Below are 113,521 nucleotides of genomic sequence, written 5' to 3' on the forward strand. Positions count from 1 at the left end.
CAAGATCGTCGAGTGGTACATGGACGGCAAGATCGAGATCGATCCGATGATCACCCACACCATGCCGCTCGAGGACATCAACAAGGGCTTCGACCTCATGCACGCCGGCGAATCCATTCGTTCCGTCGTGCTGTACTGAGGAGCGGCGCCGGCGATGGAGGTGATCTCGAAAAACCGGAGCTATGGGGGAGAGCAGGTGGTCTATCGCCACCCGTCATCCACTTGCGGCGTCGACATGACCTTCGCGGTCTACATCCCGCCCCAGGCGAAGGATGGTCCGGTGCCGTGTCTCTGGTACCTGTCGGGCCTGACATGTACGCACGAGAATGCCATGACCAAGGGTGGCCTCCAGGCGGCTGCATCACGCGAGGGAATCGCGATCGTCTTTCCCGATACGTCGCCACGCGGGGAGGGTGTCGCAGACGACGAGGCTTACGATCTCGGTCAGGGCGCCGGCTTCTACGTCAACGCCACAAAGGCGCCGTGGAGCCAGCACTTCAGGATGTATGATTACGTGGTCGACGAGCTGCGTGGCATCGTCGACCGGGAGTTGCCCGTTTCCGATGCGCACGGTGTAACCGGACATTCCATGGGTGGTCATGGGGCGTTGACGATCGCCTTGCGCAATCCGGGGAAATACCGGTCGGTCTCGGCTTTCGCGCCGATCGCCAACCCGACCCAGTCGGACTGGGGGCGCAAGCAGCTGTCCGCCTACCTGGGTGACGACGAGGCAAATTGGGCCGATTACGACGCCACGATCCTCTTGCGGGAGCGAGGTTGGGATGGCGACATCCTGATCGACCAGGGCGCCAACGATCAGTTTATCGATCTTCTGCGGCCGCAATCACTGGCCGAGGCGCTGACGGGGACACGTCAGCCTTCGGTCATGCGCATGCAGGAGGGGTACGACCACAGCTATTTCTTCGTGTCGACATTCGCCGACGACCATGTGTCGTGGCATGCGGCACGTCTCAAAAATGGCCGGGGCCGGTCAAACGGCCACGGATGAGGAAACGTTCGGGAAGGATCCCGGATCAGCCGGAGCGCAGGCCATGTCTGCGGTTTGAAACGGCAAGTGCCAGACGACGTGAGGTGAACTGGCGGCAAGACGACGAGGAGGACCAAAGCCAACTTGGGAGGAGCTGGGCGAACGCTGCCCTAAGCCGGGACCGGAAGATGGAAGAACCGGTTTGACGGCGTGGCTTTCAAGGCGTTCCCCGGAGAGGAAGTTCTTTTAACCGCGATCACCATGGGAGGTGGAGATGAGAAGGTTACTGACTGCTGCCACTGCGCTCAGCCTGAGCGCCGGCGTGGCCTACGCAGATGCCAATCTGCAGACAATGATGGACGACCCGAACCAGTGGGTCATCCAGACTGGTGACTACAAGAACCAGCGTTATTCCAAGCTTGACCAGATCAACAAGGACAACGTGAAGGATCTTCAGGTCGCATGGACGTTCTCGACCGGCGTTCTGCGCGGTCACGAAGGTTCCCCGCTGGTCATCGGCGACGTGATGTATGTTCACACGCCGTTCCCGAACATCGTCTATGCTCTTGACCTGAAGAACGACGGCAAGATCATTTGGAAGTACGAACCGAAGCAGGATCCGGACGTCATTCCGGTGATGTGCTGTGACACGGTCAACCGCGGCGTTGCCTATGCCGACGGCAAGATCTTCCTGCACCAGGCCGACACCAAGATTGTGGCACTCGATGCCGGAACCGGTGAGGAAGTCTGGAGCGTCGTAAACGGTGATCCGGCAATCGGTGAAACCAACACGGCGACCGTCATGCCGGTCAAGGACAAGATCATCGTCGGTATTTCCGGTGGTGAATTCGGTGTTCGCGGCTCGGTTACGGCCTACAACATCAAGGACGGCAGCCAGGCTTGGCGTGCCTACTCGATGGGCCCCGACAGCGACATCCTTGTCGATCCTGAAAAGACCACCCACCTGGGAACGCCTGTTGGCGCGGATTCCGGTCTGAATACCTGGGAAGGTGATCAGTGGAAGATCGGCGGCGGCACGACCTGGGGCTGGTACTCCTACGATGCCGAGGAAAACCTGGTCTATTACGGAACGGGTAACCCCTCGACCTGGAACCCGGCACAGCGCCCGGGCGACAACCGCTGGTCCATGACGATCATGGCCCGCGATGCGGACACCGGTGTGGCCAAGTGGTTCTACCAGATGACCCCGCATGATGAGTGGGACTACGACGGGATCAACGAAATGATCCTGACGGAACAGGAGATCAACGGCGCGACCCGCAAGCTCCTGACCCACTTCGACCGTAACGGTTTCGGCTATACCCTTGACCGTGTTTCCGGCGAGCTTCTCGTTGCAGAGAAGTACGACCCGGCGGTCAACTGGGCGACCCACGTGGAAATGGACAAGAACTCGGATCAGTACGGCCGGCCGCAGGTGGTTGCCCAGTATTCGACCGAACAGAACGGCGAAGACGTCAACTCCACCGGCATCTGCCCGGCGGCTCTCGGCTCCAAGGACCAGCAGCCTGCGTCCTACTCGCCGAAGTCTGAACTGTTCTACGTTCCGACCAACCACGTGTGCATGGACTATGAGCCGTTCCGCGTCAGCTACACGGCCGGTCAGCCCTACGTGGGTGCGACGCTGGCCATGTATCCGGCTCCGGACAGCCATGGCGGCATGGGCAACTTCATTGCCTGGGACAACGTGAAGGGCGAGATCAAATGGTCGATCCCCGAGCAGTTCTCGGTCTGGTCTGGTGCACTGGCAACCGCTGGCGACGTTGTGTTCTACGGCACGCTTGAAGGTTACCTGAAGGCTGTCGATGCTTCCACGGGTGAGGAACTCTACAAGTTCAAGACCCCGTCCGGCATCATCGGCAACGTGATGACCTACTCGTCCGACGGCAAGCAGTATGTCGCGATCCTCTCGGGTGTCGGCGGTTGGGCCGGTATCGGTCTGGCAGCTGGCCTGACCAACCCGAATGACGGCCTGGGTGCCGTGGGTGGTTATGCCGCGTTGAGCGATTACACCGCGCTCGGCGGTCAGCTGACCGTCTTTGCCCTGCCGAACTGATCGTTCGCAGCTGAACCGGGAGCCGGCACCTCAGGTGCCGGCTCCAATTTCCAGAGACAATGAACTGACGAAGCCATCGGCGCGCTCCGATCTTGAGCTGCGATCATGGTTTCCCTGACAGACAGGCTCCCGAAGGAATGGCAATGCGTAGTTTGAAGGTACTCTTTGCGGCTGCTTTTCTCGGTTCCGGCGTTCTTGCATCCGGCGCCCAAGCCGAACAGGCCTATGACCCGGCCCTCGTCGAAGCGGCGTATAGCGAAGATGGCCGTTACTTTACCGAGGATGACATCCCGACCTACAAGGTCCAGGAGGATGGCACCATCGACTGGCTGACCTATTCGGGGTTCCGCCGGTATCACTCCGAATGCCACGTCTGCCATGGTCCCGAAGGCGAGGGCTCAACCTATGCCCCGGCGCTGAAAAAATCGGCACTCGAGATGGACTACTATGACTTTGTCGATGTCGTGACCAATGGCCGGCAAAAGATCAGTGCTTCGGAAAACTCCGTCATGCCTGCCTTTGGCACCAACCCGAATGTCATGTGTTATCTCAATGATATATACGTGTATCTTAAAGCAAGAGGTACGGACGCGGTTGCGCGCGGGCGTCCGCGCAAGAAGGAAGCCAAGAGCGACGTAATCCGCGAGGAAGAAAATGCCTGTCTCGAAGGGTGAGGCGCTAAAGTCCCGCTTTTTCGCGAAGCGGCTGGTTTCGGGCTGGTTGGCAGGCGTCGTCCTGTCGGCCGGCCTTTGCCATGCCGCCATTGCTCAGACGTCGGATCTCGTGTCCCACAATGCACTGAGGGTCTGCGCCGATCCGGCCAACCTGCCAATGTCGGACAAGGCGGGTGCGGGATATGAAAACAAGCTGGCTGAGCTGATCGCGGCAAAGCTGGAATTGCCGGTGACCTATACCTGGTACCCGATGGCGACCGGTTTCATTCGTAACACGCTGCGGGCCAACCGGTGCGACATCGTGATGGGCTACGCCCAGGGGCACGAGATGGTGCTCAACACCAATCACTACATGACATCGGCCTACACCCTTGTGGTGCCGAAGACAGGCGATCTCAAGGATGTCACGGAGCTGTCCGATCCGCGCCTCAAGGGATTGAAGATCGGCATCATTGCCGGTTCGCCGCCCGCGACCCACATGGCGCGCAACGGGCTGATCGGCAAGGCACGGCCCTATAACCTGGTTGTCGATAGACGGCATGAATCTCCCGCAGTCGACATGCTTGCCGATCTGGCGAAGGGCGAGATCGATGCGGCGATCCTCTGGGGCCCCATTGCCGGCCCGTTGGTCAAGGAAGGGTATCCTGATCTGGAAGTGACGCCCTTGATGAAGGAAACGCTGCCACCGCGGCTTTTTTTCCGCATCACCATGGGTGTCCGGCAGGGAGAGAAGGTCTGGCAGCGCAAGCTGAACTCCCTGATCAGGAGGAACCAGCAGGAAATCAATGCCCTGCTGATCGATGCCGGGGTCCCGCTGCTGGATGACATGGGAACGTCTCGGCTCGAGAGCACACAGTGATGCCCGGCCTGCGGCGCACCGGAGGACGACCGGCCCCGCAAGCGTTCGGCCGGGTCACCGTTCCTCCAAGCATTTTCAGAACAATTGCCTTCTGCTGTCTGGTGTCCGTTGGCGCGGTCGTTCCGGCCGCAGCCGCAGACGGCGTTGCGGAGCCTGACGGGTACCGGGAGGAGGCCTATCGCGCTCCCGTTCCCGAAAGTCTTGCGGGCGGTACCGTGGTTTCCAATGAGGTTGCCTATCAGCTGTGGGAGAATGGCGGTACGGCGTTCATCGATGTTCTCCCACGCGCCCCCAAGCCGAAAAACCTGCCCACGGGTACCTTGTGGCGCGACAAGCCGCGTCATTCCATTCCGGGAAGTCTCTGGCTGCCGAATGTCGGATATGGCCGCATTGCCGATGTAACCGCTGACTATTTCCGCCGAGGGCTGGAAAAGGCAACGGAAGGGGACAAGACGCATCCGGTTCTGTTCTTCTGCCTGGATGAATGCTGGATGTCCTGGAATGCTGCGAAGCGCGCGCTGGAATACGGATACCAGTCGGTCTACTGGTATCCGGAAGGCACGGATGGCTGGGGTTTTGAGGATTATCCGCTCGTCGAGGTCCAGCCAGAGCCGGAACCTGCGGGGTAGCGACGTCCGGTTGACCGGGATTGTGCCTAAGCCTGCGGTCTGAAGGTTTCTCCCTGCACGGCTCTTTCCGTGCTCTAATAGTCCGCGAATTCCTGTTCGACTTCGGAAACCGCACCGTCGGTGTCGGTCAGCCTGGCTTTCGCCCGGCTTGTTCCATTTGGGACGGAAAAAGTCAGGGTTGGGTTCTCACTCAGCGAAATGCTGCCTGTCATGGTCGCGAAAGGGGCGCCGTTGACATCGAGCTCCAGCGTATCGATGAAGCGGGCAGGGATGTATAGCAGCGAGATCTGGTCCATCTGCATGCCGGAATGGCTCGGATGACTGACCGCGATTTCAAGATCCGGCGCATTCGGCGTGTGGCTTGTCACGCTCGCGACAAGAGCACGAGTGTCCGGCCGCGTTTTCAATGCCATTTCCATCTGGCCGAGGGTCTGGAGCGCTTCCTTGGGGTCCGTGCCGGGTGGCGCTGAACAGGCTCCCAGACCGGATGTCTTGACGAAGGTTTCCGCAACAAAGAGCTGGCCGTTGTCGAGTTCGGCGACCGCATGGACCGGCGTCGGGCCATTGATCCGCATGGTGGCAGTGAAATCGAACATCGCTTGCGGCGCCGCGAACTTCAGGTCCGCAGACACCGGCATCGGGTTGTTGTCGAGGATCAGCGCCACCCCTACGATACTGCGCTCGGCCGGAGCCGTGACATCGACGGTAACCAGCGTTCTTGCGTCGTTGTCTGTCCGATAGGGTGCATCGATGCGGATGACGGCCTCAGAGCTGGCGAGGAAGCGGCCTTCGTAGAGCGAAGCCTTGATGTCATTCCACGCAGGGTCGGGTGCGTTCTGCTGTGCGAGTGCTGGGGGCAGACTTGCGAGCAGCAGGGCGCCGACAAGGCCGAATCCAGTTTTCCTGGGAATTATTGGCATGGGCTTGTCTCCGTCTGTGTCTCCAGAACGAACCGGCCGAAGGCTCTTGGTCCGTCGCCGGTTTCGATTTCAGCCAGCATTTCGAGGGAAGTCGCATCGATCAGGCTCAGGGTGTTGGAAAACCAGTTCGCGACAGCGATGGCGGAACCGCCAAGGGCGGCTTCGATGCCTTCCGGATACTCCCCGACATCGACGACATCGATCCTGGAAAAATTGGTCAGGTCATAGGCCGTGACCGTGTCAGCGTATTGATCCGTCGAGAATGCGCGGCCGCCTGCGAAACCTATGCCGTACGGCCGCTCACCAACCGGAACAGTGGCGACCACGGTGCGGCTACGCGGATCAATGACCGTTATGTCGTTGGATCCGACATTGGCGACATGAAGGCGCCCCATGGGATCCTGGGCCATCCCGAATGGCCGGATGCCGACGGTGATCGCTCCGAGGGGAGAGAGATCGGGAAGGGCGAAGAACGAGACCTGATGCGCGTCCCGGTCTGCCGAGGCCAGCCACGCGGCGTCGCGCGAGACCACGAGGCCGGCCGGTGCACTGCCGGTCTGCAGCTCCGCTTGGAGCTCCAGCTCCTCCGTGCCGAGAACCTGGATCCGGGCGTTATACCAGTCGGAGACGAAGATGCGGCCGGAGGTTTCATCAACGGCAATCCCCGTCGGTCCTCCAGGAAGGGCAGCGGTGGCTTCAAGCACGCAATCCGAGATCGAGAAACGACGAATGGTCTTGTCGTCCGGGCTGACAGTGAAAAAGGCGCCGTGAGCCGGTGCAAGAGCAATCCCTGCAGGTTTGCCCGGAACATCTATGCGGCGAATTTCGCGCTGTTTCTCCAGATCGATGACACTGAGGTCCGAGCTGTTCTGGTTGGTGACAAAAGCAAATGAGCCCGCGTGCGCAAATTGCGACGCGGGCGTCATCGCCAGAAGGGCGAGAGCCAGGAGCCTAGTTGCTGCCGGAGAAGCGTTCGGCGAGGGCATCGAGGCCAGCCTTGTAGACCGCGCTGACGGCTGCGACCGCCGCTTCGTCGTTCAGGTTCGCCGGCGGATCATTGTTTGGGTATCCACGATAGAACGCGCCGCGCCATTCGATCAGCGAACCTCCGTCCTTGCCGGGTTTCACCGTCAGGTGCGAGGAATAGTTGGTCACCGGAAGGGTTTCCACGGCAACGTCGGTGATGCGATAGGAATAGGTCATCTTCTCGGGATTGTACTTGTAGAGAACCTCCGAGATCGTCGGGCCGCCGTCTTCGCCAAGGGTCAGGACACGTGTTGCATCTATGGCGTTGTCGCCTTCGCCCTTGCTCGAGAATACCGCCGGATGCCAGCTCATGTCCTGGAAGTTGCCGATGACGTTCCAGACATCTGCCGGGGCGGCCGGCACTTCCTGCGACAGGGTTACCTTCTGACGGGTCGGGCCATGGGCCTGAGCTGCTGCCAGCGTCCATACGGAGGCGGCAACAAGTGTCAGAATCATCATCAGTCTTCTAAGCATAGGACCTCATTCCTTGAAAAAAGCGGTCTTGAGGATGTAGCGCATGCCACGGCTCCAGGACTGGTCCGTGTTGGAGCGTACATCGACGGACCTGGCTCGGACGGTTTCGCCGGTTTCGACGTCGCGCAGCACCAGGTTCATTGAAATGATCAGGTTGGAGACTTTCTGAACCACCCCGACCAGGATGAAGTCCGCACCAAGCGCCTTGCCCATCCGAACGTCACAGCCGTAGCAATTGGCCGGATTGACGGTGTTTTCGAGCTTCTTTGCAATGGGCGCGAGATCCATGAACCGGATGCCCTCTTCGCTGAAGCGTTGCACGATCAGGTCTTCCAGAAGAGCGACACGGGCCGTCTCGTCCTCGCGTACTCCGTTGTAGGCGCCTTCGGTGGAGGTATCGAGAAACACGAGGCCCAGAAAGGCTATCCTGGCCCCCGGCAAAAGCTCCGCGGCCAGTGCCGGAGGGCTCAGCCAAAGCAATGCCAGGATGGTCAGAAGCAGTCTCATGATCAACATCTTAAGCGGGGTCGGACCGGCTTCAATGGATCCTAAAGTATCGGTTTTTTTGACGGTATCTTGTCTGGCACACTCAACAAAACAACGATGATTGGAAACGTCTGAAGTGATGTGCCTTCGCTCAAGGGTTGTCTTCGTGTGGTGTCTCGCCTTCGTCCTCGGTGCGGGGTACGGCCTTGGCCCGGAGCGTGCCCATGCGGTCGAGGTCAAGGCAGGCGTTCTGCGGGTCGATTATCCGACAATTGCGCCGGTCTCCCGCTTCGATCGAATGCATGACGACCTCGGCTTCGCCGGTGGTGCGCTTGGCAACGAGGACAATCAGACCACGGGCTCCTTCATGGGGCATTCCTATTCGATGGCCACCAGGGCGGTATCGTCGGAGGCTGTGGCCGAGGCGACCAACGCCATGATTGCGGACGGAGCCCAGTTCATCGTCGTTCTTGGCAGGTCGGCGGACATCCTGGCGGCATCTGACGCTGCCGAGGGGCGTGCTCTCGTCTTCAATGCCAGCGCTTCTGACGTATCCCTTCGTGACGACCAATGCCGGGGTAACCTTCTTCATATTGCGCCCAGCCGGGCGATGCTTGCCGATGCCGTAGCCCAGTTCCTGAGGTGGAAGAAGTGGGACGACTGGTTCCTGATCGAAGGGTCCAATCCTGATGACCTCCTGCTCGGCGCAGCCTATCGGCGTGCTGCGATGAAGTTCGGCGCGCGCATTGTCGAGGAACGAACCTTCGAGGACACCGGCGGATCCCGCCGCAGCGACAGCGGCCACGTTCTTGTTCAGCGTCAAATCCCGGTTTTCACACAGGAGGCCGAGGAGCACGACGTCATCGTCGCGGCTGACGAGAGTGATGTATTCGCGCTGTATCTGCCGTTTCACGCCTGGGAGCCGCGACCGGTGGCAGGTTCTGGCGGGTTGCGGCCAGTGAACTTTTCCGCCAGCCACGAGGCCTGGGGGGCGACCCAGTTTCAGCGCCGTTTCGAAAAACTGTCCGGCCGGTACATGCAGGCGGAAGACTACAACACATGGCTTGCCCTGCGCGTTGTCGGCGAGGCTGTCACGCGCACGGGAAGTGCGGATCCTGCGAGAACGCTCGAATACATCCTGAGCGATGGATTCGAGCTTGCCGCCTTCAAGGGTCAGAAGGTGACGTTTCGCCCCTGGAATGGTCAGCTTCGCCAGCCAATCATCCTGACCGACAGCAAGATCACCGTCAGCGTTTCTCCGCAAGAAGGGTTCCTGCACCAGCGCTCGCCGCTGGATACGCTGGGTATCGATGAACCTGAATCGTCCTGCAAGGCCTTTGCCGGATAGAACCGCATTTCATGAGGACTATCATGACCGCCACACCGCTGCTTTTGAAAGCCACACGGCACCTCGCAATAGGCTCGGGCCTTGCCGTCGCGGTCGCATTCAGCACCGTGCCAGTGCTCGCCAACAAGATCTTCGTCAGCAACGAGAAGGGCAATACGGTCACCGTTGTCGATAGCGAGACCTGGGAGGTTCTTGCCGAATTCGATGCCGGAAACCGGCCGCGGGGTATTGGCATCAGCCCGGACGGGACGCACCTTTACGTCTGCGCCTCCGATGACGACAGCATCAAGGTATTCGATGCAGCCACCAACGAGTTTCTCTGGGCACTTCCCTCGGGTCCGGATCCGGAACTCTTCGTTCTCAGTCCCGATGGCAGCAAGCTTTACGTCTCGAATGAGGACGACAACCTTGTCACCGTTGTGGATACGGCCAAAAAGACAATCATTGCCGAGGTGCCGGTCGGGGTCGAGCCCGAGGGCATGGCTATCAGCCCTGACATGAAGTTCGTGGTGAACACGTCGGAAACCACCAACATGGCGCATTTCATCGCCACCGAAGACTACAAGATCAAGCACAACATCCTGGTCGACCAACGCCCGCGCTATGCCCGTTTCACCAATGACGGCAAGACGCTCTTCGTCAGTTCCGAGATCGGAGGGACGGTGTCCGTGATCAACATGCTTGGCGAAACCGGACCCGAGCTGGAGGGAAAGATCGGGTTCGAGGTGCCCGGCGTTCAGCCGGAATGGCTGCAGCCGGTGGGCATGCGCATCACGTCGGACAACAAGTGGCTTTTCGTGGCGCTTGGCCCGGCCAACAGGGTGGCGGTCATCGATATCGAGAAGCGCGAAGTCGAGAAATACATTCTGGTCGGCCAGCGCGTCTGGCAGCTGGAGTTCACCCCGGATGAGAAATACCTGCTGACGACCAATGGCAATTCCAACGACATCACCGTCATTGATGTGGAGGATCAAGAAGCGGTTCGGTCTATCCAGGTCGGCCAGCAGCCGTGGGGCGTTGTCGTCGCCCCGAATTGATGCCCGGTTCCGGCGGCTCCGGATCGGTCAGGAAAGCAGAACAACCAGGGATGCCGTTGGAGGAGACGGCAGCTCATGGGAAGGGAGGACAGTCATGGGATATTCTGACATCGGGCGGTGGGATCCGCGCTCGCGGGCAAATGGGCGTCGTCTGTTCTCGAAGCTGATCGTTGCGGGTATCGGGGGGCTGGTCGCCCTCGTCCTGGGTGGTTCTGCGCCGGTTTCCGCCGACGACCTTCCCGTTCTGAGGGCAGCTACGCTGAAGATCGGTACCGTCAATTGGGAACTGGAGACCATCAGGCAGAACGGCTTCGATGAAGCCAACGGCTTCAGGCTTGAAATGAAGCCTTATGCAGACAACGGCGCAACGCGCGTTGCCCTTGAAGGCGGCGAGGCCGATGTCGCGGTTGCCGATTGGATCTGGGTCGCGCGCCAGAGGGCTGCGGGCAAGGATTACGTCTTCATTCCCTATTCCCGTGCCGTTGGCGGTCTCGTGGTGCCAAAGGACAGCCCGGCCCAGAGCCTTGCTGACCTGAAGGGCAAGAAGATCGGAATTGCAGGCGGTCCGGTCGACAAGAGCTGGCTGATCCTGCAGGCCTATGCCAAGGAAAAGCATGGCTTCGATCTGGCGGCGGAGACGGAACAGGTGTTTGGCGCACCTCCGCTTGTCTTCAAGTCCGCGCTTCAGGGCGAAACCGATGGGGCAATCAATTTCTGGCATTTCCTCGCCAAGATGAAGGCGGCCGGGATGCGAGAACTGATCTCCGTCGAGACGGCTTCCGCAGCGCTCGGGCTCAACCCGGATATCCCGCTGCTTGGGTACGTGCTGAAGGAATCCTATCTCTCGGAACACCCGAAGATGGCAAAGGCACTCTACGACGCTTCGCGCGCTTCAAAGAAGCTGTTGGCAGAAGATGCGGCGGCCTGGGAGGCGATCCGGCCGATGATGAACGCCAGCTCGGATGCGCAATTCGATGTCCTCAAGGCCGATTTTCTTGCAGGCACGCCCGGACCTGGCAACGTGGACGAGGATGAGGCCGCCAACTTCTTTTCCCTTATGGCACGCCTGGGAGGGGCGAAGCTGGTGGGCGACGTCAGTGAGCTACCCTCCGGGCTCTTCGTCAAGGTCGAGTAGACGCTCTTGTCTTCAAATCTTATCCGGGGCCTATCGCTTGCAGCCTTCCTGGTCTTCTGGACGGTGCTTGCCGCGGTCCACGGAGATCCCACGGTGCTGCCGTCACCGGAGAGCCTCGTGGAACCATTCCTGCGCGAGCTGCGCTCGGGCGAATTGGTCTATCACCTGACAACGACGCTAGGCCGGGTGGTTGCGGCCTTTGCCCTGGCGATGGGGCTCGGCCTGTGTCTCGGCATGGTCATGGGAACAAAGCCGGCTATCGATCGCTGGCTCGATCCCTGGCTGGTCGTGTTCCTCAATCTGCCGGCGCTCGTGCTCATCGTTCTGTGCTATCTCTGGATCGGCCTGACGGAGGCTGCAGCCATTGCTGCTGTCACATTGAACAAGATCCCGAATGTCGCGACCATCGTGCGGGAAGGGGCAAGGGCGCTTGATCCGGAACTGCGGGCGATGGCACGGGTCTATCGCATGAGCCGGTGGACCTATCTGCGTCACGTGATCCTGCCGCAGCTCGCGCCGTATCTCGCGGGTGCCTCGAGGTCGGGGATCGCGGTGATCTGGAAGATCGTGCTCGTCGTCGAGTTTCTAGGCCGATCCAACGGAATCGGATTCCAGATCCATCTCTATTTCCAGCTCTTCGATGTCGCCATGGTGCTGGTCTATTCGCTAAGCTTCATCGTCGTCATGCTCATTGTCGAATGGATCCTGGTGCAGCCGGCAGAACGGCGTGTCAGTGCGTGGAGAGCGGCATGATCAAGGTCCATGTCGCGAACAAGTCGTTCGGCAAGACTCAGGTCCTGAGCAACGTAAATTTCGCGCTGCCGGATGGGAAATGTCTCGCGATACTTGGCAAGTCCGGTGTGGGGAAGTCGACACTTCTGCGCATTATCGCCGGTATCGACGACGACTTCGAAGGGAAGATCAACCGGCCTGAAAGGATGGCCTTTGTCTTTCAGGAGCCCACTCTGCTTCCCTGGCGCAGTGCCATCGACAACATTCTGATCGTCCATCCCGGGCTTGAGCGACGGGGGGCTGAAGCCATGCTCGTTCGCGTCGGGTTGGGCGGCAAGGCAGACCAGTTTCCAGGTCAATTGTCACTCGGACAGCAGCGACGCCTGTCGCTCGCACGTGCCTTTGCCGGGCAGCCCGAGCTCTTGATCCTGGATGAACCTTTCGTCTCGCTGGACGAAAAGACGGCGGAACAGATGGTGGCCCTGACGCGAGGGCTCATGAGGGAGATTTCGCCAACCACCCTGTTCGTGACCCACGAGAGGGAGGAAGCGCGATTGCTGGCAGATCACACGATCGAGCTTGTCGGCAGCCCGGCGACGCTCGCGCCGAACCTGGTGCGAGCGGATTTTATAAGGGAGGAACTGAGATGAAATTGATTGCAGCAATTGGACTGGCGATGTCGCTTCTGGGCGCACCGGTAATGGCCCACGAATTCGGCTTTGCCGGCATTCTCGACAAGAACAACAAGGAGGAACTGCCGGAACTGACGCTGTCGTCCGGCAAACCCATTGCCGAGGGACCATTGGTCCTGAAATCCGGAACCATGTACGAGATTGAGATCGTTTCCGACGGTTCCGCCGAACTGGCGCTGGAAGGCTCCGGCTTCTTCCGTGCAATCTGGGTGAACGAGGTGGTCGTCAACGGGCTTGAAATCCGACCCTTCGGCCTTGAAAGTGTTGAATTCGACGATGCCGGAACCATGGAAATCGAGTTCCTGGCCATCAAGCCGGGCCGCTATTTCCTACGTCAGCCCGGATCGACAGGTGAAAACCAGCGGGTCGAGATCACGATCCAGTAATCCGGGGCAAACGTAACTCATGAGCGTCTTTTCGGTTCGCGATGTCAGTTTCAGCTACGGCTCCAAGAAGGCGCTCGACCGGGTTTCCATAACTCTCCAGCCAGGGCGCTTCTGTGCCCTGCTGGGTCCGAACGGTGCGGGCAAGTCCACCCTGTTCAATCTGCTCACCGGTCTGTTCGTGCCCGATGAGGGGAGCATCGAAATTGCGGGGGCGGATCTCTCGCGCGCACCCCGAAAGGCGTTGGCGCGTCTCGGTGTCGTGTTCCAGCAACCAACGCTCGATCTGGATCTATCGGTGCGCTGGAACCTTTCATATTTTGCGGCGCTGCAGGGGCTGTCCGGTTCGCTTGCCAATGAGCGGATCGAACGGGCGTTGACGCGACTTTCCATGGCGGAACGGGCCGATGAAAAGGTCCGATCGCTTAATGGCGGCCACCGGAGGCGGATGGAGATCGCCAGGGCGCTGATCCATGAGCCGGATGTCTTGCTGCTCGACGAGCCGACGGTAGGGCTCGATGCTGCCAGCCGGCAGTCGATAACGGACTACGTCCACGAATTGACCGATGAAGGTCTGACGGTTTTCTGGGCGACCCATCTCGTCGACGAGATCTTGCCCGGCGACGATGTGGTGGTTCTGCATGGCGGGCGGGTTCTGGCTCATGAGCAGGCGGACAAGCTGGCGGGCGAGGGGACGCTGCTGGACGCCTTCATGAGGCTGACCGGCCTGAGTGCCGAGAGCCGCAGTCTGGAGGCGCTGACGTGAACGCCTATTTCGTTGCGCTCAAGGCCATCGTTCTTCGTGAGGCCTGGCGGTTCGTGAACCAGCGCAGCCGCTTTCTGGCATCGCTCGTGCGCCCGATGGTCTGGCTGCTCGTCTTTGCCGCGGGCTTCCGGGCCGCGCTGGGGGTGTCGATCATTCCGCCGTACCAGACCTACATCACCTACGAGGTCTATATCGTTCCGGGCCTGTGTGGCATGATCCAGTTGTTCAATGCCATGCAGTCGTCGCTGTCTCTGGTCTATGACAGGGAAATGGGATCCATGCGACTTCTGCTGACGAGCCCGCTGCCGCGTGGCTGGCTGCTCTTCTGCAAGTTGCTGGCGGGAACCGCCGTGTCGATCCTTCAGGTCTATGTGTTCCTGGCGATCGCAGCACTCTTCGGCATCAAGTTGCCTGGCTTAGGATATGTCTACCTGTTTCCGGCGCTGATCGTCAGCGGTCTGATGCTCGGCGCGCTCGGTCTTCTGATTTCCTCGACGATCCGCCAACTGGAGAATTTCGCTGGCGTGATGAACTTCGTGATCTTTCCCATGTTCTTCCTGTCGAGCGCGCTCTACCCGCTCTGGAAGATGGCGGAAAGCTCCGCACTGCTGCAGGATATCTGCGAGCTCAATCCCTTTACCTACGCCGTCGAACTGATCCGCTTTGCCCTGTACGAGCAGTTTAACGCGGTCGCCCTGCTCTGGGTGGTGGTTTCGTTTGCCGTCTTCATGACCGCGGCCCTGATCGGTTACGATCCGGCACGCGGCATGCTGCGTCGGCGCTGAAGTCTCACGGCCTCAGGGTGATCACGGCTTCAGGGACTGGGCGTCGCTGGCGGCCTTTCGCATCGCGATGGCAAACAGGGTGACGTCTATATCGGTTGCCACGAAGGTTGCGCCAAGATCGATGCAAGTCTTCTGGAACTCGCGGTTCGTGGTCAGTATGCCCGGCGCTTTGCCGGCTGCCTTGATCCGCTTCAAGGCATCGGTGACGGCCTCAACGACCTCCGGATGCATGGTCTGGCCCAGGTGTCCCATGTCGGCGGCAAGGTCGGACGGGCCGATGAAGATGCCGTCGATGCCGTCAAGCTTCAGGATATTGTCCAGGGCCGCCATCCCGGCTCGGTTCTCGATCTGCAGGAGCAGGCAAATCTGCGCGTCGGCCGTTGCAGCATAGTCGGGTATCTCGTTGAAGCGCGAGGCTCGGGCCAGGGCGGCACCAACGCCGCGATTGCCGACTGGGGGATAGCGGACGGCGCGAACGAGGCGTTTTGCATCCTCGACGCTCTCCACCATGGGGATCAGAAGGGACTGGGCACCGATATCGAGTGCCTGCTTGATCATCCAGGTCTCGCCGACAGGAAGTCGGACGACCGGATGGCTGTCGCCAAGTTCGATGGTCTTCAACTGGCCCAGGATCGATCTCAGATCGTTGGGGGCGTGCTCGCCGTCGATCAATAGCCAGTCAAATCCCGCATGGGCACAGACTTCCGAAGCATAGGGATCGGCAAGCCCGACCCAGCAACCGACTTGAGGTTCTCCGCGCTTTAGGGCGGCCTTGAAGCGGTTCAGTGGTGCGGGCATCTGGTTCGACCTAAAATTTGCAAGTAACGGAGCCGTGGGCTCCGAAATCGGCGGTTATGTCAGCTCCCGCAGGGCACTCGACGGGGCGGATGAAAGAGCCTGACAGGATGATCTGCCCCGCTTCGATCCTCTGGCCGTAGGAGGCCATTCGGCGCGCCAGCCACAGAACGCTTTCGACCGGGTCATTCAGGACACCGCCGCCGAGACCCGTTTCCTCGACCTCGCCATTTTTCGTGACGATTGCTCCGATCCAGCGCAGGTCTGTCGAGCGGGGATCGATCCTGTCCTTGCCAAGGACAAGGCCGGCGTTGGCGGCATTGTCGGCGATGGTGTCGACAATGGTTCGGGAGGTGCCGGTCTTCGGATCCTTGCGCATGATGCGCGTGTCGAGAATTTCGAGGCTCGGCACGACATAGTCGGTCGCATCGAGCACCGTTTGGCGTGTCAGTGCCTCCACCGGCAGGTCATGCCTCATCACGAAGGCGATTTCTGCCTCGATCCGAGGCTGGATAAAGCGTCCTGCCGGGATCGTTGCGCCGTTTTCGAACAGCATGTCGTCAAACAGCATGCCGCTATCCGGGATGTCGATCGAAAGCGCCTGCTGCATGGCCTTGGAGGTAAGGCCGATCTTCCAGCCGATGATCTTGCGGCCTTCCGAGATCTTGCGCTTGGTCAGTGCTTTTTGAACGGCATAGGCATCGTCCATGGTCATGTCCGGATGACGGACGGAAAGAAGGCCAATCTGGGCGCCGGCGGCTTCCGCCTGATGCAAGGCCTCCGCAGCGGCTGAAATTTCGGCTTGAGAAAGGCTCATGCTTCGTCCTCGACAGTGTTGACCAAGCGTCCGATGCCTTCGGCCTCGATCTCGATGACATCGCCGGGCTTCAGATATTTCGGCGGATCGAAACGGGCCCCGGCTCCGGTCGGCGTACCGGTCACGATGATGTCGCCTGGCACGAGCGTCGTGAAGGTGGAGATATATTCGATCTGGCGCGTGATCGGGAACAGCATCCGGCTGGTCCGATCGTCCTGCCGCAGTTCGCCGTTGACCCTGGTGGTCAGGTGAACGTCCTCCAGTTGCTCGGGCGAGGAAAACGGTACGAGCCAGGGGCCCATGGCGCCGGAGCTGTCGAAGTTCTTGCCCTGGGTCACGTTGAACTTGGCGTGCCGGACCCAGTCGCGCAGGGTGCCCTCGTTGCAAAGGGTCAGTGCCGCGATATGGCCGTATGCCTCGTCACGCGAGATATGACGGCCGCCCTTGCCGATGACGATCGCGATCTCGCCTTCGTAGTCCAGCTTGTCTGAAGCCCTGGGCCGGATAAGTGGCCGATCATGGCCGGTGAAGGAGCGGGGGAAGCGAATGAACAGGGACATGTTGGCCGGGGCATCCTGACCGTCCTTGTATTCGGCATTCCGGTCGGGGAAATTCACGCCGACGCAGATGATCTTTTCCGGCGTCTGGAGCGGGATTTCGTAGCTGAAACTGCCGTTGGGGTGAGTGACTTCACGACCCGCTGCAGCCTCAGTAAGAGACGCAAGGCCATTGGCCTCGATGACCTCTTTCAGGCTCGGCAAATGTGGAAAGTCCGGGGAGAGGGCGATCATGCCTTTGTCTGTGGCCGCGCCGTAGAACAGCTCTCCGCCAGAACGATAAGTCGCGAATTTCATGTCTGGAACTTGCCTTGTCATGTCGGAGGTCACGGGGCGACGATCGGCTGTGCCGCCAGCGTCGGCTGCCGGATTTCGGCGCCTTCGAAGGCGGAGCCTTCCTCGAACCAGCTTCTGGGGGCAGCGGCTCCCCATAGGGTCTGGCGCTGGGGATCCTTCAGATCCCACTTGATCGGCTCAAGATCCGGATCGACGGTCTGGTAGTCTGAGCAGTAGATCTCGATCCGGTGGCCATCCGGGTCGCGGATATAGAGGAAGAAGGCGTTGGAGATGCCGTGCCGTCCCGGCCCGCGCTCGATGTTGGAAACCCAGCCGGTGGTCGCCATCAGGTCGAGCAGGTCGATGATGTTGAGCGGCGTCGGCACCCAGAAGGCGGTGTGGTGCAGCCGCGGGCCCTTGCCGTTGGTGAAAGCGATGTCATGGACTCCGCCTTTCCTGTGGGTCCAGGCAGCCCAAAGGCGGCCGGTTTCCTCGTCCTCCGTGTATTCCGTCACGCGGAAACCGAGCTCATTGTAGAAGGCGACCGAGGCGTCGACATCGGGAGAGAAACAGTTGAAATGGTCGATGCGCAGCGGCTTCACACCCCGGTAGAGCGCGTACTTCTGGTGGATCGGCTCAAGGCGGTCCATACGGGCATAGAACTCGAGCGGAATGCCGAAGGGATCGCGGGTGCGGAACGTGCGCGATTGATAGGGCCGCTCCACCCACTCCACCGGCAGGTCCTTCGACTTGAAGAAATGCGCTGCCTTGTCGAGGTTCTCCTCGTCGAAGACCTTGAAGCCGAGATCACGAGCGGTCTGAGACTGGTCTCTCTTCAGGACAATGCAGTGATGGCCACGCTCTTCCATAGCTCTCAGATAGATCGTGTCGGAGGTCTCGTCGGTGACTTGCAGGCCGAGTGTGTCGACGTAGAAGGCGCGCGACTTCGACAGGTCCGATACGCCCAGTTCGACGTGGCTCAGCCGGACGATGTTGAAGGGCGGGTATAGATTGGGGGCGGGGATCGGCATTCTTGAAATTTCCTCCCATAGGACTTCCGCTACGCGTTCCGGCTCAGGCGCCCAGACGCGGGATCTGGTGCTGGCCGGTGGCGATGCCGACGTGTTTTTGTTCCATGTAGAAGTCGAACGACCAGTCACCGCCGTCGCGGCCAATGCCGCTGGCCTTCACGCCGCCGAACGGGGTCGGCAGGTGACGCACGTTTTCCGAGTTAACCCAGATCATCCCGGCCTCGAGGCCATGGGTGAAGCGCATGGCGCGGGTGATGTCATTGGTCCAGAGGTAACCCGTCAGGCCGTAGGCAGTGTCATTGGCCATGGCGAGGGCTTCCTCCTCGGTGCCGAAGCGAATGCTGGTGAGCACCGGTCCGAAGATTTCCTCCTGGGCAATGCGCATACCGTTGGTCGCGCCTGTGAAGAGCGTCGGTTCGACGAACCAGCCCTTTTCGCCGTGGCGCTTGCCGCCGGCAGCAATCATGGCGCCATCCTCCCGCGCCTTTTCAAAGTAGCTGCTGACCTTGTCGAAATGCCCCTTGCCGATCAGCGGTCCGACTTCGGTTCTTGGATCCAGCGGATGGCCGACCTTGATTGCATTGACGCGCTCGATCAGACGGCGCTCGAACTCGTCGGCGATTGTTTCCTGGACGAGGAGACGCGACGAGGAGGTGCATCGCTCGCCGTTCAGCGAGTAGATCATGAAGATGACCGCGTCGAGAGCACGTTCGAGATCTGCGTCATCGAAGACGACGACCGGGTTTTTGCCGCCGAGTTCGAAATGCACGCGCTTCAGCGTGTCTGCGCCCTGTTTCATGATCATGGAGCCGGTGCGGCTCTCTCCGACGAAGGCGATGGCCTTGATGTCGGGATGTTCGGTTAGCGCCTTTCCTGCTTCCTCGCCATAGCCATGCACCATGTTCCAGACACCGTCTGGCAAACCGGCTGCCTGTGCGATTTCACATAGAATACTGGCTGTTACAGGAGATAATTCAGCTGGTTTGTGAGCAACGGTACAGCCTGCAGCCAGAGCCGGAGCAATCTTCCAGGTGGAGAGCATGAATGGCGTGTTCCACGGCGTGATGACGCCAACAGGTCCGATGGGGACGCGTGTGGTGATGTTCATCAGGGTCGGCGACGGAAGCGCCTGACCGTCCCTCGCCGACACCGCTTTGTCGGCGAAGAACCGGAAGTTCTCGGCGCCGCGCAGAGCTGCTTTCGACATGAAACGCAGCGGTTGGCCGGTATCCCAGCATTCGCACAGGGCAATTTCGTCGGCCCGCTCTACGATCAGGTCTGCGATCCTGTGCAGGATGGCCTTGCGCTCGGTTGCGGGCATGTCCCGCCATGCGGGGAAAGCGTCTTTCGCGGCCCGGGCCGCCTGATCGATGTCGGCTTCGGACCCTCGTGCCACGTTGCAGATGAAGCTGTCGTCGACCGGCGAGCGCGTCTCGAAGGTCGCGCCGCTGACCGCCGGCGAGTCCTTGCCCGCAATGTGATTGAGAATGCCGCGGCTCCGGAGCCGGTCCAGGTGGGAGCCCAGCGATTTCAGGTTTTCGGACAGATCCGCCATGATGCGCCTTTGTCAGTTGGTCTTGGAGACAAGGTGATTGCGGATGGAGCCGCATTTCGGCGAGAGCTCCGGGTCGATGTCTCTCATTTCCAGGGATAGCGCCACCGGCCGGCGGGCCATGACAGCTTCGAGAAACGTCTGTGCAGCCTCGAAAAGTCGCTGCGTTGCATCCTTGCGGACATCGATCGGGCGTCCACCGCGAAGCCGCACGGATATGTCGACAAATCCGTGATCCGGATTGCCGTCTGCTATTGCATAGTGGTCGACCCGAATGGCACGGACACGGATGCCGGCAAGCGGAAACTCTTCGATCTGAGACGCGCTTTGGCGTAGCGCTTCGCAAAAGGCGGACATGTCCACGTCCGGTTCGAGATTGGCCGAGTATTCGATCTGCAGATGCGGCAACGCACTTGTCCCTCTCTAATTATTTATCATGTTAAATAACATTCTGGACATGTGTCAAACCCTTTGTGGTAAGCAGCATCAGTCTAGGGAGGAAATATGGACCGGTCCAACGACAACCAATCCCGTTCCGTGGGCGCCTCGGACGCGCAAATGTCTCACGAGTTTCCGCCGACGGAACGGTCATTGCCAATTGCTCTGATCCGAGCTCGAGAGAAAGTCATGGGACCGATCCGGGAGATGCTGGCTGAGTCCGGGGTGACCGAACAGCAGTGGCGTGTGCTTCGGGTGCTGCATGAGGCCGGGAAACTCGATGCGAGCACACTTGCCGAGCGTGCCGCCCTGCATTTGCCTAGCCAGACACGAATTGTGCAAACGTTGTCGCAGAAGGGTTATGTCGAGCGCGGGGCCGACCCGGACGACCGCCGACGCCTCGTCGTCGAAATAACCGACGAGGGCAGGGCGCTTCTTGCCGGCAATCGTGAAGCATCCCTGCGACTTGCCAGTGATCTGGAGCAAAGGTTCGGAGCCGAAGACATGGCGCTTCTTCTCGACCTTCTTGAGAAGCTCGACAGAGTCTAGCCGTGAGGCAGCCTCACTTCGGATCCTTGTCGGAAGTTACCGTCTAAAAAGAAAAGGCCGGTGCCTTTTAAGGTTCACCGGCCATACCAGTTTGGTGGGCTTGGGGACTTTCCTCTCACGTTCAGGATGGGGCCACGTGTGAAAGGAGAGCCCGCTTCGGAGTTTTTGTTCTGCCATTGCCGGAACCGCGATCGGACATTCTGGGGGGGTAGGTGCTGAAGCGAATATCCGTTCGCCATGTTTGGGCTTAACAACAAGGGTTTTGGCAGCAATCTCCTTTTTAATTCGGGACTTTGGATAGGCCGAGCCATTAAGCTAATACGAACTCGACCTGACTTTGGTTCACCTGGTTGCAGGATTTTTGCAAATCGCGCGAACTTCGGTTGCCTTTTCGCGAGCGTCGAAAATCGCGAATTTCTCCCTCTTCCGTTGGGCAGTGATCACATATCAAGTGGCGTGCCAAGCTGAGTGGAGGAAATTTATCTATATATTTCAAGGTGTTGAATTTATTTCGTAGAAATCTGGCATGGCCATTTTTTTGAAAATGCAAAGTTTGCTTTGCAAATTCGCAAATTGCTTATTTCGTTTTGGGAAAATCGGTCTCAAGAAGAATGCGATAATTGCCGTCGATCGCAGTGCTGTAGGCGAGCAGACGTGATGCTCTCATGCGGTGAGACAGGGGCTTGGAGGCCCTTGGGGATTGCGGCCAGTTACAGTCAACGCGGGCGGTTTACATTTGTGCGCCCGTATCGCCGCCTACGCCTGCGTCTGGCGCTGCATTCTGCTTCGGCTCATCGCTGCCATTCAGCGTCGGAGACGCGTCTTGTGCTGCCCAAATTTCCTTTTTGCGATAGAGGGTCGACGGGCTGATCCCGAGTGACCTGGCCGTCTTCGGCAGGCTTCCGCCACAGGCCTCGATGGTCGCCTCGAGGATCTGGCGTTCTAGAACCTCGAACGGTTGCCCGAGTGTCAGTGTCAACTGCGGCCAAGCGTTCCGAATAGCCTCACTAGGTGCACCGCGCAGTTCTGGGCGAGCGGAGACACTGTTCGGCGCCGTCGACACAGGATTGCTTCGATTGCCATGTAACCCTTCGAGCATTTCGAGTTCGATCAGCGGGCCGTCATTGAGAACCACGATATTGCGAATGGTGTTCTGCATTTCCCGGACGTTGCCGGGCCAGGTATGCGCCAGCAACGCTTCTTCTGCCTCGATCGAAAAGCCGTCGAAGTGCTTGCTTTCCTCCCGGCTGAATCGTTTCACGAAGTCGCGTGCCAGTTCCAGGATGTCCGTTCCACGTTGTCGAAGCGGAGGCAGTCCGATCGGCAGGACATGCAAACGATAGTACAGGTCCTCGCGAAAGCGTCCGGCTTCGACCTCTGCCAATGGGTCGCGGTTCGTCGCGCAGACGATGCGGACGTCCACACGGGTCTCTGTATCACTGCCGACTTTTTGAACTGTGCTGGACTGGAGAAAACGCAAAAGCTTCGCCTGCAAGCCGAGTTCCAGTTCGCAGATTTCATCGAGGAACAGGGTGCCGCCGTCCGCCCGGGTGGCCGCCCCGTCGCGATCGGAGGTGGCGCCAGTGAATGCGCCTTTCACATGACCGAAGAGTTCGCTCTCGATCAGGTCCTTTGGAATGGCTGCGCAATTGATTGCAACGAAGGGGTTCTTGGCGCGCGCGCTTGAGGCGTGAATGGCTTCGGCGCAGATCTCCTTGCCGGTGCCGCTTTCGCCGGTAATGAAGACGGGTGCGTTCGACCGGGCGACACTTTCGATCATTCGGTAGACTGCATTCATCGGCAAGGAGGAGCCGATGAAACCGTGCTGCATCACTACGCCCCCGGATGTTTTCCGGATCTCCTCGACCGCCTCGGTCAGTCTCTCGCGCTCGTGGGCGTTGCGGACCGTGGTGATGAGCCTTTCGGCAGCAACGGGCTTTACCAGGAAATCGTAGGCGCCGGCCTGCATTGCATCTACAGCGGTCTTGATCGAACCCGAGCTGGTGACGACAACGACGGTGACCGGAAGCTGTTCTTCATGGATGTAGCCCAGCACATCGAGGCCGTTCATGTCCGGCAGCTGGAGGTCCAGAAGCACGACGCTGATCCCGCCGGCTGAAAGCCGCTTGATTGCGTCGGCGCCGGTGTCAACGTGTTCCGTTTCCATGCCGGCCTTGTGCAGGTGGTGCGCATAGACAATAGCGAGCGACAAGGCATCTTCAACGATCAGGATGTTCAACGGCCGGTCCTCCGGATGCCCGTGATCAGGTTGCAATTCGAGCTTCGTCCTGAAGTCTAGAAGCCAATTGCGAAGCAAGTGTTAGCGCGCACTCTGCCGTTTCGATGAGTTGAGGTACAAAAGACATTGCCTCCTCATGTCTTTCTTCACGTACCAAGCTGTTGATCAGGTCGGCCTTTTCGGCGAGGTCTTCTGCACCGAAGGTCCCTGCGATGCTCTTCATGGCATGTGTCGCCCGTTCGAGCGCCTGCATGTCCGCGCTCTCGTGGGCGCTGCGCACGGCATCGGCGCGCTGACTTATGTCGATTGCGAACTGTGCAATCAGCTTGTCTCTTATCTCCACCGGCATGGATGCCATGATTTTCTCAGCCGCCGATGGTCCTTCGACCGGTGAAGTGCTGGTGTCTTGCGCGGAATGGCCGTCAGGCGCGGAAAGCGAGGTCGATCGCATGATCGCAAATATCAGCTCGCTCTGCTCGAATGGTTTCGGCAGCACCTCGTCCATTCCCGAAGACAGAAACCTCTCGCGGTCGCCTTTCAGGGCATAAGCGGTGAGGGCGATGATCGGCGTTGCCTGGTTTAGGCTGTCGCGGCGGATGTGCTCCGTCGCTTCAATGCCATCCATGTGCGGCATCGAGACGTCCATCAGGATACAATCGTAGACGGTTGTCCGGGCGGCTATGACAGCTTCCTCGCCGTTGCTGACAAGATCGGCGTTGCACCCTGCGTTTTCCAGGAGATGACCGACGACGATCTGGTTGGTCGGATTATCTTCCGCAAGTAGAATTCTTATGTTCTCGGGCAAACGATCAGGCGCGTTTCGAGGCGAGGTCGGAGTAGCCACATGTGCAGTGTCTGCGAGTTGAAGCGAGAGTTTGACCCAGAAACAACTGCCAATACCCGGCTTGCTGTCGAAGCCGATCGTACCACCCATCAATTGGACGAGTTGATCGCATATCGCGAGGCCAAGGCCGCTGCCGCCGAATTTTCGGGAATAGCTTGTGTCTACGGTGACGAAGTTTCCGAAGAGGGCTTCGTGTTTGTCCTCGGGAATGCCGATTCCCGTATCGCGGATCATGATCTTGAAGTCGGCGGTCTTCCCCGATGATTTCTCGCCGGACACGGAGAGCGTGACCCCGCCGAACTCGGTGAACTTTACGGCGTTAGAGACGAGGTTGAGAATGATCTGACGTAACCGGCCAGGGTCGCCGATGACCTGGTGTGGTGTCGCTGGAGGGTATTCAAGATTGAGAGTTATGCCCTTGTCCCGCGCGGCTGGGACGAAAAGATTTACGACCCCGTCGGCAACAGCCCGAAGGTCGAAGGCACTGGCATCCAGTTCCATTCGCCCGGCCTCAAGCTTCGTAAAGTCGAGGATATCGTTGATGAGGCTGAGTAGGGCCTTGCCGGATTCCCGCGCCGTCTGAACATAGTCCAGCTGTTTCTTGTCGAGGCTAGTCGAACGAAGCAGGCTCAGGATGCCGAGAACACCGTTCAGTGGCGTCCGGATTTCGTGGCTCATCATCGCAAGGAATTTTGCCTTGGCCTCATTGGCGATTTCCGCTCTTTCCTTGGCCTCGCGCAGTGCGGCCTCCGCCGCGCGCTGCTCGGTGATATCGCGGATGTACCCGACAAACAGCGGACCGTCCTCGGTTACGGTGTTGCGGATGGCGAGTTCCACGAAGATCTCGTTGCCATTCTTGTGCAGAGCCTCAACCTCGATCCTCTGGCCAATTACCGGACCGATACCTGTCTGAAGGAACTTCTGCAGACCGTTGTAATGTCCGCTCCTGTGGCGCTCTGGAATTATGTAGGTGGACATGGGGCGGCCGATGATTTCCTCGTGGCTCCACCCGAAGATTTCCTCCGCCGCCGGGTTGTAGTCGATCACCACGCCTTCCGCATCCATGACAATCACGCCATCGAAGGATGCTGCCACCACGTTTCTGAGGAGATCGCCGCTTCGTTTGATTTCCTGCTCACGCCGCTTCAGTTCCGTGATGTCGACCCGGAAGCCGACCAGACCGCCCTCCGACGTTCGGCGTTCTATGACGCGGATCCAGCGCCCGTCATCGAGTTGCTGTTCCAACGCGTCGCCGGGTTCTTGATGCTGCTTGAGTCGCTCTTCTATCCAGCTTTCTATCGTTTCCGGTTCGCAGGAATACTGGCCTGCTTCCGCTCCCTTGCGAATGATGTCCTCGAAGCGGGCGCCTTCCTTGATGAACTCGGCACTCGTGGAATAGAAATCGCGGTACTTGCTGTTGCATATGACCAGGCGGTCGTCGGCGTCATAGAGAACGAATGCATCGGGCAGCGATTCAATTGCATCGACAAGACGGGTTTCCGCCTGCTTTACCTTTGCCGCCGCGATCTTCTGCGCGCTCAGATCACGAAACACGACGGTAAAGGCGTGCGTTCCTCGTACATTGATATCGGTGACTGTCACTTCGATCGGGAAGATGCTGCCGTCGCATCTCAGTCCCTGTCGCTCAACCCGGTCCCGAACACGGACACATTGCCCTTCCTGGGCGATCGCTATTCCGCCAAAGTCGCTACCAAAGGCAGCGGCTTCGGGCACGAACTCGGCGACGCTCCGACCGAGAAGTTCCTGCTCACTCCCGGCGCGCAACATCTGCACCGCGGCAGCGTTCGCCATTTCTATGCTGCCATTCAGCGCGAAGCGAATAAGTCCGCTGTCCATCGTTTCGATGATTGCGGTGCTGCGCGCTTCCATGAGCTCGGCATGGGCAATTGCCTCGCTAAGTTTTCTGTTCTTGGCTTTCTCCCGCATTGCCAGGCGGGTGGAGCGTGATACGGCCTTCTGCGTCTGCTTGATCAGCACGTAGGTAAGGATAATGGCCGTCACCAGTCCGATTGCGGCGAGGGCTATGACTTCCAGCAGGATAATGGATTGTCCGACCTCGCCGGGCAGGTGCTCTGCCATGGCTGTGCCGCCGTCCATGGTGCCGGAGTTCGCCGGACCTTCTGTGCCGTTGCTGGGGTCTCTGGCATGAAGGTGCAATCCGTCGGACCATTCGGCCAAGTGGAGTTGATGGCGCAACTCCGCTGCGATGAAATAAACGGCGCTGGCCGATACGGTCAGAAAGACAAGGAGCAACCAGAACATCGGTGTCGTTGCAATGGTCCTGAGCCAATGTTGCGGCGGCATCAGTTCCTCCCATTTCGTGACGAAGGTTGTCGTACAAGCGCGCCTTCGGCTCAGGATATCCTTCCTTGGAAATGCTGCATTGAATTTCTTAACAAAGGCGATTGAGGCCGTTGCCCCGGTGCGGTCAGGGCGCAGGCTCAGATCTCCAAGAGGAAGACGGACTGTTTGCGTCTGTCACTGAAGCCCGCTCTTCAAGGCACGGGTCGGCCCATGTTTACAGAATGCTATGTGGTGCGAATTCCTGCCTGGATCGGCATAAAAAATATAAATATCAATATTTTGGCGCTATATTTTGAGAAAGTGATTCAAAAATTTACACCGTTCGACCGGGTAGATCATTCACATCTACCAGCAGGTAGATTGCCGTTTCAGGCGCTGCTGCTTCACCCGCGGATTGCTTGACTATCTGTGAAACAGGTATCCGGATCCAAGGCGGCCAAATCGCACCTGGTGGCATGAAATTGCAGCTCCGCTTGGAGCTGATGAAGCCTGTAGCGACCCAAAGCGGCAAGGTCCGTGCGGATTTTCAAATTGGCAAGGCGGAATGCCATGAGGGAGGAGACCGCGCACCATCCGGCACGCAGGTAAGGCTCGGCGGCAAACTCGGCGAGGCGAGGCGCCGATTGACGCAGATCCAGCATTTGATCCGACAGATCTGAAAACCGGGCGACGCCCGCCCTCAGGGCCGTCAGTTCCGGGTCGTCGCCGGGCCATGCGCTCATTTCGGTTTCACACATCTGGCGGAAAGCTTCCAGACCGGCGCCGTCTTCGCGCCAAAGGCGTCGCATCAGGAAGTCCTGGGCCTGCATGCCGGTCGTGCCCTCGTAGATTGAGAGCACCCTTGCGTCCCGAAGGATCTGTTCCAGTGGCCATTCGCGGGTATAGCCTGCGCCGCCAAGGACCTGGATCGCGGCGCTGGCACCGTCAAAGGCGCGCTCGGCACCGAACGTCTTGATCATCGGCAGCATCCACGCGGCGTAGTTCTTGAGCGCGGTGCGGTCCGTTCCATCATCAAGGGCGGCCAGATCCATATTGGCAGACAGGTCGAGGACGGCCATGTGCAGGACGGCGTTCCGGGACATGACATCCAGCAGCTGCCGTCTCACGTCGCCATGAGTGTTGATTGCCGGAGCCGGCTGACCGGGGTGCCCGCCCTGGCGCCGCTCGCAAGCGTAGTCGATGGCGATGGCTTCGCTCGCCAGGGCGAGACCAAGGCCCTGGGTTCCGGTCTGCAGCCGCATCAGTTCCATCATCGTGAAAAGGCAGGCAATTCCTTTTCCTTCAGGGCCGATCAGCGTTGCCTCGCAGTCTTCAAAGGAGAGAGCGCAGGTCGGCGAGCCATGCATGCCGAGCTTTTCCTCGATGCGACCTACGGTTATGCCGTTCGCGGAGCCATCGGATTTTGTACTCGCGACGAGAAACAGGCTTAGCCCACGCGTTCCCGGCTGATCGTTGGTTCGGGCGAGAAGGCAATGACCGATCCGATCGCACATGTCGTGATCCCCGAAGGAGATCCAGATCTTCTCGCCGGTCACGCGCCATCCATCGTCCGTGTGACTTGCCCAGGTGCGAATGCGTCCGACATCGGAGCCGGCATCTGGTTCGGAAATGCAGATCGTCGCGGCCCAGTCTCCCGAGCAAAGTCTCGGCACCCATTCCCTTCGGGTCGCTGTTTCTGCGTGTTCGGACAGCAGGTGAGCAGCTGCGCGGCTGGCCCCCGCCGCCATCATCAGGGAAGTGCAGCCGCGATCGAAAAGGCTTTGCGTGGCCGTGTGCAGGGTCAAGGGCAATCCCTGACCGCCAAGTTCCGGATCTGCATCCAGACCGATCCAGCCTTGCAGGGCCAGATCGCGATAGGCCTTTCGAAAGCCGCCCGGCAGGACGACATGGCCATCAGCGAGTTCTGCGCCGACCACGTCCGCAATTCCATTCAGGGGCGCCAGTTCGCCTTCGGCAAACCGGGCCGCTTCCTGCAGGATTGCGCTGACAGTTTTCGTGTCGAGATCGGGATTGAGGCGCGCCAGCTCCTGCCAGGCAGGAACTGCGCTGAGAATGTCGATGCTGGTCTGGGCCTGAGTCTGGAAACCGGTCATCTGGCGGATCTCTGAGCCTTATTTCGGGGCGAGGCGGGTGCCGCCGTCAAGGCGAATGACTTCGGCATTGAGGTACTGGTTCTCGATGCAGAAACGCACCGCATCCGCAAATTCTGCAGGCGCCCCGAGACGTGCAGGGTAGGGAATCCCGGCGGCAAGGCTGGCCTGAGCGTCTTCCGGCAATTCCGCCAGCAGCGGTGTCAGGAATATGCCGGGCGCGATGGTATTGACCCGAACGCCGAACCGGGCAAACTCGCGGGCGGCGGGCAGGGCCAAAGAGGTGATGCCTCCCTTGGATGCCGCATAGGCCGCCTGACCGATTTGACCGTCAAAGGCTGCGACGGACGCCGTGTTGACAATGACGCCACGGGCATTGTCCTCGAGGGGCTCGCTCTCTGCCATGCGGGCCGCGGCGAGACGCATGGCGTTGAAGGTGCCGACAAGGTTTACCGTGATCACTTTCTGGAAGTCTGCAAGAGCCATGGGACCGTCGCGCCCGACGATGCGCTTGGCCGTTCCAATGCCCGCACAGCTGACCAGGATGCGCAAAGGTCCAAAAGCTGCCTCGAGCCTGTCGAGTGCTGTGGTCACATCCGCTTCGCTTGTAACGTCCGCTGGAAGGGCGATGCCGTCGATTTCGCTGGCGACCCGTGTGGCTGCACCTTCGTTCAGGTCAAGAACGCCAACTTTCGCTCCGGCGGATGCAAGCATGCGCGCGGTGGCTTCACCGAGGCCTGAACCACCGCCCGTGACAAGGGCCGTTGCACCTTCGATTTGCATCAGGTCGCCTCCGCCATGCGGGCGGGGCGGATAACGTCCGCGCCGTCGCTATAAAGCCGGTCGACCAGATGGCTCCGGTGGGCGAGAACCGCCCGCTGGTTGATGGATCCCTTGTCGGTGATCTCGCCCTTGTCGAAAGAGGGCTCTGTATCGAGGAAGACAGCTCGCGTTATCCGCGTGGCCGAGCCTGTCGAATTGGCAACGTGTTTTCCGAGCAGTTCCGAAATGCGCTTGCGCACGTCCGGGTGGGTCAAGACCTCTTCGTCGCTCAACCCTTCCTCATTCCCAATGAGAGCCCTGAGGGCCGGAAACGCCGGGAGGAGCAGTGCGCCGAGCTCGACCTGGTTTTCACCGGCGATGACCACATCCCGGATTAGGCCGTTCATCTCATTGACGAGCTTGGCGCGGAGGGCGCCGACCGCCACCCAGGTTCCGGTCTGAAGCTTGAAGTTTTCCGCGATGCGACCGTCGAAGAAGAAGCCCTTGGACGGATCTCCCGCAACGGCATACCGCAGCGCGTCTCCGAGCTTGTAGAAGCCTTCTTCATCGAAGGCGTTTCGCGTCAGTTCCTCATTGCGCCAGTAGCCCGGCGTGATGTTCGGGCCCTTGAGACGGGCCTCGAGCTTGTCGCCGACGGGGACGAGCTTCAGCGTGATGCCCTGGGCCGGGATGCCCACATTGCCTGGACGTGGTTCGGTCTTGGCGAGTGCTATCGAGAATGGCCCGGTCTCGGTGGCTCCGAGACTGGTTGCAAGACGTACAGGATGTCCGAGCGTTTCCTCAGACAAGGCAATGAGATCGTCCCAGGTGTGCTGCGCCATGCCTGCGCCCGCATACATCATGAACTTGAGGTTCTTGAAGAAATTCCGGCGCAGATCCTCGTCCGTGCGCATGGCGTCGATCAGCATCTCGAAGCCGGCAGGCACGTTGAAGTACCACGACGGTGAAACCTCCTTCAGGTTCCGGATCGTCGTCGTAATCGCCTTGGGCGTCGGCTTGCCCTCGTCAATGTAATAGGTGCCACCATTGTAGAGCGCGATGTTGAAGACCTTGTTGCCCGAAGCAACGTGGTTCCAAGGAGCCCAGTCCACTAATACCGGCGGTTCGTCAGTCAGGAACGCACACCAGTCGGCTACCATGGCCTGATTGGAGCACAGCATCCGCTGGGTCTGGATCACCGCCTTGGGGGAACCGGTTGTGCCGGAAGTGAAGAGGAATTTTGCAACCGTGTCTGGTCCGACCGCGGCATTGGCGGACGCGACCTTCTCCGTGACGTTGGTCTCCGTCAAGGTTCGGAAGTCCAGATTGGTGCGGCCCTTGACCGAACCCTCAACGGCCAGCACCGGGATATCATCGCCGAAGACCGACAGGATTGCCCGCTCGAACGGTTCAACCTTGTCGGCAAACACCAGCCCGGGAGTTATCTGGGTGTTGATGTCCTTGAGCTTGCCGAAGTCCTCCGAAACCAGAGCGTAGGCGGGCGATACAGCGGCCGATGCGATGCCGACATACTGTGCCGCCATGGCGACAAGCGCGTGTTCTATGGAATTGCCTGAAAGGATCAGAACCGGGCGTTCGACGCTCAGGCCGAGATCGAGCAGAGCCTGCGCAAGCGACCGGACTTGGGCAAGGCCTTCGGAATATGTCAGCCGGCGCCATTCGCCGTTCTCGGAGCGCGCGGCGAGCCAGTCACGATCGGGAGCAACGCTCGCCCAATGATCGAGGCGGTCGGACATGCGGGTGGGGAAGCCCTGCAGCTCATCCTTTCGCCAGACATAGGTCGTTCCGTCGTCCAGCGTCTCCCAGGCAATATCCGGATTCCAGACGCGCACATCCTCTGGACCACGCTTTGCCATGCAGTTTCCTCCCGCGAAAAAGCCTCGCATGTCGAGGCATGCGATTTGGTGTCCAAATTTGTTTGCATCAAAAATGTTTCCTTGTAAACTATTTACACGGAATAAAAATTATGATCCCAAATAGGTGAACCGTGATCGGAAGATCCCGGGACGCCCAAGACAAACAGCTTAGAGGATTGCCTGGTCACATGGACAAGCCCGTCAACGAGGAACTGGTCACGTTCGAGGTGGTCGATGACATTGCCCTGGTCGGCTTGAACCGGCCGGACAAGCGCAATGCGGTCAGCGACCGGGTGATCGACGCCCTTGCCGTGTGCATTTCCCGGGCCGAGCGCGAGGCCAAGGCGGCCGTGTTGTTCGGTGAAGGCAAGCATTTCTGCGCCGGCCTTGATCTGGCCGAGCACGCCGAACGCTCCGCCATCGAGGGTGTGCGCCACTCGCGCGGATGGCACCAGGTCTTCTCTCGCATCGAGTTCGGCATGATCCCATGGATTTCGGCGCTTCATGGCGCAGTTGTCGGCGGCGGGCTGGAACTCGCAGCTTCGACCCATATCCGGGTGGCCGATAGCAGCGCCTTCATGGCGCTTCCGGAGGGGCAGCGCGGTATTTTCGTCGGCGGCGGCGGTTCGGTCCGCATTGCCCGGCTGATCGGCGTTGCGAGGATGATGGATCTCATGCTGACCGGCCGGTCGCTGAGCGCCGAGGAGGCCGAGGGCTGCAATCTGGCGCAATATGTCGTTCCGGAGGGTGCCGCCAAGGCCAAGGCCGTCGAGCTGGCAAAGGCTGCCGCCTCGAACGCTGAACTTTCCAACTATGCGATCATTCAGGCCCTGCCGCGGATCCAGGACATGGCCCGGGAAGATGGCCTGTTCGTCGAGTCCTTCGTTGCGTCGTTCACGCAGAATGGTCCTGAAGCGAAGGCCCGCCTGCAGGCCTTTCTGGACAAGCGTGCCGGCAAGGTTCGCAACCCCAACGACCTCGGACAGGATGGAGGCAGCCAATGACCGATGCAGGAGCGAGAACCAGCGGGCAGGGGCGTATCGACATGGCCGGTCTTGATTATTCACTCGGGTTGCTGCTGCGCCTGTCGCAGTTGAAGGTGTTCCAGCATTTCTTCGATGTCATGGGCCACACCGGTTTGAAGCCAGGCGAGTTCTCCGTTCTCTGGATGATCCGCAGCAATCCGGGCATTCGTCAGGGGCATCTGGCACAGACGCTTGCCATCAAGAACGCCCACATGACGAAGCTGATCCGCAGTTTCGAGGCGGACGGGCTTCTCACCCGAACCATTCCCGACGAAGACCGGCGCGCGGTCGAGCTGGCTCTCACTGATCGAGGTATCGATTTCGTCAACCGGCATGAGCCGGACTTCTATCGCCACATGGAAACCATCGATAGTCCATTGTCAGAAACCGAGACCCGCGAATTGCTCCGTCTTCTGGCGAAATTTGCAGGCGTACCGCAGGGAGAAACGGCATGAATCTCGATGAGCTGATCGCGCTCGACATCCATACCCATGCCGAGGAACCGTGCTGTGGTCACCGCGACGACGGCTACGACGAGTTCCAGGCGGGAATGGCCAAGTATTTCAAGAATCCGGCCGGGGCCAAAGGCATGTTGCCGACGGTTCGAGACACGGCGGCTTACTACCGGGAACGCAAGATCGGCTGTGTGATCTTTCCAGTCGATGCCGAACGCGAAACGGGCTTCCGGCGCTATTCAAATGAGGAAGTGGCCGAGATCGCCGGCGAAAACAGCGACATCATGATCCCGTTCGCCTCGATCGACCCGGCAAAGGGCAAGGTCGGTGCTCGCGAAGTGCGGCGGCTGGTTCGTGACTTCGGGGTTCGAGGCTTCAAGTTCCATCCGACAATGCAGGGTTTCTTTCCCAACGACCGCAGCGCCTACGTGCTCTATGAGGCGATTGCCGAGGAAGGAGCGATTTCGCTGTTCCACACCGGGCAGACCGGGGTTGGCGCCGGCATGCCCGGTGGCATGGGCATGCGCCTGAAATACTCCAACCCGATGTACCTCGATGACGTCGCGGTCGATTTTCCCGACATGCCGATCATCCTGGCTCATCCGTCGTTCCCCTGGCAGGAAGAGGCGCTGTCGGTGGCCACTCACAAACCCAATGTCTACATCGACATGTCGGGCTGGTCGCCGAAGTATTTCCCGAAGATCCTCGTTCAATACGCCAATACGATCCTGAAGAAGAAGATGCTGTTCGGCTCGGACTGGCCTGCGATCACGCCTGATCGCTGGTTGGCCGATTTCGAGAACATCGAGATCCGGGACGAGGTACGCCCGCTTATCCTGAAGGAAAATGCTCGAAGGCTTCTGAACCTCTAGGGGTTCGAAGACGGTCTGCCCGTTACAGACCGGAAGGCTCCAGGCGTCGCCTGGGGCCTTATTTGTTTTGCATTCCGGGACCTGACGCAGATCGGCAGGTTACGCAATCGCAGGTCTCGTCAGGCGTTCGCCGAGACGTTCATCGATTTCAACTCGCAGGCTGGGTTCGAGACGTCTTCCGGTGCGGGCGACTGACCGGCTTCGATCCAGCGTTTTGCCATCATGTAGTCGCGCGGTGCATTCATGGCATCGATCGCCAGTAGTTCATCACCGCGATAGTACCAGAAGGATCGCGATTTATCGTCCGTGCGACGCTCGACAACCTTGTCGTGGCCGGTGTTCAGTCCGGCAATCTGGAGCTTGACGTCATATTGATCCGACCAGAACCAAGGCTTGGGGACGTAAGGGACCCCGGAGCCATGGATCGCCGCTGCCGCAGCTTCGGCCTGGGCAATCGCGTTGCCGACGCTCTCCAGCCGTATGCGGGAGCCGCGATAGGGGAACGACGCACAGTCGCCGATGGCGTAGATGGCTGGATCGCTTGTTCGTGAGAATTGATCGACGGCGATACCATTGTCGATTTCAAGGCCGGCAGCTTCTGCAATGGTGACTTCCGGAACGACGCCGATGCCGGCGACGACAAAGTCGACGCCGAAGGTCTCGCCGCTGGCGAGCACGGCAGCCGTGACCTTGCCATTGTCGCCCATCAGGTGTTCAAGCCCGGTGTTTTCCAGGATGCGAACTCCGTTGCCCTCGTGCAGCGCGCGAAAATAGTCGGCGGTCTGTGCTGAGGCGACACGACCGAGAATACGGGGCGCGGCTTCGATGAGGGTGACGTTGAGGCCTTTCTTGGCGGCAACAGCAGCCGCTTCAAGACCGATGTAGCCACCGCCGACCACGAGGACGTTCTTGCCGCTCGATAGGTTCGCGGCAAAACGGTCTGCGTCGGCAAGAGTCCGGATTTCGATCACGCCATCCAGATTTCCACCGATGGCGTCCGGCAGCTTGCGGGGCGGTGCACCTGTGGCAATGACAAGGACGTCATAGGGGATCTTCTGGCCGTTGTCTGTCTGGACATTGCCGAGTTCTCTGTCGATGGACGTGACAGTCGTGCCTGTCTTGAGTTCGATGGCGTTGGTCTCATAGAATGCGGGCGGACGCAGATAGAGGCGTTCTTCGTCCATCTCGCCAAGGGCGTAGGCCTTTGACAGCGGAGGGCGCTGGTAGGGAGGCGCTGTTTCGCTGCCGATCAGGGTGATGGTGCCTTCATGGCCGAGGGCGCGCAGCTTTGCGCAAAGCGCAATGCCTGCCTGGCCGGCGCCGACGACGACGACACGTTGGGTCTTGGCGGTCATTTTGTTGTCCGAATGGCAGGGGTCAGTTCAACTCGACAGGGAGCGTGATCGGTCCACGGAAGCCGAAACCGGAGAAGATGACATCCTTCGGGTCGGTCAGCTTCATGTTCGGGAAGCGGTCGAACAGCATCGGAAGCAGGATCTGACCGACCATGCGGCGCGCGACATGGGTGCCGAGGCAGAAGTGCGGTCCGTTGCCAAAGGCCTGGTGTGGCTGCTTCGGGCGGAAGATGTTGAACAGGTGGCCGTCCTCATAGATTTCTTCGTCGTGGTTGGACGAGGCCTGGATGGTCATGACCACGTCTCCCTTCGGGATGTGGTAGCCGCGGATTTCCGTGTCTTCCGTTACCCTGCGCGAGCTTGCCTGGATCGGGGCAACCCAGCGGACGGCCTCCTCGAAGACGGTGTTCCAGAGCTTGTCGTCTGCCTTTACCGCATCAAGCTGGTCCGGATTGGTGAGCAGGCCGAACACGGCTGTCAGCGCCGCGTCGCGCGGTTCGTTGATGCCGCCGCCGATGGCGATCTTGATGTTGGCAATCATCTGCTCATGCTCGATCGGATCCTGGGCATTGATCATGACAGCAACCGCATTCGGCTCATCGGTGCCGCGATAAAGGTCTGCGGCCTTGTTTATGCAGTCGTCCATGCGCACGTTTTCGCGGTCGCAGACCTCGAAGATCGCCGGATCCCAGCCAAAGTTGCCTGAACCCTTGATGATCGTGTCCGACCAGTGCTGCATGTCGTGATCGCTGGCCTCATGCAACCCGAGCAGGACGGCAAGGCAACGTGCGGCGACCGGGCCGGCAAGGGCCGGGAAGAGGTCGACGGTTTCGCCGCGGGGTAGCCTGGAGACGTAGTCCTCGACAACCTTGGTATAGGCCGGGATCCAGACGTCCTTGATGTTCTTTGCCGAGAAGGACGGCGCCATGGCGTTGCGCAGGCGCATGTGCTCCGCGCCATCCTTGCGCATCAGCGTCTGGATGCCGAGCGCGCGCTCCATCGGTGTGTTCGGATCATCGGAGCTGAAGAGTTCCGGATTGTCCTTCACCATCTTGGTGTCGGCAGCCTTGGTCAGCAACGTCCTTCCGACGGACTTGACCCGCAGAACCGGAGCTTCTGCGCGCAGGCGCTTGTAGATGGGGTAGGGGTCACGTGTCAGTTGCTCGATGGTGATGGTTTCATCAAGCGGGGCCAGGGGGGCGATCCGTTCGGCGAGCGCAGCGTCTGACATGATTTCCTCCACAAATCTCGGCCACTGAGCAGGGCCCTGCGGGCCTCCGGTCAAGGACGGTCCCTAGAATTTCATTGCTGCGGAAGATCGGATATGGATTGCCATCAATCAATTAGATTGGCTAAATATGTTTTATCGAAAAGACCAATAAGAATTCGGCTGAGTGCCGGGAGAACGAAAATGTCATCTTCACGTGTCGACCCCATGGCCATGGACTTCAATGCCCTGCGAACAATGGTGCTGGTGTTCGATACCGGCTCGTTCTCGGTCGCGGCGGAGCGCCTCGATGTCAACCAGTCGACCGTAAGCTATACGATCGAGAGGCTGCGCAAGGCGTTTCAGGATCCACTGTTCGTCCGTCAGGGGACCGGCATTGCGGCCACCGACAGATGTCATGACGTGGTTGCCTCCGTGCGCGAGATGATCGAGGCCTACCAGGACCTGTCCAGGCCGCGAGACTTCGATCCCGGTGAAGCGACGGGCGTTGTATCCATCTCCTGCAATTACTACGAGCGACTTGTCATATTGCCGAAACTCATGCGGCTCCTGCGCAAGGAGGCTCCCGGGCTGACAGTCAACGTTCACCAGGCTTTTGGTGTGGGTGGTCAGCAACTCAAGCAGGGGAACAGCGATTTCCTGATGGGTCCGATCCGCTTCAATGACAGCGGTCTCTACAAGCGGCGGATCCTCAACGACGAATACGTCTGCATAATGGATCCGGCCAATCCGCTTGCCGAAGGCGTTCTCGACCTCGACAGCTACCTCGGTGCCTCGCATGCGGTAGTGACCTATGGCGGCAACTGGAAATCCAACTATCTCCTGGAGGTGGAAGCAAAAGGCTTGTCGCTCAACCAGGTCCTTGGCGTTCCAAGTCCGGCTGACCTTGGGCAGATCCTGAGAGGGACCGACCTTATCTCGACGCTCCCGAGCCGCATGGCAGGGATGTTGAAGAAAGATGTAGTGGTGCGGCCTTGCCCATTGCCTGCGCCATTCGATATCGATCTGGTCTGGACCTCGCGCACACATCACTCGTCGATGCACAGCTGGGTGCGGCAACAGATCGCCCAAATCGCTGCAGATGTTCCGAGCATTGGTGATTAATTCAATTTATTGATCTGGAATATCTATTCGATTGGATTGATCGATATAAGCACTCCCTCTAGGAGACTGCGCAAGATCTCGCATGCACAGGAGGAGGTGCTCGTGCCCCAGTTGATTTTCAAGGAAGCGGACGGAACCGAGACGACGGTCGATGTGCCGGTCGGCAAATCCGTTATGGAAGCGGCTCGGGATGGCAATGTCAGCGGCGTTGTCGCCGATTGCGGCGGGGCACTCGCCTGCGCGACCTGCCACTGCTATTTCACCGAGGAGCAGGTCACCCATCTTCCGGCGAAAAGCGAAACGGAAGAAGACATGCTCGAATTCGCAAACGCCGAACTCCGTCCGGGCAGCCGTCTCAGCTGCCAGATCCCCGTCACCGATGAAATGGATGGCTGGGTGATCGAGGTTCCCGACACCCAGTAACCTGTTTCGGCGCGTTATAGCCGCAGGATCGGAACGCTCGCACCGGCTTCGAGAGGGGGCGCATGTGGCGGGCGAACTATCAGCGCGCCGGAATTTGCCAGAAGGGCCAGCATCGAGCTGTCCTGCTTGGTAAAGGGCGTTACCACAAGGCGCCCATCGGCCTCTTCCGTCAATTCTGCCCGAACATAATCCTGTCGGCGGTCGTTCTGGCCGATGGGGGCACCGAGTATCGCCGCGCAGGGATGAACGCCGCTCGCTTCGGCGCCGATCATGCGAGCAATCAAGGGCTTGAGGAAAAGAAGCGCGCAGACGAGGCTGGAGACCGGGTTGCCGGGTAGCCCCAGAACCTTGGTCTTGCCAAGATGACCTGCCATCAGCGGCTTTCCGGGTCGCATGGCGATCCGCCAGAAAGCCAGGTCCATACCTTCCGCTCCAAGCACTCCCTGGACAAGATCGTGATCGCCGACTGATGCGCCGCCGAGAGTGATCAAGATGTCGGCCTTGGCCTCGATTGCTTTCCTGACATGTCCCGCCATGATCACCGCATCATCAGGCGAGATGCCGAGATCTATCGGCTCACCGCCACAATCCTCGACGAGGGCTGCAACGCCCGCATGGTTTGAGGCGATGATCTGGTCCGGTCCGGGTTCCGTTCCCGGCGGAACGAGTTCGTCTCCGGTAGCCAGGATCGCGACCCTCGGTTTGCGATGAACGGGTAGGGCCGCATGGTTCATTGCAGCTGCGAGCGCGACATCGCGGAAGCCGAGTTTCCTGCCCGCACGTATCAGCACATCACCCTTGGTGAAATCCAGCCCGGCGGGTCGCACGAACGCGCCCTTGGAAGGCACCTCGCGCGGCACAATCGTGTCGCCAGTGCGGTCCGCATCTTCCTGAATGAGAATTGTATCGGCTCCCTCGGGAACCGGAGCGCCGGTAAAGATGCGAACTGCTTCGTTCCGGTCAACTGTGCCGTCGAACCCATGGCCGGCCGGCGCCTCGCCGATGACGGTCAGTGCGGTGCCGCTCGCCTGAAGATCCACATGCCGAACTGCGTATCCATCCATTGCCGAGGCGGCAAAGGGAGGCTGTGTGCGGGTGGACGCAAGATCAGCGGCAAGGATGCGGCCATTGGCGCGCGCAAGCGATACCATTTCGGCTGAAAGAGGTGTCACCCCGTCGAGCAGGCGCTCGAGCGCTTCTTCGACCGGCATCAGGGATGAATTTGGTTTGCCAGCCATGAGCTCAGGTTCCGCCTTGCGTGCCTTCCGCGATGGTCCAGTGACCGGATTTGCCACCGGCTTTTTCAAGAAGGCGGATGGCGCCGATCACCATGCCGCGATCGACGGCCTTGGCCATGTCATAGACGGTCAGGCAGGCAACCGAGCAGGCCGTCAGGGCCTCCATCTCGACACCCGTCTGGCCGCTTACCTTGGTCGTTGCTGTCACACGCAGTCCCGGCAGGTTTTTATCGACATCGATATCGATCGTGACCTTGGACAGTGCGAGCGGGTGACAGAGCGGGATCAGCTCATGGGTCTTCTTGGCGGCCATGATCCCGGCGATACGGGCCGTGGCGATGACGTCACCCTTCTTGGCGTTGCCGGAGACGATCAGATCCAGTGTTTCCGGGCGCATGGTGACCGTGCCCTCGGCGATGGCAATACGCGCGGTGACAGCCTTGTCGGAGACGTCGACCATGTGGGCGGCGCCGGAAGAATCGATGTGGGTTAGCTTCGGATCGGCCATGAAGTATCCTACTCGGCTGCATTCGCCGCGGGGCGGGCCAGCAGGTCGCGCGTGGCCGTTTCCACGTCGTCATGGCGCATCAGGCTTTCACCGATCAGGAATGTGGAAATGCCGACCCTCGTCATGCGTTCCAGATCGGCCGGCGTGAACAGGCCGGATTCGCCGACGATGATGCGGTCCTTGGGGACCATTGGAGCAAGGCGTTCGCTGGTTTCGAGAGACGTTTCGAAGGTCTTCAGGTTCCGGTTGTTGATACCGAAGAGCTTCGAGGTCAGCTTCGCAGCACGCTCAAGCTCCTCCTCGTCGTGAACCTCCAGGAGGACATCCATACCAAGTTCGAAGGCTGTGTCCTCGAGGGCGCGGGCCAGATCGTCATCGACCGCAGCCATAATGATCAGGATGCAGTCCGCTCCCCAGGCGCGTGCCTCATGAACCTGGTAGGTATCATAGAGGAAATCCTTGCGGAGTGCGGGCAGGGCGCAGGCCTCGCGGGCCAAGCCGAGATATTCCGGCTTGCCCTGAAAAGACGGCGTGTCGGTCAGCACCGACAGACAGGCAGCTCCACCGGCTTCGTAAGCGCGGGCAAGCGCCGGCGGATCGAAGTCCTCACGGATCAGGCCCTTTGAAGGGCTTGCCTTCTTGATCTCGGCAATCAGGGCATAGTCACCGGCGGCCAGACGGGCTTCGATTGCCTTCTGGAAACCGCGCGGGGGAGGAATGTCTGCAATCACCGAATTGAGCTGGCGTAAGGGGACCAGTGCCTTGGCGGCGTCGATTTCGTCGCGCTTGTATTCTTCGATCTTCTTGAGGATGTCAGCCATCAGTCTTATCCGTTCGAGGTGGCGACGAGGCGCTCAAGCCTGTCGGCAGCATCTCCGCTGTCGATCGACTGTGCAGCCATTGCGATGCCGTTTTCGAGTTTGTCGACCCTGCCTGCGACGAGCAGTGATGCAGCCGCATTGAAGAGCACCACGTCCCTATAGGCGTTCTTCGCGCCGGCAAGGACTTCTCGCAGGGCGCGTGCATTTTCGGCGGGCTCGCCGCCCTTCAGGTTCTTGATGTCGACGACAGGAAGGCCGACATCCTGCGGTGATATCTCGAAGGACCGCGTCTTGCCGTCCTTCAATTCACAGACATAGGTCGGGCCGGTCGTCGTGATTTCGTCCATGCCATCTGAGCCGTGGACGACCCACACGTGTTCCGAGCCGAGTGTTTTCAGAACTTCGGCTACCGGCTCCAGCCACTGGCGGTCATAGACGCCGAGAAGTTGCTTGCGGACACCCGCCGGACTGGACAGAGGGCCGAGCAGGTTGAAGATCGTACGGGTGCCGAGCTCCATGCGGGTCGGTCCCACGTGCTTCATGGCCGAGTGGTGGAGCGGCGCAAACATGAAGCCGATGCCAGCCTCTTTGATACAGGCGGAAATTGTCTCCGGCCCGACATCGATATTGACACCAAGCTGCGCGAGGGCCTCGGCGGCGCCGGATTTGGACGATAGCGAGCGATTGCCATGCTTGGCGACCGGGACGCCGCATCCAGCCACGACAAGCGCCGTACAGGTCGAGATGTTGTAGCTGCCCGAGTTGTCGCCGCCGGTGCCGACGATGTCGATGGCATCGGCTGGTGCGTCGACACGAAGCATCTTTGAGCGCATGGTGTCGACAGCTGCCGTGACTTCATCGATGGTTTCGCCGCGCACGCGCAGTGCCATCAGGAAGCCGCCGAGCTGTGACGGTGTCGCTTCTCCGGACAGGATGGTTTCGAAGGCAGCTCTCGCCTCGTCGCGGGAGAGAGTGGCGCCGGTCGAGACCTTCGCGATGAAGTCTTTGAAGTTACTCATGTCCTGTCCGCAAATAATGATGTGGTGGCCGTTGGGCCACCACATTGAGTGACGATGAGGATCAGTTGTTTCCTGTCAGGCCGATCACCTGGGCAATTGCGGCCTCGTTGATCTCGACGCCGGCCTTCTGTTCGATGTCGGAAACATACTGGTTCAGCAGCGAATCCTGCAACTGACGGGACAGCTGCTGGCGAAGCTGCAGAACATCCTGTGCCTCGGCGAAGAACGCTGCGGAATTCACCGCGTCGACCTTGAGAACGATCCGGGCCGGTGCATTCGCGGCAGGAACCGTCGCGACCGTGCCGGATGGTCCGGAGAAGGAGGCGGAGACCGCCTCGCGGCCGAGATCGCCGGCGCTGCCGGTTCTGGATACAGCTTCGGCGGTCTTCACGTCGGTGCCGAGCTCGCTCGCAATCGCGGCAAGCTCCGAGCCGGCCTTGACCTTGTCCACTGTCTCGGTCGCCAGAGCCTCCAGACGTTTGCCGATTTCCGCTTCTTTCCATGACGCAATGACCCGGTCACGAACTTCTGAAAGTTCGCGGTCGCGTGCCGGGGTAACGGCGGTCACTTCGTACCAGAGGAAGCCACGCTCGCCCACGTTGAGGGGATCGTTTTCGACACCGACATCGCTGTCGAAAGCGCCGGCAACAAGACCGTCCGCGTCGGGAAGCGCAACGGCCTGTTCCGCTTCGTCCTTTCCGGTTGTGTCGAAAGCTGCCGGGGTTTCCAGCGTGAGGCCGAAACGCTGCGCGATTTCGTCAAGCGAAGCGCCGCCAGCACGCGCATCCTCGATTTCGTCGAGGAGGTCGAGAACCTCCCGTTCGGCCTGTTCGGTCGCCAGTGAGGAACGAATCTCGTCGGCGACGTCGGCAAAGGGCTTGGTTGTTTCCGGCTGCACTTCGGTCACGTTTATGATCACCGAGGCAAAACGACCTTCTACGACACCGCTGGTCTGGCCGGCTTCCAGGTCGAAGGCGGCGGTGCGGATGGATTCATCAAGGAAATCGTCTGCCGACATCAGGCCGAGGTTTACGTCGTTGTCTACAAGCGAACGTTCGGCCATCAGTTCGTCGAAGGTCATCCCTTCGGCGAGCTTTGCTGCAGCTTCGTTTGCTTCCTCTGCCGAGGTGAAGGACATCTGGCGAACACGGCGGCGCTCAGGATCGGAGAAACTGGTCTTGTCGCGTTCGTATTCGGCGGAAACGGCCTCGTCGCTGACGTCGTCCGGACGGGCGAGCTTGGCCGGGGAAAGCTCCAGAAGCGCGACCTTGCGGTATTCGGGCGCGCGGAACCGGGCCTTTTCGGCTTCAAAGTATTCCGCAAGCTGATCATCGCTCGGGTCTTCAATCGCTCCAAGCGCAGACCGGTCGAGAACGATGTAGGAAACATCGCGTGTTTCCGCCTGGTAGGCATGCATAGCCTCAAGGTAGGCGGTCGGCGTGCCCATGGCGCCGCTGATACCTTCCGCGATCTGCTGGCGTTCGGCGAGCTGACGACGTTCGACGACATATTCGTCTTCGGTGATGCCGGCGTTGCGAAGGGCCTGCTGCAGCTGTGCGCGGTCGTAGCCACCACCGGCACGTTGGAATGCAGGTTCTTTCTGTATGAGTTCGGCGAGCATCTCGTCGGAGATGCCAAGGTTGAATTCCTTTGCCTTCTCGTTCATCGCCGCTTCCGCGACCAGCTTGCCGAGCGTCTGCTGGGGAATGCCGAACTGTGCGCCTTCGGTGGTCGATAGCGGACGGCCGATCTGGCGGCCGAGGTTGTTCAGATCCTGACGATAGGTGCGATCGAACTGAAAGAGGGAGATATCCGTATTACCGACCTTGGCAGCCACGTTCCGGCCGAAGCCCTGGAAAATATCAGCGACACCCCACACCGCAAAGCTCGCCACGAGCAGTGCGATGAACAATTTGGCAACCCAGGTGCCGGCGCCCTTGCGCAGCGCGTCGAGCATGTTGTCTCCCGTCTTTGTCCGGTCCGTCTTCCTTGAAACTCAAGGCGGAAATGTTTTCTGGCGTCCTTTCGGAGCGGGCGGATAATAGAGACGCCATGCTAGGCCCGCAAGGCGGGGGATAACATCCTGTCCCTACAATTTAATCGTTATTATTCTCGAGCCCCTGATTTTTTCCGTTATAGACCGGGTAGCATAGCTATTGACCTGTTTTGGGAGGACCGTACGACATGGCGCAAACCATCAAGCCCCTGGTTGCCGGAAACTGGAAAATGAACGGGCTGCGGTCGCAGCTGAACGAGTTCGCTGCAATTGCTCAAGGCGTCTCTTGTGAGCTTGCTGCCAAAGTCGATACGATGATCTGCGCACCGGCCACGCTGACCTACCTTCTATCGGTCGCTTCCGTCGGCACGCCCGTGATGGTCGGTGGCGAAGACTGCCATGCCAATGTCAGCGGCGCGCATACAGGTGACATTTCCGCAGAAATGCTGGCCGATGCGGGAGCGAGCGCGGTGATTGTCGGGCATTCGGAGCGGCGCGCGGATCATGGCGAAACAGATACGGAAGTGCGGGCCAAGGCCGAAGCCGCATGGCGGGCGGGCCTGGTTGCCATCATTTGCGTCGGGGAAACCGAATCTGAACGCAAGGCAGGCAAGGCGGCCGAGGTCGTGGCCAACCAGTTGGCAGGCTCTGTTCCCGAAGGAGCAACCGCTGCCAACACTGTCATTGCGTATGAGCCGGTCTGGGCAATCGGAACCGGCCTGACACCGACCGCTGGCGACGTGGAAGAGATCCACGCTGACATGCGGAAGATCCTGTCTGAGCGTTTTGCCGATCAGGGCGAGTCGATGCGGCTTCTCTACGGCGGTTCGGTCAAGCCTGCCAATGCAAAGGAGCTGATGTCTGTCGCGAATGTGGATGGTGCTCTCGTCGGTGGGGCCAGTCTCAAGGCGTCGGATTTTCTCGGAATTGTGTCGGCTTACGGCTAAGCAATTGTGCCTTGGGGCGGAAAGCCCTATTTCAAGGGTGGCAAGGTGGCCGATAGTGGTGTAGAAGGCCGCCAATCTTTGAACAAACAGAATGGCGCACGATGGAAACCGTAGTCATCGTAATTCATCTCATGGTCGTGCTGGCGCTTGTGCTGGTCGTGCTTTTGCAGCGCTCCGAAGGCGGCGCGCTCGGCATTGGCGGTGGCGGCGGCGGCGGCCTGATGTCGAGCCGTGGCACGGCAAACATCCTGACCCGCGCGACTGCGATTCTCGCCGTCGTGTTCTTTGGCACATCGCTCGCCCTGAGCCTGATTGCCAAGATGGACGATCGTCCGGGCGCGGTTCTCGATGCGGTGCCGTCCTCGCAGCAGCTTCCGAGCTCCGGCGAAGGCTCCACCGGCAACGGCATTCTCGATGCCCTGAAGCCGCAAGAGCCCGCAGGTCCTCAGGTTCCGTCGGCGCAATAAGGTTCCGCGCCATGTGGCGCCTCTCATCGAACTGACAATATGCCCTGCGGTCTTCGCAGGGCATTTTTGTTGTGTCTAATGAAAACTACCGAGTGGCCAAACGTCCCTCGGCAACGATATGGTATTGCTCCATGGCGCGATACATTTTCATCACTGGCGGCGTGGTCTCCTCGCTTGGCAAAGGTTTGGCTTCCGCAGCACTGGGCGCATTGCTCCAGGCACGAGGCTACAAGGTTCGGCTCCGCAAGCTGGACCCCTATCTAAACGTCGATCCGGGCACCATGAGCCCGTATCAGCACGGCGAGTGCTTCGTCACTGACGACGGGGCCGAAACCGACCTCGACCTCGGTCACTACGAACGCTTCACCGGCCGTCCTGCCAACAAGCAGGATAACATCACGACCGGTCGCATCTATCAGGACATCATCGCCAAGGAACGGCGCGGGGACTACCTCGGCGGAACGGTCCAGGTGATTCCCCACGTTACCGACGCGATCAAGTCCTTCGTTCTGGAAGGCAATGACGACTACGATTTCGTACTCGTCGAAATCGGCGGAACTGTCGGCGATATCGAGGGCTTGCCGTTCTTCGAGGCAATCCGTCAGCTTGGCAACGATCTGCCGCGCGGCGATGCTGTCTATGTCCACCTTACCCTGATGCCGTATATTCCGGCAGCGGGTGAAATGAAGACTAAGCCGACCCAGCACTCGGTCAAGGAGCTTCGCTCCATCGGCATCCAGCCGGACATCCTCATGGTCCGCTGCGACCGCCTGATTCCGGAGACGGAAAAGCGCAAGCTGTCGCTGTTCTGTAACGTACGCGAAAGCGCGGTCATCCCGGCCTATGACGTCAAGTCGATCTACGATGTGCCGATCGCATATCACAAGGAAGGTCTGGACGACGAAGTTCTGGCTGCTTTCGGCATCAAGGGCGCACCTGCGCCCGTGCTCGATCGCTGGGAAGGCATTTCCAGCCGCATCGCCAATCCGGAAGGCGAAGTGAACATTGCCATCGTCGGCAAGTACACGGTGCTGAAGGACGCCTACAAGTCGCTGATCGAAGCCCTAGTCCATGGCGGCATTGCCAATCAAGTCAAGGTCAACCTGCAGTGGATCGAATCGGAAACCTTCGAGAAGGAAGATCCGACTCCATATCTTGAAGGGGTCCACGGTATTCTCGTGCCAGGTGGCTTCGGTGAACGTGGTGCCGAGGGCAAGATTGCTGCGGCCGCTTATGCGCGTACCCACAAGGTTCCCTATTTCGGCATCTGCTTCGGCATGCAGATGGCCGTTCTCGAAGCTGCGCGCCATCTGGCCGGTATCAAGGACGCCAGCTCGACCGAGTTTGGGCCGGCAAGCGAGCCGGTCGTCGGCCTCATGACCGAGTGGACCCGTGGCAACGCCAAGGAAGTGCGCAACGAGGATGGCGATCTGGGTGGCACCATGCGCCTTGGTGCCTATGCCGCTGCGCTGAAGCCGGGATCGCGAATCGCCGAGATCTATGGATCGACCGAGATTTCCGAACGTCACCGCCACCGTTACGAGGTGAATATCGGATACCGCGAGCAGCTCGAAGCCTGCGGACTGGTCTTTGCCGGTACCTCGCCGGACGGCGTCTTGCCGGAGACGGTCGAGATTGCCGATCACCCCTGGTACATCGGTGTTCAGTACCACCCGGAACTGAAATCCCGTCCGTTCGAGCCGCATCCTCTGTTTGCGTCCTTCGTCAAGGCTGCGATCGAACAGAGCCGTCTGGTCTGACGGGAACGGGACGAAGGGGGAGGCCGTCATGGTACGGGGCATGGATCATATTGTCGTGGCAGTCCGGGATCTGGCTGCCACTGCATCCGCCTGGGAGGCGCTCGGCTTCACCGTGACGCCGGAGAACAGGCATCCATGGGGGACGATGAACCGTATCGTCCAACTCGACGGGTTCTTCATCGAACTTCTGACTGTTGGCGACGAAAGCGCGATTGTAGAGCCGGGCGAAGGCGAGTTCTCTTTCGGTGCCTTCAACCGCGATTTCCTGAAGGTGCGGGAAGGGGCTTCCATGCTTGTCCTGGAAAGCACCGATCCTGAGGCCGACCGTGCGGCCTTTTCCAGTCTCGGTCTGGATCTCTATAAGCCTTTCTCGTTTGAGCGGGTTGCAACCTTCAAGGACGGCACGACCGGCAAGGTTGCCTTCGACCTGACGTTCCTGAGCAGTGATCTGCTTCCCGGGCTGGGGTTCTTCACCTGCCGGAATCGGTATCCGCAGACGTTCTGGAACAAGACCTTCCAAACTCACGAGAACGGGGCCTCGAATGTTGATCGCGTCTACATAGTCGACAAGGATCCTTCCGATCATCATGAATTCCTGGGCGGATTCACTGGCCAGCGCGAAATGCGAGCGACCAGCCTCGGCCTTGAGATCGAGACCTCCCGAGGAACGATTTCGGTTCTCAACCCTGATGCCTATGCCTATGTCGCTGGCGGGGAAGCGGCTGCCGCAGCTGGTGAAACGTTGCCCCAAATCGCCGCGATCGAGATCGGCTGCAAGGGTCTCGATGAGCGCAAGACGATCGTATCGCCTGAGCTCGGCGGCGTGACACTTATACTCTCGCCGGTTGCCTGAAGTCTCGGCAAGCCTGACCGCCTGGCTTCATTGGAGACCGGCAAGCAGGCGCTCTTCCTTGACATGATAAGTTTTTCCGCGCTTGTGGCACGGTATTGAATCTTTGTAGTCTTTCCCTCGTGCTCCGGGCAAACGGCTCGGCACCGATTTTATGCGGGGGATTTTCCAGAAATGTTCTTTTCCATATCGTCATTTCGGTCGCCAGAGCGCGTGTTCGCTGTTTCCTTGGTTCTTGCACTCGGCGCATGCTCCGACGCCGAGCAACCGGCTCCACCTGCACCTCCATCGGTTACCGTTGCGGGTGTCCAGTCGATGGATATCCGGAAGAGCGCAAATTTCGTCGGCCAGATTGCGGCTGTCGACCGTGTCGGTCTCGTGGCGCGTGTGAGCGGTTTTCTGGAAAAGCAGCTTGTGAGCGATGGTTCTGTCGTTGAGGCCGGCGATCTCATCTTCCAGATCGAGAAACAGCAGTATGAAGCGGCCGTTCAGAAGGCAAAGGCGGATCTTGCCAGCGCTAAGGCCGCTGCAGCCCTGAAAGCGGCTGATGAGAAACGCGACAGGGATCTGTTCAACAAGGGTCACGTTTCCGAGGCTGCCTTTGAAGCGACACAGGCGCAAAGGGCCCAGGCAGACGCAGCAGTTCTGGCCGCCGACGCTGCTCTCGCCCAGGCCGAGCTCAATCTCGGGTACACGGATATTCGTGCGCCGTTCCCCGGTCAGATTGGCAAGGCGTCCTATAGCGTTGGGGAAGTGGTTGGTCCCTCCACCCAGCCGCTGGCGACGCTGATCAGACTTGCTCCCGTCTATGTGAATTTCTCCGTCAGCGAGGCCGAGTATCTGAATGCGGTAAAGAGCCAGGGCATTGACCCTGCCGATCTCAAACCAGAAGAAACGCCGGATCTGAGTCTGATCCTGCCGAACGGCGACGTCTTTGACGAAAAAGGCGAGATCGTCTTCATCGACAACAAGGTCGATCCGCAGACCGGAACGATCTCCTTCCGCGGCCAGTTCGAAAATGCCGGCAAGAAACTGCTGGCTGGAACCTACGTCACGGTCATCATCGAAGCTCCGGTCGAGACCAAGTCTCTGGTCATCCCACAGGCCGCTATCCAGAGGGACCAGCGCGGCAGCTTCGTTCTGGCGATCACGGACAAGGAAACGGTTGAACAGCGCTACGTAGAGCTGGGTGAGCAGGTCGATGGTGATTTCGTCGTGAATAAAGGCCTTCAGGAGGGCGAGAGGGTCATCGTTCAGGGCCTGCAAAAGGTTCGGCCGGGAGTGCCGGTCAGTGCGGTGCTTGCCAGCTCGAAAGCGGAGTAAACGCTCATGTTCTCCGCTTTCTTCATCTATCGGCCGAAGTTCGCCCTCGTCATTTCCCTGGTGATCACGATTGCTGGGGTGCTCGGGTTCGTCGCCTTGCCGATCGAGCAGTTCCCTAACATCACGCCGCCCGTCGTCAATGTCAGTGCCAACTACACTGGCGCGAATGCGGAAGTTGTCGAGGAAACGGTTGCCGCACCGATCGAGGCGCAGGTCAACGGCGTCGACAACATGCTGTACATGAGCTCGAACAGCACCGCGACCGGGAGCTATTCCCTTGACGTGACATTCGAGGTCGGGACCGATCCGGACATCGCGGCAGTCAATGTGCAGAACCGCGTCAGCCAAGCGACCAGCCAGCTGCCGACGGAGGTCACGGCGAGCGGTGTTACGGTGCAGAAGGCATCGACCAACATGCTTATGGTCGTGTCCTTGTATTCCCCTAACCGGACCTACGACCAGATCTATCTGGCGAATTATGCCTCGATCAATTTGAAGGATGCTTTGGCGCGCGTGAATGGCGTCGGCAAGGCGGATGTCACCACCAACTTTGCCTATGGCATGCGGATCTGGCTGGATCCGGACCGATTGGCCAGCCTCAACCTGGCTCCGTCCGATTTTATTGCCGCAGTCCGCGACCAGAATATCCAGGTCGCAGCAGGACAGATCGGCGCGCCGCCGGTGCCGACCGGACAGCAGTTCCAGTATACGGTCAAGGCAAAGGGGCGACTTTCCGAGGTCGACGAGTTCGAAGACATTGTCCTCAGGACCGGCGAGGATGGAGCGGTCGTCAGGATCGGCGACGTTGCTCGGGTCGAACGGGGCTCCCAGGTCTATGGCTTTTCCGGCCAGTTCGATGGTCAACCCGCTGCCGTTCTGTCGGTCTATCAGGCTCCTGGAGCCAATGCACTGGCGGTCGCAGAAGGCGTAATCGCGGAGCTTGAGCGGCTGTCTCAGAGCTTTCCGGAAGATATGGCTTACGCCATTCCATACAATACGACAGACTTCGTAGAGCAGTCTCTAGCGGACGTGATCTCGACATTGATCATGACCTTCATTCTCGTGGTCGCCGTTGTCTTCATCTTCCTCGGCAACTGGCGGGCGACCGTTATTCCGACGGTGGCAATTCCGGTCTCGTTGATAGGTACCTTCGGGATCCTGCTCGTGGCTGGAATGTCGCTGAATACCATCAGTCTCTTCGCCCTTGTGCTCGCCATCGGCATCGTGGTGGACGATGCCATCGTGGTCGTCGAAAACGTTGAGCGGATCATGGAGGAGGAGGGGCTCGGGCCGCAGGAAGCGACGGCCAAGGCCATGACGCAGATCACCGGTCCCGTGATCGCGACGACGCTTGTCCTGCTCGCCGTTTTCGTGCCCGTGACCTTCATGCCGGGTATCACCGGACGCCTCTATACCCAGTTCGCTCTCACGATTTCAGTTGCTGTGGTGATTTCCTCGATCAACGCGCTGACCCTCTCACCTGCGCTGTGCGGCCTGATCCTGAAGCAACGCAAGGGTGGCGCAACGGGGCTTCTCTTCTATTTCGAACGCATGATTTCCGGCATGCGGGATCGGTATTCCGGGCTGGTGGGGTTCCTTGTAACCAGATCATGGCTCGGCATGGTCACGGTCGCTCTGCTCGCCTTCGGTCTCTATGGATTGTCGGCGAAACTGCCGACGGGCTTCCTGCCCTCGGAAGATCAGGGCGTTGTGCTGATCGATATTCAGCTTCCCGATGGCGCCGCACTTGAGCGAACAATTGCCGTCGTCGATGAGGTCGACCGGATTGTCCGGGCGGATCCGGATATCGAATATGCCACATCGATTTCAGGTTTCGGCATCCTGAGCGGTGGCGCGGCGTCCAACAATGGTGTCTTCTTTGTCAAACTGAGGCCTTGGGATCAGCGCCTGCAGGATGACCAGGGCGTCAACGCCATCATCGGGCGCTTGCAGCACCAGTTCAACCAGATCTCTTCAGCCAACATCTTTGCCTTCAACATTCCTCCCATCTCGGGACTGGGTGTTTCAGCCGGCGCGGAAATGATGGTTCAGCAGGTCGGCGGCGGGTCTCCTCAGGACCTGGCGTCCTCGGTCGGATCCTTCGTCTACTCGGCCAACCAGCAACCCGAACGCATCGCCCAGGCCTTTTCCACCTTCCGGGCGAATGTGCCCCAGCTGTTCGTCGATCTCGATCGTGAGAAGGCCAAGCAGCTCGGCGTCAACGTCGCGGATGTTTTTCTGACCCTGCAATCCTATCTGGGGTCCTACTACATCAACGATTTCAACCTGTTCGGCCGTGTCTACAAGGTGATGATCCAGGCCGAAGGCGAATTCCGCGACAAGGCCGAGGATATCGGCCGGCTCTATGTGCGTTCCAGCTCGGGCGAGATGGTGCCGCTCCGGACCCTCGTTTCTGTCGAGAACCAGCTCGGGCCTCAAATCCTAAACCGTTACAACATGTTCCGCAGTGCGCGCGTGACCCTCAACCCGGCCGCAGGGCAATCGACAGGGGTGGTCATCGATACGGTCGCGGAGATTGCGCCCACGGCCATGCCGTCGGGCTATACGTATGAGTGGACCGGCACGGCGCAGCAGGAGCAGGAGAGCGGTTCAATCGTCGTCTTCATCCTGCTGCTTGCGGTACTCTTCGCCTACCTTTTCCTGGTTGCCCAGTACGAGAGCTGGTCGATGCCGATGGCGATTCTCCTCTCGGTGCTCGTTGCACTGTTCGGCGCGTTTGTCGCCGTCGGGATCTGGGGTCTGGATGTCAATCTCTATACTCAGATCGGCATGATCATGCTGGTCGGCCTTGGTGCAAAGAACGCGATCCTAATAGTTGAATTCGCAATGGAGCAAAGGGCAGAGGGCAAGACCATCATCGAGGCCGCGCGCGAAGCGGCCCACCTGCGCTTCCGGGCGGTGATGATGACCGCCCTGTCGTTCCTGCTCGGTGTCGTACCGCTCGTGGCGGCGAGCGGTGCAGGCGCGGCCTCTCAGCAGGCCATCGGCGTCGCGGTTTTCGGCGGCATGTTCTTTGCCACGACAGTCGGTGTCGTACTGATCCCGGTGCTTTACGTGGTCATGCAATCGACCCGCGAATTCGTCAAGGGACGCCTTGCTGGAAAGAACAAGACGTCGAACAAACCGGCAAGCTAGTCCATGCAGGTCGGGCGAGGAGGGACCTAATTTCAGGTTCTCTGGTATCGCCTGACCTCCATTCCCAGGTGAGGCACGGTGCAGGCGTAGTGATCTGATACCAGGTCGTCGCGGCAAAGTGGCAAAATACGATATTACTCGTAAAAATTACCCGTTGGTATGAACCAAGGGGGATACCCATGACCACGAAAAACCAGATGACTTTGAACCGTGCCATCGCACTTTACCGCGAGGAAGTCGAAGCACACGGTCTGTATGTCGAGGAACGTCACGACTTCGAGTTTCTAGAGGAAATCTGCAGCCAGCGGGATTCAGCGGAAGAAACCTCATTTTCGCTTACTGAACAGTTTTCGCCCCGTTTGTTCGATCTTTCGCCGGACAATGCCTTCTATCTCCTGGTGCGTGCTCCGGGTGGCCGGGTTGCGTCGGTTCAGGCTGCACGGCTGGATCATCTGACAGGCATTTCATTGGCCGAGTTCTGGCAGTCCCAGCAAAAGCGAATCTACTGCGATCCGTATCGCGATCAGGCGCCCAGGCTCGGCACCATGCACTGTCCGGATGCCTTCGACATCACCGGGAAATGTGTCTATCACGGCAATATGTGGCTTTCGCCGGCCTGGAAGGGCAAGCGGCTGGGGCAGCCGCTATGCCGGCTCGGACAGCTGATCGCCTATGCCAAGTGGCCGTTCGACTATATCTATTGCTTCATTGAATCCGCACTGGTCAGCAAGGGATTTGCAGCCCATCAAGGATACTCTCATATTGCGCCTGCTGGCACGGACTGGATAAAGGTGCCTGAACATATTCACGCAGATGACTATCTGTGCTGGAACCGGCCTCGCGATCTTGATCACCTTGCGCGGGTAGCCAGCAGATCGGCTTCAATGGAGCGGTCATACAGCCCACAACAAGATGGCCCCCGGCTGTCCGTATTGGCAGGATAAGCCGCTCATAGACGATCTTCATGCGGTGGCCGCTGTCGTTGGCGGTCACCGTGGTCACGATGTCCAGATTGGGATGGCCGGCAATCGCGCGGTGGTAGCCGGCTGCAGTCTTGCGCTCCAGCTGCGCGTCCGGAGTACGTGCGGACAGTGTGGCCCGTTTTGCCCAGTCCGCACCGAAGCATTGGGCGACGAAAGACTGCGGGCCAACCGCGACAAGCTCAGGGGCGATATCCTGTTCGATCAGGCCTGCGCTGAGCGTCATGGCCTGCCGGACGTCCCGGGTGAACCCCGTCAGACCGCCTGCGCCCTGATCCCGCTCCCGCCATTGCTGCCAGAAGGCGCCCAGGGGCGGCTGGACTAGGCCCTGATCAAGGAGATTGAGAGGAAGGGAAAGAATCTCGGTCAATGGGTTGTTCCGGTCGATTCACGAAGCTTGTAAATCAGCTTCCAGGCAACGAGTGCAGCAAGGTCGAATTCGGCGTCGGGGACCTGCGTCAGACGGTCGGCCTGAAACATGTTCGTCAGGTTGAGCGCAAGCAGATCGTCCGCGCCGAGCCGTTCGATCTCCATGTTAATGGCCTGTTCGCGTTCGGCCCGGCTCAGAACCCTTGCCTTGTCGAGAATGCGTCTGACTTCAGGATCGTTCACAAGGCTCATGAGATGCCTCCCGATTGTTGCGGGTGTGCTTTCGCATTGCTTCAAGGACGCTGCGTGACCTCGAGGCGCTTGTAGAGATGAAGAATGAGTTCGGAGAGCTCTTTGGGAGCAAGGACGAGTCCGGCGGTCTCAAGGGACTGTATCGCCGCCAAGGTTGCCTTCGCATGCAGGTCGTTGTCGATCGGATCGGGTAAGCTGTCATTCTGACATGGTGCTTCGTCCCCATCCACGAGCCAGGATACCGAAGTTCCGAGCGCATGCGCTATCGAGGCAAGTTCAATCGCGTCCAGGGGAAGGTCGGGCGGACGGCGCAGGGTTGCAGCGATCAGGTTGGCCGGAATTCCGGCCTGTCGGGCAGCATCGCTCGCCGTCAGATCAAGGGTTTCCAGCCTGTCACGAATGCGCCGCTGCAATGTCGACTCGCGAAGCGTGATCGCATTGTCCTGCCCGCCAATCAGGTTCTCGAGAGGTTGCTGCACCCGCTTTTTCATGAGTGCCCTTTCGTTGTAGTTCCGCCGCAGTGCAACTCTGGCACACTGCTTCGGCTGGTGCAACGTCATGTATGCGTAGACCGAGCTACAACGCGGATAAGCGTTAGTCCGTCAAACAATCTCAGTGCAGGAATTTGCCCGCAGCTGGCCACCGGTCCGGTCGCCTCGCGGTCCGCGGTTCAGTGAGACTTGAAGGATAAGTTGCCGAATGTAGCCAGCTACGTTCCGATTTCGTGAAACCACCAGCAGGGATCGACGGCCCCCCGGTTTTCCAGGGGACCACCTGACTTAATGATTGGGCAGGTCGGGACGGGGCATGTTGAACAACTCGGTCGTGAGCTGATAGTCCCAATAGCCACAGCGAGCGATCGTGCCTGCCTTGACCATGTCGAAGAGCCCGTCTGTCAGATAGGCTTCGTCGATATGGATACCGACAACTTCGGCAATCGCCATGACCCGCTCGCCTGCGTCTCCGTTCAGATCTTTCAGGGGCAGAATTTCTGTCACCTTGCACTCAAGAGCCGCCGGTGTTTCGGCGACGCGCGGGGCCTTGACCAGTCGGCTTTCAGTCATGGTCAGGCCGGCAACCTCGAACTCGTTCACCTCGGCCGGGTGGGCGCGGGACGTCTCGTTCATCCGTTCCGCCAGTGACTTGGTTGCGAGATTTACGACGAATTCGCGGCTGGCCTCGACATTTCTGATCGAATCCTTGATGCCCTCGGAAGCGAACATCACCATGGGCGGATTGCCGGCGATTGCGTTGAAAAAGCTGTAGGGAGCGAGGTTCACCACCCCGTCTTTCGAGATCGAGGAGATCCAGCCTATCGGACGTGGGGCTACGATTGCGCGAAACGGATCATGGGGAAGGGGATGACCGGAACGTGGTTCGAAGAACATTTGCTTTCCATCTCTTGGGCCCTCGTCGAGGGGCCGTTCTCGCGGGATAGGTCCACGTTCGAAGGTGTAAAGTCAAGGTGACCACAGAGGCGGTGAGTAGTAATTAATGCGGCGAATTATTTTCGCTATGTATGTATAAATAATATAAATTGGTGCGATAGGTAATATAGTTAGCGGAGTAATGAAATCTGTATCAGTCCGATATGTATGAATACATATAAATACGTTGCTTGATATCAAGGTGATTTTGCTATTGCATATTTTTTTCATTATTCTGTTGTTCGATGCGGCTATCGGAAACCATCTTTCCATATTTCAACAAGATAAGTATTGTTCATGTTAAATTTCTATATAATTAAATATATAATGATCCAAATATTATGAAGTTTAGATCTTTTTTGATTCGGACTCATATTGTGAGTGAGGGTATACTTCTTATGGTATGCAATAAAATTTTTCATTATGAAAAAATCTCTATTAATATTATAGTGCATAAGAATATACACTGAAAAGTCTTCCGTATTTATGTAATATAATAATTTATTGTATCTTTTTGGATGTGCTCCGCATTTGCTTTAAACGCCAACTGAGGCAATCCTCAACCCAACTTCAGCGGGAGGTTGCGGGGCGGAGGTCCCACGGCTGAAGGGCAATTACAGGAGGCTGCCGCCGCCTATGGAGCGGGGCTTCGTCCAAGGGAGACAGTAATGTTCAAGAAATCGGTTGTTGGGGTCGCTCTTGCCTGCAGCATGTTGATGCCGGGCGTGCAGATGGCACAGGCCAAGACACTGCGCATGATCGAAAGCTGGCCGGAAAGCAACAAGATGGCCTACATGCCGGCCGCTCGGTTCAAGGCAAATCTGGAAGCCCAAAACGTCGGTCTCGACGTGGAAATCACCGGCCCGGAAGCTATTCCGGCGTTCGAGCAGATCACGCCGGTGTCGAATGGCGTGCTTGATCTCATCTACACCTATCCGGCCTATCATTCGAAGGCGCTCACGGTCGTGACCAACGCGATGGAACCGGACATGGACAAGATCCGCTCGTCCGGCGTCTTCGACGTGATCGATGCCTACTTCCAGAAGGAACATAACCTGAAGCTGCTGGCGAATGTGGCGGTAGGCTCTGCCGGCTACCACTGCTATCTGCGTGAACCGCTTTCCAGTGATGGCGACTGGGCCGGTCGCAAGATCCGCGGAGTTTCGACCTATGTACCGGTGATCGAGGCTCTCGGCGGCGTCGCCGTCAACACGGACATGGGCGAGGTCTACTCGGCTCTTGAGCGCGGTGTGGTCGACGGTGCCTGCGCGCCGCAGAGCGTGTTTCTCGCGACCAAGCACTATGAGGTCGCCAAGTATCGCACCGAGCCGACGTTCGGCCAGCTCGTTTCCTATATCGCCATGAACCTGGACAGCTGGAATGATCTGTCGGATGAGGAAAAGAAGGCTGTTGAAGCCGCCTCCATCCAGACCGAACAGGATACCATTCGCATCGGCAACGAAACCATTCAGACGGATCTGAAAACCCTTTCCGACGCGGGTGTTCAGGTCACCGGTCTGCCAGATGCCTCCTACGAAAAGGTGCGCAAGGCCTATTATGATGGCGTTTGGAAACTGGCAGAAGATTGCTGCGGAGTGGATCTTGCGAAGGATCTGCGGTCCAAGGCTGTCGAAGCTGGCCTGACCAAGTAAACTGATGGCGCGGTCCCGGCTGACGTCCCTTGCGGATATTTGCCGGGATTGTGCCTTCCCTCACTGGCGCTGGCCCCAAGGGGCCACGCCGCTCTCCTTCTGGCAGTTGGCATATGCGACAAACCTTGTCCGGCCTTGCTCGCGTTCATGACGCGACAACCGACGTGGGCTTCAAGATGGCCCAGTTCTGTCTGTTCGTGATCGTCTTTTCCTATGGGTATGAAACGATTGCGCGCTACTTCTTTTCCTCTCCGACCTGGTGGTCCAATGAGATCGTGGCCTACGCGTTGTGCATCGGCACTTTTCTCGCGTTTCCTCAGGTCACTCGCCGCAAGGGCCACATCACCATCACCTTCGTGAATGACTATCTTCCCCCCAAGGCTGTGGTTCCCATGCGCGTCGCGCTGGCTTTGGTGAGTGCGATTGTCTGCCTGCTGGTCGCCTGGATCTGCCTCAAGGCAAATATCCAGCAATACGTGAAAGGCGAACTTCTGGTCAGGGTGAAGCCGATCCCGAAGGTGTGGCTCTCTGTGTTTCTCACCTACGGCTTCCTGAGTTCCGGTTTGTATTTTCTCCGGCAATCCTTCGACGCCGCGCCGCTCGACAACAAGAAAGACTACAGCTGATGGAATGGTGGGCAATCCTTTCAGGCAGCCTGATCCTGCTTCTGGCCGCCTTTCTGAGTGGCGTGCCGATGTTCATCGGCTTCCTGATCATCAACATAGGGACGGTGCTGGCCCTGGTTGGGCCACGCGGGTTCATCCTCGTTTCGAACTCGATCTTTGATTCCGCGAATATCGGCGCTCTTTCAGCTATCCCTCTGTTCATCCTGATGGGGGAGATCCTGACGCGGTCGGGCTCGGTCGAAAACCTGTTTCGGGCCATGGACGGGTTGATCGGCAAGGTGCGCGGCCGGCAATACGTGCTGACGGTGCTGGTCTCGGTGATCTTTGGGGCCTTGTCCGGAGCGGCCATGGCGGTTGCGGCAATGCTCGGCCGTTCGCTTTTCCCGACCATGATGGCGCGCAATTACGATCTCAAGCTTTCCATCGGCACCATAATGGCCGGTGCCTCGCTCGCACCCATCATTCCGCCGAGCGTACTGATCGTCATTGTCGCCACGCTTGCCGACGTTTCCATCGGCAAACTTCTCATCTCTGGCGTCGGTCCCGGACTGGTCGCTGCCGTCCTGTTCCTTGGCTACATCGCGTTTCGCGTCAAGGCCAATCCGGAGCTGTCGCCGGATGCGGACATGAGCGAAGATGAGCGGGGCTGGAAGGGCAAGATCAAGTCTGTGATCCTCATGCTGCCGTTCTCGATCATTGTCTTCTCGGTGATGGGACTTATCCTTCTGGGGATCGCGACACCCTCCGAGGCCGCAGCCACCGGCGTGATCGGCTCGGTGATCGTTGCGTTGGTGTACCGGAGCTGCAGCATCGGGATGCTGCTGGAGGCACTGGAGAACGCGATCTTCATAACGGCGATGATCATGGCAATCGTCTTTAGCTCCAACCTGTTCGGTCAGCTGCTCGCTTTCACAGGGGCCACGCGTCATCTGGTGCAGCTCGGTGAGGTCTTCGCCGGTCAGCCCTATCTCGTGCTGGCGGTGCTGCTGGCGATCGTCTTCGTCATGTGCATGTTCATCGACCAGATCGCCCTGATGCTGATCCTCGTACCGATCTACCAGCCTCTGGTTCAGGCAACCGGTTTCGATCCGATCTGGTTCTGGCTGCTTGTGCTGTTGAATCTGACGGTGGGGGGAATGACGCCTCCGTTCGGCTACACGATGTTCGCCTTTAAGGCGACGGCGCCAGGGGTCACGCTCAGCGATGTCTATCGGGCGTCCTGGCCATTTGTCGGGCTGTTCATCGTTCTCATGGTTCTTGTCGCCATTTTCCCGGAAATCGCGACCTGGTTGCCATCGTTGATGAATGGCTAGGCGGCCCTTTCAGGAATAACGACAAAGGCCGCGCTCGGGGAGCGCGGCCTTTCTTGCTTTTGGAGATACAATCGAACGCCGGTCTCGAGGACGTGCGCATCCAGGATCAGGGCATTACCTCGGAGGGGCGGAAGCTGTAGCCCTTTTCGTTCTTTTCGACATAACCGCAATGGGTTCCACCGAAATGGGCCGGCAGGATGAGACAGCCGGTTTCGGCGGCATAGGCCAGGATCTTCTTGCGTGTTTCGCGTGCCAGAGCGCCATCTTCGCAATACTTGCTCGACCAGTCCGGATTGTAGACCTGGATGGGCTGGTGCATGACATCGGCAATGAATACGGCCTGCTCGTCGCCATCGCTCAAGCGGATGGCCATCTGGCCAGCTGCATGTCCCGGCGTCTGGATGAAGTCGACCCCCGGAAGAAATCCCTGTTCGTTGCCTTCGACGAGTTTGACGCTGGCGTTTTCCAGCACCGGCTTGACGCTGTCGAGGAAAGGAAAGGTGGCACCCTCCGGTTTTTCCCTGGCTCCGATAAGCGGATCTTTCGCGTCACGCTCGGTCTTCGTCATAACGTAGGTCGCATTCGGGAAGGTTGGCACCCATTCGCCGTTCCTTTTCACCGTGTTCCAGCCAACGTGATCGATGTGAAGGTGGGTGAGCAGGACATAGTCGACATCCTCCGGCGAGACGCCCTTCGCCTTCAGTCGGTCCATGAACGGGGTGTCGAGATCACCGAAGCGCGGCGAGAGAGGGCGCGGCTTGCCGTTGCCGCTACCGGTGTCGATCAGGATCGTCAGATCCGGGCTTTTGACCAGCCAGGAGTGGATCGAGGTGGTGAAACTGTCGTCCTGCGGACTGTAGTAGTCGCCGACAAACCAGTCGCGGATGGGATCGACAGCGGCTTCGTCCCAATCTGCAAAGAGGCTCTTGTGCTCGCGCACGACGACCTCCTCAATCCTATGAATTTCGAACCGGCCAACCTTTATCACTGACGTCCTCCCGATCGGTCTCGATGGCGCGAGTCGTCGCTCGCATCTTGTTGTCTGGCTCAAGGGTAAGCCAATTATCTCCCGTCGTCTTTTTGCAAAACGAAAAGATACTTTGCGGTCGGACCTATTTCCGCAATACGAGCCGACCCGTACCGTCTTGGCCAAGAAAACAAATGAGACACCGGGCACTGCGCCGCCGTTCACAGTAGCAGGGCGGCGAAAGTCCGGGCCATCGGGAGGACACCACGCGCGATGAGCGTTCTTTTGGCCATCGAAGATGTAAATCTGTCATTCGGGGGCGTGCGCGCACTCTCCGAAGTCTCGATGAGCGTCGAGCGGGGCAAGGTGACCTCGGTCATCGGACCCAACGGAGCCGGCAAGACCAGCCTGTTCAACGTCATTTCCGGTTTCTACCAGCCGCAGACCGGTTCCATCCGTTTCGAGGAGCAGGAACTGATCGACCAGATGCCATACAGCCGTGCTCCGGCAGGGATCTCACGTACGTTCCAGAACATTGCACTGTTTTCCGGTCTTACCGTTCTGGAGAACATCAAACTCGGAGCGCATTGCCATTTGTCCTCCGGCCTCCTGTCGTCTGCGTTCTGGTTCGGCCGTTCACGGCGTGAGGAGACCGCGCTTTCGGCCCGCATCGATGAGGAAATCATCGACCTTCTGGACCTTCGGGAAATCCGCGACCGTTCGATCGCGGGCCTTTCCTACGGGCTGCAGAAGCGGGTTGAGCTTGCCCGTGCCCTGACCGCCAAACCCAAGCTGCTCATGCTGGACGAGCCGGTTGCCGGCATGACGCCGATCGAGAAGCAGGAAATGGCCGGTTACATCCATCGCTGCGTCGATGACTGGGGTACGACCGTCCTCCTGATCGATCACGACATGACCATGGTCATGGGTCTGTCGGACCATGTGGTTGTCGTGAATTTCGGCAAGGTGATCGCAAGCGGAACGCCGGCCGAGGTTCAGGACAATCGCGATGTGGCTGCTGCCTACCTGGGGGAGGAGTAGACCATGCTGCGCCAATTCATGGAATTCTCGATCATCGGAATCGCCTCGGGCGGCATGTATGTGCTGTCAGCGCTCGGCTTCGTCATTATCTTCAAGGCCACGCGGGTTTTCAATTTCGCCATGGGCGAGATGATGATGATCGCCGCCTTCCTTTTTCTCACCGCCAGCACGACGCTCGGCCTGCATTGGGCGTTGGCACTGACCATCGCTTTGGTGCTGAGCGCAGTCCTCGGCTTCCTGATAGAGCGGTTCGTGCTGCGGCGGATGATTGGCAGGCCGGTGGTCGTGCTCGTCATGGTGACACTGGGCCTCGGGTCAATTCTGCGTGGCCTGGCCGGACTGATTTGGGGGCATGAGATCTTCCAGCTTCCCGACTTCCTGCCAAGAGCACCGATCTTCCTGGGCGATGTGCTGATCCCCGGCAAACTCGCCTGGAGTTTCCTCGGCGTAGCCGTCATCGCGGCCGGGTTCATTTCCTACTACCGCTTTTCGCGGGCCGGGATCGCAATCCGCGCGACCTCAGCCGACCTGGTCACGGCTGAGAGCCTCGGCATAAACGTTCGTGGTGTCTTCACCATGGCCTGGGTGCTTGCAGGAGTGCTTGCAGCAGGTGCGGGCATTGCGGCAGCGTCGGTCAACGGCGTTTCTCCTCAGCTCGGCTTCGTGGCGCTGAACGTTCTCGCGGTGATCATGCTGTCCGGCCTCAGCAGCGTTGGCGGGGTCGTGGTTGCCGGTGTTTTCATCGGCTGGCTGGAAACCATCGTCGGGGCCTACCTCGGCGCCTCCTGGCAAAGCTTCCTTCCCTATGTGGTTGTCCTTGTCGTCATGCTGATCAAGCCCAACGGGCTGTTTGGCGAAGCGCGTGTGGAGCGAATCTGATGTCTGTTGCGCCAAACGTTTCTCAGACCGCCGTGTCCTCGGCCGGTGGCCGGCCGGGCTGGCTGACCTTCGAGATGATCGCTTTCATGGTCTTTGCGGCAGTCGCACTAACTCTGCCCGCCTATGCGTCGGTCTATGTGCTCTACATGGCCTGTCTCGTGGCGATCAACGTGATCGCCACGGTCGGACTGAACATCACGGTCGGCTACACCGGGCTATTGTCCATCGGGCATTCCGCGTTCATCGGGGTAGGGGCCTACTCGGCCGGACTTGCCATGGTGCATCTTGGCACGCCGTTGCCCGTCAACGTGGTGATCGGTGGGGTTTCCGCCTTTCTGGTCGGTCTCGTCTTCGGCATCCCGTCCCTTCGTATCAAGGGCGTCTATCTGGCGATTGCCACGCTCGCTGCGCAATATTCGCTTTACTTCGTGTTTCAGAACTGGACCTCGGTCACAGGCGGCGACAGGGGCTTGAACCTGCCCGCTACCAACATGTTTCACATGGGCGATACCGGTTTCTATTACGCGGTGCTGATACTGGCGGTGGTGCTTTGTATCGGTGCTCGCAATCTGTTCAGAACGCGCGTCGGGCGGTCGCTCATTGCCGTTCGTGAGCGAGACTACGCTGCAGAAGTTCTGGGCATCAACATCGTCCGCGCAAAGTTGCTGGCGTTCGGTATCGGTGCTGCTTTTGCCGGCGTTGCGGGAGCGCTGACCGCTGCATTCCTGCGTCTTGTCAATCCCGACCAGTTCACGCTCCTGGTCTCCGTCTTCTTCCTGGCCGCTGTCGTCGTGGGCGGGCGCAGCTCGATCATAGGATCGGTGCTTGGCGCTGCCTTCATGACGCTCATTCCAGACATGTTGCGCGAAATCCTGTCCCTGATCTCTCCCGGTGGCACGGCCAATGTCGCAGGACTGCTGTCGCCGCTTCGCGAGATCATCTTCGGGGCGCTGATCGTCGGATTTCTGATGTTCGAGCCGCGCGGGCTGATGGGGATCGTGGAGCGTCTGCGCGGACGCAGGGAGCTTGTTGGTTCGGAGGCTGGTGGCGAATAAGCCGGAGATCCGGGCCGCCAGCCTTCTTCACTTGGGAGGAATGTTGACATGAGAATGATGAAAAGTGTGCTGGCCGCATGCCTGATGGGGGTCTTGGCTGTGACTGCGTCCGTCGCTGAAGAAGCCAAGGGCGAACCGCTGAATTTCTCAATTGCGCTGCCGCTGTCCGGGCCCCTGGCGTTCTCCGGTCAGGTTCAGCAGGCTGGCTGGCAGACCGCGATCGCTTGGATCAACGCGCAGGGCGGCGTGAAGGGCCGTCCCATCGCAGCCGATTTCTATGATGACGAGTACAAGGTCGACCTTGGTGTCGCCGGTTTCAAGAAAGCGGCGTCGGCGGGGGATCTGGTCTTTGCTGCAGGTGACGGAACACCGTTCGTGCGGGCGATCTCGCCGGAAAACAACGATACCTACAAGGTGCTGATGTCTGCGACCGGGTTTGCGTCCGATCTCGTCGACACCACAAAGTATGCCTACCACTTCCTGCCGGGGCCAACCTATTCCGACATGGTCGGCCTGTTGCTCGAACATATCGCGGACAACAAGACCGGGGATGAAGCCCCCAAGGTGGCGATGGTCTACTCCGCAACCGAGTTCGGCCGCGATCCGCTCGAGGCGTTCCGGTCGCGTGCGGCCGATCTTGGTATCGAGATTGTGCTCGAGGAAGAGACCAAGTGGTCGGGCGTAGATGTCACGTCCTCCGCGATCAAGCTGCGCAATGCCGCTCCGGACTATGTGATCTTCCATGGATACGCAGGCAACGTCTGGCCCGAAGTCCTTAAAACCGCGAAGGACTACGGTGTCGATGCCACCTTCATGGGAACAGCCTACAACTCGGATCCGGAAATGGTGAAGAGCGTCGGCGCCTCGGTCGACGGTTATCTTGGCGTGGTGCCGTATATTCTCGATGTCGACGGTGCAGAGGGCGAATACGCGGCTGCCATTCGCGATGCGCTGAAGGCCTGGGAGGGCAAGCCTTATACCGGCTACGCCAACATGGGCTACGTCCAGAGTTGGCTGACCGCGCTGATCCTGCGCGAGGCGATCGGCCAAACCATGGATGCAGGCAAGGAACTGAACGGCACCAATCTTATCGCTGCCATCAATGGTCTCGACGGTTGGGACAGCAAGGGCATCGTCGGTGGCGTGACGTTCGTAAATCAGCGTCTGCCGAAGGCCATCATCTACAAGTTCAATGTTGGTGAGGACAGCTTCTCTATGGAGCCTGTCACCGATCTCGTGACCACGGGCGAATAAGACCATGGCGTTGCTGAACATCGAAGAACTGAGTGTTGTCTACGGTGGTGCCATCGATGCCGTCAGCAACGTTTCGCTAAAGGTCGAGGAGGGCACGATGGTTGCTCTCCTCGGCTCAAACGGCGCCGGCAAGTCATCCACCCTCAAGGCGATTTCGGGAACCCTCGAATTCGAAAGAGGCGAAATCACTACCGGAGACGTTCAATTCGACGGAGGCTCCGTGCGCGCGGTCAAGGCCCATCAGAGGGCCCGCGCCGGCCTGATTCATGTCCGCGAGGGACGCCACGTTTTTTCGGGCATGAGCGTTGAGGACAATCTCATCGCCGCAGGATTTGCCGTTGGCAAGCGTGGAAGTGCGCCAGGCAGAGCTGAAATCGACCGAATTTATGAATACTTTCCAAGATTGGGCGAGCGGCGGCATGGGTTGGCTGGGTTTCTTTCCGGCGGCGAACAGCAAATGCTTGCGATCGGCCGGGCGCTGATATCGCAGCCAAGGATGATGCTTGTTGACGAAGCGTCGTTGGGACTCGCGCCGATGATCGCCGAGGACATTTTTCGCATCATGGCTGAGATCAACCGGGAGACCGGGTTGTCTATTCTGGTCGTTGAACAGAATGTCGGACTGACGCTCAAGCATGCAAGCTATGCCTACATTCTGGAGAACGGCCGCGTCGTCCTTGAGGGAACGCCGGATGACATTGGCGGACGCGACGCCATTTCCGCAATCTATCTTGGGGCAGCGGCGAAAGCTGCGGCCAATCCCGCTCATATCGGTGGCTAGATCGTCATGGACTTGAACCTGACCCCGGAACAGCTTGCATTCCGGGCCGACCTGCGCGGCTGGTTGGCCGACAACCTTGCCCCCGACTGGGACGGTGACCGTTATCGTGGCCCGACGGATGACGGGGAGAACTTTTCTCTTCAGCATGCGTGGGAGCGCCGCCTCCATGAGGGTGGATACAGCGGCCTGCATTGGCCAACTGCCTATGGCGGCCGGGGCAAGGGGATCGTCGAGTATTTCATTCTGATGGAAGAGCTGGGCCGCGTGGCGGCTCCGGAAGGCATCAACTCCATCGGCCGTGAACTTGTCGGACCGGTTATCCTGGACGCTGGAACCGAAGAGCAGAAGCAGCGCTTCGTGCCGCGCATCATTGCCGCGGAAGATATCTGGTGTCAGGGGTTCTCGGAGCCAAATTCCGGGTCGGACCTGGCCTCCGTCCAGACCTTCGCACGCCGTGATGGTGAAGACTGGGTCATCAACGGTCAGAAGGTCTGGACCAGCTACGCGCAGTTTTCCAACTGGTGCATATTGTTGTGCCGCACCGATCGCAGCCAGCCCAAGCACAAGGGAATGACTCTCTTTCTGGTGCCTACCGATCAACAGGGACTGGACGTCCGGTCCCTGCGTCAGATCACCGGGCGGCAAGAGTTCAACGAGCTTTTCCTGACCGATATGCGCGTTCCGGACAGCCTGAGGCTTGGCCCGGTCAATGAAGGCTGGCAGGTGGCCAACAGGGTGCTCGCTTTCGAACGCGGCACGACGCGGCTTTATCGCCAGGCGCGTTTCGCGCATGAACTGAATGCGCTTGCACGGCTTGTTCTTGACGGCGCGGGTAATCCGATGGCCGAAAAGGTCCGGATCTTGGGACGGCTTCATGCACGGCTCGAAATCCTCAGGCTGCACAACCTGCGCATCGTCAGCCGCATTGCTTCCGGGCAGGCAATCGGACCGGAAGCCAGTCTGCAGAAGCTGAGCTGGTCGACCCTGCACCAGGAAATAATGGCGGACGCCGGCGAACTCCTCGGAGAGGCCTTTCTGGAACATCCAGCTGCGGAGCGGTTTCGCGAAACCTACCTGCAGGCACGAGCCGAGACGATTTACGCGGGTACCTCCGAAATCCAGCGCTCGATCATTGCGGACCGGGTCCTGAACCTGCCTCGGGCGCGCAAGGAGGCCAACTGATGCCGCTGGAGTTCTTTCGAAATGCCGATGATCGGTTGCTGTTCGAGGCGGTCTCAGGTGCGTTCGCGGTGGATCGTGTTCGACATGAGCCGGAGACCATCGAGGCACGGGACGCCGCACAGGCGACCATTTCCGAACAAGGACTGATCCAGCCTGTCGACCTGCCGGGAAATCAATCCATCGGGATCAGTCTCCTTGAAGCAACTGCCATCGTTGAGGCCGCGGGCAAGTATCAGACGAACTTTCCGCTGACCGAATCCATCGTGTTGGCAACCGCATTTGCCGCAGATGGCAGGACGCTCGATGCTGGCGTGCAGGATGAAAGCTGCATCGCGCGCCTGGGTGCCGGCGCAGAGCCCCGTGACGGCGACAACTGGTCAATCGATACCGGTGCCGTCGAGGGACAGCATGCGGCCACCTGCGTCAGTGCGCCAGAGGGCCGCGACCGGTTCGTTGTCGAGCGCGATCTGCGGCCAGTCGTTTGGGTCCTCATGGCGTCCGACATTCTCGGGGCGGCGCAGTCGCTCTTCGACAAGTCAATGAACTACCTTGGCGAGCGCCAGCAATTCGGGCAGCCGCTTTCGAGTTATCAAGCCCTGCGTCACCGGGCAGCCGACGATTGGGTTGCTCTTGAGGACATGAGGGCCGCGATCGACTACGCGGCAGCTCTTTTCGACAGCGGTGGAGATCCGGGCGCAGTGCTCGATGCCGCGAGAATTGCCAAGGCGACCGCAAGCGAGTTCGGGACGACGGTTGCCGAGAACGCCATCCAGTACCACGGCGCTGTCGGGTTCACTTGGGAGTTCGGCCTGCACTTCGCGTTGAAGCGCATAAAGCGGCTATCCCTGACCCAGGGTACTGCCTCGGACCACTACCGTCTCATTGGCTCGCGGTATCTTCAGGGTATCGCCAAAAATTCAGATACATCAGGAGCTTAAAGTGTCGGACGAATACCAGCATCACCGTGTCGAAATTGCGGAAAAGATTGCGGTGGTCACCTGTGACCGGCCGCCGGTCAACGCCCAGAACCGTGGCTCTCGGGAAGAGCTGATAGAGATCTTCGACATGCTCAGCGACAACGACGAGGTCAATGTCGTCGTCCTGACCGGCGCAGGAAAGGCGTTTTCCGCTGGTGCCGACATCAAGGAACGGGTCGGCATGGAAACCAGGCGCGGAGATTACGTGCGCCACAACCGGCTGACCCGCGAGTTCTTCTACGCGGTTGCGGATTGCGAGAAGCCTGTCATCGCGGCCGTCAATGGTCCGGCAATTGGAGCAGGCTTTGCGCTGATGCTCTCCTGCGACATCATGCTGGCATCCGAGACCGCCTTTTTCGTCATGCCGGAAGTCGATGTCGGCCTTGCCGGCGGCTCGGCATTCCTCATGGAGCATTTTTCGAAATCGCGCGCGCGCGCCATGTATTTCACCGGCCGCCGCTATCCGGCCTCGGAGCTCTATCGCCTTGGTGTCATCGAGGCGGTCCTGCCGCCCGAAAAGCTGATGGAAGAGGCGATGTCCTATGCGCGCGAAATAGCGGCCAAGTCTCCGGTCACTCTCAAGGCCGCAAAACGAGCCTTCAACACGGTTTCGGAGATGCCAGTGCGCGATGCCTATCGCTTCGAGCAGGGAATTACCGCAGCACTGTCTCGCACGGAAGACGCAAAGGAAGCCCAGCGCGCCTTCGTTGAGAAACGCAAACCGGTCTTCAAGGGCAAGTAAGATCACAATACGGGACAGGGATCATGCCTGGAAAGACACCGCGCGTAGTGCTTCTTGATGACTATCAGGGCGTTGCCTTGAAAATGGCCGACTGGTCGGGCCTGGGCGATCGCGTTCAGATCGAACAGGTAAGGGTACCTCTAGGTCGCCCCGAAGAGGTGGTGGAGCGGTTGGCCGGCGTCGAAATCGTGATCGCAATGCGCGAGCGCACGAGCTTTGATGCAAAGGTCATGGATCTGCTGCCGGACTTGAAGCTGCTGGTTACGACCGGCATGGTCAATGCCTCCATCGACATGGAGGCAGCTCGCGAGAGAGGTGTTGTCGTCTGTGGCACGCCGGGCTCTCGCGGTGCGGCCGCCGAGCATGCCTGGGCCTTGCTGATGGCCGTCGCGCGCTGCATTCCGGAGGAGGTGGATGGCCTGAGGTCCGGCGATCCGGCCTGGCAGCGCACCGTTGGGATCGAACTTCGCGGCCGTACCCTGGGTATCGCGGGGTTCGGGAACCTCGGACAACGCATGGCCCGCTTCGGCAAGGCATTCGACATGGACGTCGCCGCCTGGAGCCGGAGCCTGACGGAGACCGTCGCCCAGGAGCATGGTGTCCGGTGCATGGGGAGTCTGGATGAGCTCCTGTCGGTGAGCGATGTCCTGAGCCTGCATCTGCCGCTCAATTCTCACACGCGGGGAATGATCGGGGCGGCAGAGCTATCCCGCATGAAGCAGGGCCGCATTTTGATCAACACGGCGCGAGGACCGATTGTCGATGAGACGGCGCTGATCAGCGCCCTGGAGAACGGTCACCTCGGCGGTGCCGGGCTCGATGTTTTCGAGATCGAGCCGCTGCCCGCCGACCACTCCTTCCGCAGCCTTCGCAACGTCGTGGCAACACCCCATGTCGGCTACGTGACGCAGGAAACATACGAAATCTATTTTCACGGCGCAGTGGAAGCCGTTGGCGCCTATCTCGACGGAGCGCCCATCCGGGTCCTGAACGACTAAGCGCAGCACACCCTCACACCGGGAATTCTTGAAGTGACACATGATGAAGGGAACGGCGGCGTTCCCGCAGAAGATACTTATGATTACATCGTTGTCGGAGCAGGGTCGTCAGGGTCCGTCATGGCGAACAGGCTGTCCTCAGATCAACGAAACAGGGTGCTCCTGCTGGAAGCCGGGGGAAAGGATGACTGGATCTGGTTTCACATTCCCGTCGGATATCTGTTCGCCATCGGCAATGCACGTGCCGACTGGTGCTTTAAGACTGTCGCCGAGACCGGCCTGAACGGCCGCTCCTTGAGCTATCCGCGCGGCAAGGTGATCGGCGGGTCATCCGCCATCAACGCCATGATCTACATGCGCGGCCAGGCGGGAGATTATGATGCCTGGCGTGACCTGGGTCTCACTGGTTGGGGCTGGGACGATGTCCTGCCGTTCTTCAAGGCGCACGAGGATCACTATCGTGGCGCGAGCGATGTTCATGGTTCGGGCGGAGAATGGCGCGTCGAGCCACCACGCATCTCCTGGGAGGTTCTGGACCGGTATCGCGATGCCGCGGCTGAATGCGGCATCAGGAAGATCGAAGACTTCAACTCCGGCGATAACGAGGGCTCTGCATATTTCCAGGTGAACCAGAAGCGCGGCACGCGCTGGTCTGCTGCGCGCGGGTTCCTGAAGCCGGTTCTCAATCGTAGCAATCTCACCCTTGAAACAGGTTGCACGGTCGATCGGCTGGGTTTTGAGGGCAGACGCGCGCGTACCGTCGAATGGGTACAAGGCGGCCAAAGACGACGAGCGCGGGCGCGGCGCGAGATCGTGCTGACATCCGGTTCTGTCGGCTCCGTTCAGATACTCCAGCGGTCCGGTGTCGGCGACGCCGAGCACCTGCGTGCCCTTGGCATTCCGGTCGTTGCCGATCGAAAAGGCGTTGGCGGAAATCTTCAGGACCACCTGCAATTGCGCATGATCTACAAGGTCTCCAATGTCCGCACCCTCAATGAGACTTATGCGAACCTTTTCCGGCGTGCGTGGATGGGAATTGAATATGCGCTCTGGCGCAGCGGTCCCCTGACCATGGCGCCGTCGCAACTGGGGATCTTCACCAGGTCCGACGCCAGCGTCGAACGCGCCGATTTGCAGTTCCACGTCCAGCCCCTTTCGCTCGACAAATTCGGAGAACCGCTCCATCGGTTCCCGGCGATCACGACGAGCGTCTGCAACCTGAGACCCTACAGCCGTGGACACATCAGGATCACCTCATCGGATCCGATGGAAAAGCCGGAGATTGCACCGAACTACCTTTCGGATGAACGCGATCGCGTCATTGCCGCGAAGTCGCTGCGCGTTGCCCGGCGCATTACCAGTTCACCTGCATTCGCCCGCTTCAATCCCGTTGAATATCTGCCGGGGCCTGGCGCCGGCGAAAGCGACGAGGACCTTGCGAGAGCAGCGGGCGATATCGGCACAACGATCTTCCATCCTGTGGGCACCGCCCGCATGGGACTTGCCGATGATCCGCTTTCCGTTGTCGATGAACGCCTTCGTGTCTTCGGTGTAGAGGGGCTGCGGATCGCTGACGCCTCAATCATGCCGCTGATCACGTCCGGCAACACCAATTCGCCAACCGTGATGATCGCGGAAAAGGGCGCAGCAATGATCCTTGACGACAATCGCCCCGGTGGCATCTCCTGAACGGACCAGAGACCCATGAGTGAAATCAACAAGAACGCATCCGTCGGTCAGGTGACGGTGGACTACCGGCGACAGCCGGAAGGCGCACGGGTTGCCATCGCCACCATCGACTTCCCGCCCATCAACGCCGGCTCACTTGTACAACGCACTGCCGTTCTCGACTGCTTTCTGGAGCTTGCGAGGCAAGAGGATCTTGCCGGTGTCGTGCTGACTGGCGCAGGAGGCAACTTCGTTGGTGGTGCGGACATTCGCGAGTTTGATGCACCCGCACAGGCTCCGCATCTGCCGGACGTGATTGCGGCCATCGAAGCCTGCCCCTTTCCCGTTGTTGCGGCAATTGACGGAGCTGCATTGGGAGGAGGGTTCGAGCTTGCCCTCGGATGTGACGCGCGTGTTGCCACGCGAAGGGCGGTCGTCGGTCTGCCTGAGGTGACCCTTGGGCTCATTCCAGGTGCCGGTGGTACCCTTCGGTTGTCGCGACTTGTCGATACTGTAACGACGATTTCCCTTGTTACGTCCGGCCGCCGGGTCAAGTCGACTGAGGCGCTCGCGCTGGGGCTGGTCGACGAATTGGCCGATGCCGACGATCTGCTCGATGCGGCAATGGCCTATTTGAAGTCAATGAATGGTGTGAAGCGAAAGCTGCGTGATCTGCCCGCAAAGATTTCGCCGGAGGAGGAGTTCTCGGCCGCCTGTCGGGAAGCCGTTCTAAGGGGCCGGGGGGCAAATGCCGTCGAAGAGGCCTGCGAGGCAATCCGCAAATCCGCGACCATTGATGTTGACGAGGCATTGGCGCTCGAGCGCGAGGTATCACTTCGACTGCGGCGGGAGCCGCAATCCCGGGCGCTGCGCCATCTGTTTTTTGCCGAAAAGGCGGCGATGAAAATGCCGGAAGGCGCGACGCCAAGGGCCGTTTCAACCGTTGGCGTCGTCGGCGCAGGTCGTATGGGGCAGGGGATCGTGCTCGCCTTTGCCCAGCGTGGGTTCGCGGTGCGCCTTGCCGAGAAGGAGCCGGAGTTCCTGCAACGCGGTCTGGAAGCGATTGCAGAGGCGGCGGTCGCGCTCGAGGCAAAGGGGCGTATTTCCTCAGCCGCGGCGTTGACCGGCCGGGTAATAGGCGGGGCGATCTCGGATATGGCCGATTGCGATCTGGTGGTCGAGGCAGTTTTCGAGGACATGGAGATCAAGACGGCGCTGTTCGCAGCGCTTGAAGCGGTGATCGCGGAAGATGCAGTTCTCGCGACCAACACCTCCTACCTGGATATCGATGAAATGGCGTCCGGGTGCCGGCATCCGGAACGCGTCGCCGGCCTTCATTTCTTCAACCCGGCCAACGTGATGCGTCTTGTGGAGGTGGTGCGGGCCAAACGAACGAATGTTCACATCCTGGGCACGCTTCTGGCACTCAGCCGAAAGCTCGGCAAGGTGCCGGTCGTTGCAGGTGTCGGAGACGGATTCATCGGCAACCGTATTTTCGCCGCCTATCGCCAGCAATGCGAATTCCTTCTCGAAGAAGGAGCGACCCCGGCGGAGGTCGATCGTGCCATGCGGGAGTTCGGGATGCCCATGGGGCCGTTCGAGGTCTTCGATCTGGCAGGTCTGGACATTGCCTGGGCGCGGCGCAAGCGTCTTGCACCAGGCCGTGACCCCAAGGCACGCTATGTTGAGATCGCTGACCGGCTTTGTGAAATGGAACGGTTCGGCAAACGCGCCGGCAAGGGCTGGTACGACTATGCAAGCGGCAAGGCTGAGCCCGACCCAATTGTGGAGGCTCTCGTGATCGAGGCGTCCCGGACCAAGGGCATCGAACGGCAAGATTTTTCCGGAGAAGAAATCCGCCACCGGCTCATTGCTGCCATGGTCAACGAAGCATGCCTGCTCCTGGGAGAGGGTATTGCCCAGCGTCCATCGGATGTCGACGTAGTGCTCGTGCATGGCTATGGCTTCCCAAAACTCAAGGGCGGTCCCTTGCACTTCGCAGCAGCACAGCCGCGAGCAGAGTTTCTGGAGAGCGTGGTCAGGATGGCGGACGCCAGCGGCCATGGTATCGAGGTGGCACCCAACCTGGCATCTGTGCTGAAGGAAGCCGACGCCCTTTGAACGGTGCGGCCGGGTACATAAAAAAGGCCTGCCGATCCGGCAGGCCTTTTGAGTTCAATATCCGTCCTCTCAGATGGCGCCGCTGTCCCTAAGATCGGCAATCTCCTGATCGGAATACCCTGCCGCCTTGAGCACTTCGACAGTGTCTGCGCCAAGAAGGGGAGGAGCCATCCTGGAACGTGTCTCGCAGCCGGCCATCCGGATCGGCCCGAAAACCTGGGGGACCTTGCCAGACAGAGGGTGATCCAGTTCACCGCGCATCTCGCGTGCCCGAACCTGTGGCTCGTCGAAGACTTCCGGAACCGTGTTGATCGGGCCGGAGGGAACATCCTTTGCGTTCAGGCGGTCGAGGAGGTCTGCGCGCTTGTATCGCGCGAAGTGGTCCGCCAGGCGTCCCAGCAGCTCGTCACGATGCTCGACGCGGCCCTTGTTGTAGGTGAGGCGTTCGTCGTTGAGCATCTCGGTATCTTCCAGCGCCTCGCACAGCCGCTTGAACTGACCGTCGTTTCCGACCGCCAGCACCATGTAGCCGTCCTGACAGGCGAAGACCTGCTGCGGCATGATGTTCGGATGGCCGTTACCATATCTGCGTGGCGTGTTGCCGGTCAGCAGGTGGTTCATGGCCTGGTTGGCGAGAAGGCTTGTCTGGACGTCGAGCATGCCCACGTCGACGTAATCGCCCTTGCCGGTCACCTCGCGGTTGGCGATGGCCGCAAGAATGCCGATCACGGAGTACAGGCCAGTCGTGAGATCGACCATCGGAACACCGATTTTCTGCGGTCCTCCGCCTGGTTTGCCTTCCTCTTCACCGGTGATGCTCATCAGGCCGCCCATCGCCTGGATCAGGAAATCATAAGCGACCTGCTTGCTGCGCGGACCGGTCTGGCCAAAGCCGGTGATCGAGCAATAGATCAGGCGCGGATTGACTTGGCTCAGGCTGGGATAGTCGAGACCGAAACGTTCCAGGGTTCCGACCTTGAAGTTTTCAAGCAGGATGTCGGACCGGGCAGCGAGCTTTCTAACCAGCTCCTGCCCTTCGGGGGCTTTCAGGTTGACAGTTATGGACTGCTTGCCGCGATTGCAGGCAAGAAAGTAACCGCTTTCGCGGGTCTGGTTGCCGTCCTTATCTGTCAGAAAGGGCGGCCCCCAGCCGCGCGTGTCATCGCCCGTTCCTGGTTGTTCGACCTTGATCACCGTGGCTCCCAGATCGGCAAGCACCTGGCTTGCCCAAGGCCCTGCCATCACACGGGAAAGATCAAGAACCGTCAGATGGGAAAGAGGTCCCGGCATTCACATTCCTTCTTTGGGTTTAGGGCAGATGCGATCCGCCATGCTGTCAATCGATCTGCGCTGCGGCCAAACCAAATGCGCCGGCTTTTTCCAGCCGCTCGAATTCGGCGCCGGCGATCCCGGCCTCGGCGAAGACGGAGCGTGTATTGGCACCCAGCTCGGGAGCGCTGCGAAAAGGGATCTCACCCGCGCGAGACATGGTGAAAGGAGAGCCCACGGCCTTCCTGCCGCCTTCAGCATCCGGCTGCTGCATGACACCGCCAATCGCCGAAAGCTGCAAGTGATCGGCGGCCTCGGCGATGGAATTCACCTTGGCCACATTGACCTTTGCCTCGCCAAGGACGTGGACGAGGTCATCGACCTTCCAGGTGCGTGTTACGGCGCTGAGCGTCTCCACGAGCAACTCCCTGTGCGCCTGACGGTCCAGAATACTCGCGAATTCCGTACGCAGGAGCTGATCCGGATCGAGCGCGCGTGCCAGCCGCTCCCACATCTGGTCGCTGGGCGCGATGATTACCGCATAACCATCTTCAGCCGGAAACACCTGGTTCGGCACGGAAAGATGGTTCGCCGTCCCCATTCGGCTGCGCTGTTTCCCGGTCATCCAGTATTCGGAGTAAAAGTAATTCATCAGATGGGCGGAGCTGCGTAGCAGCGACGTTTCAACGTATTGGCCCCTGCCGGTTCTCTCTCGGTGGAACAGCGCGGCCAAAATGGCGCTGGAGAGCGCGACACCGGCGTGAAGGTCGATTGCAGCGGTGCCGACACGTACCGGGGCACGGTCTGCTTCGCCGGTCAGGTGAAGCAGGCCCGAATGCGCCTGCAGGGCAAGATCATTTGCGCCGATGTGTGACAGGGAGCCTACCGGGCCATAGGCCGAGAACTCTCCGTAGACGAGGCCCGGGTTGTCGGTCTTCAGATCGTCATAGCCAAGTCCGAATTTTTCCATCGTGCCGACCCGGAAATTGTGCAGCAGCACGTCGCAGGTCGATATCAGCCTGCGTGCCGCTTCCCGGCCTTCGGCGAGCGCAAGGTTGATACCCACGGATTGCTTGTTGCGATTGAGTGCATGAAACGACGGACTTGCGCCTCCGCAGGCTGCAAGTTCTTCAGCGTTGCAGCCGTAGTAGCGGGCCTCGTCCCCGCGCTCAGGTTCCTCGATCTTGATAACCTGGGCGCCCAGATCAGCCAGGATCTGCGCGCAGGCCGGTACTGCGAAGACACGCGAGAAGTCGGCAACGCGAATGCCGTCCAGGATGGCTTTTGACATGGAGTATGGCCTATTCGCTGAACCGGGTTTCCGCTTCTCCGACGGTCACTTTCTGGCCGTCAGGGGTTTCGCACCAGACATCCATCCGGAGCAGAAGGCCCTCGTCTTGCTGTTCAAGCGCCGTGATCTGGGCGCATGAGCGCAGCTTCATGTCCTCATAGACCGGTGCGATATACTTGGTCCGAAGGCGGCCGCTGCGCACGTAATCGGTCCCGAAAGTCCGGGTAAGCAGACCCAGGATCCAGTTTGTGGAAATCATCCCGTCGGCAATGATGCCCGGAAGGCCCTGCTTCAGGGCGTAGGCGTCGTCATCGTGGATGGTTGGGCCGCCAAAATGCGGTTTTCCGTCGCCGCGCACTGCCGTTTCCTGGGCATCGACATACCAGCGCATTCGTTCGCGCGTCATTGCGCGGTAGGAAGATGTGATCAGGTCGCCGACAGAAAACCCGGAAGTCATTTGCGTGGAGGTCACCTTGTGAAGGGTCATTGCGCTGCCTCCTGCTCGCCCTGACGATAAGCGAGGATCACGGTGTCACGGTAGGTTATAAGGAGCCTGCCGCTTTTCTTGTCCCGCATCTCGATCTGAGTGATGACATAGGTCCGGCCGCGCTTTTCGAAGCGCTCGGTAACTGCGCCTACGATCTCTACCTCAACGCCAACGGGCACAGCGTCATGGAACCGGGCGTCGTATTCGATGTGAAGACGTGCTGACGGACCGGTTCCCGCCGGGCAGGTCGCCTCATAAAGCTTCAGCTTATCGAGATGGACGAGGGTCGGCGGAGCAATCGGGTTGTCTATGCCGAGAAAGATTTCGTCATCTATTTCAACGGAATGGCAATACTCACGCACCGTGAAGGCCGAGACCGTATAGGCAACCGGCCCCATCTTGTCGCCTGCTTCCAGATCGCTGACATATCGGCCGACAGCCATGATTTCTCCCTGCGTCATGTGATTTTGACGAAGGTTACAACCCGCATTTGACGAAGGATATGAGGTGTTCTGAGCAGCATCTTTTTGTAGAATGAAAAGATGGAACGGGTATGTACGGGTGTCGCCGGTCTTTTGTGAAAGGATGCCTGCGTTGGAATGGCTTAAATCGGTGAAGGTATTTTCCAGTGTCGTCGAGTATGGCTCGCTGTCGGCGGCAGGCCGCCAGCTCGGGCTGTCACCGGCTTCCATTTCTCGCCATATCAATGACCTTGAGAACGGCCTGGGCATAAGGTTGCTGAACCGGACCAGCCGCCGGCTCAGCCTGACCGAAGCCGGGCAGGTCTACCTGGACAAGGTGGAGAACATCCTTGGCCAGATCGATGAGGCGGAGCGCTCCGTGGTGCAGCTTCATTCCGTTCCGCGCGGCGTGCTGCGCGTGCATTCGCGCATGGTTTTCGGTCACCAATACCTCGTTCCGTCCCTGAAGCACTTCTTCGCGAAATATCCGGAGATAAAGATCGACCTGCAGATGTCGAACTTTCCGGTCGACATCATCGCGCAGGGCATCGACGTCGATATCCGGATGGGCAAGCTAGAGGATTCCTCACTCGTCGCGCGCAAACTCGCCAATTCCGCCCGCATTCTGGTGGCTTCCCCCGCATACCTGAAATCCGCAGGGCCGGTAGAGAGGCCTGAAGACCTCTATGATCACAGCTGTCTGACCTATCGCCTGAACATGGGCATTCCCGTCTGGCGTTTCCGCAAGGAGGGGCAGGCCGACGTTGAAATACCCGTTCAGGGGTGCTTCCAGTCGGATAACGGCCAGGCGATTCTGACAGCAGTGCAGGATGGCCTCGGCATTGCCATGATGAACGAGTGGTCCGTGCAAAAGCAGCTCGATGAGGGCTCTCTCGTGCACATCTTCGACGACTACAAGGTGTCGTTCAGCGAGTTCGAGAACGGCGTTTATGCCGTCTTCCAGAAGAGCCGGCATCTGCCGCTCAAGATACGTCTCTTCATCGACTTCCTGACGGAGGAATTCCGGGAGTTGATGCTTTAGATGGAGGCCGGTGCGGGATCGCCTTAAGGCGGGAAGAGCGTGGCATGATCTGGCTATGCCGTCGCCTTGGGCCAGCGCGCATTCGCCAGCGCTTAGAAGGGCGAGGCAAGGCCGAGTTCTTGCAGCGGTGACAGGCCGCTCGGAACTATAGGGTAATTCGGGAGAAGTGGTGAGCCGACAGGGGCTCGAACCCTGGACCTACTGATTAAAAGTCAGTTGCTCTACCAGCTGAGCTATCGGCTCTCCGAGAGGTTCGGTTCCAAGGGGGTCTGGTGTGCCCCGGCCGTCGATGCCAACCGAATGTGGCGTGTGTGTATGCCGAGAGAATTCCAGATTCAACCCTGCTTGGCGAAAAAAACTGGGATTGTTGGAAAAACCGCGGCAGGAGGGCCCCGGGAGGTCGATCAAGACAAGGTCGAAGTCAACGATCGGAAAAATTAAGAATAAATTTTACAATCAATGACCACCATCAATTCAAGGTAATTGCCTTGGAAAAATCACGCAGTTCTCAACGTATCAAGAATGATGTACGATACTCTGCATCGGTTGAGAAACAGCTTAGTTTTTGACGAGTTGGCATTCACGCCGCAAAACGTGTGGCATACGAAAAGCATTTGCGAGGATTCATGTACGAGCGTTCTGCGGATCAAGGAGCACGATCAATGGAACTTGAGTTCATGAAGGGGCATATCGCTGCCACCATGGCTCTCATTCACGGAATGATCGATCAAGGCGTTCTGGATCGCGACAAGCTGGATGTATTCTTTGCCGGCTTCGTTGGACAGCTGCCTCACACACGTGACACTCTTGGGCTGCGGCTCGTGATCGACCAGTGGCGTGAAGGACTGCGCGACGGTGAGGACGAGAACGTGTTGCGGCAACGGCTTTTTGAAGTGATCAATGGCGGCCGGGACGACGGCTGACAGCTGCTATCTTATATCCGGGCGCGGTGAATGAGATGGCATTGCCTCATCCGATCCTATTGAAAAACAATACTAAAAACGATGTTTTGTGAAATTATTTTCGACTGATTGCCAGATCGAGTCTTCCCTCACGTTATGAATTTTGCTTAAGCTTCCCCTTCGCGGGCTCGCATACCTTAGTCGGATGTCAAAGCCCTAGAATAAAGAGGTGGAGGTTTTCAATGACCATCAAGAAGCTGGCGCTCGGTCTTGCGATGCTTGCGGGCACCATGGGTGCCGGGCAGGCTGCCGAGCAGCAATTCATTTCGATCGGCACCGGTGGTGTTACCGGCGTTTACTATCCGACCGGCGGCGCGATCTGTCGCCTCGTCAACAAGGATCGCAAGGAACACGGCATCCGCTGCTCGGTCGAATCCACCGGCGGTTCGATTTACAACATCAACACCATTCGGGCCGGTGAGCTGGAGTTCGGTGTCGCACAGTCGGACTGGCAGTATCACGCCTATAACGGCACCGACAAGTTCGAGGAAGCCGGGCCTTTCGAGAAGCTGCGCGCCGTTTTCTCCGTTCACCCGGAGCCGGTCACGATTCTCGCACGTGCCGACGCCGGCATCTCCAACATCACCGATATCAAGGGCAAGCGCCTGAACATCGGCAATGCCGGCTCCGGAACGCGCGGCACCTGGGAGGTCATCGAGACCGCCCTTGGCTGGACACGCGACGATCTGAAGCTGGCGTCGGAGCTCAAGTCTGCCGAGACCGGTCAGGCGCTGTGCGATAACAAGATCGACGCCTATTTCTGGCTTGTCGGCCACCCGTCCGCGCTTACGCAGGAAACCATTTCATCGTGCGAAGCCGTCTTGGTGAATGCCACCGGTGCGGAAATCGATGCACTTGTGGCGGACCGTCCGTACTACCGCAAGGCCACGATCCCGGCGGGCATGTACAACAACGATACCGACATCACGACCTTTGGCGTTGGGGCGACCTTCGTGAGCTCCGCGGATGTTCCGGATGATGTTGTCTACACGCTCGTGAAGGCGGTCTTCGAGGACTTTGAAAGCTTCACCAAGCTTCACCCGGCCTTCGCGAACCTGAAGCCGGAAGAGATGATTCGTGACAGCCTGTCTGCGCCGCTGCATCCGGGCGCCGAGAAGTACTACAAGGAAAAGGGCTGGATGTAAGTCCGGCCGGGGAGGGCGATCGTTGGGTTGCCCTCCCGCTTTGTTTTCAAGTTATTGATTTTCCGCGCCTTGGTGGGAAGGCGCAGTCTTGGCGGGGTGCGAAATGGCTGACGTTTCCAACAAAGGTGCGGCTGGTGTCGCCAATTCGGATATCGATCTGCAAGAGCTTGTTGCGCAGAGCGATACAGGCGCCCGCAACCCGGAAGGCGCGATCAAGACCTTTGTCGCTGCGACCGCTCTGCTCTGGTCGCTTTTCCAGCTCTACTACGCCTCGAACGTGCCGTTCATCCTGACCGACCTGATCGGTGTGAACGTGACGCTCAACTCCGATACGGCCAGATCCGTCCATCTGGCGTTCGCCCTGTTTCTGGCCTCGATGGCCTATCCGCTGTTCAAGTCCAGCCCGCGCAGTTTCATTCCCTGGTATGATTGGGTTCTCGGCCTCCTTGGGGTGGCTGCGTGTCTTTATCTGGTCGTCTTCAAGGAGGATATCTCCAACCGTGCGGGTCTGCCGACGAGTGCCGATCTGGTGATTTCCACCGTGGGCCTCGTGATCATGCTGATCGCGACCTACCGCGCCCTAGGCCTGCCGCTCGTCATCGTCGCCAGCGTTTTCCTGACCTACGTCTTCTTCGGCGACAAGCCTTTCATTCCGGAAGTGATCCAGTGGAAGGGGGCCTCCTACGGCAAGGCCATGTGGCACTACTGGATGCAGACCGAAGGCGTTTTCGGCATCGCACTTGGCGTGTCGGCCTCGATGATCTTTCTGTTCGTCCTGTTCGGCGCCATGCTCGACCAGGCCGGAGCTGGCAACTATTTCATCAAGGTCGCCTTTGCGCTTCTCGGTCACCTTCGGGGCGGGCCGGCCAAGGCGGCTGTCGTGTCATCGGCCATGACCGGCCTGATCTCCGGGTCCTCGATCGCCAATACGGTCACGACCGGTACCTTCACGATCCCGCTGATGAAACGTGTGGGTTTCAAGCCGGAGATGGCGGGGGCGGTGGAGGTGTCGTCCTCGGTCAATGGCCAGATCATGCCGCCTGTCATGGGCGCGGCCGCGTTTTTGATGGTGGAGTATGTCGGCGTCACCTATCTGGACGTCGTTCGCCATGCCGTGTTGCCTGCCACGATTTCCTATATCGCCTTGCTCTACATCGTGCATCTGGAGGCACTGAAGGCCGGGATGACCGGGCTGCCCAAGCCTGGTCCGGCCAAGACCGTGATCCAGAGCATCCTTGGGGTGCTCACCGGTTTCCTCACCATGGGTATTCTGGCCGCGGTGCTTTATTACGGCCTTGGCTGGACGAAGGTCATCTTTGGAGACGCAACCTTCTACGGCGTCATCGCCATTTTCACCGTCGCTTATCTTGGGTTGCTCTTTGTCGCTTCTCGCCGGCCTGATCTCGAACTGGACGACCCTGATGCACCGGTCGGCGAGCTGCCGGAATTCATTCCGACGCTGCTCACCGGGCTCTATTACCTGCTTCCGATCGTCGTGCTTGTCTGGTGCCTGATGATCGAGCGCTTCTCGCCGGGCCTGTCTGCCTATTGGGCGACCGTGGGAATGATCGTGATCCTGCTGACGCAAAAGCCGCTCAAGGCGATCATGCGCTCGAGCGGCGCAGTCGGCGCAGCGCTCAACGAGGGCGTTGTGGATCTGGTCCAGGGCATGATTGCCGGAGCGCGCAACATGATCGGTATTGCGGTCGCGACTGGTGCGGCCGGTATCATCGTCGGCACGATCTCGCTGACCGGTGCCCACCAGATCATGGGCGAGTTCATCGAATTCCTGTCCGGTGGCAACCTGATCGCGATGCTGGTTCTGGTGGCGATCTTCTCGCTCATCCTCGGCATGGGGCTACCGACCACGGCAAACTATATCGTCGTGTCCTCGCTCATGGCTGGGGTGGTTGTCGAGATCGGAGCGCAGAACGGCCTGATCGTGCCGCTCATCGCCGTGCATCTGTTTGTCTTCTATTTCGGCTTGATGGCGGATGTGACACCGCCCGTCGGACTGGCAAGCTTCGCTGCAGCGGCCATTTCACGCGGCGATCCAATCAAGACCGGTTTCACGGCGTTCTTCTACAGCCTCAGGACCGTGGCGCTGCCGTTCCTGTTTATCTTCAATACCGATCTGCTCCTGATCGACGTCGGACCGGTTCAGGCGGTATTCGTCTTTGTGGTCGCCACAGTTGCCATGATGCTTTTTGCGGCGGGAACGCAAGGATATTTCTTCGCGCGTAACAAGGCGTGGGAAGCCGTAGCCCTTCTACTGATCGCGTTCACGCTGTTCCGTCCGGGGTTCTGGCTCGACTATGTCCAGGAGCCATACGACATCAGCGATCCCCAAGCCATTTTCGAAACGGCGGGTTCCGTCCCTGAGAACGGAAGCCTGATGGTGCTCGTCCGGGGCCCCGACTTCGACAATGTGGGCGAAAGCCTCGAGACGCTGGTTGAGCTTCCTCTCGGGGCTTCTGGAGATGGCGAAGGGCGTGTATCGGCCGCCGGACTTTCGGTGATGGTTGAAGACGGTAGGGCCGTTCTTGAAGAGCCGTTCCCCGGGACACCGTTCTTCGAGACCTTCCAGACATTCGATTTCTATGGCGACGAGCCGGTGGAAATCGCAGAAGTCAGGATGGCCGCCGAACGGATGCCCAAGGAGGTCTTTTACATTCCGGCCATATTGCTGCTGCTGCTTGTGATCGGGCTGCAGAAGCGGCGCACAGACGTTCCGGCGTTTTAGGCCGCCATTCTAGGGGAGACGGCAATGTACAAGTCGATACTGGTGCCGGTGGATCTGGCCGAAGCAAGTTCCTGGCGTAAATCCCTGCCGGTTGCCAAAGCCATGGCGAAAACCTTCGGTTCGGATGTGCATGTTGTTGCGGTCGTGCCTGATTTCGGCAAATCGATCGTCGGCAGCTATTTTCCCAAGGACTACGAGGGAGACGCCTTGAAGGCAGCCGGGGAAATGCTGAAGCAGTTCATCAATGACCATTTCGAGGGCGATCTCAAGGTCAAAGGCCATATTGCCCATGGCACCATCTACGAAGAGATCAACCGGGCTGCGGACAAGCTGAACTGCGATCTGATCGTGCTGGCATCCCATCGTCCGGAACTGAAGGACTACCTGCTGGGGCCGAACGCTGCCCGGGTCGTGCGTCATGCGAACCAGTCCGTTCTGGTCGTGCGCGAATAGGGATCTCGGGAAAAACAGGGACTGCGACCAGACGTCTCTCGAAAAGGTGAGCCTATTGTGTCTTGTTAAGGTGTAGGTTGGGGCCGACGTTAGCGGTGCCCGGCACCTTTAGCGGGTCGTGTGGCGATAGCCCGATCAAACTCAGAGACGATTTTACATGCTGCAAGACGTGACCATCTGGGGAGCTGCATTGGCTGGGCTCCTGTCGTTCATCTCCCCATGTGTCTTGCCGCTCGTGCCCCCATATCTGGGCTATATTGCCGGTGTTTCCCTCGAAGAACTGACGGGGGATGGCGACGACAAGGCGGCGTCCCGCCGGGTGTTCATTGCCAGCCTGGCCTTTGTCGCAGGCTTTGCCACGGTGTTCGTCACGCTTGGAGCCAGTGCGAGCTTTATCGGTCAGTTCATCACGCAGCATATCCAGTTTCTTGGCTATATCGCCGGTGCCGTGATCATCGTGATGGGGCTTCATTTCCTCGGAGTGTTCCGCATCGGCCTGTTGTACCGCGAGGCACGTGTGCATGTAGACAGCAAGCCCGCCGGTCTGATCGGGGCCTATGTCATGGGCCTGGCGTTTGCCTTCGGTTGGACGCCGTGCGTCGGTCCGATCCTTGCTGCGATCCTGTTCGTTGCAGGATCAGAGGACACGGTTGCGCAGGGCGCCCTCCTGCTTGCAGCCTATGCACTCGGGCTCGGGATCCCGTTCCTGCTGGCCGCCCTTTTCGCCAAGCCTTTCCTCGGCTTCATGAAGCGGTTTCGCCGGCATCTGGGGACCGTGGAGAAGATCATGGGGCTGATCCTCGTGCTTACGGGAATTCTCTTCATAACCGGCCAGATGGCGGTTCTGTCCTACTGGTTGCTGGAAACCTTCCCGGCGTTCTCGGTGATTGGCTGACAACAAAGCTCGTGTGCGGCGCCGGGCGCAGCTTTCGGTTTCAGAAGGGCTGACCGATGCGGCTGGCCGGAACGTTGGCGGCCTCTGCCACTGGGAGCAGGGGGACAGTGTCTCCGACGAAAAGCGCCGGATGGCAGGTTTCGGTTATCTGAAGAAGCTGAAGGCAGGCGACAGCCGCGTCAGCCGCGTTCGCAAAGGGGCCGACAAGCAGGTCGACCTGTCCGTCGGACAATTCTGACGGCGCCGTGAGAGCCGACAGATCCTGCATGCGCTCGGAGTTTTCCTCCTTGAATGCGATCCAGGCCGCTTGCGCTAAAGCGGTGCTTTCAAAGCGTCCGACGACTGCGCCGAAATCCGTCCGTCCAATCTGAGTTTTGCCGGGGCCTGTGGCCCGGCCCGCCGGCGTAGAAGGGCGTACCATGATGGGCTCCGGCTCGCTCTCCTCAGCACTCGGTGTCAAGGCGGACTGGTTCGGGATGGACCCGGTGGTCAGGGACGCCTCTGGATCTGCCTCGGAGACGGAAACGACACGAACGGGCTCGAATTGTTCGCTGCTCACTGGCCGGACCTGCGGTGGCCGGGTCAACGTGATCTTCCGGTTCATGGTCTCCGGAGCAGGAAGGACCTCAATGCGTGAGCCGGCATGAGACCGCTGTGCGGCAGGCGCCGGTGCCTTCTGTGCGTCCATGGCAGATACTTGTGTACCCTTGCCGACGTCCGCACGCGGGACGGAGGGCTTGGGGGCAGGGCGCTCTGATGCGACCCGCGCCCGCAAAGCGGCTTGGTCGATGCTGGCGGTCGTTTCTGCGGGAGCGGTCGTGTTGGCGGTATCAAACTGGTTTTCCAGGTCCGCGAGCCGCCGCGAGTAGGTTGCATTTTGCTCGCTCAGCATGGAAAGGCGCCGGCGTAGCGCGACCACTTCCTTTTGAAGCGTTTCTATCTGTGCTGTTTCGAACTGGTTCTCTGCTGTCAGCATCTGACCGTTGCGGCTTTCCATCAGTCCTACGGAGACGGACTGGCCATTCAGTCCTATGGATGCTGTGGCACCGACGGGGCCGCTCGGAGGCAATCGGATACCGGCATAAGGCGCGGAAGAGGGCAGGCTGGCCGGAGCGAAGTGCACAGCTGCCATGCCCAACGCCCCTGAGAAAATGGCTGCAGATGCCCACGAGACAACGAGCAGGCGCTGCGGTGTGAGCGTCTCGCTGATGATGTCCCGTACAGACTTTTTATCATCTGCTGGTCTGGCCAAGTGATCCGGCACGCCGCGCTGGTCCTGTTTTTCACGAATCTGATGCGCAATCAGATACATGTGAGCGCATTTATGGTTAACGAACAAGAAAGACCGCGTAATCTTCAGGTCGTTCTTTCATTGTCCTGTGGATCGGGGCATACAGGTCACCGAACCTTTACCGCTTTGGGATTTCAACCAATCCGTAATTTTGGCGAGTTCAACAGGAAACGGAATTCATGTCTCAGCGAAGCTTCTTGCCGGTTGTTCTGGCGGCTGGCCTTGGCACCCGGATGCGTTCGGACCTTCCGAAGGTCATGCATCCGATCGGCCACTTGCCGCTCGTCGGACATGTGCTGAAGACGCTTGCAGCATCGGGCGCAGAAGAAATGGCCGTTGTGGTCGGACCGGACATGGAGCCGCTCGAGACGCTGGTCAAGGACCTTGCTCCCAGCGCATCCTGCCACGTCCAGGTCGACCGGCTTGGAACAGCCCATGCCGCCCTGGCCGCGCGTTCTGTGCTTGAGAAGAGCTTCGATGACATACTGGTGCTGTTCGGCGATACGCCCTTGATAACGCCTGAGGCGGTAGGGGCCGTCCGCAATGAACTTGCCAAGGGAGCCGACGTCGTCGTGCTTGGCTTCGAAACCGAGACGCCTTTCGGCTACGGCCGCCTTCTGACCAAGAACGGCAAGCTTGTTGCCATCCGTGAGGAGAAGGATGCCAGTGATGACGAGAGGCTGGTGACGCTCTGTAATTCGGGCATCATGGGCTTTGCCGGCAAGGCTGCGCTAGAGCTGCTGGATGCGATTGGAAACGCCAACGCCAAAGGCGAGTATTACCTGACTGATGCCGTCGAAATTGCGAACGAACGCGGCCTCACAGTCGTTGCGGTCGTGGGCAATGAAGAGGATGTGCAGGGGATCAATACCCGCGTGCAATTGGCGCAGTGCGAGGCCGTTTTCCAGCGGCGCGCGCGACACGCGGTCATGGAGACTGGCGTGACGCTGCAGGCTCCGGAGACCGTATTCTTCGCCCATGACACCGTGATTGACCCGGATGTCACGATCGAGCCGAATGTCGTCTTCGCACCGGGCGTCAAGGTCGAGAGCGGAGCGGTCATTCGCGCCTTCAGTCATCTGGAGGGCGCGCACGTGGGCGCAGGGGCAACGGTCGGGCCCTACGCACGTCTTCGGCCGGGCGCACGCCTCAGTGACAATGCCCATATCGGTAACTTCGTCGAGATCAAGAACGCTGATGTGGGTGCAGGGGCAAAGGTGAACCACCTGTCCTACATCGGAGATGCCTCCGTCGGCGCAAAGAGCAACATTGGCGCCGGGACCATCACGTGTAACTACGACGGCTTCGGCAAGCACAAGACCGAAATCGGTGCGGGCAGTTTCGTCGGCTCGAATTCGACGCTTGTCGCGCCTTTGAAGCTGGGTTCCGGGGTCTATGTAGCGGCCGGCAGTGTCGTTACCGATGAGGTATCCGACGACGCGCTGGTGATCGGCAGGGGACGGCAGGTAGAAAAGCCTGGCAGGGCCGAAGAGCTGCGCCAGCGGTTCAAGGCAGCCAAGGAAGCCGGGTCAAAGCAGTCCTGAGGCTTCAGGGCTCTTCCGGTTTTGGCAAAGAAACTCCTTATTCCGGCGTGTCATGATCTGAAACAGGGTTTGATTTCAGATCATTGCCGGGTGTCCGCTAAAGGTGGGCAAATTTTTTCTGTTCGAAGGACGCGATTTTATGTGCGGTATTGTCGGCATTCTTGGATCCACTGAAGTTGCTCCGCGGCTGGTCGACGCCTTGAAGCGTCTGGAATACCGGGGATACGATTCCGCCGGTGTCGCGACGCTCGAAGGCGGCGTTCTGGGGCGGCGGCGTGCCGAAGGCAAGTTGCGAAACCTGGAAGGTACGCTGGAAAAGACACCGATTGGCGGAACCGCAGGGATCGGACATACCCGTTGGGCAACCCATGGCGGTCCAAGCGTTACGAATGCCCACCCGCATATGGCGGGCAAGGTTGCGGTCGTGCACAACGGGATCATCGAGAACTATCTTGAGCTGCGCGAAGAAATCAGGTCCACCGGCGCCGAGATCCTGACCGAAACCGACACGGAAGTGGTCGCTCATCTGGTGAATGTCGAACTGTCCAAGGGCAGCGATCCGGTATCTGCGGTCAAATCCGTTCTTCCGCGGCTTCATGGCGCATTTGCCCTGGCATTCCTGTTTGAGGGATATGACGACCTTCTGATCGGGGCGCGCAAGGGATCGCCATTGGCGGTCGGTCACGGCGAAGGCGAGATGTATCTTGGTTCCGACGCCATTGCGCTGTCGCCGTTCACTGACCGGATTACGTATCTGGAGGAGGGCGACTGGACCGTCGTCAACCGTTCAGGTGCCGTTGTCTACGACGCGCAGAACGAAGAAGTCACCCGGGCCGAAAGCCGGTCTTCTGTGACAGCAGCGCTGATGGACAAGGGCAACTACCGGCACTTCATGGCCAAGGAAATCCATGAACAGCCGGAAGTCATCGGTCACACATTGTCGCGCTACATCGACCTTGGCGCGCGACAGGTGCGGGTTCCCGGCGCGGACAAGGTTGATTTTGCCAATCTGAACCGGATCGTGATTTCGGCTTGTGGCACTGCCTATTACGCGGGCCTCGTCGGCAAATACTGGTTTGAGAAATACGCCCGCCTGCCGGTCGAGATCGATATTGCCTCCGAGTTCCGCTACCGCGAAACCCCGATGGGCAAGAACGAATTCGCCTTGTTCATCTCGCAGTCCGGTGAGACCGCCGATACGCTTGCATCCCTGCGCTACTGCAAGGAGCATGGCGCCAAGATCGGGGCCGTGGTCAATGTCCCTGAAAGCACGATCGCCCGTGAGTCCGACGTGATCTTCCAGACCGTTGCAGGTCCGGAAATCGGCGTCGCCTCGACCAAGGCCTTCACCTGCCAGCTGGCAGTGCTCGCTGCGCTCGCGATCGAAGCGGGCAAGGCTCGCGGGGTTCTGGATTCAGCCGCCGAAGCTGAATTGGTCGAAGCGCTTGGTACGTTGCCAGGCCTGACCGTTCAGGCGCTCAAAAGCGAAACCAAGATCGAGACCCTTGCCCAGCCTCTGTCGAAGGTGTCGAACGCGCTCTACCTTGGCCGCGGCACCAACTTCCCGTTGGCACTTGAAGGTGCGCTGAAGCTCAAGGAGCTGTCCTATATTCACGCGGAAGGCTACGCTGCCGGCGAGCTTAAGCACGGTCCGATCGCACTGATCGACGAGAACATTCCGGTCTTCGTGATTGCCCCGCATGACGGGATCTATGAGAAGACGGTCTCCAACATGCAGGAAGTCGCGGCGCGCGGCGGGCGTATCGTACTGATCACGGATGAGAAGGGCGCAGCTGAGTCCGGTGATGCGGCCAAAGACGTTGTCGTTATGCCTCAGGTGCATGACATCGTCGCGCCGATCGTCTATGCGCTGCCTATCCAGATGATCGCCTACCATACGGCGGTGTTCATGGGCACGGACGTCGACCAGCCGCGCAACCTGGCGAAATCGGTGACCGTCGAATAATGACGGATCTCCCGGACTGCCGGATCGCTCCCTTCGAGGAGCGTTTCCGGCGCGATGTCATCGAACTTTGGGGTGCCTGTGGGTTGATCAGGCCCTGGAATGACCCTGACAAGGATGTCGATCGCAAGCTGTCTGACCGCAATGGTGGCTTCTTCGTTGTTTTGGCCCCCTCGCATGAGGGCGGTGACGAGGTTCTGATTGCGTCGGTCATGGCTGGATATGACGGCCATCGCGGATCGATATACTACCTTGCCGTAGCGCCCGAACATCAGTCGTCGGGTGTCGGCAGATTCTTGATGGAATATTGTGAGGCCTTTCTGGTCGAGCTCGGTTGTCCGAAGATCCACCTGATGGTGCGTCAGGAAAACGACAAGGTGCTGAGCTTTTACGAAAGGCTTGGCTATGCGCCGGAGACAAGTGCGACGCTCGGCAAACGGCTGATTCCTGACATATAATAATAAATGCAGTTATTTATACGTCGTTTTTCAAGTCATTATTGATCGGCGTGCGCGGATAGGATGGTCGTGTCAGGACGTAAACCGCGCAAGCGCCAATGACCGCCGCTGCGGCAATGCTAATCAGGGCATCCGGCCGGGAGGCGAACAGAAACAACAGGTAGCCGGCAATCATGCTGGTCGTTGCAATCATTTTTGCGCGCGGTGGAATAACTCCATGCTCGCGCCAGGCGATGACGCTGGGGCCGATCCTGGGATGTTCCAGAATACGGGCTTCAAGGGCCGGAGACGAACGTGCGAAGCAACCTGCTGCAAGAATGAAGAAAATCGTGGTCGGCAGGAGCGGCAGAACGGCTCCGATCAGCCCGACGATGACCAATATCACTCCGAGCAGCTTGTAGGTGGTGCGCCGCAAGGGCTGCCTCCAATTCGTGCAGAATATTGCGCGGACGCGCAAAATTTGATGCCACGCCGGGATACCGCCGCGCAATCTCAATCATTATGTAATAGAGGATGAGCGGGAATGCGATGGCGTATCGCCGCAGCTTGAGGAAATTGGAATGACGCGTAAGAAGTCGGACGATGAAAATGCAGCGCACTTTCGGCCAAAGGTGCGTTTCGTTACGAAGTTGCGCAACTACTTCCTCACCGGCCTGGTCATCACGGGCCCCATCGGCATCACCCTCTGGCTGACATGGACGTTCATCCATTGGGTTGATGGCTGGGTCAAGCCGCTCCTGCCTGCGGCTTACAACCCCGAAACCTACCTCCCGTTTTCGGTTCCGGGTGTCGGCCTGATCGTTGCGGTCCTGCTGTTGACGATCGTTGGCTTTCTGGCGGCGAATTTCATGGGACGCAGCCTGCTGCGCCTCGGTGAGTCCATCGTCGGTCGCATGCCGCTGGTGCGCAACCTCTATCGTGGCCTCAAGCAGATCTTTGAGACCGTTTTGGATGAGCGTGGGAATTCCTTCTCGAAGGCAGCCCTGATCGAATATCCGCGCAAGGGGCTTTGGGCAATCGTCTTCATCGCCACGGAAACCAAGGGTGAAGTGGCCCGGCAACTGCGCGACAAGGCCGATACTGTTTCGGTGTTCCTGCCGACGACGCCGAACCCGACGTCGGGCTTCCTGCTGTTCGTGCCCCGCTCGGAGATCGTCGAGTTGAAGATGAGTGTCGAGGATGCGGCGAAGCTGGTCATTTCAGCAGGTCTGGTAAATCCGAGCTATCCCGAAATGCTGGACGAGTATCTTGATAAGCCAGTACTGGAAAAGGCGGACGGCTGAAGCTTGCTGCTAACCTGCGCGCAGCAGCCTGATGGCCTCGTCCCGTCCGAAGAGATAGAGCAGGGTCCGCAGCGCACTGCCGCGTTCCGTCGATAGCTCGGGGTCTGTTTCCAGGATCAGCCGGGCGTCGTCGCGTGCGACTTCCATCAGGTCTGCATGTTCTTCCGCGCGTGCAATCCGGAAGCCCGGTGTGCCCGACTGACGTGTGCCGAGGATTTCGCCGCCGCCTCGCAGCTTCAGGTCTTCTTCCGCGATCAGAAAGCCGTCATTGGTCTGGCGCATGATGTTGAGCCGCGCACCCGCCGTCTCTCCGAGCGGTCCCTTGTAGAGCAGAACGCAGGACGAGGCCTTGTCCCCGCGTCCGACCCGGCCGCGCAGCTGGTGAAGCTGGGCAAGGCCAAATCGCTCGGCATGTTCGATCACGATGATGGTCGCATCCGGCACGTCGACCCCGACCTCGATGACCGTGGTTGCGACGAGAACACGGGTTTGGCCGGACTTGAAATCCTGCATTGCGGCATCTTTTTCGTCCGCGCTCATGCGGCCATGGACGAGGGACACGCGCTGGCGCAGTTCCTGCTCCAGGACCCGGTGCCGGTCTTCGACCGCCGCGAGATCGATTTTTTCCGATTCCTCGACCAGCGGGCAGACCCAGTAGACTTTCTGTCCGTCCGCGATGGCTGCCCCGATCCGGCCGATGATTTCATCCAGCCGGTCGAGGGATACGGACACAGTTGTGATGGGTTTTCGCCCCGCCGGCTTGTCGGTCAGACGCGAGACGTCCATGTCGCCGAAACAGGTGAGCACGAGCGTGCGTGGGATCGGCGTCGCGGTCATGACGAGGACATCGACACCCTGACCCTTGGCGGAAAGGGCGAGCCGTTGATGCACGCCGAAGCGATGCTGCTCGTCGACGACGACGAGGGCGAGGTCCTTGAATGTCACCTTGCCCTGGAACAGCGCGTGGGTGCCGACCACGAGGTCGATTTCTCCAGCATCCAGCTTCTCCTGGGTGATGCGGCGCTCCTTCGCCGTGTCCTTTCCGGTCAGGAGAGCGAGGCGGATGCCGACCTTCTCGCAAATCGGCGACATGGATGCGAAGTGCTGACGGGCAAGGATCTCGGTCGGGGCCATCAGGGCGCCTTGCGCGCCTGTCTCGATCACCTGAGCAAGCGCCGCGAGGGCGACAACTGTCTTGCCAGAGCCCACGTCGCCCTGGAGCAGGCGCAGCATGCGCGTCGGTTCGGCAAGGTCCGCATTGATGTCCTCGACTGCCGAAGCCTGGCTGCGTGTCAGCGAGAAAGGCAGAACTCCCACCACCCGGCGCTGGAGGCTTCCCGAGGGTTTCCTTGAAATGCCGCCGAGCTGGCGCATCTTCGAACGGACGAGCGACAGTGCCAGCTGGCTCGCCAGCAACTCGTCATAGGCAAGACGCTGGAAGAACAGAGATTCAGGCGAAATGTCGAGCCGCTCCTCCGGCCGGTGCAGTGCGGTCAGAGCTTCCTTGAAAGAGGGCCACTGGTTCTGCCTCAGATGAGCGTCATTCAGCCACTCGGGCAGTTCGGGCAATTTGTCGAGCGCAGCCGCCATTGCCTTCTGCAGGGTCTTGGGCGAAAGGCCAGCCGTCATCGGATAAACCGGCTCCACCTGAGGCATTGCGTCAGCTTCGTCCGGTGCGAGCGAATAGTCGGGGTGGACCATTTGAGGACGCTCGTTGAACCATTCCACCTTGCCCGACACGATCCTCCGCTCGCCTTCTGGAAAGGTCTTTTCGAGCCAGTCGCGACGGGAATGAAAGAAGACGAAGGTGATGCTACCGGTATCGTCAAAGGCGGTGATGCGATAGGGCGCCCTTCCGCCGCGAGGCCCCGGCATGTGCCGGTCGATGGTTACGTCGAGCGTGACGATGTCGCCGTTTTCCGAATAGGCAATGCCGGGTCTGTGACGCCTGTCGATGACAGTGTGCGGAATGTGGAATAGCAGGTCGGCGATTGTCGCCTCACGGTCGGGCTGGCTGGCCAGGAAATCCGTCAGGAGCTTTGCGATCTTCGGGCCGACACCCGGCAGTGTCGAAACGGGCGCGAACAGGGAATCGAGAACCGGAGGGCGCATGGAGTGTCAGAAGGCTTTCGGTCTGGCCCGGCGGGCGCTCTGAAGACATGGGGTTCGGGATCGGGACGACCCGACATTTGTGGCACGAACACGCAGATGTACGCAATATGTTCTCATTTCTTGCCAACAGGCGCTGACAGAGCAGACTGCCGGCGTTATATAGCGGCAAGACTGCACCCGTCAGACAACGATTGGATTTCCAGATGAGCGCATCGCCTGCAGACACAGGACCGGAAAGCGGCCGCGACAATCGCCGCAAACGCATCATGTTCCGCTGCTGGCATCGCGGCATGAAGGAGATGGATCTGCTCCTTGGCGGGTTCGTGGAGGCGGAGATCGACAGTCTGTCGGAGCCCGAGCTGGAAGAGCTCGAACACCTTCTGACCGCGCACGATCAGGATCTTTATGCCTGGATGACCGGGCGCAAGCCCTTGCCGGAAGAGTGGGATGGTCCACTTTACAGGCGCATCATCGCCTATCACGAAGAAGCGATCGCGCGGCAGCGGGCGGAAAAGGCCGCCGGCTGAGCGCGGCTATATTGATAGTCTAAAAGCCGCCAGGTGGAAGACGGCCTCCACAAGATTTCGAGACAAGGAAAATGCCCGTGTTCCAGAGCCTGCTGAAAGACCAGGCAAACGTGACGCTTGCGAGCGTTCCCGATGGCGCCGAAGCCTATGCGCTGGCCCGTATCATTGCGGAAAGCGATGCCAACGGATTGACGCTGGTTTTCGTTGCCCGGGACGCGACGCGCATGCAGATGATCACGGAGGCGTTGCCTTTCTTCGACCCGAGCGTCGAGGTGTTTCAGCTTCCGGCATGGGACTGTCTTCCCTATGACCGCGTGTCGCCGAACGGCTCGATCAGTGCCCGCCGCCTGCTCGCGCTTGGAGCACTTGCCAACGGCCTGCCGCAGGATCGCAAGACCATCCTCTTGACCACCGTCAATGCTGCCGTCCAGCGGGTGCCGGACCGGGAGTGGATGAAGGCGCAGGCGCTGTCGATGGCGCCCGGCAACCGCATCGACATGACACGGATTTCCACCTGGCTGGAGATGAACGGCTTTTCGCGCACGCCGACCGTTCGCGAGACGGGCGAATATGCGGTTCGCGGTGGCATTGTGGACCTGTTTACACCAGGTTCGGAAGAACCCGTGCGCCTGGATTTCTTCGGCGATACTCTTGAATCCATCCGTTCCTTCGATCCGGAGACACAGCGCACATCGAAGCAGCTGAAGCGGCTCGATCTCGTTCCCATGAGCGAAGTGGTGCTTTCGGAAGAGGCGATCTCGCGTTTCCGGCGCAACTATCTGACGAATTTCGGCGCAGCCGGACGAGACGATGTTCTCTACCAGTCCATCAGCGAAGGTCGACGGTATGCCGGCATGGAGCACTGGCTGCCACTGTTCCATGAGCATCTGGAGACCGTGTTCGATTATGTCGGCGATGTGCCCGTGGTTCTGGACGCCCGTGCAGGCGATGTCGCGCACGAGCGACTTGACCAGGTAAAGGAACATTTCGCGGCCCGCGAGGAAGCCCGGGAGGCGGGAAAAACCGCCGGCACCGTGCCCTACATGCCCGTCGAGCCGTCATCGCTCTATTTCACCGAAGCGGAGTGGACGGCAGCGCTCGCTGACCGGGCCAGCGCGGCGATGGATCCTTTCACGCCGCCGCCTGGAACCGGCAAAACGGTCATCGATCTTGCAGGCCGTCAGGGGCGCAGTTTTGCGGCTGAACGTGCTGCTGGCGACGTCAATATCTTCGACTCCCTGATCTCGCACGTCAGCGGGTTGCAGAAGGACGGCAAGAAGACTGTAATCGCCTGCTGGTCCGACGGATCGCGAGACCGTCTCGGCCAGATCCTTCATGACCATGGTCTGAAATCTGCCAAGGACGTTGATGCGTTTTCGGCGCTTCAGGGTCTCGACAAGAAGATGACCGGCCTGTGCGTGCTCGGCATCGAGCACGGCTTTGAATTGCCGGATGTCGCCATCATCGGCGAGCAGGACATCCTCGGCGATCGGCTGGTGCGCAAGAGCCGGAAGAAGGCCAAGGGCGCCAATGTCATCACCGAGGCGACGGGTCTTTCCGAAGGCGATCTCGTCGTTCACGTCGATCACGGTATCGGCCGTTTCATCGGTCTGAAAACCATCGAGGCCGTTGGCGCACCGCACGACTGTCTCGAGCTCCAATATGCCGGCGGCGACAAGCTCTATCTGCCGGTCGAGAACATCGAGCTCCTGTCCCGCTATGGTTCCGAGGATACGGAAGCGCAGCTCGACAAGCTGGGCGGCGGAGCGTGGCAGGCGCGAAAGGCCAAGCTCAAGAAGCGGATCCTCGAGATTGCCGATGGCCTGATCAAGACCGCTGCGGCGCGTGCTCTGAAGACCGCGCCGGTCGTCGAGACCCCGGAGGGTGTCTACGATGAATTCGCGACCCGTTTTCCTTACGAGGAGACCGAGGATCAGCTCAACGCGATTGATGCGGTATTCGAGGATCTGTCGTCCGGACGGCCGATGGATCGGCTCGTGTGCGGTGACGTGGGCTTCGGCAAGACCGAGGTTGCGCTACGAGCGGCCTTCATCGCGGCCATGTCGGGCCGACAGGTCGCCGTTGTTGTTCCAACCACGCTGCTTTCGCGCCAGCATTACCGGACCTTTTCGGAGCGCTTCCACGGCCTTCCGATCAACGTTGCCCATGCCTCCCGGCTCGTGCCGACGCGGGAGCTGACGCTGACCAAGAAGGGCATTGCCGACGGTTCGGTTGATATCGTCATCGGGACCCATGCGTTGCTCGGAAAGGGTGTCACGTTCCGGGATCTCGGCCTGCTGATCATCGACGAGGAGCAACATTTCGGCGTCAAGCACAAGGAACGGCTCAAGGAACTGAAGTCGGACGTCCACGTCCTCACACTTTCGGCAACGCCGATCCCGCGTACGCTGCAGCTCGCCCTGACCGGCGTCCGGGAACTTTCGCTGATTGCCACGCCGCCGGTGGACCGGTTGGCGGTCAGGACCTTCGTGTCGCCCTTCGACCCCTTGGTGGTGCGTGAGGCTCTTCTGCGCGAGCATTATCGCGGCGGGCAGAGCTTCTATGTTTGCCCCCGTCTTGCCGATATAGCCGACATCAAGGCCTTCCTCGAAGACAGCGTGCCTGAGCTGAAAGTCGCCGTTGCCCACGGCCAGATGCCGCCGGGAGAGCTGGAAGACGTGATGAACGCCTTTTACGAGGGCAAGTACAACGTGCTGTTGTCGACGACGATCGTGGAGTCCGGCCTCGACATTCCGACGGCCAACACGCTGATCGTACACCGGGCCGACATGTTCGGCCTTGCCCAGCTCTACCAGCTGCGCGGCCGCGTCGGGCGGTCGAAGACCCGTGCCTACGCACTCTTCACGGTTCCTGCAAAGAAAACGCTGACGGCGACAGCCGAGCGCCGTCTCAAGGTGTTGCAGTCGCTCGAGACGCTTGGTGCCGGCTTCCAGCTCGCCAGCCACGATCTGGACATTCGCGGGGCAGGGAACCTGCTTGGGGAAGAGCAGTCCGGCCACGTCAAGGAAGTCGGTTTCGAGCTCTATCAGCAAATGCTGGAAGAGGCCGTTGCCCAGCTGAAGGAAGGCGGCGTCGAGGGCGAGGAGCAGTGGTCTCCGCAGATCAATATCGGAACGCCAGTGCTCATTCCCGAGAGCTATGTTCCCGATCTTCAGCTGCGCCTGACGCTCTATCGTCGCCTGGGTGATCTTGCCGAGGCAGACGAAATTGACGCATTCGGTGCCGAGCTGATCGACAGGTTCGGACCCTTGCCGGAAGAAGTGCAGCACCTGTTGAAAATCGTCTTCATCAAGGGGCTTTGCCGCAAGGCCAATGTCGAGAAGGTGGATGCCGGGCCGAAAGGCATCGTCATCTCCTTCCGCAACAGCGAGTTCGCAAATCCCGCAGCGCTTGTCAGCTACATCGCCGAACAGGGAGTGCTGGCCAAGATCCGTCCCGATCAGAAAGTGGTGCTTACCCGCGATTGGGAGAGGACTGACGCACGTCTGAAAGGTACGGCGACCGTGCTGGCCAAACTTGCCCGCCTTGCAACGACATGACGGCGGGCTGAGGGCTATGCAGGAAGAGCGAACGCCATCTTTAACTTCAAACAAGGCACAAACTCGAGCTCGTTGTTCGTGCGCGGGGTGGGGCGTCGCCAGAGGCAATGGTATTGGGTGTGCCTTTAATCTCGGCTTTTCAATGCTTTGACGATTTGGGTGTTGGTAAGCGCCGGGCCTAGGCGGGTCGGGATGTTCCTCCGTCTGCGCACTGGATGCTCCTGAAGCCAGAGAGAATTCCGTGGGCTGCCAGTGCCCGGTTTGGTGATGGACCTCTTGCCTTGATGGCCGGAGGTCCTTTTCATTTTTTTGGGGGGGCGGAAACATGTTGCCGAGGGGCGGGAAACCGGTGCCCTGCCACAATTGGGCAACTGTCTCTTAACCAAGGGCCTGCATGATGATCCCAAGACCGTTAGTTCTTTGCGTCAAGGTCCATCCGTGCCAGCACCCACTCGCCAACGAAAACAATCCGTTCTACGACGTCTGATCATTCCTGCATCCGCCATGTCGGCTCTCGTGTATTTCGGGTTCCATGCCCTCAACGGCGAGCTCGGCCTCGTGGGGCGTGCGGCAATCGAGCGTCAGGTCATGGACCTTGAGACGGAGCTGCAGGTGCTTATCGATGAAAGGCAGGGCCTGCATGCGCGGGTCACACTGCTCCGGTCGGAAAGCCTCAATCCCGATATGGTCGACGAGCGTGCTCGTTTGAACCTGAATCTTGCCCATGCGAACGACCTTACAATAATGAGGTCATCAATGGATTTGAGGCATTAATCGATAATCGGTTAATTGACATGTATTAACTGCAATTCGGTTTATTCGTATTTTTGTCAGGAATTCAGCGCTCTATAACCTGCCATCAGCTAATGCATGCACGCTTGGATTGACATGTGCTGCAGTTTATCTTCCGCTTGAATTCCATAGGGGAAACGTCAGCCTGAGATGAGGGACATGGCCGCAGCGAAAAAGACTACTTCCGGCGCGCGCAGCGCAAGCCGGTCTCGTGGAGCCGCCAAGACGGCCGCTCCAGCGATCACCGAATTCGACAAGGATCAGGAACTCCACGCCTACCGCGAAATGCTGCTTATCCGGCGCTTTGAGGAGAAGGCCGGCCAGCTGTACGGCATGGGTCTGATCGGCGGTTTCTGTCACCTCTACATCGGGCAGGAAGCTGTCGTCGTCGGCATGCAGATGGCGAAGAAGGATGGAGACCAGATGATCACGGGCTATCGTGATCATGGTCACATGCTTGCAATGGACCTTGATCCGAAGGGTGTCATGGCCGAGCTGACCGGGCGTCGCGGCGGGCTGTCCAAGGGCAAGGGCGGCTCCATGCACATGTTCTCCAAGGAGAAGCATTTCTATGGCGGCCACGGCATCGTCGGTGCGCAGGTCGCGCTCGGCACCGGTCTCGGCTTTGCCAACAGGTACCGCGACAATGGCAACGTCTCCATGGCCTTCTTCGGCGATGGCGCATCGAACCAGGGCCAGGTCTACGAAAGCTTCAACATGGCGCAGCTCTGGAAGCTTCCGGTGGTCTTCGTAATCGAGAACAACAAGTACGGCATGGGCACTTCGGTGGAACGTGCGTCTTCGACCACCGACCTGTCCCAGCGCGGCGCTTCCTTCGGAATCCCCGGTCAGCAGGTAGACGGCATGGATGTCCGTGCGGTCATGGCTGCGTCCGAACAGGCTCTGGAGCATGCCCGTTCCGGCAAGGGACCCTACATTCTTGAGATGATCACCTACCGCTATCGCGGTCACTCCATGTCCGACCCGGCAAAGTACCGGTCGAAGGACGAAGTGCAGAAGATGCGGACGGACCACGATCCGATCGAGCAGGTGCGCAAGCGCCTTCTGGACGCGGGCTGGGCGAGCGAGGACGATCTGAAAGCCATCGACAAGGATGTGCGCGCAATCGTGGCCGAGGCCGCCGAATTCGCCCAGGCCGATCCGGAGCCGGATGTGTCCGAGCTCTACACCGATATTCTGCTTTAAGTCCGGGGGACACCATGCCGATTGATATCCTTATGCCGGCCCTGTCGCCGACTATGGAAGAAGGTAAACTCGCCAAGTGGCTGAAGGCCGAAGGCGATACCGTTTCCGCCGGTGATGTGATCGCCGAGATCGAAACGGACAAGGCGACCATGGAAGTGGAAGCCGTCGACGAGGGCGTTCTGGGCAAGATCCTGGTCGCCGAAGGCACGGACGCCGTGAAGGTGAACGAGAAGATCGCGATCCTTTTGGCGGAAGGCGAAGATGCCAGCGCTCTTGATGGCGCGTCCGCAAGCGCTCCTGCTGCCGCCGCACCGGCTCCAGCTGTGGCCGCCGCGCCTGCACCCACACCAGTCGCTGCCGCGCCGGTCGAAAGCAAGCCTGCCGCCGATCCGGAAATTCCGGCCGGTACGCCGATGAAGTCCACCACTGTCCGCGAAGCACTCCGCGACGCCATGGCCGAAGAAATGCGCCGCGATGGCGATGTCTTCGTGATGGGTGAGGAAGTTGCCGAATACCAGGGTGCCTACAAGATCACCCAGGGGCTGCTGGACGAATTCGGTGCGCGCCGCGTGATCGACACGCCGATCACCGAGCACGGCTTTGCCGGTTTGGGCGTTGGTGCTGCAATGGCGGGCCTGAAGCCGATCGTCGAGTTCATGACGTTCAACTTCGCCATGCAGGCGATTGACCACATCATCAACTCCGCCGCCAAGACGCTCTACATGTCCGGCGGCCAGCTTGGTGCGCCGATCGTGTTCCGCGGACCGAACGGTGCGGCTGCGCGCGTCGGCGCCCAGCACTCCCAGGACTATGCCTCCTGGTATGCGCATATTCCGGGCCTCAAGGTCGTCCAGCCCTATTCGGCTGCCGATGCCAAAGGCCTGCTCAAGGCTGCAATCCGTGACGCCAACCCGGTTGTCTTCCTGGAAAACGAAATCCTTTACGGCCAGTCGTTCGACGTGCCGGACGTGGAAGACTTCGTGCTTCCGATCGGCAAGGCGAAGGTCGAGCGCACCGGCACCGACGTGACCCTGGTGTCCTGGGGCATCGGCATGACCTACACGCTCAAGGCTGCCGATGAGTTGGCTGCCATGGGTATTTCCGCCGAAGTGGTCAACCTGCGCACGATCCGTCCGCTGGACATCGACACGGTGATCGAGTCGGTCAAGAAAACGGGGCGCCTGGTGACGATCGAGGAAGCTTTCCCGATGTGTTCGGTTTCGTCGGAAATCGCCTATCAGGTGCAGGAGAAGGCGTTCGATTATCTCGACGCTCCGGTTCTGCGCGTGACTGGCAAGGACGTTCCGATGCCTTACGCGGCGAACCTCGAGAAGCTGGCTCTGCCGAACGTCGGCGAAGTCATCGACGCGGTCAAAGCCGTCACCTACACCGCCTGATCCGGGGGACTAGGACATGCCAATCAATATCACGATGCCGGCGCTTTCCCCCACCATGGAGGAGGGCAACCTCGCCAAGTGGCTGGTAAAGGAAGGCGATCAGGTTGCCGCAGGTGATGTCATCGCGGAAATCGAGACCGATAAGGCGACCATGGAAGTGGAAGCCGTGGATGAGGGAACGGTCGGCAAGATCGTCGTTCCGGCAGGAACCGAAGGCGTCAAGGTCAATGCCCTGATCGCCGTCCTTCTGGAAGACGGTGAAGATGCAAGCGCCATCGGATCGGATCCGGCTGCCGCTGCGGCTCCTGCAGCGACACCGGCTCCGTCCGAAGCTGCTCCGGCTGCGGCATCCGCTTCGGCTCCGGCCGCTGCGCCTGCAGGCCCGGCCCCGACCGTAGCTGACGGAAACCGCGTCTTTTCCTCGCCCCTGGCGCGGCGCATTGCCAGCCAGAACGGTCTGGACCTGAAGGCGATTTCCGGTTCCGGTCCCCATGGCCGTATCGTCAAGCGTGACGTCGACGCAGCGCTTGCTGCGGGCACCGGCAAGGCGGCACCTGCCGCGGCGGCTGCCGCTCCGTCTGCACCTGCCGCTGCTGCGCCGGTCGCTGCGGGTCCGTCCGCGGATCAGGTCCTCAAGCTGTTCGAGGAAGGCTCCTACGAGCTGGAGCCGCATGACGGCATGCGCAAGACCATTGCCAAGCGCCTGACCGAGTCCAAGCAGACGATTCCGCACTTCTACGTGTCGGTGGACTGCGAACTCGACGCGCTCCTGGCCCTGCGTGTTCAGCTCAATGAAGCTGCGCCGAAGGACAAGGACGGCAAGCCTGCCTACAAGCTCTCGGTCAACGACATGACCATCAAGGCCCTGGCGCTTGCGCTGCGCGATGTTCCAAATGCGAACGTCTCGTGGACCGATGACGCCATGGTCAAGCACAAGCACGCCGATGTCGGCGTTGCCGTGTCGATCCCGGGCGGCCTGATCACACCGATCATCCGCAAGGCCGAGCAGAAGGCGCTTTCCGTCATCTCCAACGAGATGAAGGACATGGGTGCCCGTGCAAAGGCCAAGAAACTGAAGCCGGAAGAGTATCAGGGCGGCACCACGGCTGTTTCCAACATGGGCATGATGGGCGTGAAGAACTTCTCGGCCGTCGTCAATCCGCCCCATGCGACGATCCTTGCGGTCGGTGCAGGCGAGAAGCGTCCGGTGGTGAAGAACGATGCCCTGGCGGTTGCGACCGTCATGACCGTGACGCTCTCCACCGATCACCGCTGTGTCGACGGAGCGCTTGGTGCGGAACTTCTGCAAGCGTTCAAGGGCTACATCGAGAACCCGATGAGCATGCTCGTCTGACGAGCCGATGAAGCCGGCGCGGTCCTCGGCCGCGCCGTTTTTCTTCCACTTGAAAATCAAGGGATTCAAGATGGCTGACACCAATTACGACGTCATCATCATCGGCTCGGGCCCCGGCGGTTACGTGACCGCAATCCGTGCCGCACAGCTCGGCCTGAAGACAGCAATCGTCGAGCGCGAGCACCTGGGCGGCATCTGCCTCAACTGGGGCTGCATTCCGACCAAGGCGCTGCTGCGGTCTGCCGAAATTCTCGATCACGCCAACCATGCCAAGTCCTACGGCCTGACCCTGGAAGGCAAGATGACCGCCAAGGTCGAGGACGTCGTTGCCCGCTCTCGCGGTGTCTCCGCACGTCTGAATGGCGGCGTTGCGTTCCTGATGAAGAAGAACAAGATCGACGTCATCTGGGGCGAGGCAAAGCTGTCCAAGCCGGGTGAAGTCGTCGTCGGCAAATCCTCAAAGCCCGCCGTCCAGCCGCAGAACCCGGTGCCCAAGGGCGTCAAGGGTGAGGGCACCTACACGTCCAAGCACATCATCGTCGCCACCGGCGCCCGTCCGCGTGCGCTGCCCGGGATCGAGCCGGATGGCAAGCTGATCTGGACCTATTTCGAGGCCATGAAGCCGGACTTCATGCCGAAGTCCCTCGTCGTCATGGGGTCGGGTGCCATCGGCATCGAATTTGCCTCCTTCTACCGCTCCATGGGCGTGGATGTGACGGTTGTCGAGGTGATGTCCCAGGTCATGCCGGTGGAAGACGCGGAGATCTCCGCGATTGCGCGCAAGGCGCTGGAAAAGCGTGGCCTGAAGATCCTGACCGAAGCCAAGGTTGCGAAGGTCGAGAAGGGCGCCAACTCCATCAAGGCTCACGTCGAGACCAACGACGGCAAGGTCCAGGTGATCGAGGCCGACCGCCTGATCTCCGCCGTCGGTGTCGTCGGCAACATCGAGAACCTTGGTCTGGAAACGCTTGGCGTTAAGACCGATCGCGGCTGCATCGTCATCGACGGCTACGGCAAGACCAATGTGCCGGGGCTATATGCCATCGGCGACGTCGCCGGTCCGCCGATGCTCGCCCACAAGGCTGAGCATGAAGGCGTCATCTGCATCGAGAAGATTGCCGGTGTCCCGGGCGTTCACGCGATGGACAAGGGCAAGATCCCGGGCTGCACCTACTGCAATCCACAGGTTGCCTCCGTTGGTCTCACCGAAGCCAAGGCAAAGGAGCAGGGCCGCGACATCCGCGTTGGCCGTTATTCCTTCAACGCCAATGGCAAGGCCATCGCGCTCGGTGAAGACAATGGGATGATCAAGACCATCTTCGACACGAAGACCGGTGAGTTGATCGGCGCCCACATGGTCGGGGCGGAAGTCACCGAACTCATTCAGGGTTTCGTCATCGCCATGGGTCTTGAAACGACCGAAGAAGACCTGATGCACACGATCTTCCCGCATCCGACACTGTCGGAAATGATGAAGGAAAGCGTGCTCGACGCCTATGGCAAGGTTCTGAACGCGTAATAACTCGTGGCTGTCCCGGCCTTGAGCCGGGACCCCAAATGGCCGAAACTTCCTGCTGTGAACGAGTAAGAAAGCGGTAGGTCCCGGATCTCCGCTTCACTTCGTCCGGGACGGCACCAAGAGCGGTGAAAGGTCATGAATGCCGGGCCTGCTGGTTACCTCTCGAGGCGCCCATCCTTGACGCTGCACAATGAGGACTTGACCGCATGAGCGTCGTTTTCTGGATCATCATCGGCCTTGTTGCCGGCGCGGTTGCCCATCGGGTGCTGAACAGCCGGGGAGGGTTCCTGGGAAGTCTCGTCGTCGGTCTCGTTGGTGCGCTGGTCGGCGGTGAACTCGCTCATCTCTTTCGTCTCAACGTGACTGGTGGCATGCTCGACCAATTGGTCATTTCCACGTTGGGGGCGATTCTGTTCCTCTTCGTTTGGAAGAAAGTCTTCGGCTGACGCCGTCCCGCCAGCGTCAGTCCATCATCACGAGGCAAACGATTTGACTGTTTTCAAGGGCAACAAGGCCGCGTATCCGGCCGTTGCAACCGACAAGCTGCGCTATGGCGACTGCGACCCGCAAGGTCACGTGAATAACGCCGTGTTTTCGACCTTTCTGGAGACCGGCCGGACCGAGATGCTCTATGCGGGCGATGAGCCCATCGTCGACGACGGATGTGGCTACGTCATCGCCCGGCTCGAGCTGGACTACCTCGCCGAGCTGACCTGGCCAGGGTCGGTCGAAATCGGAACACGGATCGCCGAGCTTGGCCGCAGCTCGGTGAAAATTGTCCAGGAGATCTTTCAGGACGGTGTTGCCAAGGCGCAGGCCCATTCGGTTCTCGTTCAGGTCAACCTGACGACCCGCAGGTCGCAGGCTCTTTCCGAGCGCGCGCTGAACCGGCTAACGGCTTTGAAATGATCATCGGTTTATGCATGGCGGCCATGCTAAAGAAGGCTTGACCTTTTCTGTCAGGAGCGACACTTAGGGCCCATGGTTACGATCGTAGACACGCTGTCGAAAGACGCCGACTCCAGAGCCGCGCGTCCCCGCCACCCGGAGAAGGCTCACCGGCCGGACAATCCAGTTCAGCGAAAGCCGAAATGGATCCGCGTCAAGGCGCCGACGTCGCCGGTCTATCGGGAAACCCATGACATCGTGAAGAAGAACGGTCTCGTGACCGTCTGCGAGGAAGCGGGCTGCCCGAATATCGGTGAATGCTGGTCGAAGAAACATGCCAGCTTCATGATCCTGGGTGACACCTGCACCCGAGCCTGTGCTTTCTGTAACGTGCGTACCGGCATGCCCGGAGCCGTGGACGAAAGCGAACCGGCCTCGATCGGTGAAGCGGTTGCGCGCATGGGTCTTGAGCACGTCGTGATCACCTCGGTTGACCGGGACGATCTGGACGATGGCGGCGCGACCCATTTCGCGAACGTGATCAAGGCAATCCGCGACCAGTCGCCGGCAACGACCGTTGAAGTGCTGACGCCTGATTTCCTGCGCAAGGATGGCGCCATCGAAATCGTTGTCGAGGCACGGCCGGACGTCTTCAATCACAACATGGAAACCGTGCCCTCCAAGTACCTGAAGGTTCGCCCGGGTGCCCGCTATTTCCACTCGATCCGCCTGCTCCAGAAGGTCAAGGAACTGGACGCCTCCATGTTCACCAAGTCGGGGATCATGGTCGGACTGGGCGAGGAGCGGAACGAGGTTCTCCAGCTCATGGACGACCTGCGCGTTGCCGACGTGGATTTCCTGACGATCGGGCAGTACCTCCAGCCATCCAAGAAACATCACCCGGTCATGTCCTTCGTGACGCCGGAGGAGTTCAAGGGCTACGAGCGCATTGCCTACGCCAAGGGGTTCCTGAAGGTGTCGGCGAGCCCGTTGACGCGCTCGTCGCACCACGCCGGTGAGGACTTTGCAGATCTCAAGGCAGCGCGCGCCGCAAAGCTGGGCCACTAGGGGCTCCGGTCGGACAGGATATGCCGAAGTTCAACTCATCGCACAGGGTCGCGCATTCAGCCGCCGACATGTTTGCACTGGTCGCCGATGTCGAGCGCTACCCGGAGTTCGTCCCACTCTGCCAATCGCTGCATGTGCGCGGACGGAAGGACCTGCCCGACGGGCGAACCATTCTTGTCGCGGACATGACAGTTGCCTACAAGGTTTTCAAGGAAACCTTCACCAGCCGTGTCGAGCTGGTTCCGGAAGACAATACGATCCTGGTCGAATATCTGGACGGGCCCTTCCGGCATCTCGAGAACAAGTGGACCTTCATGGATGTCGGTCCAAACCAGTGCGAAGTCGGGTTCTATATCGACTATGAGTTCAAGAGCAGGGCGCTCGGCTCCCTGATGGGCGCCATGTTCGACAAGGCGTTCCGCAAGTTCTCGGCCGCTTTCGAAGAGCGCGCCGATCAGGTCTATCGCGCCAGCTGAGCCACGGCCTGCCGCTCACTTTTTCATGAAGGCTTCGCTGATGTGATTGAGGCGTCCCCGGGTCGTCTTGACCCCGGCGCCTACACCCCGAAGTCTTTCGATTTCGCGCTTGTCCAGCCCGATCGTATCAAGCGTGACATATTTATTCGGGTTCTGGCAGATAACCTTGCGGGCGCTCTCGGCATTCACCTCGATGACGAGATTGCGACCCGCTTTCACCTCTTTTTCGGTCCAAAGAACCGTGGTCTTGCGGACCCAGAATTGACGATTGCAATAGCTCGCTTCAACGTAGCCGGGTTCGGGCCGGGTCAGCAGACGATGGTAGCCGATGAAGTTTCCATTCTGGCTTTGAGAGCGGATATAATAATCGCCAGGCACCATCTTGACCTGTCCGAAGGCCGCAGCGGACCAGAGGATCGAAAGTGCAACGGTGATTGTTCTTCTCATGGTTCTCTTCTCCGTTCCCGTCTGGCTGAACCAGATGGTCGTCTTGGAAGGTCCCCCCATTTAGGCCCGGCACCTCAGGCCATTGCTTCACGCCTCAAAGGCGTCAGTTCACTCCCGGTGAAACGACGTCTTGCGGCGTTCGTTGCCGGTCTGGAACGAGTCCCGGATTGCGCTGAACCGGTTTGTGGCATCAAGATCCCGCCCATTCGTCCCAAGAACGATGCGAGCCTCCTGAGTCACGCCGAGGTCCCGAAGCGTCACCTGTTTTTCAGGGCTGTTGCAGATCGGGCGCCAGCCCTTACCGAAGTTGAACTCGACACGCACCTGATTGCGGTTTTCGACCTCGATTTCCGTCCATGCGACGGTTACCGGACGCACCCAGTATTCTCGGCCACAATATGTAACCTTCGCCATGCCGTCAGATCTGCGCTGGTAGATCTTGTGGCTGCCGATGAAGTCGCCGCCAACGCCGCGTGAGATGAGATAGAAGTCACCCGGCACCATCATTGTCGCATCGGCGCAGACAACGCTGGCTGCAAGACCACTGCTAAATGCAAGTGTTGCTATAGATTTCATGGGCGAGTTCACCTCGTTATGTCAGACTTGGCTCACCCTGAAATCTTCAAGTACAGGACGGCATGACATCGACTTTAGAAGGCTGTGTCTGTAACAAGTGCTCATAAATTCGGTCGAATTTTACCTAAAGGCACTTTTCTGCGAGCGGTCTCTTGCGCCTATCGGCCGTGATAGGAACCCTCAGGCGCGTCTTTCTGGAATGAGTTGCTGATTGCGCTGAAACGGCTTAGCGCCCCGACCTGGGCTTCGGATTGACTGAGGATCATGCGTGCATCTTCGGTCAGGCCGATGTCTGCGAGTGTGACCTGACGTTCCGGGTTTTCACACAGCGGACGCCAGCCCTTGCCGAAATTGAATTCCACCTTCACACGCCGGTTGTTTTCGACCTCGACCTGGGTCCATGCGATGGTGTGGGCGCGGACCCAATATTCGCGCTGGCAATATCGGACCTTGTAGAGCCCGCTCGATTGGCGGTGAAAGATCTTGTGGCTGCCAGCGAACTCTCCCGCGCTGTCGCGTGCGATCATGTAGAAGTCGCCAGGCTTGGGGATGCTGCTGCCACCGGCGTGGGCGCTTCCCAAAAGCATGGAAACGGTAATGGCTGCTGCTGCAATTGGCGTGTACATGATGACGGTCTCCTGCCGAAAAAAGGTCCGGCACGACACCCTTAACCTGCAAGGTCCATACAATTAGGTAGAAGAATTGATCGCATTTGAGACAAGTTTGAGAGCGTTTTGAACCGTCAGCAGCCGAACCTGCTCCCTACCGCGGTCGCCAAAGTGCTCCACGAAAGTCTCTGTTTGCCGGCCTTTGATGGCGAGCCCGAAGTAGACGGTTCCAACTGGTTTGGCCTCAGATCCTCCGCCAGGGCCGGCGATACCTGTCACTGCTACCGTGATCGCTGCCCGGGATCTTGCGAGGGCGCCGTCCGCCATTTCTGCCGCCGCCCGGTGCGAGACTGCGCCGTAAGTGTCGAGCGTTGATCCTGAGACTCCAAGCATGTCTTGCTTGGCTTCATTGGAATAGGTCACAAAGCCTCGATCGACCACCGCAGAAGATCCGGATATCTCCGTCAAAATTCCTGCAATGAGGCCGCCGGTGCAGGATTCAGCGGTCGCGATCATCACGTTTGCTTTAGTAGCCCGCGAGATTATGTCCCGCGCGGCTGGAACAAGGTCCTCCCAGGTCGGCATAGGTCACTCCTCGTCTGAAAAGGGGAGGCGGATGGTAACCGCTGCCATGGCGGCGATGCCTTCCTTGCGGCCGGTAAACCCGAGACGCTCGGAGGTTGTCGCCTTGACCGAAACGCGCCCGACGGGGACGTCGCAGATCGCGGCAATCGATTCTCTGATCGCGTCACGGTGCGGGCCGATTTTCGGTGCCTCACAGATGATGGTCGCATCGATGTGGGCAATCCGGCCACCCAGGCCGCTTACCCGCTCGATGGCGTATTGGAGAAACTGGTCGGACGCCGCCCCTTTCCATTTCGGATCGGAAGGCGGGAAGTGGTGCCCGATGTCACCGTCGGCGATCGCACCGAGTACGGCATCTGTGATTGCGTGGAGTACGACGTCGGCGTCGGAGTGGCCCTTGAGTTTGCGGTTGTGCGGGATGGCGACACCTCCGAGGATGACTGCGTCACCGGCCTCAAACGCGTGAACGTCATATCCGGTCCCGGTGCGGACGTCGCCCAGCGCCGAAAGGCGGGGACGATCATTTTCGGAAGGGGGTGTTTGCTCCGGTGCGGTCATTCTCAATCTCTTGCGTGCGCGGATCAGGTCCGACTGTGTCGTAATCTTGAAATTCTCAGGTGTGCTCTCGGCAATCGCAACGGGCAGACCGGCCCATTCCGCAATTGCGGTGTCGTCCGTGAAGTCATCCCGTCCTGCGGCTTCCGCGTCGAGGTGCGCTTTTGTAATGGATCTGTAGTCGAAACCCTGGGGTGTTTGTGCGGCCCAAAGGCCTGTCCGGTCAACCGTGGTCAGGCCGCCTCGGTCATCGACGCGCTTTAGGGTGTCAAATACGGGGGCAGCAGCAAGTGATGCGACGCAGCCTTCCTCTGATAGCTGGTGAATGACCAGGTTTATCGTTGCGTCGTCGACGAAGGGCCTTGCAGCATCGTGGATCAGAACGAGATCAGGTGCCAGTGATGCCAGCGCCTTCAGCCCATTGCGGACCGATATTTGACGGGTCATGCCGCCCGAAACCGGTGTCAGGAGTGTGGCAGTGTGTCCGGTTGCGCATTTGGCCAGCGCTTCGCTACACAGTGTTTCGTCGTCGCGATGGCGAACGACAAGTACATAAGCTATGCCCGGATTGGACAGGAAACGATCAACCGTGCGGGTCAGTACGGTTGAGCGGCCGAGTTCCAGATATTGCTTCGGCAGTGCGGCCGTTTCACCGGACAGGCGCGTTCCCCGGCCTCCTGCAACGATAATGGCTGCCACTGATTTGGTCATGTTCAGTCAGATCCTCGATTTCAGGATCTTCTACTTCGGTTTTTCAATCTCCGGTACCGTTTGTTGTGCCGAATATGTCAGGCGCCTCAATCCTTTCGGTGTGGTTTGACGAAATTGGTCCTTGTCGCACCGCAAAAAATGGTTACGATATAGGCAGGTTTTAATCTGCACAGGTAATGAGCAAATTGGCGATTGCCCGCTTCCCCGAACGCCTGAGGATCGGCGACAAGGAACTGCCTTGCCGGGCGGTGCTTGCTCCGATGTCCGGTGTCAGCGACCTGCCGTTCCGCAGGATTGCCGCACGGTATGGTGCCGGCATGGTTGTTAGCGAGATGGTCGCCTGCGAATCCTTTGTGCGCGGCGATGCCGAAACTCAGATGCGTGCCGAGGCTCAGGATGATGGTCTGCATGTGGTACAGCTTGCCGGCCGTGAAGCACGATACATGGGCGAAGCGGCGAAGGTGATTGCCGGCGCCGGTGCCGATGTCATCGACATCAATATGGGCTGTCCTGCGAAAAAGGTCACTTCCGGCTACTCCGGCTCTGCCCTGATGCGCGATCTCGATCACGCGTTGACATTGATCGAGGCGACCGTGCAAGCGGTCGATATCCCCGTGACGCTCAAGATGCGCCTTGGATGGGACGAGAGTTCCATCAATGCACCAGAGCTGGCCCAGCGCGCCGAGCGTGCCGGGGTTCAACTCGTTACGGTGCACGGGCGCACTCGCAACCAGTTCTACAAGGGCAAGGCCAACTGGTCCGCGATTCGTGCCGTGGTTGAGGCCGTGAATGTTCCCGTCATCGCAAACGGCGACTGCTGCGGCTTTGAGGATGCGGAGCGGATGCTCGAGGCTTCCGGGGCGGACGCCGTCATGATCGGTCGCGGCGCCTATGGCTGTCCCTGGTTGCCGGGTCATGTCGGCCGGTATCTTGAGACCGGCGTGCGTGCCTCGGCCCCCGAGGGCAGCGAATTCTGTGATCTCGTTCTGTCGCATTACGAGGAAATCCTCAGCCACTATGGCGAGCGGGGTGGTATTCGCATCGCGCGCAAGCACATGGGCTGGTACCTCGACCAGACCGGGGCGGAGGCCGGAGTGCCTGCCGCCGTCCGCAAGACCATTCTCACATCCAGTAAGCCCGCCGAAGTCATGAAGTTCGCGGAAGACTGGTTTTCGTCCTATTCCGATCGGAGTGCTGCATGACGCCTGACGCGCTATCTGGAGGCCGGATCGCCGCGCTTGCCAACGATGGTCCAACGATCCTCGATGCCTTGCCGCATCCGGTGCTTCTCGTTGCCCCGGATGGGGTAATCGAGACCGCCAACAGTGCTGCAGAGATCTTCATGCGTTCGAGCATCTCTCTGCTGCGTCGGCACCCGATCGACTATTTCGTTCCCTTCGGCAGTCCCTTGCTCACACTGATAGAGCAGGTGCGCGAACGAGGCGCCGCAGTGAATGAGTACAAGGTCGATATCGGCTCTCCGCGTATCGGTGCGCCCAAGGTTGTCGATATAAATGCATCCCCGGTCACCGAGCGCCCCGGTGCCGTCGTCCTGATGTTCCAGGAACGCACGATGGCCGAGAAGATCGACAGGCAGCTGACCTCTCGTGGCGCCGCGCGCACGGTTACCGGTCTGGCCGCGATGCTTGCCCACGAGATCAAGAACCCGTTGTCTGGCATTCGCGGCGCCGCGCAGTTGCTCGAACAATCCGTTCCCGATGATGACCGGGCACTTACACGCCTGATCACCGACGAGACAGACCGGATCGTAAAGCTTGTCGACCGGATGGAAGTCTTCTCCGACGAACGTCCGATCGAGCGTGAACCGGTGAATATTCACGTGGTTCTGGATCACGTCAAACGGCTGGCTGACAGCGGTTTTGCGCGCAACAAGCGTATCATCGAGGCCTATGACCCATCCTTGCCGCCAGTCTTTGCCAACAAGGACCAGCTGATCCAGGTGTTTCTCAATCTCATCAAGAATGCGAGCGAGGCGATCGGCGACGATCCGGATGGCGAAATCCGGATCACGACGGCGTTCCGTCCGGGGATCCGGCTTTCGGTGCCCGGTACGGAGGAGCGCGTCTCCCTACCGCTTGAATTTTGCGTCCAGGACAATGGTCCGGGCGTACCCGATGATCTGGTGCCGCACCTGTTCGAACCCTTCATCACGACAAAGACGAATGGCTCCGGGCTGGGCCTTGCACTTGTTGCAAAGATCATCGGTGACCATGGCGGCGTTATCGAATGCGACAGCCAGCCAAGAAGAACGGTTTTCCGGATATTGATGCCGGCTTTTGTTGAACCTGAGGCTCCCTCCAGCGACAGGACAGTATGATCATGCCGACAGGCACAATTCTGGTAGCCGATGACGACGCGGCGATCCGTACAGTTCTCAATCAGGCGTTATCGCGGGCCGGGTATACGGTTCGTCTGACCTCCAACGCCACGACACTTTGGCGTTGGGTGAGTTCGGGCGATGGCGACCTGGTCATTACCGACGTTGTCATGCCGGACGAGAATATCTTCGACGTCCTTCCGCGGATCAAGAAGCTTCGCCCGGACCTGCCGGTCATTGTGATGAGTGCCCAGAACACCTTCATGACCGCGATCAAGGCCTCGGAAAAGGGGGCATACGAATACCTCCCCAAGCCGTTCGACCTGAAGGAACTCACCAACATCGTCAGCCGTGCCCTGGAAGAGCCAAAGGTTCGCCGGCCAGCCGAAATCGATGACATGGGCGAGGGCATGCCTCTGGTCGGCCGCTCTCCCGCCATGCAGGAGATCTACCGCGTCCTGGCGCGCCTGATGCAGACCGATCTGACGGTCATGATCAACGGTGAGTCTGGAACCGGCAAGGAACTGGTAGCGCGTGCGCTGCATGATTATGGCAAGCGCCGAAACGGTCCGTTTGTCGCCATCAACATGGCCGCAATCCCGCGTGACTTGATCGAGGCGGAACTCTTCGGCCATGAGAAGGGTGCCTTCACTGGTGCTCAACACCGCAGTTCAGGCCGCTTCGAACAGGCTGATGGCGGCACTCTGTTCCTTGATGAAATCGGCGACATGCCGATGGAAGCCCAAACGCGCCTTCTGCGCGTTCTGCAGCAGGGCGAATACACGACGGTCGGGGGGCGTACACCGATCAAGACAGATGTCCGGATCGTCGCTGCGACCAACAAGGATCTGCGGCAACTGATCAACCAGGGGCTGTTCCGCGAGGATCTTTATTTCCGCCTGAATGTTGTCCCTATCCGGCTCCCACCGCTGCGTGAACGCGTCGAGGACATTCCGGATCTGGTTCGTCACTTCTTCTCATTGGCCGAGAAGGAGGGGTTGCCGCCCAAGCAGGTCGACCAGGCTGCTCTCAACCTGCTGCGTCGCTATCGCTGGCCGGGTAACGTGCGCGAGCTTGAAAATCTGGTTCGCCGCCTTGCCGCTCTCTATCCGCAGGATGTGATCGGCGAGGTGATGCTGGAGCAGGAACTCAGCCAGCCGGCCGTCTCGCCGCTGGAAGAGGAGAGCGGCGAAGCGATCAACCTCGGAGGGTCGGTCGAGCGGTATCTGAATGGATACTTCGACAACTACGGCGATGCCCTTCCGCCTCCCGGGCTCTATCACCGTATCCTTCGCGAAGTGGAGTATCCGCTCATCAGTGCAGCGTTAGCTGCAACCCGTGGCAACCAGATCAAGGCGGCCGAGCTCTTGGGCGTAAACCGCAACACCTTGCGCAAGAAGATTCGGGACCTCGATATCCAGGTGATGCGCTCATCGCGCTAGATGACGGTTTTCCAACGAAATCTGCCGCAACGACAAGGCGGGATCCCGCCTTGTCTGTAGACACCCCTTGGTAGCGCTGCCATTGTCGCATTTTCGCAACATTCTGTGGTAAGTGTGCCGCAGTTCGTCGCAGTCCTTGCGGCGGAGAGGATGCGAGACGCTGCACTCGAGGGGTTATGATCCTAGGAATTTCTCAGGAAACGGGAACGGCACGGGTTTCGGAATGGCGGCTCGGGCGGCGGCTTGGCCTCGCCATCATGCTCGTCGCGTTGCTGTCGATCGCGGTCACGTTTTTCATTCTGACCGGTCTGACCTCAATTGCCCCGACCCGGAATGTCGTGCTGATCGCAATGGGCGTCAACGGTGTCCTTGCAAGTTGCCTGATCGCAGCCATCGTCTGGGAAATCACCAAGCTCCTGAATGCCCGCCGAAAGGGCAGGGCCGCGGCGCGGCTGCATGTTCGGATCGTTACGCTCTTCAGTATCGTTGCGGCCGTTCCGGCGCTGATGATGGCGATCCTCGCAACGTTCACGCTTGATCGTGGCCTCGACCGCTGGTTCGAGGACCGGACCCGGCAGATAATTGACAACGCGCTGACTGTCGCGCAGGCCTATCTCCAGGAGCATGCGCGTGTGCTGCGCGGTGATCTTCTTGCGATGGCAAGCGATGTGGATCGCGCCAGGGCGGTCTATGATTTCGAACCCACCCGCTTTGACGGCTTCTTCAGCGCGCAGGCCTCGGTGCGTGGCTTGCTTGCGGCTTTCATCATGAAGCCGGACAACACGGTGATCACTCGGGTCATCCTCGATCCGCGAACGAATATCCTGCTCCCCCCGCTGGACAGTTTCGAAAAGGCTCGCCAAGGCGAACCGGTCCTGATTGCACCCGGCAAGTCGAGTCTTGTCGGCGGCGTCATGAAGCTGTCGGCCTATGACGATTTTTATCTCTACGTCGTCCGCTCGATGGATGCGCGTGTGGTGGAATACCAGCGCCTTGCCGAGGACGGGGCGCTGGAGTACCGGGAACTTGAGAGCAGCCGGTTCGGCGTCCAGGTTGCCTTCGCCCTTGTCTATCTTGGCGTTGCCCTCATTCTGTTGCTCTCTGCGATCTGGATCGGCTTCGGCTTTGCAAACAGGCTTGTTTCGCCAATCCGGACGCTGATCTCGGCGGCGGATGAGGTCTCGCAAGGCAATCTCGCAGTCAAGGTCGAGACAAGTCAGTCCGAAGGGGATCTGGCAAACCTCGGCGCTACCTTCAACAAGATGACGGGGCAGTTGCTGGGCCAGCGTGATGCGCTTTTGGCTGCAAATGAGCAGATCGATCGCCGCAGGCGTTTCAACGAGGCGGTGCTGTCTGGGGTCTCCACGGGCGTCATTGGTATTGACGACGGAGGTTCGATCTCGCTGGTGAACCGGTCGGCACAGGACCTTCTCCAGGTAGAGGAGATTTCATTGCTCGGGCAGCCGCTCGTTGAGGTGGTTCCAGAGCTTGCAGAGTTCATCGGCCAGGCCATTCAGAAGGATACGGAGCGCTTCCAGGAGACGCAGTTGGAGTTGGCGCTTCACGGCCGGCAGCGGATCGTCAGCGTTCGGCTGACGAGCGAACAGTCTACGCGCCGTGAGCACGGCTATGTTGTGACCCTTGATGACATCACTGACCTGGTATCTGCCCAACGCAACTCTGCCTGGGCCGATGTGGCGCGGCGTATCGCGCATGAAATCAAGAACCCGCTGACCCCGATCCAGCTTTCCGCCGAGCGGATACGCCGCCGATACGGCAAGAAGATCGAGGACGACCGTTCCGTGTTCGACCAGTGCATCGACACCATCATCCGTCAGGTGGGCGACATCGGGCAGATGGTGGACGAGTTCTCGTCGTTCGCACGCATGCGCAAGCCCAACAAGTCAAGAGCGGACTTGCGCAACACCGTGCGCGAAGCGGCCTTCATGCAGACCGTCGGCAACCCCGACATCAAGATCTCCACGCAGCTGCCGGAGGGCGCGGTTGAAGCCATCTATGACGGCCGGCTTCTCGGTCAGGCGCTGACCAACGTCATCAAGAACGCGGCTGAGGCAATCTCCG

The 113,521-nt window shown here is 59.6% G+C and carries 104 protein-coding genes, 1 tRNA gene and 1 pseudogene (1 of these 106 cut by a window edge); 67 read left to right on the forward strand and 39 right to left on the reverse strand.

Going from position 1 to position 113,521, the window contains the following annotated elements; genetic code table 11:
• From ACN0SY_RS00005 to ACN0SY_RS00030, 6 genes and pseudogenes are all read left to right on the forward strand, one after another.
• Nucleotides 1–139: pseudogene (locus tag ACN0SY_RS00005) on the forward strand (S-(hydroxymethyl)glutathione dehydrogenase); the annotation flags it as partial.
• A 15-nt stretch (nt 140–154) separates the two neighbouring features.
• The gene (gene fghA / locus ACN0SY_RS00010) at nt 155–1,009 is read left to right on the forward strand and encodes an S-formylglutathione hydrolase (protein ID WP_417683698.1); all 855 of its coding nucleotides are present in this window, start codon (nt 155–157) and stop codon (nt 1,007–1,009) included.
• Nucleotides 1,010–1,262: 253 nt separating this feature from the next.
• Nucleotides 1,263–3,062, forward strand: a complete 1,800-nt coding sequence (xoxF5, locus tag ACN0SY_RS00015) for a lanthanide-dependent methanol dehydrogenase XoxF5 (protein ID WP_417683700.1) — start codon at nt 1,263–1,265, stop codon at nt 3,060–3,062.
• A gap of 143 nt (nt 3,063–3,205) precedes the next feature.
• Nucleotides 3,206–3,736, forward strand: coding sequence for a c-type cytochrome, methanol metabolism-related (locus ACN0SY_RS00020; protein WP_417683702.1), 531 nt, complete (start codon nt 3,206–3,208; stop codon nt 3,734–3,736).
• On the forward strand, nt 3,717–4,595 hold the full coding sequence (locus ACN0SY_RS00025) for a substrate-binding domain-containing protein (protein WP_417683704.1): 879 nt from the start codon (nt 3,717–3,719) through the stop codon (nt 4,593–4,595). The genes ACN0SY_RS00020 and ACN0SY_RS00025 overlap by 20 nt, the downstream gene beginning before the upstream one ends.
• Nucleotides 4,595–5,224, forward strand: coding sequence for a PQQ-dependent catabolism-associated CXXCW motif protein (locus ACN0SY_RS00030; RefSeq protein ID WP_417683706.1), 630 nt, complete (start codon nt 4,595–4,597; stop codon nt 5,222–5,224). The genes ACN0SY_RS00025 and ACN0SY_RS00030 overlap by 1 nt, the downstream gene beginning before the upstream one ends.
• A gap of 74 nt (nt 5,225–5,298) precedes the next feature.
• On the opposite strand, the gene ACN0SY_RS00035 is transcribed toward ACN0SY_RS00030, so the two are convergent.
• From ACN0SY_RS00035 to ACN0SY_RS00050, 4 genes are read right to left on the reverse strand one after another with little or no spacing between them, the layout of a single operon-like run.
• Complete coding sequence (locus ACN0SY_RS00035; RefSeq protein WP_417683708.1) at nt 5,299–6,144, reverse strand: quinoprotein dehydrogenase-associated SoxYZ-like carrier; 846 nt, start codon at nt 6,142–6,144, stop codon at nt 5,299–5,301.
• Nucleotides 6,135–7,130, reverse strand: coding sequence for a YncE family protein (locus ACN0SY_RS00040; RefSeq protein ID WP_417683710.1), 996 nt, complete (start codon nt 7,128–7,130; stop codon nt 6,135–6,137). The genes ACN0SY_RS00035 and ACN0SY_RS00040 overlap by 10 nt, the downstream gene beginning before the upstream one ends.
• Nucleotides 7,096–7,626 (reverse strand): SRPBCC family protein, encoded by a 531-nt coding sequence (locus ACN0SY_RS00045; RefSeq protein WP_417685825.1) that lies wholly within the window; start codon nt 7,624–7,626, stop codon nt 7,096–7,098. Before ACN0SY_RS00045 ends, ACN0SY_RS00040 begins: the two co-directional genes overlap by 35 nt.
• A gap of 24 nt (nt 7,627–7,650) precedes the next feature.
• Nucleotides 7,651–8,151, reverse strand: a complete 501-nt coding sequence (locus ACN0SY_RS00050) for a DUF3280 domain-containing protein (protein WP_417683712.1) — start codon at nt 8,149–8,151, stop codon at nt 7,651–7,653.
• A 118-nt stretch (nt 8,152–8,269) separates the two neighbouring features.
• Between ACN0SY_RS00050 and ACN0SY_RS00055 the strand changes: the two genes are divergently transcribed.
• The 8 genes from ACN0SY_RS00055 to ACN0SY_RS00090 all read left to right on the forward strand — a co-directional run bounded on the left by ACN0SY_RS00055 (nt 8,270) and on the right by ACN0SY_RS00090 (nt 15,008).
• The gene (locus ACN0SY_RS00055; RefSeq protein ID WP_417683714.1) at nt 8,270–9,478 is read left to right on the forward strand and encodes an ABC transporter substrate-binding protein; all 1,209 of its coding nucleotides are present in this window, start codon (nt 8,270–8,272) and stop codon (nt 9,476–9,478) included.
• Nucleotides 9,479–9,501: 23 nt separating this feature from the next.
• Nucleotides 9,502–10,515, forward strand: a complete 1,014-nt coding sequence (locus tag ACN0SY_RS00060) for a PQQ-dependent catabolism-associated beta-propeller protein (protein WP_417683715.1) — start codon at nt 9,502–9,504, stop codon at nt 10,513–10,515.
• A 94-nt stretch (nt 10,516–10,609) separates the two neighbouring features.
• The gene (locus tag ACN0SY_RS00065) at nt 10,610–11,650 is read left to right on the forward strand and encodes an ABC transporter substrate-binding protein (RefSeq protein WP_417683716.1); all 1,041 of its coding nucleotides are present in this window, start codon (nt 10,610–10,612) and stop codon (nt 11,648–11,650) included.
• Between the two features lie 6 nt (nt 11,651–11,656).
• Nucleotides 11,657–12,403, forward strand: a complete 747-nt coding sequence (locus tag ACN0SY_RS00070; RefSeq protein ID WP_417683717.1) for an ABC transporter permease — start codon at nt 11,657–11,659, stop codon at nt 12,401–12,403.
• Nucleotides 12,400–13,032, forward strand: coding sequence for an ABC transporter ATP-binding protein (locus tag ACN0SY_RS00075; RefSeq protein ID WP_417683718.1), 633 nt, complete (start codon nt 12,400–12,402; stop codon nt 13,030–13,032). Before ACN0SY_RS00070 ends, ACN0SY_RS00075 begins: the two co-directional genes overlap by 4 nt.
• Entirely contained in the window at nt 13,029–13,460 is a 432-nt protein-coding gene (locus ACN0SY_RS00080; RefSeq protein ID WP_417683719.1) for a hypothetical protein, read from the forward strand. Before ACN0SY_RS00075 ends, ACN0SY_RS00080 begins: the two co-directional genes overlap by 4 nt.
• Before the next feature lie 19 nt (nt 13,461–13,479).
• A complete protein-coding gene (locus ACN0SY_RS00085; RefSeq protein ID WP_417683720.1) occupies nt 13,480–14,223 on the forward strand; it encodes an ABC transporter ATP-binding protein in 744 nt (247 codons plus the stop codon).
• Nucleotides 14,220–15,008: an ABC transporter permease gene (locus tag ACN0SY_RS00090; RefSeq protein ID WP_417683721.1), complete on the forward strand. Its 789-nt coding sequence runs from the start codon at nt 14,220–14,222 to the stop codon at nt 15,006–15,008. The genes ACN0SY_RS00085 and ACN0SY_RS00090 overlap by 4 nt, the downstream gene beginning before the upstream one ends.
• Nucleotides 15,009–15,029: 21 nt before the next feature.
• Here ACN0SY_RS00090 and ACN0SY_RS00095 read toward each other — a convergent pair whose 3' ends face one another.
• The 6 genes from ACN0SY_RS00095 to ACN0SY_RS00120 are packed head-to-tail and all read right to left on the reverse strand — an operon-like array spanning nt 15,030 to nt 20,444.
• On the reverse strand, nt 15,030–15,806 hold the full coding sequence (locus ACN0SY_RS00095; protein WP_417683722.1) for an aldolase/citrate lyase family protein: 777 nt from the start codon (nt 15,804–15,806) through the stop codon (nt 15,030–15,032).
• Nucleotides 15,807–15,816: 10 nt separating this feature from the next.
• Entirely contained in the window at nt 15,817–16,620 is an 804-nt protein-coding gene (hpaH, locus tag ACN0SY_RS00100) for a 2-oxo-hept-4-ene-1,7-dioate hydratase (protein WP_417683723.1), read from the reverse strand.
• On the reverse strand, nt 16,617–17,474 hold the full coding sequence (locus ACN0SY_RS00105; protein ID WP_417683724.1) for a fumarylacetoacetate hydrolase family protein: 858 nt from the start codon (nt 17,472–17,474) through the stop codon (nt 16,617–16,619). The genes hpaH and ACN0SY_RS00105 overlap by 4 nt, the downstream gene beginning before the upstream one ends.
• Before the next feature lie 29 nt (nt 17,475–17,503).
• On the reverse strand, nt 17,504–18,484 hold the full coding sequence (gene hpaD, locus ACN0SY_RS00110; RefSeq protein WP_417683725.1) for a 3,4-dihydroxyphenylacetate 2,3-dioxygenase: 981 nt from the start codon (nt 18,482–18,484) through the stop codon (nt 17,504–17,506).
• A gap of 43 nt (nt 18,485–18,527) precedes the next feature.
• Nucleotides 18,528–20,039 (reverse strand): 5-carboxymethyl-2-hydroxymuconate semialdehyde dehydrogenase, encoded by a 1,512-nt coding sequence (hpaE, locus tag ACN0SY_RS00115; protein ID WP_417683726.1) that lies wholly within the window; start codon nt 20,037–20,039, stop codon nt 18,528–18,530.
• Nucleotides 20,040–20,051: 12 nt separating this feature from the next.
• Nucleotides 20,052–20,444: a 5-carboxymethyl-2-hydroxymuconate Delta-isomerase gene (locus ACN0SY_RS00120; protein ID WP_417683727.1), complete on the reverse strand. Its 393-nt coding sequence runs from the start codon at nt 20,442–20,444 to the stop codon at nt 20,052–20,054.
• Between the two features lie 219 nt (nt 20,445–20,663).
• Between ACN0SY_RS00120 and ACN0SY_RS00125 the strand changes: the two genes are divergently transcribed.
• Nucleotides 20,664–21,023, forward strand: a complete 360-nt coding sequence (locus ACN0SY_RS00125) for a MarR family transcriptional regulator (RefSeq protein WP_417683728.1) — start codon at nt 20,664–20,666, stop codon at nt 21,021–21,023.
• Between the two features lie 730 nt (nt 21,024–21,753).
• On the opposite strand, the gene ACN0SY_RS00130 is transcribed toward ACN0SY_RS00125, so the two are convergent.
• The 5 genes from ACN0SY_RS00130 to ACN0SY_RS00150 form a co-directional block, all read right to left on the reverse strand.
• Nucleotides 21,754–23,262, reverse strand: coding sequence for a sigma-54-dependent transcriptional regulator (locus ACN0SY_RS00130; RefSeq protein WP_417683729.1), 1,509 nt, complete (start codon nt 23,260–23,262; stop codon nt 21,754–21,756).
• 25 nt (nt 23,263–23,287) lie between these two features.
• Complete coding sequence (locus tag ACN0SY_RS00135) at nt 23,288–26,431, reverse strand: PAS domain S-box protein (RefSeq protein WP_417683730.1); 3,144 nt, start codon at nt 26,429–26,431, stop codon at nt 23,288–23,290.
• 383 nt (nt 26,432–26,814) lie between these two features.
• A complete protein-coding gene (locus ACN0SY_RS00140) occupies nt 26,815–28,524 on the reverse strand; it encodes an acyl-CoA dehydrogenase family protein (RefSeq protein WP_417683731.1) in 1,710 nt (569 codons plus the stop codon).
• An 18-nt stretch (nt 28,525–28,542) separates the two neighbouring features.
• A complete protein-coding gene (locus tag ACN0SY_RS00145) occupies nt 28,543–29,304 on the reverse strand; it encodes an SDR family NAD(P)-dependent oxidoreductase (protein ID WP_417683732.1) in 762 nt (253 codons plus the stop codon).
• Entirely contained in the window at nt 29,304–31,160 is a 1,857-nt protein-coding gene (locus tag ACN0SY_RS00150) for a feruloyl-CoA synthase (protein ID WP_417683733.1), read from the reverse strand. Before ACN0SY_RS00150 ends, ACN0SY_RS00145 begins: the two co-directional genes overlap by 1 nt.
• Before the next feature lie 188 nt (nt 31,161–31,348).
• Between ACN0SY_RS00150 and ACN0SY_RS00155 the strand changes: the two genes are divergently transcribed.
• Genes ACN0SY_RS00155 through ACN0SY_RS00165 form a run of 3 tightly spaced genes read left to right on the forward strand, consistent with a single transcriptional unit; the run spans nt 31,349 to nt 33,512 of the window.
• Nucleotides 31,349–32,164 carry a crotonase/enoyl-CoA hydratase family protein gene (locus ACN0SY_RS00155; protein ID WP_417683734.1) on the forward strand — a complete coding sequence of 272 codons (816 nt, stop codon included), beginning with the start codon at nt 31,349–31,351 and terminating at the stop codon, nt 32,162–32,164.
• Nucleotides 32,161–32,640: a MarR family winged helix-turn-helix transcriptional regulator gene (locus ACN0SY_RS00160; protein ID WP_417683735.1), complete on the forward strand. Its 480-nt coding sequence runs from the start codon at nt 32,161–32,163 to the stop codon at nt 32,638–32,640. The genes ACN0SY_RS00155 and ACN0SY_RS00160 overlap by 4 nt, the downstream gene beginning before the upstream one ends.
• Nucleotides 32,637–33,512, forward strand: coding sequence for an amidohydrolase family protein (locus ACN0SY_RS00165; protein ID WP_417683736.1), 876 nt, complete (start codon nt 32,637–32,639; stop codon nt 33,510–33,512). The genes ACN0SY_RS00160 and ACN0SY_RS00165 overlap by 4 nt, the downstream gene beginning before the upstream one ends.
• Before the next feature lie 119 nt (nt 33,513–33,631).
• On the opposite strand, the gene ACN0SY_RS00170 is transcribed toward ACN0SY_RS00165, so the two are convergent.
• Both ACN0SY_RS00170 and ACN0SY_RS00175 read right to left on the reverse strand, forming a co-directional pair.
• On the reverse strand, nt 33,632–34,867 hold the full coding sequence (locus ACN0SY_RS00170; RefSeq protein ID WP_417683737.1) for an NAD(P)/FAD-dependent oxidoreductase: 1,236 nt from the start codon (nt 34,865–34,867) through the stop codon (nt 33,632–33,634).
• 22 nt (nt 34,868–34,889) lie between these two features.
• Nucleotides 34,890–36,098, reverse strand: coding sequence for a cytochrome P450 (locus ACN0SY_RS00175; protein WP_417683738.1), 1,209 nt, complete (start codon nt 36,096–36,098; stop codon nt 34,890–34,892).
• Nucleotides 36,099–36,278: 180 nt separating this feature from the next.
• Between ACN0SY_RS00175 and ACN0SY_RS00180 the strand changes: the two genes are divergently transcribed.
• Nucleotides 36,279–37,199 (forward strand): LysR family transcriptional regulator, encoded by a 921-nt coding sequence (locus tag ACN0SY_RS00180; RefSeq protein ID WP_417683739.1) that lies wholly within the window; start codon nt 36,279–36,281, stop codon nt 37,197–37,199.
• Nucleotides 37,200–37,301: 102 nt separating this feature from the next.
• Nucleotides 37,302–37,622: a 2Fe-2S iron-sulfur cluster-binding protein gene (locus tag ACN0SY_RS00185; protein WP_417683740.1), complete on the forward strand. Its 321-nt coding sequence runs from the start codon at nt 37,302–37,304 to the stop codon at nt 37,620–37,622.
• Nucleotides 37,623–37,636: 14 nt separating this feature from the next.
• On the opposite strand, the gene glp is transcribed toward ACN0SY_RS00185, so the two are convergent.
• From glp to ACN0SY_RS00210, 5 genes are all read right to left on the reverse strand, one after another.
• Entirely contained in the window at nt 37,637–38,860 is a 1,224-nt protein-coding gene (gene glp, locus ACN0SY_RS00190; protein ID WP_417683741.1) for a gephyrin-like molybdotransferase Glp, read from the reverse strand.
• Nucleotides 38,861–38,864: 4 nt separating this feature from the next.
• The gene (gene moaC, locus ACN0SY_RS00195; protein WP_417683742.1) at nt 38,865–39,368 is read right to left on the reverse strand and encodes a cyclic pyranopterin monophosphate synthase MoaC; all 504 of its coding nucleotides are present in this window, start codon (nt 39,366–39,368) and stop codon (nt 38,865–38,867) included.
• 8 nt (nt 39,369–39,376) lie between these two features.
• Nucleotides 39,377–40,189, reverse strand: coding sequence for an indole-3-glycerol phosphate synthase TrpC (gene trpC, locus ACN0SY_RS00200; protein ID WP_417683743.1), 813 nt, complete (start codon nt 40,187–40,189; stop codon nt 39,377–39,379).
• Nucleotides 40,190–40,194: 5 nt separating this feature from the next.
• A complete protein-coding gene (gene trpD / locus ACN0SY_RS00205; protein WP_417683744.1) occupies nt 40,195–41,208 on the reverse strand; it encodes an anthranilate phosphoribosyltransferase in 1,014 nt (337 codons plus the stop codon).
• Nucleotides 41,209–41,269: 61 nt separating this feature from the next.
• Complete coding sequence (locus ACN0SY_RS00210; protein WP_417683745.1) at nt 41,270–43,165, reverse strand: SurA N-terminal domain-containing protein; 1,896 nt, start codon at nt 43,163–43,165, stop codon at nt 41,270–41,272.
• A gap of 227 nt (nt 43,166–43,392) precedes the next feature.
• On the opposite strand from ACN0SY_RS00210, the gene tpiA reads away from it, so the two are divergent.
• The 8 genes from tpiA (at nt 43,393) to ACN0SY_RS00250 (ending at nt 53,012) form a co-directional block, all read left to right on the forward strand.
• Nucleotides 43,393–44,151, forward strand: a complete 759-nt coding sequence (tpiA, locus tag ACN0SY_RS00215; protein WP_417683746.1) for a triose-phosphate isomerase — start codon at nt 43,393–43,395, stop codon at nt 44,149–44,151.
• Nucleotides 44,152–44,252: 101 nt separating this feature from the next.
• Entirely contained in the window at nt 44,253–44,618 is a 366-nt protein-coding gene (gene secG / locus ACN0SY_RS00220; protein ID WP_417683747.1) for a preprotein translocase subunit SecG, read from the forward strand.
• 131 nt (nt 44,619–44,749) lie between these two features.
• Nucleotides 44,750–46,378, forward strand: coding sequence for a CTP synthase (locus tag ACN0SY_RS00225; protein WP_417683748.1), 1,629 nt, complete (start codon nt 44,750–44,752; stop codon nt 46,376–46,378).
• 28 nt (nt 46,379–46,406) lie between these two features.
• Nucleotides 46,407–47,231: a VOC family protein gene (locus ACN0SY_RS00230; RefSeq protein ID WP_417683749.1), complete on the forward strand. Its 825-nt coding sequence runs from the start codon at nt 46,407–46,409 to the stop codon at nt 47,229–47,231.
• Between the two features lie 171 nt (nt 47,232–47,402).
• Entirely contained in the window at nt 47,403–48,551 is a 1,149-nt protein-coding gene (locus ACN0SY_RS00235; RefSeq protein WP_417683750.1) for an efflux RND transporter periplasmic adaptor subunit, read from the forward strand.
• Between the two features lie 6 nt (nt 48,552–48,557).
• The gene (locus tag ACN0SY_RS00240; RefSeq protein WP_417683751.1) at nt 48,558–51,707 is read left to right on the forward strand and encodes an efflux RND transporter permease subunit; all 3,150 of its coding nucleotides are present in this window, start codon (nt 48,558–48,560) and stop codon (nt 51,705–51,707) included.
• A 179-nt stretch (nt 51,708–51,886) separates the two neighbouring features.
• Nucleotides 51,887–52,651: a hypothetical protein gene (locus ACN0SY_RS00245; protein ID WP_417683752.1), complete on the forward strand. Its 765-nt coding sequence runs from the start codon at nt 51,887–51,889 to the stop codon at nt 52,649–52,651.
• A gap of 181 nt (nt 52,652–52,832) precedes the next feature.
• Nucleotides 52,833–53,012 carry a hypothetical protein gene (locus ACN0SY_RS00250; RefSeq protein WP_417683753.1) on the forward strand — a complete coding sequence of 60 codons (180 nt, stop codon included), beginning with the start codon at nt 52,833–52,835 and terminating at the stop codon, nt 53,010–53,012.
• Between the two features lie 41 nt (nt 53,013–53,053).
• Here the strand turns inward: ACN0SY_RS00250 and ACN0SY_RS00255 are convergent, their stop codons facing one another.
• From ACN0SY_RS00255 to ACN0SY_RS00265, 3 genes are all read right to left on the reverse strand, one after another.
• Entirely contained in the window at nt 53,054–53,308 is a 255-nt protein-coding gene (locus ACN0SY_RS00255; protein WP_417683754.1) for a hypothetical protein, read from the reverse strand.
• A gap of 41 nt (nt 53,309–53,349) precedes the next feature.
• Nucleotides 53,350–53,799, reverse strand: a complete 450-nt coding sequence (locus tag ACN0SY_RS00260) for a hypothetical protein (protein WP_417683755.1) — start codon at nt 53,797–53,799, stop codon at nt 53,350–53,352.
• A 288-nt stretch (nt 53,800–54,087) separates the two neighbouring features.
• Entirely contained in the window at nt 54,088–54,696 is a 609-nt protein-coding gene (locus ACN0SY_RS00265) for a flavin reductase family protein (RefSeq protein WP_417683756.1), read from the reverse strand.
• Between the two features lie 707 nt (nt 54,697–55,403).
• On the opposite strand from ACN0SY_RS00265, the gene dctP reads away from it, so the two are divergent.
• The 3 genes from dctP (at nt 55,404) to ACN0SY_RS00280 (ending at nt 58,326) form a co-directional block, all read left to right on the forward strand.
• Entirely contained in the window at nt 55,404–56,387 is a 984-nt protein-coding gene (gene dctP / locus ACN0SY_RS00270) for a TRAP transporter substrate-binding protein DctP (RefSeq protein WP_417683757.1), read from the forward strand.
• A gap of 113 nt (nt 56,388–56,500) precedes the next feature.
• Nucleotides 56,501–57,013, forward strand: coding sequence for a TRAP transporter small permease (locus ACN0SY_RS00275; RefSeq protein WP_417683758.1), 513 nt, complete (start codon nt 56,501–56,503; stop codon nt 57,011–57,013).
• On the forward strand, nt 57,013–58,326 hold the full coding sequence (locus ACN0SY_RS00280) for a TRAP transporter large permease (protein WP_417683759.1): 1,314 nt from the start codon (nt 57,013–57,015) through the stop codon (nt 58,324–58,326). Before ACN0SY_RS00275 ends, ACN0SY_RS00280 begins: the two co-directional genes overlap by 1 nt.
• A gap of 106 nt (nt 58,327–58,432) precedes the next feature.
• Here ACN0SY_RS00280 and ACN0SY_RS00285 read toward each other — a convergent pair whose 3' ends face one another.
• The gene (locus ACN0SY_RS00285) at nt 58,433–59,266 is read right to left on the reverse strand and encodes an MBL fold metallo-hydrolase (protein WP_417683760.1); all 834 of its coding nucleotides are present in this window, start codon (nt 59,264–59,266) and stop codon (nt 58,433–58,435) included.
• Between the two features lie 300 nt (nt 59,267–59,566).
• Here ACN0SY_RS00285 and ACN0SY_RS00290 point away from each other — a divergent pair, with 300 nt between their 5' ends.
• From ACN0SY_RS00290 to ACN0SY_RS00340, 11 genes are read left to right on the forward strand one after another with little or no spacing between them, the layout of a single operon-like run.
• Entirely contained in the window at nt 59,567–60,334 is a 768-nt protein-coding gene (locus tag ACN0SY_RS00290; protein WP_417683761.1) for an ABC transporter ATP-binding protein, read from the forward strand.
• A 3-nt stretch (nt 60,335–60,337) separates the two neighbouring features.
• Nucleotides 60,338–61,213, forward strand: a complete 876-nt coding sequence (locus tag ACN0SY_RS00295; protein WP_417683762.1) for a branched-chain amino acid ABC transporter permease — start codon at nt 60,338–60,340, stop codon at nt 61,211–61,213.
• A complete protein-coding gene (locus ACN0SY_RS00300) occupies nt 61,213–62,268 on the forward strand; it encodes a branched-chain amino acid ABC transporter permease (protein ID WP_417683763.1) in 1,056 nt (351 codons plus the stop codon). Before ACN0SY_RS00295 ends, ACN0SY_RS00300 begins: the two co-directional genes overlap by 1 nt.
• Before the next feature lie 48 nt (nt 62,269–62,316).
• The gene (locus ACN0SY_RS00305; RefSeq protein ID WP_417683764.1) at nt 62,317–63,522 is read left to right on the forward strand and encodes an ABC transporter substrate-binding protein; all 1,206 of its coding nucleotides are present in this window, start codon (nt 62,317–62,319) and stop codon (nt 63,520–63,522) included.
• A 4-nt stretch (nt 63,523–63,526) separates the two neighbouring features.
• On the forward strand, nt 63,527–64,303 hold the full coding sequence (locus ACN0SY_RS00310; RefSeq protein WP_417683765.1) for an ABC transporter ATP-binding protein: 777 nt from the start codon (nt 63,527–63,529) through the stop codon (nt 64,301–64,303).
• Between the two features lie 6 nt (nt 64,304–64,309).
• Nucleotides 64,310–65,485: an acyl-CoA dehydrogenase family protein gene (locus ACN0SY_RS00315; protein WP_417683766.1), complete on the forward strand. Its 1,176-nt coding sequence runs from the start codon at nt 64,310–64,312 to the stop codon at nt 65,483–65,485.
• On the forward strand, nt 65,485–66,423 hold the full coding sequence (locus ACN0SY_RS00320; RefSeq protein ID WP_417683767.1) for an acyl-CoA dehydrogenase family protein: 939 nt from the start codon (nt 65,485–65,487) through the stop codon (nt 66,421–66,423). The genes ACN0SY_RS00315 and ACN0SY_RS00320 overlap by 1 nt, the downstream gene beginning before the upstream one ends.
• Before the next feature lies 1 nt (nt 66,424).
• Nucleotides 66,425–67,204: an enoyl-CoA hydratase/isomerase family protein gene (locus tag ACN0SY_RS00325; RefSeq protein WP_417683768.1), complete on the forward strand. Its 780-nt coding sequence runs from the start codon at nt 66,425–66,427 to the stop codon at nt 67,202–67,204.
• Nucleotides 67,205–67,227: 23 nt separating this feature from the next.
• Complete coding sequence (locus ACN0SY_RS00330; protein ID WP_417683769.1) at nt 67,228–68,202, forward strand: D-2-hydroxyacid dehydrogenase family protein; 975 nt, start codon at nt 67,228–67,230, stop codon at nt 68,200–68,202.
• 33 nt (nt 68,203–68,235) lie between these two features.
• Nucleotides 68,236–69,891, forward strand: coding sequence for a GMC family oxidoreductase (locus ACN0SY_RS00335; RefSeq protein ID WP_417683770.1), 1,656 nt, complete (start codon nt 68,236–68,238; stop codon nt 69,889–69,891).
• Nucleotides 69,892–69,906: 15 nt separating this feature from the next.
• The gene (locus tag ACN0SY_RS00340; protein WP_417683771.1) at nt 69,907–71,991 is read left to right on the forward strand and encodes a 3-hydroxyacyl-CoA dehydrogenase NAD-binding domain-containing protein; all 2,085 of its coding nucleotides are present in this window, start codon (nt 69,907–69,909) and stop codon (nt 71,989–71,991) included.
• 69 nt (nt 71,992–72,060) lie between these two features.
• Here ACN0SY_RS00340 and ACN0SY_RS00345 read toward each other — a convergent pair whose 3' ends face one another.
• The 4 genes from ACN0SY_RS00345 to ACN0SY_RS00360 are packed head-to-tail and all read right to left on the reverse strand — an operon-like array spanning nt 72,061 to nt 75,481.
• Complete coding sequence (locus ACN0SY_RS00345; protein WP_417683772.1) at nt 72,061–73,281, reverse strand: CaiB/BaiF CoA transferase family protein; 1,221 nt, start codon at nt 73,279–73,281, stop codon at nt 72,061–72,063.
• 46 nt (nt 73,282–73,327) lie between these two features.
• Complete coding sequence (locus ACN0SY_RS00350; RefSeq protein ID WP_417683773.1) at nt 73,328–74,551, reverse strand: CaiB/BaiF CoA transferase family protein; 1,224 nt, start codon at nt 74,549–74,551, stop codon at nt 73,328–73,330.
• Nucleotides 74,552–74,561: 10 nt separating this feature from the next.
• Complete coding sequence (locus ACN0SY_RS00355) at nt 74,562–75,038, reverse strand: MaoC family dehydratase (protein ID WP_417683774.1); 477 nt, start codon at nt 75,036–75,038, stop codon at nt 74,562–74,564.
• Nucleotides 75,035–75,481, reverse strand: a complete 447-nt coding sequence (locus tag ACN0SY_RS00360; protein WP_417683775.1) for a hypothetical protein — start codon at nt 75,479–75,481, stop codon at nt 75,035–75,037. Before ACN0SY_RS00360 ends, ACN0SY_RS00355 begins: the two co-directional genes overlap by 4 nt.
• 151 nt (nt 75,482–75,632) lie before the next feature.
• Here ACN0SY_RS00360 and ACN0SY_RS00365 point away from each other — a divergent pair, with 151 nt between their 5' ends.
• Complete coding sequence (locus ACN0SY_RS00365; protein ID WP_417683776.1) at nt 75,633–76,541, forward strand: LysR family transcriptional regulator; 909 nt, start codon at nt 75,633–75,635, stop codon at nt 76,539–76,541.
• A gap of 167 nt (nt 76,542–76,708) precedes the next feature.
• Here ACN0SY_RS00365 and ACN0SY_RS00370 read toward each other — a convergent pair.
• Nucleotides 76,709–76,784, reverse strand: a tRNA-Lys gene (locus ACN0SY_RS00370).
• A gap of 419 nt (nt 76,785–77,203) precedes the next feature.
• On the opposite strand from ACN0SY_RS00370, the gene ACN0SY_RS00375 reads away from it, so the two are divergent.
• The 5 genes from ACN0SY_RS00375 (at nt 77,204) to ACN0SY_RS00395 (ending at nt 82,739) form a co-directional block, all read left to right on the forward strand.
• On the forward strand, nt 77,204–77,464 hold the full coding sequence (locus ACN0SY_RS00375; RefSeq protein WP_417683777.1) for a hypothetical protein: 261 nt from the start codon (nt 77,204–77,206) through the stop codon (nt 77,462–77,464).
• A 221-nt stretch (nt 77,465–77,685) separates the two neighbouring features.
• A complete protein-coding gene (locus tag ACN0SY_RS00380) occupies nt 77,686–78,648 on the forward strand; it encodes a TAXI family TRAP transporter solute-binding subunit (protein WP_417683778.1) in 963 nt (320 codons plus the stop codon).
• A 103-nt stretch (nt 78,649–78,751) separates the two neighbouring features.
• Nucleotides 78,752–81,391, forward strand: a complete 2,640-nt coding sequence (locus tag ACN0SY_RS00385; RefSeq protein WP_417683779.1) for a TRAP transporter permease — start codon at nt 78,752–78,754, stop codon at nt 81,389–81,391.
• 24 nt (nt 81,392–81,415) lie between these two features.
• On the forward strand, nt 81,416–81,844 hold the full coding sequence (locus ACN0SY_RS00390; RefSeq protein WP_417683780.1) for a universal stress protein: 429 nt from the start codon (nt 81,416–81,418) through the stop codon (nt 81,842–81,844).
• Between the two features lie 157 nt (nt 81,845–82,001).
• The gene (locus ACN0SY_RS00395; RefSeq protein ID WP_417683781.1) at nt 82,002–82,739 is read left to right on the forward strand and encodes a cytochrome c biogenesis CcdA family protein; all 738 of its coding nucleotides are present in this window, start codon (nt 82,002–82,004) and stop codon (nt 82,737–82,739) included.
• Nucleotides 82,740–82,779: 40 nt separating this feature from the next.
• On the opposite strand, the gene ACN0SY_RS00400 is transcribed toward ACN0SY_RS00395, so the two are convergent.
• The gene (locus tag ACN0SY_RS00400) at nt 82,780–83,871 is read right to left on the reverse strand and encodes a hypothetical protein (RefSeq protein ID WP_417683782.1); all 1,092 of its coding nucleotides are present in this window, start codon (nt 83,869–83,871) and stop codon (nt 82,780–82,782) included.
• 338 nt (nt 83,872–84,209) lie between these two features.
• Between ACN0SY_RS00400 and glmU the strand changes: the two genes are divergently transcribed.
• From glmU to ACN0SY_RS00415, 3 genes are all read left to right on the forward strand, one after another.
• A complete protein-coding gene (gene glmU / locus ACN0SY_RS00405; protein WP_417683783.1) occupies nt 84,210–85,574 on the forward strand; it encodes a bifunctional UDP-N-acetylglucosamine diphosphorylase/glucosamine-1-phosphate N-acetyltransferase GlmU in 1,365 nt (454 codons plus the stop codon).
• A gap of 139 nt (nt 85,575–85,713) precedes the next feature.
• Nucleotides 85,714–87,540 carry a glutamine--fructose-6-phosphate transaminase (isomerizing) gene (gene glmS / locus ACN0SY_RS00410; RefSeq protein ID WP_417683784.1) on the forward strand — a complete coding sequence of 609 codons (1,827 nt, stop codon included), beginning with the start codon at nt 85,714–85,716 and terminating at the stop codon, nt 87,538–87,540.
• A complete protein-coding gene (locus ACN0SY_RS00415) occupies nt 87,540–87,995 on the forward strand; it encodes a GNAT family acetyltransferase (RefSeq protein ID WP_417683785.1) in 456 nt (151 codons plus the stop codon). Before glmS ends, ACN0SY_RS00415 begins: the two co-directional genes overlap by 1 nt.
• A gap of 16 nt (nt 87,996–88,011) precedes the next feature.
• Here ACN0SY_RS00415 and ACN0SY_RS00420 read toward each other — a convergent pair whose 3' ends face one another.
• Nucleotides 88,012–88,410, reverse strand: a complete 399-nt coding sequence (locus ACN0SY_RS00420; protein WP_417683786.1) for a YbaN family protein — start codon at nt 88,408–88,410, stop codon at nt 88,012–88,014.
• Nucleotides 88,411–88,555: 145 nt separating this feature from the next.
• On the opposite strand from ACN0SY_RS00420, the gene ACN0SY_RS00425 reads away from it, so the two are divergent.
• A complete protein-coding gene (locus ACN0SY_RS00425) occupies nt 88,556–89,278 on the forward strand; it encodes a DUF502 domain-containing protein (protein WP_417683787.1) in 723 nt (240 codons plus the stop codon).
• A gap of 9 nt (nt 89,279–89,287) precedes the next feature.
• Here ACN0SY_RS00425 and recG read toward each other — a convergent pair whose 3' ends face one another.
• Entirely contained in the window at nt 89,288–91,390 is a 2,103-nt protein-coding gene (gene recG / locus ACN0SY_RS00430; protein WP_417683788.1) for an ATP-dependent DNA helicase RecG, read from the reverse strand.
• 203 nt (nt 91,391–91,593) lie between these two features.
• Between recG and ACN0SY_RS00435 the strand changes: the two genes are divergently transcribed.
• From ACN0SY_RS00435 to ACN0SY_RS00485, 11 genes are all read left to right on the forward strand, one after another.
• Entirely contained in the window at nt 91,594–91,917 is a 324-nt protein-coding gene (locus ACN0SY_RS00435) for a succinate dehydrogenase assembly factor 2 (protein ID WP_417683789.1), read from the forward strand.
• A 77-nt stretch (nt 91,918–91,994) separates the two neighbouring features.
• The gene (gene mfd, locus ACN0SY_RS00440) at nt 91,995–95,477 is read left to right on the forward strand and encodes a transcription-repair coupling factor (protein ID WP_417683790.1); all 3,483 of its coding nucleotides are present in this window, start codon (nt 91,995–91,997) and stop codon (nt 95,475–95,477) included.
• A gap of 504 nt (nt 95,478–95,981) precedes the next feature.
• Nucleotides 95,982–96,251: an FtsB family cell division protein gene (locus ACN0SY_RS00445; RefSeq protein WP_417683791.1), complete on the forward strand. Its 270-nt coding sequence runs from the start codon at nt 95,982–95,984 to the stop codon at nt 96,249–96,251.
• Between the two features lie 177 nt (nt 96,252–96,428).
• On the forward strand, nt 96,429–97,475 hold the full coding sequence (gene pdhA, locus ACN0SY_RS00450; RefSeq protein WP_417683792.1) for a pyruvate dehydrogenase (acetyl-transferring) E1 component subunit alpha: 1,047 nt from the start codon (nt 96,429–96,431) through the stop codon (nt 97,473–97,475).
• Nucleotides 97,476–97,489: 14 nt separating this feature from the next.
• Nucleotides 97,490–98,872 carry a pyruvate dehydrogenase complex E1 component subunit beta gene (locus ACN0SY_RS00455; RefSeq protein WP_417683793.1) on the forward strand — a complete coding sequence of 461 codons (1,383 nt, stop codon included), beginning with the start codon at nt 97,490–97,492 and terminating at the stop codon, nt 98,870–98,872.
• Between the two features lie 16 nt (nt 98,873–98,888).
• Nucleotides 98,889–100,226, forward strand: coding sequence for a pyruvate dehydrogenase complex dihydrolipoamide acetyltransferase (locus ACN0SY_RS00460; RefSeq protein ID WP_417683794.1), 1,338 nt, complete (start codon nt 98,889–98,891; stop codon nt 100,224–100,226).
• A gap of 70 nt (nt 100,227–100,296) precedes the next feature.
• Nucleotides 100,297–101,745, forward strand: a complete 1,449-nt coding sequence (gene lpdA / locus ACN0SY_RS00465) for a dihydrolipoyl dehydrogenase (RefSeq protein ID WP_417683795.1) — start codon at nt 100,297–100,299, stop codon at nt 101,743–101,745.
• Nucleotides 101,746–101,951: 206 nt separating this feature from the next.
• On the forward strand, nt 101,952–102,191 hold the full coding sequence (locus tag ACN0SY_RS00470) for a GlsB/YeaQ/YmgE family stress response membrane protein (RefSeq protein WP_417683796.1): 240 nt from the start codon (nt 101,952–101,954) through the stop codon (nt 102,189–102,191).
• A 43-nt stretch (nt 102,192–102,234) separates the two neighbouring features.
• Nucleotides 102,235–102,654, forward strand: a complete 420-nt coding sequence (locus ACN0SY_RS00475) for an acyl-CoA thioesterase (RefSeq protein ID WP_417683797.1) — start codon at nt 102,235–102,237, stop codon at nt 102,652–102,654.
• 72 nt (nt 102,655–102,726) lie between these two features.
• Nucleotides 102,727–103,701, forward strand: coding sequence for a lipoyl synthase (gene lipA, locus ACN0SY_RS00480; protein ID WP_417683798.1), 975 nt, complete (start codon nt 102,727–102,729; stop codon nt 103,699–103,701).
• 20 nt (nt 103,702–103,721) lie between these two features.
• Complete coding sequence (locus ACN0SY_RS00485) at nt 103,722–104,177, forward strand: type II toxin-antitoxin system RatA family toxin (protein WP_417683799.1); 456 nt, start codon at nt 103,722–103,724, stop codon at nt 104,175–104,177.
• A gap of 15 nt (nt 104,178–104,192) precedes the next feature.
• Here ACN0SY_RS00485 and ACN0SY_RS00490 read toward each other — a convergent pair whose 3' ends face one another.
• The 5 genes from ACN0SY_RS00490 to ACN0SY_RS00510 form a co-directional block, all read right to left on the reverse strand.
• Nucleotides 104,193–104,624 (reverse strand): hypothetical protein, encoded by a 432-nt coding sequence (locus ACN0SY_RS00490; protein WP_417683800.1) that lies wholly within the window; start codon nt 104,622–104,624, stop codon nt 104,193–104,195.
• A gap of 108 nt (nt 104,625–104,732) precedes the next feature.
• A complete protein-coding gene (locus ACN0SY_RS00495) occupies nt 104,733–105,200 on the reverse strand; it encodes a hypothetical protein (RefSeq protein ID WP_417683801.1) in 468 nt (155 codons plus the stop codon).
• Between the two features lie 158 nt (nt 105,201–105,358).
• The gene (locus ACN0SY_RS00500; RefSeq protein ID WP_417683802.1) at nt 105,359–105,826 is read right to left on the reverse strand and encodes a hypothetical protein; all 468 of its coding nucleotides are present in this window, start codon (nt 105,824–105,826) and stop codon (nt 105,359–105,361) included.
• 63 nt (nt 105,827–105,889) lie between these two features.
• Nucleotides 105,890–106,393 (reverse strand): CinA family protein, encoded by a 504-nt coding sequence (locus ACN0SY_RS00505; protein ID WP_417683803.1) that lies wholly within the window; start codon nt 106,391–106,393, stop codon nt 105,890–105,892.
• Between the two features lie 3 nt (nt 106,394–106,396).
• Complete coding sequence (locus tag ACN0SY_RS00510; protein WP_417683804.1) at nt 106,397–107,659, reverse strand: bifunctional 2-C-methyl-D-erythritol 4-phosphate cytidylyltransferase/2-C-methyl-D-erythritol 2,4-cyclodiphosphate synthase; 1,263 nt, start codon at nt 107,657–107,659, stop codon at nt 106,397–106,399.
• A gap of 176 nt (nt 107,660–107,835) precedes the next feature.
• Between ACN0SY_RS00510 and dusB the strand changes: the two genes are divergently transcribed.
• The 4 genes from dusB to ACN0SY_RS00530 form a co-directional block, all read left to right on the forward strand.
• The gene (gene dusB / locus ACN0SY_RS00515) at nt 107,836–108,861 is read left to right on the forward strand and encodes a tRNA dihydrouridine synthase DusB (protein WP_417683805.1); all 1,026 of its coding nucleotides are present in this window, start codon (nt 107,836–107,838) and stop codon (nt 108,859–108,861) included.
• A complete protein-coding gene (locus ACN0SY_RS00520) occupies nt 108,858–109,997 on the forward strand; it encodes a two-component system sensor histidine kinase NtrB (protein ID WP_417683806.1) in 1,140 nt (379 codons plus the stop codon). Before dusB ends, ACN0SY_RS00520 begins: the two co-directional genes overlap by 4 nt.
• Nucleotides 109,998–109,999: 2 nt before the next feature.
• Nucleotides 110,000–111,439 carry a nitrogen regulation protein NR(I) gene (ntrC, locus tag ACN0SY_RS00525; RefSeq protein ID WP_417683807.1) on the forward strand — a complete coding sequence of 480 codons (1,440 nt, stop codon included), beginning with the start codon at nt 110,000–110,002 and terminating at the stop codon, nt 111,437–111,439.
• 176 nt (nt 111,440–111,615) lie between these two features.
• On the forward strand, nt 111,616–113,521 hold the 5' portion of the coding sequence (locus tag ACN0SY_RS00530; RefSeq protein ID WP_417683808.1) for an ATP-binding protein. Its footprint extends 335 nt past the window's final position; 1,906 of the gene's 2,241 nt are visible here — the first part of the coding sequence; the start codon lies at nt 111,616–111,618; its stop codon lies off the right edge, out of view.

This window comes from Roseibium sp., assembly GCF_048261595.1.
In the GTDB taxonomy this organism is placed as follows: Bacteria; Pseudomonadota; Alphaproteobacteria; order Rhizobiales; family Stappiaceae; genus Roseibium.

Excerpts from the sequence above, each read along its gene's own strand:
- fghA (WP_417683698.1), top strand. The coding sequence starts at position 155 with ATGGAGGTGATCTCGAAAAACCGGAGCTATGGGGGAGAGCAGGTGGTC.
- xoxF5 (WP_417683700.1), top strand. The coding sequence starts at position 1,263 with ATGAGAAGGTTACTGACTGCTGCCACTGCGCTCAGCCTGAGCGCCGGC.
- ACN0SY_RS00020 (WP_417683702.1), top strand. The coding sequence starts at position 3,206 with ATGCGTAGTTTGAAGGTACTCTTTGCGGCTGCTTTTCTCGGTTCCGGC.
- ACN0SY_RS00025 (WP_417683704.1), top strand. The coding sequence starts at position 3,717 with ATGCCTGTCTCGAAGGGTGAGGCGCTAAAGTCCCGCTTTTTCGCGAAG.
- ACN0SY_RS00030 (WP_417683706.1), top strand. The coding sequence starts at position 4,595 with ATGCCCGGCCTGCGGCGCACCGGAGGACGACCGGCCCCGCAAGCGTTC.
- ACN0SY_RS00035 (WP_417683708.1), bottom strand. The coding sequence starts at position 6,144 with ATGCCAATAATTCCCAGGAAAACTGGATTCGGCCTTGTCGGCGCCCTG.
- ACN0SY_RS00040 (WP_417683710.1), bottom strand. The coding sequence starts at position 7,130 with ATGCCCTCGCCGAACGCTTCTCCGGCAGCAACTAGGCTCCTGGCTCTC.
- ACN0SY_RS00045 (WP_417685825.1), bottom strand. The coding sequence starts at position 7,626 with ATGATTCTGACACTTGTTGCCGCCTCCGTATGGACGCTGGCAGCAGCT.
- ACN0SY_RS00050 (WP_417683712.1), bottom strand. The coding sequence starts at position 8,151 with ATGAGACTGCTTCTGACCATCCTGGCATTGCTTTGGCTGAGCCCTCCG.
- ACN0SY_RS00055 (WP_417683714.1), top strand. The coding sequence starts at position 8,270 with ATGTGCCTTCGCTCAAGGGTTGTCTTCGTGTGGTGTCTCGCCTTCGTC.
- ACN0SY_RS00060 (WP_417683715.1), top strand. The coding sequence starts at position 9,502 with ATGACCGCCACACCGCTGCTTTTGAAAGCCACACGGCACCTCGCAATA.
- ACN0SY_RS00065 (WP_417683716.1), top strand. The coding sequence starts at position 10,610 with ATGGGATATTCTGACATCGGGCGGTGGGATCCGCGCTCGCGGGCAAAT.
- ACN0SY_RS00075 (WP_417683718.1), top strand. The coding sequence starts at position 12,400 with ATGATCAAGGTCCATGTCGCGAACAAGTCGTTCGGCAAGACTCAGGTC.
- ACN0SY_RS00080 (WP_417683719.1), top strand. The coding sequence starts at position 13,029 with ATGAAATTGATTGCAGCAATTGGACTGGCGATGTCGCTTCTGGGCGCA.
- ACN0SY_RS00085 (WP_417683720.1), top strand. The coding sequence starts at position 13,480 with ATGAGCGTCTTTTCGGTTCGCGATGTCAGTTTCAGCTACGGCTCCAAG.
- ACN0SY_RS00095 (WP_417683722.1), bottom strand. The coding sequence starts at position 15,806 with ATGCCCGCACCACTGAACCGCTTCAAGGCCGCCCTAAAGCGCGGAGAA.
- hpaH (WP_417683723.1), bottom strand. The coding sequence starts at position 16,620 with ATGAGCCTTTCTCAAGCCGAAATTTCAGCCGCTGCGGAGGCCTTGCAT.
- ACN0SY_RS00105 (WP_417683724.1), bottom strand. The coding sequence starts at position 17,474 with ATGAAATTCGCGACTTATCGTTCTGGCGGAGAGCTGTTCTACGGCGCG.
- hpaD (WP_417683725.1), bottom strand. The coding sequence starts at position 18,484 with ATGCCGATCCCCGCCCCCAATCTATACCCGCCCTTCAACATCGTCCGG.
- hpaE (WP_417683726.1), bottom strand. The coding sequence starts at position 20,039 with ATGGCGGATCTGTCCGAAAACCTGAAATCGCTGGGCTCCCACCTGGAC.
- ACN0SY_RS00125 (WP_417683728.1), top strand. The coding sequence starts at position 20,664 with ATGGGACCGATCCGGGAGATGCTGGCTGAGTCCGGGGTGACCGAACAG.
- ACN0SY_RS00135 (WP_417683730.1), bottom strand. The coding sequence starts at position 26,431 with ATGCCGCCGCAACATTGGCTCAGGACCATTGCAACGACACCGATGTTC.
- ACN0SY_RS00140 (WP_417683731.1), bottom strand. The coding sequence starts at position 28,524 with ATGACCGGTTTCCAGACTCAGGCCCAGACCAGCATCGACATTCTCAGC.
- ACN0SY_RS00145 (WP_417683732.1), bottom strand. The coding sequence starts at position 29,304 with ATGCAAATCGAAGGTGCAACGGCCCTTGTCACGGGCGGTGGTTCAGGC.
- ACN0SY_RS00150 (WP_417683733.1), bottom strand. The coding sequence starts at position 31,160 with ATGGCAAAGCGTGGTCCAGAGGATGTGCGCGTCTGGAATCCGGATATT.
- ACN0SY_RS00155 (WP_417683734.1), top strand. The coding sequence starts at position 31,349 with ATGGACAAGCCCGTCAACGAGGAACTGGTCACGTTCGAGGTGGTCGAT.
- ACN0SY_RS00160 (WP_417683735.1), top strand. The coding sequence starts at position 32,161 with ATGACCGATGCAGGAGCGAGAACCAGCGGGCAGGGGCGTATCGACATG.
- ACN0SY_RS00165 (WP_417683736.1), top strand. The coding sequence starts at position 32,637 with ATGAATCTCGATGAGCTGATCGCGCTCGACATCCATACCCATGCCGAG.
- ACN0SY_RS00170 (WP_417683737.1), bottom strand. The coding sequence starts at position 34,867 with ATGACCGCCAAGACCCAACGTGTCGTCGTCGTCGGCGCCGGCCAGGCA.
- ACN0SY_RS00175 (WP_417683738.1), bottom strand. The coding sequence starts at position 36,098 with ATGTCAGACGCTGCGCTCGCCGAACGGATCGCCCCCCTGGCCCCGCTT.
- ACN0SY_RS00180 (WP_417683739.1), top strand. The coding sequence starts at position 36,279 with ATGTCATCTTCACGTGTCGACCCCATGGCCATGGACTTCAATGCCCTG.
- glp (WP_417683741.1), bottom strand. The coding sequence starts at position 38,860 with ATGGCTGGCAAACCAAATTCATCCCTGATGCCGGTCGAAGAAGCGCTC.
- moaC (WP_417683742.1), bottom strand. The coding sequence starts at position 39,368 with ATGGCCGATCCGAAGCTAACCCACATCGATTCTTCCGGCGCCGCCCAC.
- trpC (WP_417683743.1), bottom strand. The coding sequence starts at position 40,189 with ATGGCTGACATCCTCAAGAAGATCGAAGAATACAAGCGCGACGAAATC.
- trpD (WP_417683744.1), bottom strand. The coding sequence starts at position 41,208 with ATGAGTAACTTCAAAGACTTCATCGCGAAGGTCTCGACCGGCGCCACT.
- ACN0SY_RS00210 (WP_417683745.1), bottom strand. The coding sequence starts at position 43,165 with ATGCTCGACGCGCTGCGCAAGGGCGCCGGCACCTGGGTTGCCAAATTG.
- tpiA (WP_417683746.1), top strand. The coding sequence starts at position 43,393 with ATGGCGCAAACCATCAAGCCCCTGGTTGCCGGAAACTGGAAAATGAAC.
- secG (WP_417683747.1), top strand. The coding sequence starts at position 44,253 with ATGGAAACCGTAGTCATCGTAATTCATCTCATGGTCGTGCTGGCGCTT.
- ACN0SY_RS00225 (WP_417683748.1), top strand. The coding sequence starts at position 44,750 with ATGGCGCGATACATTTTCATCACTGGCGGCGTGGTCTCCTCGCTTGGC.
- ACN0SY_RS00230 (WP_417683749.1), top strand. The coding sequence starts at position 46,407 with ATGGTACGGGGCATGGATCATATTGTCGTGGCAGTCCGGGATCTGGCT.
- ACN0SY_RS00235 (WP_417683750.1), top strand. The coding sequence starts at position 47,403 with ATGTTCTTTTCCATATCGTCATTTCGGTCGCCAGAGCGCGTGTTCGCT.
- ACN0SY_RS00240 (WP_417683751.1), top strand. The coding sequence starts at position 48,558 with ATGTTCTCCGCTTTCTTCATCTATCGGCCGAAGTTCGCCCTCGTCATT.
- ACN0SY_RS00245 (WP_417683752.1), top strand. The coding sequence starts at position 51,887 with ATGACCACGAAAAACCAGATGACTTTGAACCGTGCCATCGCACTTTAC.
- ACN0SY_RS00255 (WP_417683754.1), bottom strand. The coding sequence starts at position 53,308 with ATGAGCCTTGTGAACGATCCTGAAGTCAGACGCATTCTCGACAAGGCA.
- ACN0SY_RS00260 (WP_417683755.1), bottom strand. The coding sequence starts at position 53,799 with ATGAAAAAGCGGGTGCAGCAACCTCTCGAGAACCTGATTGGCGGGCAG.
- ACN0SY_RS00265 (WP_417683756.1), bottom strand. The coding sequence starts at position 54,696 with ATGTTCTTCGAACCACGTTCCGGTCATCCCCTTCCCCATGATCCGTTT.
- dctP (WP_417683757.1), top strand. The coding sequence starts at position 55,404 with ATGTTCAAGAAATCGGTTGTTGGGGTCGCTCTTGCCTGCAGCATGTTG.
- ACN0SY_RS00275 (WP_417683758.1), top strand. The coding sequence starts at position 56,501 with ATGCGACAAACCTTGTCCGGCCTTGCTCGCGTTCATGACGCGACAACC.
- ACN0SY_RS00280 (WP_417683759.1), top strand. The coding sequence starts at position 57,013 with ATGGAATGGTGGGCAATCCTTTCAGGCAGCCTGATCCTGCTTCTGGCC.
- ACN0SY_RS00290 (WP_417683761.1), top strand. The coding sequence starts at position 59,567 with ATGAGCGTTCTTTTGGCCATCGAAGATGTAAATCTGTCATTCGGGGGC.
- ACN0SY_RS00295 (WP_417683762.1), top strand. The coding sequence starts at position 60,338 with ATGCTGCGCCAATTCATGGAATTCTCGATCATCGGAATCGCCTCGGGC.
- ACN0SY_RS00300 (WP_417683763.1), top strand. The coding sequence starts at position 61,213 with ATGTCTGTTGCGCCAAACGTTTCTCAGACCGCCGTGTCCTCGGCCGGT.
- ACN0SY_RS00305 (WP_417683764.1), top strand. The coding sequence starts at position 62,317 with ATGAGAATGATGAAAAGTGTGCTGGCCGCATGCCTGATGGGGGTCTTG.
- ACN0SY_RS00310 (WP_417683765.1), top strand. The coding sequence starts at position 63,527 with ATGGCGTTGCTGAACATCGAAGAACTGAGTGTTGTCTACGGTGGTGCC.
- ACN0SY_RS00315 (WP_417683766.1), top strand. The coding sequence starts at position 64,310 with ATGGACTTGAACCTGACCCCGGAACAGCTTGCATTCCGGGCCGACCTG.
- ACN0SY_RS00320 (WP_417683767.1), top strand. The coding sequence starts at position 65,485 with ATGCCGCTGGAGTTCTTTCGAAATGCCGATGATCGGTTGCTGTTCGAG.
- ACN0SY_RS00330 (WP_417683769.1), top strand. The coding sequence starts at position 67,228 with ATGCCTGGAAAGACACCGCGCGTAGTGCTTCTTGATGACTATCAGGGC.
- ACN0SY_RS00340 (WP_417683771.1), top strand. The coding sequence starts at position 69,907 with ATGAGTGAAATCAACAAGAACGCATCCGTCGGTCAGGTGACGGTGGAC.
- ACN0SY_RS00345 (WP_417683772.1), bottom strand. The coding sequence starts at position 73,281 with ATGCCGGGACCTCTTTCCCATCTGACGGTTCTTGATCTTTCCCGTGTG.
- ACN0SY_RS00350 (WP_417683773.1), bottom strand. The coding sequence starts at position 74,551 with ATGTCAAAAGCCATCCTGGACGGCATTCGCGTTGCCGACTTCTCGCGT.
- ACN0SY_RS00355 (WP_417683774.1), bottom strand. The coding sequence starts at position 75,038 with ATGACCCTTCACAAGGTGACCTCCACGCAAATGACTTCCGGGTTTTCT.
- ACN0SY_RS00360 (WP_417683775.1), bottom strand. The coding sequence starts at position 75,481 with ATGGCTGTCGGCCGATATGTCAGCGATCTGGAAGCAGGCGACAAGATG.
- ACN0SY_RS00375 (WP_417683777.1), top strand. The coding sequence starts at position 77,204 with ATGGAACTTGAGTTCATGAAGGGGCATATCGCTGCCACCATGGCTCTC.
- ACN0SY_RS00380 (WP_417683778.1), top strand. The coding sequence starts at position 77,686 with ATGACCATCAAGAAGCTGGCGCTCGGTCTTGCGATGCTTGCGGGCACC.
- ACN0SY_RS00385 (WP_417683779.1), top strand. The coding sequence starts at position 78,752 with ATGGCTGACGTTTCCAACAAAGGTGCGGCTGGTGTCGCCAATTCGGAT.
- ACN0SY_RS00390 (WP_417683780.1), top strand. The coding sequence starts at position 81,416 with ATGTACAAGTCGATACTGGTGCCGGTGGATCTGGCCGAAGCAAGTTCC.
- ACN0SY_RS00395 (WP_417683781.1), top strand. The coding sequence starts at position 82,002 with ATGCTGCAAGACGTGACCATCTGGGGAGCTGCATTGGCTGGGCTCCTG.
- ACN0SY_RS00400 (WP_417683782.1), bottom strand. The coding sequence starts at position 83,871 with ATGGCAGCTGTGCACTTCGCTCCGGCCAGCCTGCCCTCTTCCGCGCCT.
- glmU (WP_417683783.1), top strand. The coding sequence starts at position 84,210 with ATGTCTCAGCGAAGCTTCTTGCCGGTTGTTCTGGCGGCTGGCCTTGGC.
- glmS (WP_417683784.1), top strand. The coding sequence starts at position 85,714 with ATGTGCGGTATTGTCGGCATTCTTGGATCCACTGAAGTTGCTCCGCGG.
- ACN0SY_RS00415 (WP_417683785.1), top strand. The coding sequence starts at position 87,540 with ATGACGGATCTCCCGGACTGCCGGATCGCTCCCTTCGAGGAGCGTTTC.
- ACN0SY_RS00425 (WP_417683787.1), top strand. The coding sequence starts at position 88,556 with ATGACGCGTAAGAAGTCGGACGATGAAAATGCAGCGCACTTTCGGCCA.
- recG (WP_417683788.1), bottom strand. The coding sequence starts at position 91,390 with ATGCGCCCTCCGGTTCTCGATTCCCTGTTCGCGCCCGTTTCGACACTG.
- ACN0SY_RS00435 (WP_417683789.1), top strand. The coding sequence starts at position 91,594 with ATGAGCGCATCGCCTGCAGACACAGGACCGGAAAGCGGCCGCGACAAT.
- ACN0SY_RS00445 (WP_417683791.1), top strand. The coding sequence starts at position 95,982 with ATGTCGGCTCTCGTGTATTTCGGGTTCCATGCCCTCAACGGCGAGCTC.
- pdhA (WP_417683792.1), top strand. The coding sequence starts at position 96,429 with ATGGCCGCAGCGAAAAAGACTACTTCCGGCGCGCGCAGCGCAAGCCGG.
- ACN0SY_RS00455 (WP_417683793.1), top strand. The coding sequence starts at position 97,490 with ATGCCGATTGATATCCTTATGCCGGCCCTGTCGCCGACTATGGAAGAA.
- ACN0SY_RS00460 (WP_417683794.1), top strand. The coding sequence starts at position 98,889 with ATGCCAATCAATATCACGATGCCGGCGCTTTCCCCCACCATGGAGGAG.
- lpdA (WP_417683795.1), top strand. The coding sequence starts at position 100,297 with ATGGCTGACACCAATTACGACGTCATCATCATCGGCTCGGGCCCCGGC.
- ACN0SY_RS00470 (WP_417683796.1), top strand. The coding sequence starts at position 101,952 with ATGAGCGTCGTTTTCTGGATCATCATCGGCCTTGTTGCCGGCGCGGTT.
- lipA (WP_417683798.1), top strand. The coding sequence starts at position 102,727 with ATGGTTACGATCGTAGACACGCTGTCGAAAGACGCCGACTCCAGAGCC.
- ACN0SY_RS00485 (WP_417683799.1), top strand. The coding sequence starts at position 103,722 with ATGCCGAAGTTCAACTCATCGCACAGGGTCGCGCATTCAGCCGCCGAC.
- ACN0SY_RS00490 (WP_417683800.1), bottom strand. The coding sequence starts at position 104,624 with ATGAGAAGAACAATCACCGTTGCACTTTCGATCCTCTGGTCCGCTGCG.
- ACN0SY_RS00495 (WP_417683801.1), bottom strand. The coding sequence starts at position 105,200 with ATGAAATCTATAGCAACACTTGCATTTAGCAGTGGTCTTGCAGCCAGC.
- ACN0SY_RS00500 (WP_417683802.1), bottom strand. The coding sequence starts at position 105,826 with ATGTACACGCCAATTGCAGCAGCAGCCATTACCGTTTCCATGCTTTTG.
- ACN0SY_RS00505 (WP_417683803.1), bottom strand. The coding sequence starts at position 106,393 with ATGCCGACCTGGGAGGACCTTGTTCCAGCCGCGCGGGACATAATCTCG.
- ACN0SY_RS00510 (WP_417683804.1), bottom strand. The coding sequence starts at position 107,659 with ATGACCAAATCAGTGGCAGCCATTATCGTTGCAGGAGGCCGGGGAACG.
- dusB (WP_417683805.1), top strand. The coding sequence starts at position 107,836 with ATGAGCAAATTGGCGATTGCCCGCTTCCCCGAACGCCTGAGGATCGGC.
- ACN0SY_RS00520 (WP_417683806.1), top strand. The coding sequence starts at position 108,858 with ATGACGCCTGACGCGCTATCTGGAGGCCGGATCGCCGCGCTTGCCAAC.
- ntrC (WP_417683807.1), top strand. The coding sequence starts at position 110,000 with ATGCCGACAGGCACAATTCTGGTAGCCGATGACGACGCGGCGATCCGT.